This window comes from Sphingomonas crusticola, from assembly GCF_003391115.1.
Lineage (GTDB): Bacteria > Pseudomonadota > Alphaproteobacteria > Sphingomonadales > Sphingomonadaceae > Sphingomonas_I > Sphingomonas_I crusticola.
This window is the reverse complement of the sequence record NZ_QTJP01000001.1, coordinates 2192501-2307843: the sequence shown is the minus strand read 5'-3', so window position 1 is coordinate 2307843 and position 115343 is coordinate 2192501. Positions and strand designations below refer to the sequence as shown.

Annotated in this window: 100 protein-coding genes, 3 tRNA genes and 2 rRNA genes (2 of these 105 running past the window's edge); 47 read left to right on the top strand and 58 right to left on the bottom strand. The window is 64.4% G+C overall.

Going from position 1 to position 115343, the window contains the following annotated elements:
- On the bottom strand, window positions 1-1646 hold the 5' portion of the coding sequence (locus tag DX905_RS10935) for a S9 family peptidase (protein ID WP_116091369.1). 577 nt of this gene lie to the left of the window's left edge; the window shows 1646 of its 2223 coding nt (coding positions 1-1646); it begins with the start codon at window positions 1644-1646; the stop codon falls past the left edge of the window.
- Window positions 1647-1824: 178 nt separating this feature from the next.
- On the opposite strand from DX905_RS10935, the gene DX905_RS10930 reads away from it, so the two are divergent.
- Window positions 1825-2583 carry an FkbM family methyltransferase gene (locus DX905_RS10930; RefSeq protein ID WP_116091368.1) on the top strand — a complete coding sequence of 253 codons (759 nt, stop codon included), beginning with the start codon at window positions 1825-1827 and terminating at the stop codon, window positions 2581-2583.
- A gap of 135 nt (window positions 2584-2718) precedes the next feature.
- Here DX905_RS10930 and rplS read toward each other — a convergent pair whose 3' ends face one another.
- The 8 genes from rplS to ffh form a co-directional block, all read right to left on the bottom strand.
- The gene (gene rplS, locus DX905_RS10925; RefSeq protein ID WP_116091367.1) at window positions 2719-3108 is read right to left on the bottom strand and encodes a 50S ribosomal protein L19; all 390 of its coding nucleotides are present in this window, start codon (window positions 3106-3108) and stop codon (window positions 2719-2721) included.
- Between the two features lies 1 nt (window position 3109).
- The gene (gene trmD, locus DX905_RS10920; RefSeq protein ID WP_116091366.1) at window positions 3110-3841 is read right to left on the bottom strand and encodes a tRNA (guanosine(37)-N1)-methyltransferase TrmD; all 732 of its coding nucleotides are present in this window, start codon (window positions 3839-3841) and stop codon (window positions 3110-3112) included.
- Window positions 3841-5331, bottom strand: coding sequence for a serine hydrolase domain-containing protein (locus DX905_RS10915; RefSeq protein ID WP_116091365.1), 1491 nt, complete (start codon window positions 5329-5331; stop codon window positions 3841-3843). The genes trmD and DX905_RS10915 overlap by 1 nt, the downstream gene beginning before the upstream one ends.
- A 61-nt stretch (window positions 5332-5392) precedes the next feature.
- Window positions 5393-5671 (bottom strand): hypothetical protein, encoded by a 279-nt coding sequence (locus tag DX905_RS10910; RefSeq protein WP_116091364.1) that lies wholly within the window; start codon window positions 5669-5671, stop codon window positions 5393-5395.
- A complete protein-coding gene (locus DX905_RS10905) occupies window positions 5668-6405 on the bottom strand; it encodes a metallophosphoesterase family protein (protein WP_116091363.1) in 738 nt (245 codons plus the stop codon). The genes DX905_RS10910 and DX905_RS10905 overlap by 4 nt, the downstream gene beginning before the upstream one ends.
- Entirely contained in the window at window positions 6402-6866 is a 465-nt protein-coding gene (gene rimM / locus DX905_RS10900) for a ribosome maturation factor RimM (protein ID WP_116091362.1), read from the bottom strand. The genes DX905_RS10905 and rimM overlap by 4 nt, the downstream gene beginning before the upstream one ends.
- Window positions 6863-7504, bottom strand: coding sequence for a 30S ribosomal protein S16 (gene rpsP, locus DX905_RS10895; RefSeq protein WP_116091361.1), 642 nt, complete (start codon window positions 7502-7504; stop codon window positions 6863-6865). The genes rimM and rpsP overlap by 4 nt, the downstream gene beginning before the upstream one ends.
- A gap of 39 nt (window positions 7505-7543) precedes the next feature.
- Window positions 7544-9022, bottom strand: coding sequence for a signal recognition particle protein (gene ffh / locus DX905_RS10890; RefSeq protein ID WP_116091360.1), 1479 nt, complete (start codon window positions 9020-9022; stop codon window positions 7544-7546).
- Between the two features lie 220 nt (window positions 9023-9242).
- Between ffh and DX905_RS10885 the strand changes: the two genes are divergently transcribed.
- Window positions 9243-9950 (top strand): methyltransferase domain-containing protein, encoded by a 708-nt coding sequence (locus tag DX905_RS10885; protein WP_162875570.1) that lies wholly within the window; start codon window positions 9243-9245, stop codon window positions 9948-9950.
- Between the two features lies 1 nt (window position 9951).
- Here DX905_RS10885 and DX905_RS10880 read toward each other — a convergent pair whose 3' ends face one another.
- The 6 genes from DX905_RS10880 to manD are packed head-to-tail and all read right to left on the bottom strand — an operon-like array spanning window position 9952 to window position 17334.
- Entirely contained in the window at window positions 9952-10824 is an 873-nt protein-coding gene (locus DX905_RS10880; protein ID WP_116091358.1) for a polysaccharide deacetylase family protein, read from the bottom strand.
- A complete protein-coding gene (locus DX905_RS10875) occupies window positions 10824-12050 on the bottom strand; it encodes an SGNH/GDSL hydrolase family protein (RefSeq protein ID WP_240320821.1) in 1227 nt (408 codons plus the stop codon). Before DX905_RS10875 ends, DX905_RS10880 begins: the two co-directional genes overlap by 1 nt.
- Before the next feature lie 32 nt (window positions 12051-12082).
- On the bottom strand, window positions 12083-13198 hold the full coding sequence (locus DX905_RS10870) for an endo-1,4-beta-xylanase (RefSeq protein WP_116091357.1): 1116 nt from the start codon (window positions 13196-13198) through the stop codon (window positions 12083-12085).
- Entirely contained in the window at window positions 13195-14658 is a 1464-nt protein-coding gene (locus tag DX905_RS10865; protein ID WP_116091356.1) for a mannitol dehydrogenase family protein, read from the bottom strand. The genes DX905_RS10870 and DX905_RS10865 overlap by 4 nt, the downstream gene beginning before the upstream one ends.
- Window positions 14655-16067: a glucuronate isomerase gene (uxaC, locus tag DX905_RS10860; RefSeq protein WP_116091355.1), complete on the bottom strand. Its 1413-nt coding sequence runs from the start codon at window positions 16065-16067 to the stop codon at window positions 14655-14657. The genes DX905_RS10865 and uxaC overlap by 4 nt, the downstream gene beginning before the upstream one ends.
- A gap of 55 nt (window positions 16068-16122) precedes the next feature.
- Complete coding sequence (gene manD / locus DX905_RS10855; RefSeq protein WP_116091354.1) at window positions 16123-17334, bottom strand: D-mannonate dehydratase ManD; 1212 nt, start codon at window positions 17332-17334, stop codon at window positions 16123-16125.
- 197 nt (window positions 17335-17531) lie between these two features.
- Here manD and DX905_RS10850 point away from each other — a divergent pair, with 197 nt between their 5' ends.
- On the top strand, window positions 17532-19670 hold the full coding sequence (locus tag DX905_RS10850; RefSeq protein WP_116091353.1) for an alpha-glucuronidase family glycosyl hydrolase: 2139 nt from the start codon (window positions 17532-17534) through the stop codon (window positions 19668-19670).
- Between the two features lie 26 nt (window positions 19671-19696).
- Here the strand turns inward: DX905_RS10850 and DX905_RS10845 are convergent, their stop codons facing one another.
- Window positions 19697-20629 (bottom strand): diacylglycerol/lipid kinase family protein, encoded by a 933-nt coding sequence (locus DX905_RS10845; RefSeq protein ID WP_116091352.1) that lies wholly within the window; start codon window positions 20627-20629, stop codon window positions 19697-19699.
- A gap of 202 nt (window positions 20630-20831) precedes the next feature.
- Complete coding sequence (locus tag DX905_RS10840; protein WP_116091351.1) at window positions 20832-21599, bottom strand: FadR/GntR family transcriptional regulator; 768 nt, start codon at window positions 21597-21599, stop codon at window positions 20832-20834.
- Window positions 21600-21797: 198 nt separating this feature from the next.
- On the opposite strand from DX905_RS10840, the gene DX905_RS10835 reads away from it, so the two are divergent.
- From DX905_RS10835 to DX905_RS10825, 3 genes are all read left to right on the top strand, one after another.
- Window positions 21798-25094, top strand: coding sequence for a TonB-dependent receptor (locus DX905_RS10835; protein ID WP_240320820.1), 3297 nt, complete (start codon window positions 21798-21800; stop codon window positions 25092-25094).
- Between the two features lie 122 nt (window positions 25095-25216).
- Entirely contained in the window at window positions 25217-26284 is a 1068-nt protein-coding gene (locus DX905_RS10830; protein WP_205412243.1) for a LacI family DNA-binding transcriptional regulator, read from the top strand.
- A 188-nt stretch (window positions 26285-26472) separates the two neighbouring features.
- Window positions 26473-28251, top strand: coding sequence for an IlvD/Edd family dehydratase (locus DX905_RS10825; RefSeq protein WP_116091349.1), 1779 nt, complete (start codon window positions 26473-26475; stop codon window positions 28249-28251).
- A 92-nt stretch (window positions 28252-28343) separates the two neighbouring features.
- Here the strand turns inward: DX905_RS10825 and DX905_RS10820 are convergent, their stop codons facing one another.
- The 9 genes from DX905_RS10820 to miaA form a co-directional block, all read right to left on the bottom strand.
- Complete coding sequence (locus DX905_RS10820; RefSeq protein ID WP_420822143.1) at window positions 28344-29753, bottom strand: sugar porter family MFS transporter; 1410 nt, start codon at window positions 29751-29753, stop codon at window positions 28344-28346.
- Between the two features lie 38 nt (window positions 29754-29791).
- Complete coding sequence (locus DX905_RS10815; RefSeq protein WP_116092493.1) at window positions 29792-30664, bottom strand: SMP-30/gluconolactonase/LRE family protein; 873 nt, start codon at window positions 30662-30664, stop codon at window positions 29792-29794.
- A gap of 2 nt (window positions 30665-30666) precedes the next feature.
- Window positions 30667-31443 (bottom strand): D-xylose 1-dehydrogenase, encoded by a 777-nt coding sequence (gene xylB, locus DX905_RS10810; RefSeq protein ID WP_116091347.1) that lies wholly within the window; start codon window positions 31441-31443, stop codon window positions 30667-30669.
- Entirely contained in the window at window positions 31430-32872 is a 1443-nt protein-coding gene (locus tag DX905_RS10805; protein ID WP_116091346.1) for an aldehyde dehydrogenase family protein, read from the bottom strand. Before DX905_RS10805 ends, xylB begins: the two co-directional genes overlap by 14 nt.
- Window positions 32873-32886: 14 nt before the next feature.
- Window positions 32887-34029, bottom strand: coding sequence for a fumarylacetoacetate hydrolase family protein (locus DX905_RS10800; protein ID WP_116091345.1), 1143 nt, complete (start codon window positions 34027-34029; stop codon window positions 32887-32889).
- 159 nt (window positions 34030-34188) lie between these two features.
- A complete protein-coding gene (ilvC, locus tag DX905_RS10795) occupies window positions 34189-35208 on the bottom strand; it encodes a ketol-acid reductoisomerase (RefSeq protein ID WP_116091344.1) in 1020 nt (339 codons plus the stop codon).
- A gap of 27 nt (window positions 35209-35235) precedes the next feature.
- On the bottom strand, window positions 35236-35751 hold the full coding sequence (ilvN, locus tag DX905_RS10790; RefSeq protein WP_116091343.1) for an acetolactate synthase small subunit: 516 nt from the start codon (window positions 35749-35751) through the stop codon (window positions 35236-35238).
- Window positions 35752-35792: 41 nt separating this feature from the next.
- Entirely contained in the window at window positions 35793-37535 is a 1743-nt protein-coding gene (ilvB, locus tag DX905_RS10785; RefSeq protein ID WP_116092492.1) for a biosynthetic-type acetolactate synthase large subunit, read from the bottom strand.
- Window positions 37536-37672: 137 nt separating this feature from the next.
- Window positions 37673-38539 carry a tRNA (adenosine(37)-N6)-dimethylallyltransferase MiaA gene (gene miaA / locus DX905_RS10780; RefSeq protein ID WP_116092491.1) on the bottom strand — a complete coding sequence of 289 codons (867 nt, stop codon included), beginning with the start codon at window positions 38537-38539 and terminating at the stop codon, window positions 37673-37675.
- Between miaA and serB the strand changes: the two genes are divergently transcribed.
- Complete coding sequence (gene serB, locus DX905_RS10775; RefSeq protein WP_116091342.1) at window positions 38532-39416, top strand: phosphoserine phosphatase SerB; 885 nt, start codon at window positions 38532-38534, stop codon at window positions 39414-39416. The two genes, miaA and serB, sit on opposite strands and share 8 nt — an antisense overlap.
- Window positions 39417-39423: 7 nt before the next feature.
- Here serB and DX905_RS10770 read toward each other — a convergent pair whose 3' ends face one another.
- The 5 genes from DX905_RS10770 to DX905_RS10750 are packed head-to-tail and all read right to left on the bottom strand — an operon-like array spanning window position 39424 to window position 44104.
- Window positions 39424-40293: an SPOR domain-containing protein gene (locus DX905_RS10770; protein WP_116091341.1), complete on the bottom strand. Its 870-nt coding sequence runs from the start codon at window positions 40291-40293 to the stop codon at window positions 39424-39426.
- Entirely contained in the window at window positions 40290-41513 is a 1224-nt protein-coding gene (locus tag DX905_RS10765; protein WP_116091340.1) for a dihydroorotase, read from the bottom strand. Before DX905_RS10765 ends, DX905_RS10770 begins: the two co-directional genes overlap by 4 nt.
- Window positions 41507-42490, bottom strand: a complete 984-nt coding sequence (locus tag DX905_RS10760) for an aspartate carbamoyltransferase catalytic subunit (protein WP_116091339.1) — start codon at window positions 42488-42490, stop codon at window positions 41507-41509. Before DX905_RS10760 ends, DX905_RS10765 begins: the two co-directional genes overlap by 7 nt.
- 34 nt (window positions 42491-42524) lie before the next feature.
- Window positions 42525-42992: a Holliday junction resolvase RuvX gene (ruvX, locus tag DX905_RS10755; protein ID WP_116091338.1), complete on the bottom strand. Its 468-nt coding sequence runs from the start codon at window positions 42990-42992 to the stop codon at window positions 42525-42527.
- On the bottom strand, window positions 42989-44104 hold the full coding sequence (locus DX905_RS10750; protein ID WP_116091337.1) for a DUF3089 domain-containing protein: 1116 nt from the start codon (window positions 44102-44104) through the stop codon (window positions 42989-42991). The genes ruvX and DX905_RS10750 overlap by 4 nt, the downstream gene beginning before the upstream one ends.
- Window positions 44105-44204: 100 nt before the next feature.
- On the opposite strand from DX905_RS10750, the gene DX905_RS10745 reads away from it, so the two are divergent.
- The 4 genes from DX905_RS10745 to gatB are packed head-to-tail and all read left to right on the top strand — an operon-like array spanning window position 44205 to window position 47893.
- Window positions 44205-44600, top strand: coding sequence for a VOC family protein (locus DX905_RS10745; RefSeq protein ID WP_116091336.1), 396 nt, complete (start codon window positions 44205-44207; stop codon window positions 44598-44600).
- 32 nt (window positions 44601-44632) lie between these two features.
- A complete protein-coding gene (gene gatC / locus DX905_RS10740; protein WP_116092490.1) occupies window positions 44633-44920 on the top strand; it encodes an Asp-tRNA(Asn)/Glu-tRNA(Gln) amidotransferase subunit GatC in 288 nt (95 codons plus the stop codon).
- On the top strand, window positions 44920-46401 hold the full coding sequence (gatA, locus tag DX905_RS10735; RefSeq protein WP_116091335.1) for an Asp-tRNA(Asn)/Glu-tRNA(Gln) amidotransferase subunit GatA: 1482 nt from the start codon (window positions 44920-44922) through the stop codon (window positions 46399-46401). The genes gatC and gatA overlap by 1 nt, the downstream gene beginning before the upstream one ends.
- 10 nt (window positions 46402-46411) lie before the next feature.
- On the top strand, window positions 46412-47893 hold the full coding sequence (gene gatB, locus DX905_RS10730) for an Asp-tRNA(Asn)/Glu-tRNA(Gln) amidotransferase subunit GatB (RefSeq protein ID WP_116091334.1): 1482 nt from the start codon (window positions 46412-46414) through the stop codon (window positions 47891-47893).
- On the opposite strand, the gene DX905_RS10725 is transcribed toward gatB, so the two are convergent.
- Both DX905_RS10725 and DX905_RS10720 read right to left on the bottom strand, forming a co-directional pair.
- A complete protein-coding gene (locus DX905_RS10725; RefSeq protein ID WP_116091333.1) occupies window positions 47871-48629 on the bottom strand; it encodes a DoxX family membrane protein in 759 nt (252 codons plus the stop codon). The two genes, gatB and DX905_RS10725, sit on opposite strands and share 23 nt — an antisense overlap.
- Before the next feature lie 98 nt (window positions 48630-48727).
- Window positions 48728-48910, bottom strand: a complete 183-nt coding sequence (locus DX905_RS10720; RefSeq protein ID WP_116091332.1) for a hypothetical protein — start codon at window positions 48908-48910, stop codon at window positions 48728-48730.
- Window positions 48911-49019: 109 nt separating this feature from the next.
- Here DX905_RS10720 and DX905_RS10715 point away from each other — a divergent pair.
- The 11 genes from DX905_RS10715 (at window position 49020) to leuA (ending at window position 60971) form a co-directional block, all read left to right on the top strand.
- Window positions 49020-49104: transfer RNA gene (locus DX905_RS10715), tRNA-Leu, on the top strand.
- A 50-nt stretch (window positions 49105-49154) separates the two neighbouring features.
- Window positions 49155-50804 (top strand): trigger factor, encoded by a 1650-nt coding sequence (gene tig / locus DX905_RS10710; protein ID WP_116091331.1) that lies wholly within the window; start codon window positions 49155-49157, stop codon window positions 50802-50804.
- 5 nt (window positions 50805-50809) lie between these two features.
- Entirely contained in the window at window positions 50810-51754 is a 945-nt protein-coding gene (locus tag DX905_RS10705; RefSeq protein ID WP_116091330.1) for a glycosyltransferase family 2 protein, read from the top strand.
- Window positions 51755-51851: 97 nt separating this feature from the next.
- On the top strand, window positions 51852-52970 hold the full coding sequence (locus DX905_RS10700) for a glycosyltransferase family 2 protein (protein ID WP_116091329.1): 1119 nt from the start codon (window positions 51852-51854) through the stop codon (window positions 52968-52970).
- 88 nt (window positions 52971-53058) lie between these two features.
- Window positions 53059-53697, top strand: coding sequence for an ATP-dependent Clp protease proteolytic subunit (locus DX905_RS10695; RefSeq protein ID WP_116091328.1), 639 nt, complete (start codon window positions 53059-53061; stop codon window positions 53695-53697).
- 107 nt (window positions 53698-53804) lie between these two features.
- On the top strand, window positions 53805-55076 hold the full coding sequence (gene clpX / locus DX905_RS10690) for an ATP-dependent Clp protease ATP-binding subunit ClpX (RefSeq protein ID WP_116091327.1): 1272 nt from the start codon (window positions 53805-53807) through the stop codon (window positions 55074-55076).
- Between the two features lie 51 nt (window positions 55077-55127).
- Window positions 55128-56312 (top strand): acetyl-CoA C-acyltransferase, encoded by a 1185-nt coding sequence (locus tag DX905_RS10685; RefSeq protein ID WP_116091326.1) that lies wholly within the window; start codon window positions 55128-55130, stop codon window positions 56310-56312.
- A complete protein-coding gene (locus DX905_RS10680; protein ID WP_116091325.1) occupies window positions 56309-56671 on the top strand; it encodes a GFA family protein in 363 nt (120 codons plus the stop codon). Before DX905_RS10685 ends, DX905_RS10680 begins: the two co-directional genes overlap by 4 nt.
- Window positions 56672-56749: 78 nt before the next feature.
- Window positions 56750-58339 (top strand): MFS transporter, encoded by a 1590-nt coding sequence (locus DX905_RS10675; protein WP_116091324.1) that lies wholly within the window; start codon window positions 56750-56752, stop codon window positions 58337-58339.
- Window positions 58336-59112, top strand: coding sequence for a histidinol-phosphatase (gene hisN / locus DX905_RS10670; RefSeq protein ID WP_116091323.1), 777 nt, complete (start codon window positions 58336-58338; stop codon window positions 59110-59112). Before DX905_RS10675 ends, hisN begins: the two co-directional genes overlap by 4 nt.
- Window positions 59113-59312: 200 nt before the next feature.
- Window positions 59313-60971 carry a 2-isopropylmalate synthase gene (gene leuA / locus DX905_RS10665; RefSeq protein ID WP_116092489.1) on the top strand — a complete coding sequence of 553 codons (1659 nt, stop codon included), beginning with the start codon at window positions 59313-59315 and terminating at the stop codon, window positions 60969-60971.
- A gap of 115 nt (window positions 60972-61086) precedes the next feature.
- Here leuA and DX905_RS10660 read toward each other — a convergent pair whose 3' ends face one another.
- The 3 genes from DX905_RS10660 to DX905_RS10650 all read right to left on the bottom strand — a co-directional run bounded on the left by DX905_RS10660 (window position 61087) and on the right by DX905_RS10650 (window position 63369).
- The gene (locus DX905_RS10660; protein WP_116091322.1) at window positions 61087-61320 is read right to left on the bottom strand and encodes a hypothetical protein; all 234 of its coding nucleotides are present in this window, start codon (window positions 61318-61320) and stop codon (window positions 61087-61089) included.
- Between the two features lie 85 nt (window positions 61321-61405).
- Window positions 61406-61891, bottom strand: coding sequence for a superoxide dismutase family protein (locus DX905_RS10655; RefSeq protein WP_116091321.1), 486 nt, complete (start codon window positions 61889-61891; stop codon window positions 61406-61408).
- An 11-nt stretch (window positions 61892-61902) separates the two neighbouring features.
- Entirely contained in the window at window positions 61903-63369 is a 1467-nt protein-coding gene (locus DX905_RS10650) for a hypothetical protein (protein ID WP_240320819.1), read from the bottom strand.
- Between the two features lie 42 nt (window positions 63370-63411).
- Here DX905_RS10650 and DX905_RS10640 point away from each other — a divergent pair, with 42 nt between their 5' ends.
- Complete coding sequence (locus tag DX905_RS10640) at window positions 63412-63804, top strand: MerR family DNA-binding protein (RefSeq protein ID WP_116091319.1); 393 nt, start codon at window positions 63412-63414, stop codon at window positions 63802-63804.
- Window positions 63805-64059: 255 nt separating this feature from the next.
- On the opposite strand, the gene DX905_RS10635 is transcribed toward DX905_RS10640, so the two are convergent.
- Window positions 64060-64455: a DUF4174 domain-containing protein gene (locus DX905_RS10635; RefSeq protein WP_240320818.1), complete on the bottom strand. Its 396-nt coding sequence runs from the start codon at window positions 64453-64455 to the stop codon at window positions 64060-64062.
- Window positions 64452-64988, bottom strand: a complete 537-nt coding sequence (locus DX905_RS16065) for a hypothetical protein (protein ID WP_162875569.1) — start codon at window positions 64986-64988, stop codon at window positions 64452-64454. Before DX905_RS16065 ends, DX905_RS10635 begins: the two co-directional genes overlap by 4 nt.
- Window positions 64989-65013: 25 nt before the next feature.
- On the opposite strand from DX905_RS16065, the gene DX905_RS10625 reads away from it, so the two are divergent.
- Complete coding sequence (locus tag DX905_RS10625) at window positions 65014-65295, top strand: DUF427 domain-containing protein (protein ID WP_116092486.1); 282 nt, start codon at window positions 65014-65016, stop codon at window positions 65293-65295.
- Window positions 65296-65350: 55 nt separating this feature from the next.
- Here the strand turns inward: DX905_RS10625 and DX905_RS10620 are convergent, their stop codons facing one another.
- The 3 genes from DX905_RS10620 to DX905_RS10610 all read right to left on the bottom strand — a co-directional run bounded on the left by DX905_RS10620 (window position 65351) and on the right by DX905_RS10610 (window position 67496).
- A complete protein-coding gene (locus DX905_RS10620) occupies window positions 65351-65803 on the bottom strand; it encodes a hypothetical protein (RefSeq protein WP_116091317.1) in 453 nt (150 codons plus the stop codon).
- A gap of 9 nt (window positions 65804-65812) precedes the next feature.
- On the bottom strand, window positions 65813-67132 hold the full coding sequence (locus DX905_RS10615; protein WP_162875568.1) for an MFS transporter: 1320 nt from the start codon (window positions 67130-67132) through the stop codon (window positions 65813-65815).
- Between the two features lie 139 nt (window positions 67133-67271).
- Window positions 67272-67496, bottom strand: a complete 225-nt coding sequence (locus DX905_RS10610; RefSeq protein WP_116091315.1) for a hypothetical protein — start codon at window positions 67494-67496, stop codon at window positions 67272-67274.
- 206 nt (window positions 67497-67702) lie between these two features.
- Between DX905_RS10610 and DX905_RS10605 the strand changes: the two genes are divergently transcribed.
- Window positions 67703-68539: a DUF3667 domain-containing protein gene (locus DX905_RS10605; RefSeq protein ID WP_162875567.1), complete on the top strand. Its 837-nt coding sequence runs from the start codon at window positions 67703-67705 to the stop codon at window positions 68537-68539.
- 10 nt (window positions 68540-68549) lie between these two features.
- Entirely contained in the window at window positions 68550-70178 is a 1629-nt protein-coding gene (locus DX905_RS10600; protein ID WP_205412241.1) for a TPM domain-containing protein, read from the top strand.
- Window positions 70179-70239: 61 nt separating this feature from the next.
- Here the strand turns inward: DX905_RS10600 and DX905_RS10595 are convergent, their stop codons facing one another.
- Together DX905_RS10595 and mutL are read right to left on the bottom strand one after the other, a co-directional pair.
- The gene (locus DX905_RS10595; RefSeq protein ID WP_162875565.1) at window positions 70240-70737 is read right to left on the bottom strand and encodes a DUF4402 domain-containing protein; all 498 of its coding nucleotides are present in this window, start codon (window positions 70735-70737) and stop codon (window positions 70240-70242) included.
- A 111-nt stretch (window positions 70738-70848) separates the two neighbouring features.
- Window positions 70849-72594 carry a DNA mismatch repair endonuclease MutL gene (gene mutL, locus DX905_RS10590; RefSeq protein WP_116091311.1) on the bottom strand — a complete coding sequence of 582 codons (1746 nt, stop codon included), beginning with the start codon at window positions 72592-72594 and terminating at the stop codon, window positions 70849-70851.
- Between the two features lie 101 nt (window positions 72595-72695).
- Here mutL and DX905_RS10585 point away from each other — a divergent pair, with 101 nt between their 5' ends.
- The 6 genes from DX905_RS10585 (at window position 72696) to DX905_RS10560 (ending at window position 78404) form a co-directional block, all read left to right on the top strand.
- Window positions 72696-73736 (top strand): rod shape-determining protein, encoded by a 1041-nt coding sequence (locus DX905_RS10585; protein ID WP_116091310.1) that lies wholly within the window; start codon window positions 72696-72698, stop codon window positions 73734-73736.
- A 21-nt stretch (window positions 73737-73757) separates the two neighbouring features.
- Complete coding sequence (gene mreC / locus DX905_RS10580) at window positions 73758-74639, top strand: rod shape-determining protein MreC (protein WP_116091309.1); 882 nt, start codon at window positions 73758-73760, stop codon at window positions 74637-74639.
- Window positions 74636-75148 carry a rod shape-determining protein MreD gene (locus tag DX905_RS10575; RefSeq protein WP_116091308.1) on the top strand — a complete coding sequence of 171 codons (513 nt, stop codon included), beginning with the start codon at window positions 74636-74638 and terminating at the stop codon, window positions 75146-75148. The genes mreC and DX905_RS10575 overlap by 4 nt, the downstream gene beginning before the upstream one ends.
- Window positions 75145-77145, top strand: a complete 2001-nt coding sequence (gene mrdA / locus DX905_RS10570; protein WP_116092485.1) for a penicillin-binding protein 2 — start codon at window positions 75145-75147, stop codon at window positions 77143-77145. Before DX905_RS10575 ends, mrdA begins: the two co-directional genes overlap by 4 nt.
- Window positions 77142-78248 carry a rod shape-determining protein RodA gene (gene rodA, locus DX905_RS10565; protein WP_116091307.1) on the top strand — a complete coding sequence of 369 codons (1107 nt, stop codon included), beginning with the start codon at window positions 77142-77144 and terminating at the stop codon, window positions 78246-78248. The genes mrdA and rodA overlap by 4 nt, the downstream gene beginning before the upstream one ends.
- A gap of 80 nt (window positions 78249-78328) precedes the next feature.
- A tRNA-Lys gene (locus tag DX905_RS10560) sits at window positions 78329-78404 on the top strand.
- Window positions 78405-78471: 67 nt separating this feature from the next.
- Here the strand turns inward: DX905_RS10560 and DX905_RS10555 are convergent.
- Window positions 78472-79725 (bottom strand): outer membrane beta-barrel protein, encoded by a 1254-nt coding sequence (locus tag DX905_RS10555; protein WP_162875564.1) that lies wholly within the window; start codon window positions 79723-79725, stop codon window positions 78472-78474.
- A gap of 571 nt (window positions 79726-80296) precedes the next feature.
- Here DX905_RS10555 and DX905_RS10550 point away from each other — a divergent pair.
- The 4 genes from DX905_RS10550 (at window position 80297) to DX905_RS10535 (ending at window position 84238) form a co-directional block, all read left to right on the top strand.
- On the top strand, window positions 80297-81085 hold the full coding sequence (locus tag DX905_RS10550; RefSeq protein WP_116091305.1) for a sugar transferase: 789 nt from the start codon (window positions 80297-80299) through the stop codon (window positions 81083-81085).
- Window positions 81086-81155: 70 nt separating this feature from the next.
- On the top strand, window positions 81156-81959 hold the full coding sequence (locus DX905_RS10545) for a polysaccharide biosynthesis/export family protein (protein WP_162875563.1): 804 nt from the start codon (window positions 81156-81158) through the stop codon (window positions 81957-81959).
- Window positions 81960-81972: 13 nt separating this feature from the next.
- Window positions 81973-83364 (top strand): GNVR domain-containing protein, encoded by a 1392-nt coding sequence (locus tag DX905_RS10540; RefSeq protein WP_116091303.1) that lies wholly within the window; start codon window positions 81973-81975, stop codon window positions 83362-83364.
- Window position 83365: 1 nt separating this feature from the next.
- Complete coding sequence (locus DX905_RS10535; RefSeq protein ID WP_116091302.1) at window positions 83366-84238, top strand: CpsD/CapB family tyrosine-protein kinase; 873 nt, start codon at window positions 83366-83368, stop codon at window positions 84236-84238.
- A gap of 20 nt (window positions 84239-84258) precedes the next feature.
- On the opposite strand, the gene DX905_RS10530 is transcribed toward DX905_RS10535, so the two are convergent.
- Window positions 84259-85689 carry a hypothetical protein gene (locus DX905_RS10530; protein ID WP_116091301.1) on the bottom strand — a complete coding sequence of 477 codons (1431 nt, stop codon included), beginning with the start codon at window positions 85687-85689 and terminating at the stop codon, window positions 84259-84261.
- Window positions 85690-85876: 187 nt separating this feature from the next.
- Between DX905_RS10530 and DX905_RS10525 the strand changes: the two genes are divergently transcribed.
- Window positions 85877-86728: a glycoside hydrolase family 16 protein gene (locus tag DX905_RS10525; protein ID WP_116091300.1), complete on the top strand. Its 852-nt coding sequence runs from the start codon at window positions 85877-85879 to the stop codon at window positions 86726-86728.
- A 25-nt stretch (window positions 86729-86753) separates the two neighbouring features.
- Here the strand turns inward: DX905_RS10525 and galE are convergent, their stop codons facing one another.
- Window positions 86754-87779, bottom strand: coding sequence for a UDP-glucose 4-epimerase GalE (gene galE / locus DX905_RS10520; RefSeq protein WP_116091299.1), 1026 nt, complete (start codon window positions 87777-87779; stop codon window positions 86754-86756).
- A 558-nt stretch (window positions 87780-88337) separates the two neighbouring features.
- Between galE and DX905_RS10515 the strand changes: the two genes are divergently transcribed.
- Entirely contained in the window at window positions 88338-89771 is a 1434-nt protein-coding gene (locus DX905_RS10515) for a lipopolysaccharide biosynthesis protein (RefSeq protein ID WP_162875562.1), read from the top strand.
- A 7-nt stretch (window positions 89772-89778) separates the two neighbouring features.
- Here DX905_RS10515 and DX905_RS10510 read toward each other — a convergent pair whose 3' ends face one another.
- From DX905_RS10510 to DX905_RS10485, 6 genes are read right to left on the bottom strand one after another with little or no spacing between them, the layout of a single operon-like run.
- The gene (locus DX905_RS10510; protein ID WP_116091297.1) at window positions 89779-90729 is read right to left on the bottom strand and encodes a polysaccharide pyruvyl transferase family protein; all 951 of its coding nucleotides are present in this window, start codon (window positions 90727-90729) and stop codon (window positions 89779-89781) included.
- 22 nt (window positions 90730-90751) lie between these two features.
- Entirely contained in the window at window positions 90752-91786 is a 1035-nt protein-coding gene (locus DX905_RS10505) for a glycosyltransferase family 8 protein (protein WP_162875561.1), read from the bottom strand.
- Complete coding sequence (locus tag DX905_RS10500) at window positions 91767-92861, bottom strand: glycosyltransferase (RefSeq protein ID WP_240320817.1); 1095 nt, start codon at window positions 92859-92861, stop codon at window positions 91767-91769. The genes DX905_RS10505 and DX905_RS10500 overlap by 20 nt, the downstream gene beginning before the upstream one ends.
- A 4-nt stretch (window positions 92862-92865) precedes the next feature.
- The gene (locus DX905_RS10495) at window positions 92866-93897 is read right to left on the bottom strand and encodes a glycosyltransferase family 4 protein (protein WP_116091295.1); all 1032 of its coding nucleotides are present in this window, start codon (window positions 93895-93897) and stop codon (window positions 92866-92868) included.
- Window positions 93890-94963: an acyltransferase family protein gene (locus DX905_RS10490; RefSeq protein ID WP_116091294.1), complete on the bottom strand. Its 1074-nt coding sequence runs from the start codon at window positions 94961-94963 to the stop codon at window positions 93890-93892. The genes DX905_RS10495 and DX905_RS10490 overlap by 8 nt, the downstream gene beginning before the upstream one ends.
- A 5-nt stretch (window positions 94964-94968) precedes the next feature.
- A complete protein-coding gene (locus tag DX905_RS10485) occupies window positions 94969-95856 on the bottom strand; it encodes a glycosyltransferase family 2 protein (RefSeq protein WP_116091293.1) in 888 nt (295 codons plus the stop codon).
- Window positions 95857-96508: 652 nt separating this feature from the next.
- Here DX905_RS10485 and DX905_RS10480 point away from each other — a divergent pair.
- The 4 genes from DX905_RS10480 (at window position 96509) to DX905_RS10465 (ending at window position 102147) form a co-directional block, all read left to right on the top strand.
- Window positions 96509-97423, top strand: a complete 915-nt coding sequence (locus tag DX905_RS10480; protein ID WP_162875560.1) for a molecular chaperone — start codon at window positions 96509-96511, stop codon at window positions 97421-97423.
- 225 nt (window positions 97424-97648) lie between these two features.
- Window positions 97649-100318 (top strand): hypothetical protein, encoded by a 2670-nt coding sequence (locus DX905_RS10475; protein ID WP_116091291.1) that lies wholly within the window; start codon window positions 97649-97651, stop codon window positions 100316-100318.
- A gap of 47 nt (window positions 100319-100365) precedes the next feature.
- Window positions 100366-101364 carry a DUF4402 domain-containing protein gene (locus DX905_RS10470; RefSeq protein WP_162875559.1) on the top strand — a complete coding sequence of 333 codons (999 nt, stop codon included), beginning with the start codon at window positions 100366-100368 and terminating at the stop codon, window positions 101362-101364.
- Window positions 101365-102147, top strand: coding sequence for an SEL1-like repeat protein (locus DX905_RS10465; RefSeq protein ID WP_116091289.1), 783 nt, complete (start codon window positions 101365-101367; stop codon window positions 102145-102147).
- Window positions 102148-102187: 40 nt separating this feature from the next.
- Here DX905_RS10465 and DX905_RS10460 read toward each other — a convergent pair whose 3' ends face one another.
- The gene (locus DX905_RS10460; RefSeq protein WP_116091288.1) at window positions 102188-102580 is read right to left on the bottom strand and encodes a ribose-phosphate pyrophosphokinase; all 393 of its coding nucleotides are present in this window, start codon (window positions 102578-102580) and stop codon (window positions 102188-102190) included.
- A 96-nt stretch (window positions 102581-102676) separates the two neighbouring features.
- Between DX905_RS10460 and msrB the strand changes: the two genes are divergently transcribed.
- The 3 genes from msrB (at window position 102677) to DX905_RS10445 (ending at window position 105349) form a co-directional block, all read left to right on the top strand.
- The gene (gene msrB / locus DX905_RS10455) at window positions 102677-103126 is read left to right on the top strand and encodes a peptide-methionine (R)-S-oxide reductase MsrB (protein ID WP_116091287.1); all 450 of its coding nucleotides are present in this window, start codon (window positions 102677-102679) and stop codon (window positions 103124-103126) included.
- A gap of 114 nt (window positions 103127-103240) precedes the next feature.
- Window positions 103241-103825, top strand: a complete 585-nt coding sequence (locus tag DX905_RS10450) for a hypothetical protein (protein ID WP_162875558.1) — start codon at window positions 103241-103243, stop codon at window positions 103823-103825.
- A 24-nt stretch (window positions 103826-103849) separates the two neighbouring features.
- A complete protein-coding gene (locus DX905_RS10445) occupies window positions 103850-105349 on the top strand; it encodes an alpha/beta hydrolase family protein (RefSeq protein ID WP_205412240.1) in 1500 nt (499 codons plus the stop codon).
- Here the strand turns inward: DX905_RS10445 and DX905_RS10440 are convergent, their stop codons facing one another.
- Window positions 105350-106981: a glycoside hydrolase family 43 protein gene (locus tag DX905_RS10440; protein ID WP_240320816.1), complete on the bottom strand. Its 1632-nt coding sequence runs from the start codon at window positions 106979-106981 to the stop codon at window positions 105350-105352.
- 158 nt (window positions 106982-107139) lie between these two features.
- Between DX905_RS10440 and DX905_RS10435 the strand changes: the two genes are divergently transcribed.
- Complete coding sequence (locus tag DX905_RS10435) at window positions 107140-109575, top strand: glycoside hydrolase family 3 protein (RefSeq protein ID WP_116091283.1); 2436 nt, start codon at window positions 107140-107142, stop codon at window positions 109573-109575.
- Window positions 109572-111389: a glycoside hydrolase family 9 protein gene (locus DX905_RS10430; RefSeq protein WP_116091282.1), complete on the top strand. Its 1818-nt coding sequence runs from the start codon at window positions 109572-109574 to the stop codon at window positions 111387-111389. The genes DX905_RS10435 and DX905_RS10430 overlap by 4 nt, the downstream gene beginning before the upstream one ends.
- Here DX905_RS10430 and DX905_RS10425 read toward each other — a convergent pair.
- The 4 genes from DX905_RS10425 to DX905_RS10410 form a co-directional block, all read right to left on the bottom strand.
- Window positions 111386-112423 carry a cupin-like domain-containing protein gene (locus tag DX905_RS10425; RefSeq protein WP_116091281.1) on the bottom strand — a complete coding sequence of 346 codons (1038 nt, stop codon included), beginning with the start codon at window positions 112421-112423 and terminating at the stop codon, window positions 111386-111388. The two genes, DX905_RS10430 and DX905_RS10425, sit on opposite strands and share 4 nt — an antisense overlap.
- Before the next feature lie 100 nt (window positions 112424-112523).
- A tRNA-Met gene (locus tag DX905_RS10420) sits at window positions 112524-112600 on the bottom strand.
- Between the two features lie 182 nt (window positions 112601-112782).
- Window positions 112783-112897, bottom strand: a 5S ribosomal RNA gene (gene rrf, locus DX905_RS10415).
- Window positions 112898-113004: 107 nt separating this feature from the next.
- Window positions 113005-115343, bottom strand: a 23S ribosomal RNA gene (locus DX905_RS10410) (it continues 454 nt past the right edge of the window).

Genomic DNA, 115343 nt, shown 5'->3' with positions numbered 1-115343 from the left:
CCCTTGCCGACCCAATATTGCGGCAGCGCATTGCCCATCCATGCGCGCTTCACCTGCTGCGCATGCGGGCCGCCATAATGTTCGAAGAAGACGGGGTAGCGCTTGCCGGGCTCCAGTGGCGGCGTGATCATCTCATAGTGAAGCGTGGTGCCGTCGGCGGTCCGGATCGTGCCGAAGGTGACGGGACGATGGCTTGTCAGGAAGGGCGCGTAGGGGTGGGTCGCGTCGAGCTTGTTCTCCTCGATCCAAGCGATACGTTTGCCTGACGTGTCGGCGAGATAGACTTGCGGCGGCTGCGACGGCGACGAGCGGCTGACGAGCAGGCGCGTGCCGGCCCCGTCCATCTCGCCTTCGTTCCAAAAGCCGCGCTCGGTCAGGCGCTCGGGTGTGCCGGGACGGAGATAGTCGATCGCGTAGATCTGGCTTTCGAGCTGATCGTCCTTGTTGGCGCTGAAATAGAGGCGATGCTGCGCCTGATCGACGCCGATCAGCCCGGCAGCATGGGATTGGCTGTTGGTTTCGAGCGTCCACTCGCCCCTGGTAAGCTGTGTCCATTTGCTGCCGACGATTCGGTAAAGATGCTTGAAGCCGGACCGTTCCGACGCCCAGATCAGGCTGCCGTCGCGCAACGGGCGGAAATCGTCGTTGAGATTGACCCACGTCTTCGACGTCTCGCTCAGCAGGACGCGCGAAGCGCCGGTTGCCGGATCAACCGCGAGCAGATCGAGCCGCTTCTGATCACGGCTCATACGCTGGACGTAGAGCGTGCGTGCATCCGGTGCCCAGGTGACGCGGGTAAGATAGATGTCGGGGTTGGCGCCGAGGTCCACCTTCACGCGGCGGCCGCCGTCGGCCGCGATCAGCGACAGGCTGACCGCCACATTCGGCGTGCCGGCGGCGGGATAGCGCTGCTCGAACGTGCGGGTGCCGTCGGCGCCGATCGCGGCACGAGTAACGACGTGCACCTGCGCCTCGTCATAACATTCCACCGCCAGGCTGGCGTCGTTCGGCGCCCACCAATGGCCGGTGAAACGGTCCATCTCTTCCTGCGCGACGAATTCGGCCGTGCCGCAGGTGATTGTCCCGCCGCCTTCCCTGGTCAGCTGGCGCTCGGCACCGGTGGCGAGATCGATCGCGAACAGATTCTGATCGCGCACGAAGCTGACGAAGTGGCCGCCGCGCGAAACATGGGCGTCGATCTCCGTCTGGGGAGTCTCGGTCAGGCGGCGAACCTTGCCGTCGAGGCTTGCCAGATAAAGGTCGCCGTCGATCGGCGTGAGGATCGCCCTGCCGTCGGGCGCCCATTCATAATCCACAATGCCTTTGGAGCCGCCGACCCGGGCGCGCTCGCGGCGCATCTTCTCGGCTTCCGAGATTTCGCCACCCGAGCCGATCCGAGCGGAATCGACCAGCATGCGGGCCTCGCCAGTCCGCGTATCGATGCCCCACAGATCATAGCGATCGCGATCGGTAGCCCGGTTACGCAGCAGGGTAGCGAGGCTGCCATCGGGCGACAGGCGCACCTTGCGGGGCGTCGGGCCGTCCAGCGAGGGGCTCGCGAAGATGCGTTCCAACGTCAGCTGTTCGGCCGGAGCGGGGCTGGCAAGTGCGGCAAGCGCGAGGGCGGCGAGAAGCGTCTTGATCATGAGCCAGTTAGGACATCCACGGCAGAAATGGGAAGGGCTGCCTTGCGCCGACAAGGTCGGCCTTACTGCGGCGCCCATCCGGCAGCGGCCCGTTGGATCAGGCAAGATCCCGTAGTGGGGCGGCATTGACGGCCCGCGCGCTCGCCCCATAAGGGCCGGGCAGTCACAAGGGTTTCATATGCCGTTCACAAGCTGGTCGATCGCGCGCGAGGACATCCTGCTTCTTCGCGCGCTCAGCGACGTTCACTATTCGGATGGTTTCTACATCGACGTTGGGGCGAATAACCCGAACCACCATTCCGACACGAAGCTGTTTTATGACCATGGCTGGAGGGGCATCAATATCGAGCCTTCGCCGCACTGGTTCAAAGCGATTCAGCAATATCGCCAGCGCGACATCAACATCCATGCCGCGGCGACCGATTTCGACGGAAAGATCACTCTTTTCGATCATCCAGCCGGTGGGCTTGGGACCATCGTCGAACGCTTCGCCGATCGGCACGAAGCGGAATTCAACATCGAAAAGCACGCGGTCGAGGTGCCGGCGGAGACGCTCGCGTCTATCTGCAGCCGCTACATCACGGACGCTCTGACGCAGATCCACTTCCTAAAGATCGACGTCGAGGGCCACGAGGAGGAGGTTATCAGGGGAGCTGATTTCAACCGCTTCCGTCCTTGGATTCTGTGCGTCGAGGCGGTGGAACCGCTCAAGGTACATATTCCCACCCACGAAGCATGGGACCATTTGCTGAAGGATGCCGGCTATCGGTTCGCACAATTTGACGGCCTGAACCGGTGGTATGTTGCCGAGGAGCATCCGGAGCGCATGGACGCGTTCCGAAATCGCGTGGATGACTATGTTCCGGTGTTTTATCTCGATCGCATCGCCGAGCTCGAGAACCGCGTTCGCGAACTGGAGCAGTTGCAACCGGCCTGATCCCCTCGGGACGTGGCCGGTGCGCGGGCTGAAGCAGGCGGGCACAAGAAGGCCGCCCGGTTACCCGAGCGGCCCCTTGTTTCTCGCGATGCGAAACCTGTCCTGATCGCCTGCCTTGGCAGGCCGTCGAACGGGTCAGCCCTCGGCGGTCTCGGCCACCGGACGGGCATCGCGGCGCTCGGCGATACGCGCCGACTTGCCGGTGCGGCCACGCAGATAATAAAGCTTGGCGCGACGGACGACGCCCTTGCGGACGACCTCGATCGAATCGATGTTCGGCGAATAGAGCGGGAAGACGCGCTCGACGCCCTCACCGAACGAAATCTTGCGGACGGTGAAGCTGCTGCCCATGCCCTTGTTGGAGCGCGCGATGCACACGCCTTCATAAGCCTGGACGCGGGTGCGCTCGCCTTCGACGACGCGGACGCCGACCTTCAAAGTATCGCCCGGACGAAATTCCGGGATAGCACGCTTGGCCGAAAGCTCGGCAATCTGCTCGGCTTCGAGCGTCTGGATGAGGTTCATCTCATTCTTCCTCTTCGTGCCGCGCGCCAGAGGGAGGCTGGACCCGCGCGCCGATGTGGCGCTCCCAAAGGTCCGGTCTCCGTGACCGTGTATCGATCTCAGCCTGTGACTTGCGCCACGCCGCGATCCTCGCATGATCCCCCGATCGCAGCACTTCGGGGATCGTGCGCCCTTCCCACATTTGCGGTCGGGTATAATGCGGATATTCGAGGAGGCCGCTTTCGAAGCTTTCCTCATCCCCGCTGGAAGGGGCGCCCATTACGCCGGGAAGCAGCCGAACGCAAGCATCGAGCAGCACGAGCGCGCCGAGTTCGCCCCCCGACAGCACATAATCGCCGATCGAGACGGGTTCGATGGCGCGCGCCTCGAACAGGCGCTCGTCGAAACCTTCAAACCGCCCGCACAGGATGGCGACGCCGGGCCCGGCCGCGAGCGCACGAACCCGATCCTGCGTCAGCGGCGTTCCGCGCGGACTCATGGCGAGCAACGGCATGCCCTGCGGTACCGAAGCGTCGATGGCGGCGGCCAATATATCGGCCCGCATCACCATCCCCGCGCCACCCCCGGCCGGCGTGTCGTCGACCGAGCGATGCTTGTCGGTCGCGAAGTCACGGATCTGGACCGCATCGAGCGACCATTTGCCTTCCGCTAACGCGCGACCGGCGAGGCTCAGGCCGAGCGGTCCCGGGAACATCTCCGGGTACAGCGTCAGGACGGTAGCGACGAACGGCATCACTCCGCCTGGACGGCGTAGCTCAGCGCCTGCAGCTTGATCTCCGGCGTCGGCGCGCGCTGGACGCGACCGGCGATGGTGCCGTGCTCGCACGCCCAGGTGAAGCGGCCCTCCATCGCCGAGACCGGCTGGATGGGTTCGTCGGCGGCACAGGCGCCGACCTTATTGTGCAGATCCGCCAGCATCGCCTTCCATTGCGCGGCATTGCGATCGAGCGGCATGTTCATCGCCAGTGGCGCGGCGGCAATGTCTCCCTTCAGCCATACCGCCCGCGCTGAATCATAGGCGCGGGCCAGGCCGGAGGAGACGGTCCGAACGCGATCGGGGAGCGCGCCGGCCTTTTGCAGTGCGAGCAATGCACGCAGCGCCGGAAGAGACGGCGCGCCATACGTGCGGCTGGCAAAGGCGAACAGACCGACGCCCTTGTCGGGAAGCAGCATCACGACCGAGCCATAGCCGGGATATCCGCCGGTATGCGTCACGATCCGGCCGAGATCGCAATCGTCGAGCACGCGCCAGGCCATGCCATAAGTGGTTGCCTGGCGGCATGGCTGGCCGCCGGCGGCGGGGTTGCGCATCGCCGCGCTCCCGAAATTGGCGCCGGTGACGATCTCGCGCACGGTCGCGCGCCGGACGGGACCCGCATCGGCATCGTCGCGCGCCGGCCAGGCGGAGAGGAGGAAGGCGACCCAATGGGCATAGTCGTTGGCGCTGGTCTCGACCCCGCCCATCGCGCCGAACGCGCCGTCGACCATGTCCGGCTCGCGCACCCATTGATCGTCCTGCCAGCGATAGCCGATCGCGCGGCGCGCCTGGGGAGATTTGAAAATGTCGTAACCGGTCGAATTCATGGCTAACGGCGCCATCAGCGTCTGGCGGATATAATCCTGATAACGGACGTGGGAGACGTTGCTGATGATGCGGCCGAGCGTGGCGTAGCCGAAGTTCGAATATTCCATGCCGAGGCCGGGCGCGTTGGCGAAGGGCACGCCGGCGCGCAGCATGGCGGTGAAATCCGCCTCCGGCAGGACCTGCTGGCGATCGCCCCAGGGATTGTCTTCGACGAAGCCGGCGGAGTGGGTGAGCAGGTTGCGCACCGTGATGCGCGGGCTGTCAGCGGTCGGCATCGTCCAGCCGCGCATTTCGGGCACGTAAGTCTCGGCCGGCGCGTCGAGCGCGACCTTGCCGTCATCGCGCAGCTTCAGGATCGCGAGCGCGGTGAACGCCTTGGACATCGACGCGATGCGGAACAATGTGTCCGGGGTCACCGGGCGCTTGCTGTCGAGATCCTGGACGCCCGCGCCGCGCACGTGGACCAATTTGCCGTCGACGACGATCCCGTAGACCAGCCCTGGCACGTGCGCATCGCGCTGCCAGTCCGCGAAGATCTTGTCGGTAGCGGCCAGCGCGGCTCGGTCCGGCGTGGCGGCGCGGGCCGCGGCCGGCGCCAGCAGCGACAACAGCAATATCAGACCGGCGCGCAGCGTCATGGCTTCATTCCCCTCAATGGCCGAAGAAGGATAATGCAGCCACCCGCCGGTGTCGCGCGCTTCACATCGCCCGCCGAGCGATAAATTCGGTGAGCGCCGCTGTGGCGACGCCGCACGCCAGCATCGCCAACGCCACCACGCCCCAGCCGGCAAGCAGGAAGGCATCCTCCGTCGCGTACAGCGCGCCGATAATCGCCGCCGGCGGGATCAGCACCATCAGGAACGCCGACACGAGCCGCGCCTGCCCGGGCAGGTTTCGCCTGCGCCCGCGAACGACGCCATAGGCGATCAGCACGAGGTAGGTCGGGATCATGATCAGGAAGAGCGTCTCAATCGTCATGCGCCCTGCTCCATCCGCCCCGTGCGTAATGCCAGCGCCCAATCCGGACGGCCGTCGCGTGCCGCTTTGGCAGCGGCGTCATCATGGTCATAGTCGATTTGACGGAAGGTCAGGACACCCGCTTCGAGGATCGCATAGCGCGCACGGGGATCGCCATTCTCGACCGTGTACGGGAGGGGATGATCGTCGTGAAAGGCTTGCAGGCCCACGCTGCCGGGGTTGGCGATGCGGCGGCCGTCCCCCAGCGCCCGCTCGCCCGGAATATGCGAATGCCCGCACAGGATCAGCGGTTCGGACCGGTCGCCGGTGCGGTCCAGCAACTCGTCGTCGGTCGCGGCGCGGATGCCGGCCGGCCCGACCGTGAGGAGATAATGGATCAGATCGCTTCCCGGCGTGCCGTGGCAGAGGAAGATGCCGGGGGCGTAATCGCAGGTCGCGGGCTGGGCCGCGAGCCAGGCGAGCTGGCGCTCGTTAAGCTGCGCACGCGCGAAGCGATCGCTCGCGCCCATGCGATCGCGCGGGAGGGTCAGCAGCTGGCGTTCATGATTGCCGGCAATGGTCGGCCAGTCGCGCGCCATCAGGAAATCGGCGGTTTCGGCCGGCCACAATGGGCCCGACAGCGTATCGCCAAGATTGATGAAGACTTCACAGCCCTGTTGCTCCGCATCGGCGAGCACCGCCTGCAGTGCGGGCAAGTTGCCGTGGATGTCGGACAGGATCGCCAGGCGGGTCACGTGATGAACGCTTCGTCCACGATCAGCCGCTCGTCATTCCAATCGGGAACGGCGTCCTTGTTCATCGGCACCATGAAGCGTTTCTTGTCGGGGCGTTCGACCTCGATCACGTCGCCCGCGCCGAAATCGTCGATCGCCACGACCGTGCCGAGCGCATCGCCGCTGGTCGAAACGCACGGCAGGCCGAGCAGGTCGGCATGATAATATTCGCCCTCCTCGAGTGGAGGAAGGGCCGAGCGCGGGACGGTGAGCGCGGTGCCGCGCAGCCGCTCGGCGGCATTGCGGTCCGGCACTTCCGCGAAGCGGGCGATGCCGGAGCGCAGGCTCTTCATCGTCAGGCTACCCCCGTTGAACGAACGGTAGCCCGACAGGTCATCGGTGAAGAGCTTGAGACGGACTTCGCCCGTCACGCCGTGCGCGCCGGTGACGACGGCAAGCGTGACGGGCGTATCCGGCTTCACGCCTTGGCGTGCTCCGCGCCTTCGGTCGGCTCGGCTTCATCGGAACCTTCAGCGGGATCCTGCGCGGAAACGCCGACGTCGCTCGCCTGGTCGGCAGGCGTGGCCTCGTCCGCGGGTGCAGCCTCGGCGGTCTCTTCCGCAGCAGGCGCTTCGGCGGCCGGAGCTTCCTCGGCAGCAGCTTCCTCAACCGGAGCAGCTTCTGCCGTGGTTTCCTCGGCCAGATCCGGGGTTGCTTCCTCAAGCTTCTCCGCGATCACGTCGACGGTCTCGTTCTCGGTTGCGGCTTCCGCCTCGGCAGCCTCGGCAGCCTTCGACGCACGCTCCTCGGCGCGCTCCTTGGCCTTGTCGCCGGGAACGCCCTTGTTCGGGTTGTTGCGCGCGGCGCGCTCCTTGACGCCGGCGGCATCGAAGAAACGAGCGACGCGATCGGTCGGCTGCGCGCCGACCGACAGCCAATGCTTGGCGCGCTCCGCGTCCAGCACGACGCGCTTCTCGTCATCCTTGCCGAGCAGCGGGTTGTAGGTGCCGATCTTCTCGATGAACGAGCCGTCGCGCGGGCTGCGCGAATTGGCGACGACGATCTTGTAATAAGGGCGCTTCTTGGCGCCACCGCGCGACAGGCGGATGGAAACGGACATGGTGTTCTTCCTTCTTCAGGTTCGTGTGATTGGTTGGGGTCAGCGCTTCTTCAAAAAATTCTGGAAGCCGGGGGGCAGCCCCTGTGGTCCGCCGCCCGCGCCGGGAAGGCCCGGCATGCCCGACAGGCCGCCGGGAGGCAGACCGCCACCGCCCATCATGGCGTCGAGGTCGCCTGCGCCGCCCTTGCCGAACATGGCGCCGATCTTGGCGAGGCCGCCCATTTTCTTCATCTTCTTCATCATGCCGGCCATCTCCTGATGCATCTTCAGGAGCTTGTTGACGTCCTGCACGGTCGTGCCGGAACCCTTGGCGACGCGGATCTTGCGCTTGGCCTGGAGCAGTTCGGGGCGCGCGCGCTCCTTCGGCGTCATCGACGACAGGATCGCGTCCATGCGCACCAGCACCTTGTCGTCGGCGGCGCCATTGGCCATCGCCTGCTTGACCTGCTTCACGCCCGGCAACATCGCCGCGAGGCCGGAGAGGCCGCCCATGCGCTTCATCTGATCAAGCTGGGAGCGCAGGTCGTTGAGGTCGAACTTACCCTGCGCCATGCGCTGGGCCATTTTCTCGGCATCTTCGACCTTGATCGTCTCGGCGGCGCGCTCGACCAGGCTGACGACGTCGCCCATGCCGAGAATGCGGCCGGCGACGCGATCGGGATGGAAAGCCTCGAGCCCGTCGAGCTTCTCGCCGGTGCCGGCGAACTTGATCGGCTTGCCGGTGACGGCACGCATCGACAAAGCCGCGCCGCCGCGCGCGTCGCCGTCCATGCGGGTCAGCACGACGCCGGTCAGCGGCACCTGTTCGGAGAAGTTGGTGGCGACGTTGACCGCGTCCTGGCCGGTCAGCGCGTCGACGACGAGCAGGATTTCGTTGGGCCGCGCGATGTCCGCGACCGCCTTCATCTCGTCCATCAGCGCCTGATCGACATGCAGCCGGCCGGCGGTATCGAGGATGACGACGTCGAAGCCCTGCAGCTTCGCCGACTGCAGCGCGCGCTGTGCGATCTGGACCGGGGTCTGCCCCGCGACGATCGGCAGCGTGGCGACATCCGCCTGCGTGCCGAGCACGGCGAGCTGCTCCTGCGCCGCGGGTCGGTTGACGTCGAGCGACGCCATCATGACCTTCTTGCCACCGCGCTCCTTGAGGCGCTTGGCGATCTTCGCGGACGTCGTCGTCTTACCCGAGCCCTGCAGGCCGACCATCATCACAACCGCGGGTGGCGTGACGTCGACGTTCAGCTCCGACGAATCCGCACCGAGCATCGCGACCAGTTCGTCATGCACGATCTTGACGACCTGCTGGCCGGGCGTGACCGACCGCAGCACGTCCGCGCCGACGGCCTTCTCCGTGGCCGAATCGACGAACTGGCGGACGACCGGCAGCGCGACGTCCGCCTCGAGCAAGGCGATCCGCACTTCGCGCATGGCACCGCGCACATCGGCTTCGGTCAGCGCACCACGGCCGCGCAAGCGGTCGAAGGCGGCACCAAGCCGGTCGCTCAGACTGTCGAACATACGTTCAAAAACCTCTACTTGCGCCAACCCAACGCAAAGCGAGCCGGCGGACGAAACCTCGTCGGCCAGCTGGCGCTCACCCTCCCGGCGCGCGCTTATGCTTCACGTTCAATCGGAACGATCGGGGCGGCTCCTAAGCCAAAGGCGCCTGAAAGGCAAGATGGAGGCGGAGCGGAGACGCGCGTTGATCTGCGCGCAGCCGCATCGTAGCTGCTGGGGGATGCGGATCGAATGCAACATCTGTGGCGGCACCAATCTCGTCGCCGGCGGTCTGCGCGGACTGATGGTCTGCCAGGATTGCAGCGCCCATCCGGTTACCCGCATCCTGTGGCTGTTGCTGACCGAGAGCGGCCTGCTTAGGCCGGGCGTGCGCATCCTCCATATCGCGCCGGAGCGCGCGTTCGCCGATCGGCTGCGCGCGGTCGCAGGCGAGAACTATGATCCGGTCGATATCGATCCCGCCGGCTACGCGCATGTTCCCGGCACGCGGCCGTTCGATCTGTGCGCCGACGCCGCGGAACTGCCGTCGGCATTCTATGACCTGGTCATCCATTCGCATGTGATGGAGCATGTGAAGTGCAACGTAACGGCGGTACTGTGGCACCTCCATCGAGCGCTGAGGCCGGGCGGGCTGCATCTCTGCTGCATTCCGTTCACGCGCGACCGCTACAGCTCCGAGGATCTTGCCCCGTTGAGCCAGGAGGACGCCATCGCGCGGTTCGGCCAGAACGACCATGTCCGCATATTCGGCGCACGCGACGTGCAGGACACCGTGGGAAGGCTTTTCCGCCTGCCCGGCGACTATGATCTGCTGCGGCGTTTCCCCGCGGAATTGCTGGACCGTTACGCCATTCCCGACGTCGCCCGCGCCGGCTGGACACCCCACAGCGTGTTGGCATTGGCAAAAGACGATCTGCTGCTGGCTTAAGCTAGCGACAGAGCCCGCCGATCCGCTGAAGCATCTCGCCTGACGCGGCGTTGCCCAGCGTCCGCGCGGGCAAAGGCGGCAGCCTGGGGTCAACCAGGCCGAGATTGGCGGGATCCTTGGCCGCTTGGTCGAGCGTGACGAAGCGGAAGCCGTGATCCCGGTAGAGCGCGAGCAGACGCGGCATCATATGCGCGTCGAATGCGCCGAGATGCATCAGCAGGATATCGGGCGGGGTGCGGCCGAACTGCGCTTTCTGGGTCGTTTCCGAAAGGCGGATGCTGTCGGCCGCGGCTTGCAGATAACTTTTTTCGAGATCGGCGATCGCGGCCTTGTCACCCTTGGCGACGCAGCGGGCATAAGGCTCGTTGAAGGCATAGTCGCCGAAGCTCGCGGTCACCGCCGCGATCCGGTAGCCGTGGGCGGCGAGATAGGCGCGCGAGGTTGCGCGCTTGGCGGGATCGCCGGCGGCTTCGTCGAGGAAGGGGAAGCGGTACCAGCGCCAATCCTTGCCATCCATCAACGGCTTCAGCAGGCCTTCGGTTTTCTCGACATCCTTTTCGAACACCGCCTCGTCAACCTTGTCGAGGCTCTGATGCGCCCAGCCATGATTGCCGAGCGGGAAGCCGGCGTCGCGCCAGGCTGAGAGCACCGCCTCCGATTCAGGCTCGGCGGCAAGCTGATAGCCGTTGACGAAGCCATAGACCGCGGGAACGCCCGCCGCCTTGAGCGCGGCGGTCACGTCCCTTGCGATCTGCAGCCGGGTCGTGCCCGGCGGCAGCGCCGAGTGGGACGGCAGATCGTCGAAGGTGAAGGCGATCTCCCGCGCCGTCGCCGGGGCCGCGATCAGCGCGGCGGCAAGGATCAGCTCACGCATCAACGAAGCACTCCCATTGGGATGGCGTTGGCCATGGCCTTATAGCCGGCAGCCGAGGGGTGGAGATGATCGCCCGAATCATAGGCCGCGACCATGCGCTCGGGTTTGGCCGGATCGCGAATGACCGCGTCGAAATCGACAACCGCATCGAACGCGCCGCTGGTGCGGATCCACTGATTGAGTGCGACCCTGTCGGCCTCGCTGGCCGCGTCGGGATGATAATAATCGGACCCGACATAGGGAGTGACCGTGCAGCCGATCACCTTGATCCCCTGCCCGTGTGCCCGCGCGATCATCTGGCGGTAGGCGGCGATCAGATCGGCAACGAGCTGGGTATGCTGCGCCGGCGCGCGCACATCCTCCCGACTGAGCTTGCCGAGGTCGTTGATCGCCTCCAGCACGAGCAGGATCTTGGCACCGGGGCGCGCGAACACGTCGCGATCGAGCCGCGCAAGCGCGTTGGGACCAAGGCCGTCGGTCAGCAGATGATTGCCGCCTATCCCGACGTTGACCACGGAAATGTTGCGTGTTCCCGACGCGCCCTGAAGCCGGGCGGCAAGAATGTCCGGCCAGCGATCGTCACCATTGGTCGTGGCGCCATGACCGTCCGTGATCGAATCCCCGAACGCGACGATAGTGGATGCAGCCGGCGGGGCGACCACTTCGACGCCCGTAAGCTGATACCAGTGATCGATCTTCCCGGCGGCGGGAAGATCGGCGTCGGCGGTGTGATCACCATGGACGTAATAAGAGGTCGCGCGCGAGCCGGGATGGCCGGTCTGGCCGGCGGGTGCCTGGGGCAGATGAAAGGACACTGTCAGGCTCGACAAAGCGGGTGCGTCAAGCGCGACGGGATCGGACAGATAATCGGCCCCCGGCGGGATTGAGACGGCGGGACGACCATCGAAGGTCAGCACGCGATCGGTGCCGGCCACGATCCGCGGAGTCGCCTTGTCGGCCGAGCGGGCGATATGGGCGGCAGCGATCGTCAGCACCTGCGTCCCGAAGGCGTTGGAGAAACGGACGCGCAGCCGCGACCCGCCGACGGACAGGCGGACGACCTGGCGCAGGGTGGCGTCCTGGATGTCGGCCTGGGGCAGGAGATTATTCGTCTCGGGAATCTGCTGCGCCGCGCCCCAGCTGGCGACCCAATGCTGCGGCGCCGCCGCGTGGGCGCCTTGCCCCAGCATCAGCGCCACTATGCCGGCGATCATCCACCGCTTCATCCTCGCTCTCCCTTATTTCTCGTTATCGTCGCTCATGCTCGAATAGGCGCGCCTGCCAAGGCCTGGGCGATGGCGCCGCGCATCGGATGCGGCTTGAAATCGGCGTCGTAGGGGCAACAGCGCAGCGGCAGCCGGTCCGCGCGCTTGGTCTTGTTGTGCTGCAGCCAGGAATAACGATCGGTCATGCCCCACACCATCACGGCGCTCACCTGCTTGTAGGACAAGGTGCAGTCGAGGAAGGCGCGCGTGATATCGGCAACGGCGGCATCGCGCGTCCCGAAATCGCCTGGGATCGCGGTGTCGTTGACATCGAGCTCGGTGATCTGGAGCTTGTAACCCAAGGCGGTGACCGCATCGAGGAAGCCGCGCCAGATGTTCTCTTGATCGAGCCCGAAGCCGCCGCGCGCTATGTCCGGCTTAGCGCTGAGATGCGCCTGCAGGCCAAGCGTGTCGACCGGCACGCCGCGCTCGCGGAAGCCCTTGAGCAGGCGGAGCACGCCGGCGCGATGCGCCTCGCTGCCCCAGTCCATATAATCGTTATAGACCAGCTCGCAGTTCGGCACCGTTGCGCGCGCGGTGCGGAAGGCGAGGTCAAGCACCGCCTCCGGGCTTCCCATCGCCCTGGAAAAGGCGGTCTCGCGCATCAGCCCGGTCTTGTTGTCGACCGCCTCGTTAACGACGTCCCACGTATAGATGCGCGAGGCGTAGCGGCGGCACACCGTCTCGACATGCCGTGTAAGGATCTGAGCGACGCGCTCGGCCGGCCTTGGCCCGTAATCGAACGTCTCGCTCCACTTCGGCATCCATTCGGGATGGTGCCAGATCAGATTGTGGCCGCGGATTTTCAGGCCGTTCCGCGTCGCATAATCGACCAGCGTGTCGGCGTTTCTGAAATCGAAATCATCCGGCCCATGCGGGTGGATGGCGTGCATCTTGAGCTCATTCTCCGGCACGATCACGCCGCATTCGCTCTCGATCAGCCCGCGATAGCGGGCGTCGAGGAATTGCCCCATGCCGACGGCCGTACCGAAACGGATACCATGCGCCGCGCCGATCGCATCGAGCGACGCGGACGGTGCCGCCATAAGGCGCGGTGCAATCCCGAGCGCGGCCGCGCCGGCCAAAGTCTGACGCCGCGTAATCTTCATGCGAAGCGCTCCTCAAGTGTCCCGCGAGCGCCCTTGGCACGCAGCGCGCCGAGCGCGCTGGTGAGCGCGGTGCGGAAGCCCGGATGCTCGGCAAGCGCCGGCGGAAAGATGGCGTCAATCGCGAGCAGTCCGGCGACCGCATCGCTTGCCGACAGGTTGGCCGAGCCGGCGGTGCGTGCCGCCAGCGGATCGTCGACGACGTAGGTATCGCCCGCATCGTCGCGCGCTTCCTGCCAGCGCATCCAGGCGGCAACGGCGAGCGCCAGCGTGTCCACCGGCTGCCCCCGTTCGAGCCTCACCAGGATCGGTGCGAGCAGCCGCTGCGGCAGCTTCTGCGATCCGTCCATCGCGATCTGGCGGGTGCGATGGTTGAGCGCCGAATTGGCGAAACGCCCCATCAAAGCGGTGCGATAAGCGGGCAAATCCAGGCCGGGCGGTGGCGACAAGGTCTCGGCCGACTCGTTCCACAAGGCCTCGACGAAGGCGCGGCCGGCCGGGATCGCGACGAACTCGTGGACGAACTCGATTCCGGCCAGGCCGCCGAGATAGGCGATGCCCGAATGCGCGCCGTTAAGCATGCGCAGCTTGGCATCCTCCCACGGTGCGACCGAATCGGTGATCTGGACACCGAGCGCGGCGAAATCCGGGCGCTCGCCGACGAAGCGATCCTGGATCACCCACTGACTGAACGGTTCGGTCTTGACCATCGCCCGGTCGGCGACGCCGATACGTCCGTCGAGGGCGTCGATGTCGGCTTCCTCGGTCGCCGGAACGATGCGGTCGACCATCGTTTCGGGAAAGGCGCCATGCGTCTCGATCCAGTCGCGCAGCGCCCGGTCATGATGGGCCGCCAGGGCGAAGACGGCATCGCGCAGCCGCTTCCCATTGTGCGGCAAATTGTCGCACGAGACGGTCGTGAACGGCTTGAGGCGGGCCGCGCGACGTTGCGCCAGCGCCGCGACGATCAGGCCCGGTGCCGTCCTGGGAGCAGCGAGCGAGGCGAGGTCCGCCGCGAGATCGGGATCGTCGCGGATCAGGGCACCGGTGGCCGGATCGAGCTTATAGCCTTTCTCGGTCACGGTCAGGGTCACGAGATGGGTATCCGCCGCCGCCATCGCGCTGACGAGCGCTGTCGGATCTTCCGGCGCCACCAATACGCCGCGCAATGCGCCGATCAGCTGGGTGCGCGCGTCCGCCCCCTCGCGCGCGGTCACCGTATAGAGATTGCCCTGCGGCGCGAGCTGATCGCGCACTGCGCGCGAGCGCAGCGACGCTCCGAGCACGCCCCAGCGCAGGTCGCCGCTGTTGAGCGCCGCCTCGTAATAAACCGCCTGATGCGCCTTGTGGAACGCGCCCAGGCCGAGATGGACGATACCGGTCCTGACGGCGCGCCGATCATAGAGCGGCCGTGCGACCGACGCCGGCAGGGAGGATAAGGCAGCCTCGTCGAGCCGCCTCACAATTTGTACGCCGCCTTGACGAGGTCGTAAGCGAGCGCGTGCGCGACCTGGTGCGCCTCATCTTCCTCCAGCCGATGTTCGGCGACGAGGCGCGCGAGGAACGCGCAATCCATCCGCCGCGCGACATCGTGCCGCGCGGGGATCGACAGGAAAGCGCGCGTGTCGTCGTTGAAGCCGACCGTATTGTAGAAGCCGCCCGTCTCGGTCGCCCGCTCGCGGAAACGGCGCATGCCCTCGGGCGAGTCATGGAACCACCAGGGCGGGCCGAGCCGCAGCACCGGATAATGGCCGGCGAGCGGCGCCAGTTCGCGGCTGTACGTATCCTCGTCGAGCGTGAACAGGATCAGCGTCAGTCGGGGATCGTTGCCGAAGCGGTCGAGCAACGGCTTCAGGTTGCGCACGAACTCGGTCTGGACCGGAATGTCGGCGCCCTTGTCGCGGCCGAAGCGCGCGGCGACCCTCGGATTATGGCTGCGATAGGCTCCGGGATGCAGCTGCATCACCATCCCGTCCTCGGTCGACATGCGCGCCATTTCGGTGAGCATCTGGCCGCGGAACAGCTCGGCATCGGCGAGGCTGGCATTGCCGGCATGGACGCGCGCATAGAGCGCCTCGCACTCGGCCGGCGAAAGATCGGCGGTGAAGGCGGTCGGGTGGCCGTGATCGGTCGAGGTGGCACCGGCCTCGCGAAAGAAGGCGCGGCGATTTTCGTGCGCGCGCAAATAGCCCGCCCAGGTCGAGACGTCCTCGCCCGCCAGCGCGGCGAAGCGGGCGAGATTGTCGGCGAACCCGATCGTCTCGGGATCGATCACCGGATCGGGCCGATAGGCGGTGACCACCCTGCCCTTCCAGCCGCTGTCGCGGATGGCCTTGTGATGCTCGAGCCGGTCGAGCGGGCTTTCGGTGGTGGCGATGATCTCGATATTGAACCGCTCGTACAACGCGCGCGGGCGGAAGGCGGGTGTCTTCAGCGCCGCATCGATCGTGTCGTAATAAAGATCGGCGGTGGCGGGCTCGAGCCGCACGTCGAGGCCGAACACCTCCACGAACACCCAATCGAGCCAGGCGCGCGAGGGCGTGCCGCGGAACAGGTAATAATGGTCCGCGAACAATTTCCAGATGGCACGCGGATCGCTGGCAGTCGGACTGCCGTCGATCGTCGGCACGCCCAATTGCTCCAGCGGCACGCCCTGCGAATAGAGCATGCGGAAGACATAATGGTCGGGCACGATCAGCAATTCGGCCGGATTGGCGAAGGGCAGATCAGTGGCGAACCAGGACGGATCGGTGTGGCCGTGCGGGCTGACGATCGGCAGGTCCTTGATCGGCGCATAAAGCGCGCGCGCGATCGCGCGGGTGCGCTCGTCGGCCGGGAATAAGCGGTCCGGGTGAAGCGCGAGCTTCGCCATTATCAAGTCTCCGTAATGGGGGCGGCCCGGTGAATCGGGCCGCCCATTCAGTCGCCTACCAGTTGAACAATGTCCCGTCCTCAAGCCGGTTAACCGGCAGGAAGGCGCGCTTATAGGGATATTTGGCGGCCAGCACCTCGTCGAGATCGACGCCGAGTCCGGGCTTGTCGCCGGGATGCATCAGGCCATCGCTGAAGCTGTAGGCGTGTGGGAAGACTTCGTCGGTCTCGGCCGTGTGGCGCATATATTCCTGCACGCCGAAATTCGGCACCGAAATGTCGAAATGCAGCGCCGCCGCCATGCACACCGGGGACAAATCGGTGGCGCCATGGCAACCGGTGCGGACCTGGTAGAGATCGGCCAAGGCGGCAATCCGGCGCAGGTGCGTCAGCCCGCCGGCATGGACCACGGTGGCGCGGATATAATCGATCAGCTGATTCTCGATCAGGCCCTTACAGTCCCAGATCGAGTTGAAAATCTCGCCGACTGCGAGCGGGGTGGTGGTGTGCTGGCGGATCAGGCGGAAGGCGTCCTGATTCTCGGCCGGCGTGGCATCCTCCAGCCAGAAGGGACGGTAAGGCTCGAGGTCCTTGCCCAAGCGCCCCGCCTCGATCGGCGTCAGGCGATGGTGGATGTCGTGCAATAGGTGGACGTCCCAGCCCAATGCCTCGCGCGCCGCCTCGAACAAAGGCACGACCGAGCGCATATATTTCTCGCTCGACCAGACATTCTCGGTCGGCAGATCGGCATCCGCCGGCTCGTAGAAATAGCGATCCTTGGACACGCCGTAGGTCGAGGCCAGACCGGGTACACCCGATTGGATGCGGATCGCCTTATAGCCCTGCTCCTTGTACAGCAGCGCATTCTCGATCGTCTCCTCGATCGACGCGCCATTGGCATGACCGTAGACCATCGCGCCTTCGCGACTGGCGCCGCCGAGCAACTGATAGACCGGCAGGTTAGCGATCTTACCCTTGATGTCCCACAAGGCCATGTCGACCGCAGCGATCGCGGTCATCGTGACCGGCCCGCGCCGCCAGTAAGCGCCCTTGTAGAGATATTGCCAGATGTCTTCGATCCGGTGCGCGTCGCGCCCGATCAGGCACGGCACGACATGATCCTCGAGGTAGGAACGCACGGCCAGCTCGCGGCCGTTGAGGGTCGCGTCGCCGAGGCCGTAGACGCCCGCGTCGGTCTCGATCTTGAGCGTCACGAAATTGCGCCCCGGGCACGTTACGACGACGCGGGCAGATGTGATCTTGGGCAACAGCCTCTCCCAAAAAGACACGGTCGCCGAACGCGACCGCCTGCTTTATTTCCTCTCGCGCGGTTGCGTCGCACGCGCAACGCCTTGACTGCACGTCTTTATTGTTAGCGCTCCCATGATATAGCGGAGCCTACCGAGTCAATCGGGCAGGCACTGGCATGACAAAAGCCGGCCCGAAAAGGAAGAGGATCCCGCCGATGCGGCTGCCGCGGCTATTGCTCATCATCTGCGCCGCGATTGGCCTGACCTCTCCGGCCTGGGCCGACGACGGCTACGATCTGTGGCTGCGTTATCGCCCCTTGCCGACCGCGGTTCGCGCCCAGCTCGACAGCCGCGCGACGGCGATCGTCGCCGGCGACCGGCCTTCGCCGATGCTGGCGGCGGCGTTGGGCGAATTGCATCGCGGTCTGGAGGGCCTGCTCGGCCACCCGATCGGCAGCGGCGAGGGCAGCGGCGCGATCCTGATCGGCACGCCGCGCAGCCTGCCGGTGCTGGCCACGCTCAATCTGCCGCTCGGCAAGCTCGGCGGCGAAGGTTATGTCATCCGCAGTCTCGCGCTGGGCGGCAAGCCTATCACGGTGATCGCCGCCAATGACGATCGCGGGCTGCTTTATGGCAGCTTCGCGCTGCTGCGGCTGGTCCAGACGGGCACGCCGCTCGATCAGGTCGATATCGTCTCGGCGCCCAAGCTGACGCTGCGCGTGCTCAATCATTGGGACAACCTCAACGGCCATATCGAGCGCGGCTATGCCGGCGATTCGCTGTGGGATTGGTGGAAGCTCCCCGATTACGAGGATCCGCGCTACACCGATTATGCGCGCGCCAATGCCTCGATCGGCATCAACGGCACCGTGCTCAACAACGTCAATGCCGTCGCCGCCAGCCTGACGCCGGACTATATCGCGAAGGCCAAGGCGCTGGCGGACGTCTTCCGGCCATGGGGTATCAAGGTCTATCTGTCGGCGCGCTTCACCGCGCCGATCGAGATTGGCGGCCTCACGACCGCCGACCCGCTCGATCCTGCGGTCGCCGCCTGGTGGAAGGCCAAGGCGGATGAAATCTACCGCTCGATCCCGGACTTTGGCGGCTTCCTGGTCAAGGCCAATTCCGAAGGCCAGCCCGGCCCGCAGGATTATAACCGCACCCATGCCGACGGCGCGAACGTGCTGGCCGATGCGGTGCGCCCGCATGGCGGCATCGTGATGTACCGCGCCTTTGTCTATGCCGCGCAGGACAGCCACCAGGTCGACCGCACCAAGCAGGCTTATGACAATTTCAAGCCGCTCGACGGCAAGTTTGCGGACAATGTGCTTGTCCAGGTCAAGAACGGCCCGCTCGATTTCCAGCCGCGCGAGCCGGTCTCCGCGCTGATCGGGGCGATGCCCAAGACGCCGCTGATGCTCGAGGTGCAGATCACCAAGGAATATCTCGGCCAGGCGACGCACGCCGTCTATATGGGCGCCTTGTTCGAGGAAGTGTTGAAGTGGGACACCTTCACCAAAGGTCGCGGCACGACCGTCGCCAAGGTGCTGGAGAGCCAGAAGATTTCCGGCATCGCCGGCGTCGCCAATAGCGGCAATGACCGCGACTGGAGCGGATCGACCTTCAACCAGGCCGACTGGTACGCCTTTGGCCGCCTCGCCTGGGATCCACAGGCTTCATCGGAACGGATCGCGGCGGAGTGGGCGGCGATGACCTTCACCCCCGATCCGGCCTTCGTGAGGGCGGTCGTCGCCATGATGATGACCTCACGTGAGGCGGTGGTGAATTACATGACGCCGCTCGGCCTGGCCCACATCATGGGCACCGGCCATCATCACGGCCCCGCGCCCTGGGTGCACGAGCTGGCGCGTGCCGAGTGGAACCCGGTTTATTATCACCAAGCGGACGCGATCGGGATCGGCGTCGATCGCACCGCCAGCGGCACCAATGCCATCAGCCAATATGCGCCGCCGATCGCCAAACTGCTGGCGAACCCTAAAACCACCCCGGAGAACCTGTTGCTGTGGTTCCACCACGTGCCGTGGGATTACCGGATGAAATCGGGCCGGATCCTGTGGGATGAGCTCGCGCTTCATTATCAGACGGGCGTCGATCAGGTGGTGGCGATGCAGCGCCAGTGGCAGGCGCTGAAGCCCTATGTGGATGAGGAACGGTTCGCGAAAACCGAAGCCTTTTTGACGATCCAGCTGCACGAGGCGGAATGGTGGCGCGACGCCTGCCTGGCTTATTTCCAGACCTTTTCTAAGCGCCCCTTGCCAGCGGGTGTCCCCGCGCCGGCGCATCCGTTGAGCTATTATCAGGCACTCGATTTCCCGTTCGCACCGGGACACTAGCGCCCCGGGTCCGACGAACCATCGCGTTATGAATTCGCAGCGTCTTCACGCGGCACCATCACCCGCAAAGCCCCAGGCTTGCTTTCGAAGCGGAGCGGGGTTCGCAATTGGTGGAGCTCACCGTCGAGCGCGACGTGGATGTCGGCGGCGTGCGCATTGACGGTGAAATCGCGGCAGGTCTGCAGCGCGGCGAAATCCTTTTCAGCGTCGGTGCGGCCCACCAAGGCGCGCAGGGCGAACCAGATGACGGACAGCCGCGTGTTGGTGGCCACCGCAAAAACGGAGAGCTTGCCCTCGTCGAGCGCCGCGCGCTGGCCGATCTGTCCGCGTTCGAGCGAATAGACGTTATTGCCGACGAACAGCAGAGGCGTGCGGATCGTTTCCGCCGAGCCGGCAATTTCGACGCGCAGGCGGTGGTGTCTCAGCCGGCGCATCACGGCGGCCCCGGCAAACAGGTTGGCCAGCCATTTGGGCATGCCGTGCCGCCGCCGCCCTGCCTCGCGCGACCGGACCAGCAACGGATAAAGGCCGATCGAGGCATTGTTCAGGAAGACGAGATCGTTGACCGTGCCGACATCGATCCGCCGCTCCTCGCCCTCGGCCAGCGTTCGGATCGCGCCGGCTATGTCTTTGGGAATGCCGAGCTGCAGGGCCAGGTGGTTGTGCGTGCCGAGCGGCAATATGCCGAGCACCGCCGACGAGCCCGCGGCGATCAGGGCGCCGGCAGCCTGACCGAGCGTGCCATCGCCGCCGCCGACAACGATCAGCGGATGATGCTTACGCGCTTCGACCGCCGCCGTCATCTCGGCCCCATCGAGCAGCTGGACCTCCGCAGTAATGCCCACCTCGGTGCAGGCTTGGCGGATCGTATCTTCGAGATCAGGCCCGGCGCTCGCCGCCGTTCCGCCCTCGCGATTCACCAGGATCGGGATCGGCTGTGTGGGGCGGTGAGGAGCCATATCCTGCCTGTAGGCTCTGCCCGCTGCGTCGATCCACCCTTATTAAATGGGTGCGGCGATCGCCACGGAGTGCACCGTCATCGCGAGGCGCGGCACGCGCCGCGGCGATCCAGGCCCGAACGAGAGCTGGATTGCTTCGCTCCGCTCGCGATGACGATTCCCGGTATCATCACTCTGTTCAGGGGCAACGGCGGAACAAGCCTCAAACCTTGACCCCGGCGCGTCGCGCGAAATCGAAGCGCCGTTCCTCCACACGCAGCCGGGCGCGATCGAGCACGTCGGCTTCGGTCGCGATCAGCAAATTCTCAGTCACGCGGGCAAGATGGTCGCGCATCGCCTGGCGCGCCGCATCCGCATCGCGCGCTTTGAGCGCGTCGAGGACGAGGCGATGTTCGTCGACCGGCGGCTGGATTCCCGCCTCGCGTGCCCGGCTGAAGAAATAGACGCACAAGGGCGACTGGTAACGCTTGTCCCACAGGCTTTCGACCAGTCCCACCAGCACATCATTGTTGGTCGCCCGTGCCAGCGCGACATGGAAAGCACGGTCGGCCTGCTCGCGCGTCGCCTGATCGGTGCGCATGTCGCCGATGCGCGCGATGATCGCCTCCATCTCGGCAATCTGCTGATCGCTGGCCGCACCCGCCGCGAGCGCGGCAATTTCGCCCTCCAGCAGGCGGCGCGCCTCCGTCACCTCGAACGGGCCGTCCGCTTCGTCGCCCTCCAGCGCCTTGAGCGGCGTCTTCGCGGCAACGTAAACACCCGCGCCATGCCGGCGCCGCACCAGGCCGCGCAATTCCAGGACGATGATCGCCTCGCGGACCACCGGACGGCTGACACCGAATTGATCGGAAAGCTCGCGCTCGGACGGAAGCCGCCCGCCGGCCTTATAACGCCCCATCTCGATCGCCTGCTCGAGCGTGCGCGCAATGCTCTCGTAAAGGCGCGCGCTGGCCGGTTCTCCACTCTTCATGACGCGTCGTCCTCCCTCTCGCGAGCTTAGCGCCACATCGATTTCCACACAACTGGATATACCAAAGTCGATAATGGTAATACCATCCTGTAAGGGCGGTATTGACAGAAAAAGCGGAGCGCGGGATACGTCGCGATGTGATCGCTAACATGGCGACATGTCCGGATCGGCGAAGCCGACCGGTGAGGGAGAGGGGAAATGAAGATGCGAGTCTTATCGCCTGCCACGCGTGCCCGTCGCGCGGCGCTGCTCTGCGCAACGATCCTTGCCACCTACGCCGCACCTGCGATGGCCCAGGCCGCGCAGGCACCGTCCGACGCGCCAGCACCCGCCGCCTCCACCCCGACAGCCCCGCCGGCCAGCGCCGCTCTGCCCGCGGCCGGCTCGCCGGAATCGCGCGCATCGGCGACCAATCCTTCCGGCAACAATGCCGACGCGCAGGAGATCGTCGTAACCGGCTATCGTCAGAGTCTGGCGCAGTCGACCGCTGCCAAGCGGGAATCGACCTCTTTCACCGACTCCATCTTCGCCGAGGACATCGGCAAGTTTCCCGACACCAACATCGCGGAATCGGTCAACCGCATTCCCGGCATCACCATTAGCCGCGAGATCACCGGCGAAGGTCTCAACATCGCTATCCGCGGCCTCGGCACCAACTTCACGCGCGTGCTGCTCAACGATGCGCCGGTGGCGGTCGCGTCGACCGGCGGCACCGATGCCCAGAGCACCAACCGCGAGGTCGATCTCGATCTTTTCCCGACCGAATTGTTCACCCGGTTGACCGTCAACAAGACGTCGACCGCCGACACGGTCGAGGGCGGTGCCGCCGGCACCGTCAACCTGCGCAGCGCGCGCCCGTTCGATCGCCCCGGCACCCACGTCACATATTCGCTTCAGGGGACGCATAGCGATCATGCCGGCGGCTGGGGCGGCCGCGGCGCGCTGATCGCCAGCGCCACCTTCGGCAATTTCGGCATCCTGGCCGGCGGCACCGCGGTGCGCAACAAATTCCGCGTGCTCGGTTTCGAGACGATCGGCTGGACCAACCCCAATTTGAGCGTGCCGCCGGCCAATGCCACGGCCGCGCAGATTGCTGCGTCCCAATGCCGTGCCGGTACGAGCGGCTGCAACGTGACAGGCGGCGGTAATTGGACGATCCCAGGCACTGTTCCTGCCAATGCCGGCAACGGACTGACCACGGGCGCGACGATCAACCAGGACCTGCTGCTCGCGCTCAATCCGGGCGCGACCCTCCAGCAGATCGACAATGGCCTGATCCCGCGCCTCGGCCGCGATGCCGACGAGTTTGGCCGTCGTGATCGCTATAACGGCATCGTCGCGCTCGAGTGGCGTCCGAGCGAAGATCTGCATTTCTACGTCGACAGCATGTACGGCCGGAAGCGCAACCGCTTCGAGCGGATCGACATGAACTGGGTCGGCCGCAACGGCGCCGCCATCCCGATCAACACCAAATATGACCGCACCGATTGCTCGGGCGGCTGCGTCGTGACCGAAGGCACCTACGCCAATTCGCAATTCTTCCTGGAATATCGCCCGTACAAGGAAGACGTGAAATTCTACGGCATCAACCCCGGCGCCGAATGGAATATTACGAGCAATCTCAAGCTCGACGTTCAGGGCAATTATACCCACAGCAACTTCCATCGCGAGTCGCCGACGGTGCTGGTGATCACGCCCGCCAGTTCGGGTCTCACCGTAACCTACAAGAATGACGGCGGCGTCCCCACCATCGAATCCAGTAAAAATCTCAACGATCCCAACAACTTCGGCTGGCCCGGCGGCCGCGTGAACATCCAGGACGAAAAGCGCCGCACGATCACTAAGGGGGCTCGCGCTAATCTGACATGGGGTGGCGAAGCGTTCAGCCTCAAGGCCGGCGGCGCCTATGACGAAACCTCACGCCTCATCCGCGCTTTCGACAACACACAGGCGTGGCAGAATGCGGTGTGCGGCGACAATCCCAACGTATTCCTGCCCGGACCGAACAGGCAGCCGTCCTGCCAGGGCCTCAACATCACCGGAACAGGCGCGCAGGTCTCCGCAAACCCGGCGGCTGCCGGAGGGACCTATCCCTCTTATCCCGCTTATGGGACGGGTTTCTCCGGAGGCAAGACCGGCCCGGTCACGTACGGCGGCTCGCTCATTCCCAATTCGGCACTGCCGGGATATTTGAAGCCCGGGCCGAGCGGGTTCATCACGATCGACTGGCCGAAATTCGCCCAGGCATCGCAATACCAGGCATTCCACGATGCCGCGCCAGTCGCCACCGGCGCGAATACTGGCGCCAATGCCGGTTCGATCCGCGAGCGCGTAGGGGGCGCCTATATCGAGGCCAATGGCCGGCTCGAATTAGGCGACAATGCGCTGCGCTATAATGTTGGCATGCGTTACGTCAGCACGGATCAGCAGATCGGCGGGTTCAGGTCCCTGGCCGATGCGCGCAACCAGCCTCCCGGCGTTGCGAACGCCTGCCCCGGCGCAAGCACTGCCGGATTCCCGACGGATGGCTCCTGCTATCCCTCAATCAACACCTTTGTGTACACCAAGAGCAAATATCATAACTGGCTGCCGGCCGGAAACCTCGCCTTCAATATCGGCGAGAGTGCGGTGGTGCGCGGATCGCTGTCGCGTACGATGACGCGGCCAGATCCGAATGCCCAGTTGCCCGGAGTGAGCTTCGGCTCGCCGTCGGCCGACAACGTAACGGTCGGCAACCCGTCGCTGAAGCCTTTCATCTCCAACAATATCGACGTTGGCTTTGAATATTATACCGGCCGTGAGGGCTATTTCGGTATTGCCGCCTTCCGCAAGACGGTCACCGGCTTCACCAGCAATTTCCTGGTCACCGTGCCCTTCTCGTCGCTAGCCGCTTATGGCATCACATTCGACACGATCACGGCAACGCAGCAGGCGGCGATCACTTCGCGCGGTGGTCCGGCAGCAGCCACCGTCGTTCAGCAGCAGCAGGTCAATGCCACCGGAAACCTGCGGGTCAACGGACTCGAGTTCAACTGGGTGCAGCCGCTCGACTTCATCCTCGACCGCTACCTCGGCATCAAGGGCTTCGGCTTCAACGCCAACCTCACTTATGTCGATCAGAAGGGATCGGGAGCGGCACCGGCTGTGGCGATCGGCGTGCCCGCCAAATCCTATAACATTACCGTCTATTATCAGAATAACGGTATCGAGCTGCGGCTGGCGCAGGTCTATAACGGCGGTTCGCAAGCCTCGACTGCCAATCAGAACAGCATCCCGAACGCAGCCTTGTTCAACGATCCGCTGCGGCGGTTCGATTTCTCGTCGATCTTCGATCTGGAGAAGTTGACCGGGATCAACAACGCGCCGCAGTTCGTGTTCGACGTCACGAACATCTTCAAGGCCAAGCAACGGCAATATTTCCAGTTCGATAATGCGACCTTCACCGAATATCGCCCGGGCCGCAGCTATATGATCGGACTGCGCGGGACCTTCTAAGGCCTGTCAACTCTCCCCTGGGTGGCCGGCTCGTTACGCCGGCCACCATTGTTTTGCCTCCGCGTCCAAGTAGCGATAAGCACGATCCGGGGGGCGCTATGCCCGCATCGTCGGAGCACAGGTTGAGCCAGAAGATTTCACGCCGGCAGCGGAGCGCACCGACCATCAGCGACGTGGCGGCGAGTGCAGGCGTGTCCCCGATGACGGTCAGCCGGGTGATCAACGGCGAAGCCAATGTCCGCGCAGCCACCCGCGACCTGGTCAATGCCGCCATCACCCAATTGGGTTATGCGCCCAATCGCGCCGCGCGCAGCCTCGCGGGTGCCGAGGAATTGCGCATCGGCTTGCTCTACAGCAATCCCAGCGCGGCCTATCTCAGCGAATTCCTGGTCGGCGGGCTCGATCAGGCGAGCCGCGGCAATGTCCAGCTGATGGTCGAGCAATGCGAGATCGGCGCACGCGAAGTGCAGGCAGCCGAGCATCTTATCCGCATCGGCATCGACGGCGTGATCCTGCCCCCGCCGTTGTGCGATTCCATCGCCGTGATCGAGGTGCTGCAGAAAGCGGGCGTGCCGATGGTGGTCGTCGCCAGCGGTCGTCCGCCGGCCGATATTTCGGCGGTCAGCATCGATGACGAACGTGCCGCCTTCGATATGACCTGCCACCTCGCCAAGCTTGGCCACCGGCATATCGGCTTCATCTCCGGCAATCCCAACCAGACTGCCAGCGGCCGCCGCCTCGAAGGCTATCGGCGTGGGCTGGAGACGATGGGCATGACGGTCGATCCAGCGCTGATCGTCGAGGGTCTGTTCACCTATCGCTCGGGTCTCGACGCAGCGGAACGACTGCTGGAGTTGAAAGAGCCGCCGTCAGCGATCTTTGCCGCCAATGACGATATGGCCGCCGCCGCGGTCGCGGTCGCGCATCGTCACGGGCTCGACGTGCCGGGCGACATCACCGTGTGCGGCTTCGACGACACCCCGCTCGCGACGACGATCTGGCCGGAGCTTACCACCATTCACCAGCCGATCCGCGACATGTCCCAGGCGGCGATGGAATTGCTGGCGGCCGAGATCCGGGCACAGCGCGGACCGATGCGGCCCGCCCCCAAGCATGTGCTGCTCGACTATACGTTCGTGCGTCGGCAGTCGGATGCTGCCCCGCGCCGGAGGCCAAGCGCGCGAAGCTAAGAAGTCACTGGCCGCTTCTGGGCCTGGACTGCTTCGGCGCGGCCGGCCTCACAATGACGGACTTAGCGACTATCGTCATTGCGGGCGGAGCGAAGCAATCCACGCCCACCCGCCAATGGCCCCGACGGTCGCTTGACAGGGTGGCGGCGAGGCTTTGTAGCTTTTCCAGACATTCCGGAGAGCACCCCGTGAGCCGAATTCCCGTCCGCCCCTTCCGCTCGCGCGATTGGTTTGCCGATCCGGCGCGCAGCGACATGGTCGCGCTCTATCTCGAGCGCTTCATGAATTACGGCGTGACACCGGATGAGCTGCGCTCAGGCAAGCCGGTCATCGGCATCGCCCAATCCGGCAGCGACCTCTCGCCCTGCAACCGCATCCACCTGGAGCTCGCCAAGCGCACCGCCGCCGGCATTCGCGACGCGGGCGGCATCCCGATGGAGTTTCCGGTCCATCCAATCTTCGAGAATTGCCGCCGCCCAACCGCCGCGCTCGATCGGAACCTGCTCTATCTTGGTCTGGTCGAGATCCTCTACGGCTATCCGATCGACGCGGTCGTGCTCACCACCGGGTGCGACAAGACCACGCCCTCGCAGATCATGGCGGCGTCGACCGTCGACATTCCGGCAATCGTCCTGTCGGGCGGGCCAATGCTCGACGGCTGGCATGAAGGCGAGCTGGTCGGTTCGGGTACGGTGATCTGGCGCTCGCGCCGCAAGCTCGCGGCGGGCGAGATCGACGAGGAGGAATTCTTCCGCCGCGCGACCGAAAGCGCCCCCTCGCCCGGCCACTGCAACACGATGGGCACCGCCTCGACCATGAACGGCGTGGCCGAAGCGCTCGGCCTGTCGCTGCCCGGTTGCGCCGCAATTCCCGCCCCCTATCGCGAGCGCGGACAGATGGCCTATCTCACCGGCAAGCGCATCGTCGAGATGGCCTATGAGGATCTCCGCCCGTCAAAAATCCTGACGCGCGAGAGCTTCCTCAATGCGATCGCGTTCGTCACAGCGGCCGGCGGATCGAGCAACGCCGAGCCGCACATCATGGCGATGGCGCGCCACGCCGGGGTGGAATTGTCGCCCGACGACTGGACCACCCACGGCTATGACCTGCCCTTGCTGCTCAACATGCAGCCCGCCGGCAAATATCTGGGTGAACGGTTCCATCGCGCCGGCGGCGTACCTGCCTTGCTGTGGGAGCTGCTGGAGGCGGGGAAGCTTCATGAGGGCTGCGCGACCATCACCGGCCGCACCATCGGCGAGAATCTCACCGGCCGCGAAACGCACGACCGCGAAGTTATCAAGCCGTTCGCCGAACCGTTGAAGGACAAGGCCGGCTTCCTCGTCCTGTCGGGCAATTTGTTCGACCATGCGATCATGAAGACAAGCGTGATCTCCGACGAGTTCCGGCAGCGTTATCTCAGCCATCCGGGAGCGGAAGGCGCATTCGAAGCGCGCGCGATCGTGTTCGACGGCGCCGACGATTATCACCACCGCATCAACGATCCGGTGCTCGCCATCGATGAGAATTGCATCCTGGTGATGCGCGGCGCCGGCCCGATCGGCTGGCCGGGCTCGGCCGAAGTGGTCAACATGCAGCCGCCCGATGCGCTGATCCAGCGCGGCGTGATGTGGCTGCCGACCTTGGGCGACGGCCGCCAGTCGGGGACCTCGGACAGTCCCTCGATCCTCAACGCTTCACCCGAAAGCGCGGCCGGCGGCGGCCTGTCCTGGCTGCGCACCGGCGACACGATCCGCATCGATCTCAACGCCGGTAGCTGCAACGCGTTGGTAGCGGAGGAGGAGATCGCCCGCCGCAAGACCGAGCCCGCCCCGCCCATCCCGCCCAGCCACACGCCGTGGGAAGAACTGTTCCGCGAGAAGACCGGTCAGATGCACGAAGGCGCGGTGCTGGAATTCGCGCTCAAATATCGCGGCATCTCTGCCGTCACGCCGCGGCATAATCACTGACGACGGGCGCTAAAGATTCCCTGTCAGACATAAAAAAGGGCCCGCCGCTCGATTGAGCGACGGGCCCTTCTTTTGGCCGGAAGGCGGAGTGCTCAGCCCTCCATTGCCTCCAGTTCCTTGCCCTTGGTTTCCTTGATAAAGCTCCTCACCAGGAAGAAGCTGATCGTCGCCGAAACCGCGTAGAAGCTGTAGGTCACGGCGAGGCCCAGGCTCGACGCCATCACCGGGAAGCTTTGCGCGATAATGTAATTCGCGAACCACTGGGCGAAGCCGCAAACAGCCAGCGCCGAACCGCGCAACTGGTTGGGGAACATCTCGCCCAGCATGACCCACATGATCGGGCCCCAGCTGACGTTGAAGAAGATCACGTAGAGGTTGGCGGCGACCAGCGCGATCTTGCCCAGATCGGGCGAGAGCTGAAGATGGCCGGCGGCGTCGAGCGTGCCGTTATGGAAGACGTAGACCAGCGTGAACAGGGTCACCGCCATACCGGCTGAACCGATCAGCAGCAGCGGCTTGCGGCCAATCTTATCGACCAGCCCGACCGTCACGAAGCAGGCCGCGATCGACACCAATCCCGAGACGATGTTGATCTTGAGCGAATCGTCTTCGGTAAAGCCCGCCAGCTGCCACAGGGTCGCGCCATAATAGAAGATGACGTTGATGCCGACGAGCTGCTGGAACACCGCGATCAGCAGGCCCGCCCACACGATCGGACGCACGCCGCCCTTCACCGGATCGAGCAGATCGCTGAGGCGGGGGCGGTGATCCGCGCTGAAACTGGCGCGGATCTCGGAGAGCTTCGCGCTCGCTTCGGTAGCCCCGAACAGACGCGTCAGCACATGGCTGGCTTCTTCGGTGCGGCCCTTCGAAACCAGGAAGCGCGGGCTTTCCGGGATGAAGAACAAAGCCACGAGGAACACCGCCGCCGGCAGCGCCTGCATCAGGTACATCCAGCGCCAGGCCTCAAGCCCGCCCCAGAAGACATTGGTCGAAGCGCCTGCGCTCGCCGCCAGATAATAATTGACCACGAACGCGGCGGTGAGGCCCGAGATGATCATGATCTGCTGGATCGTGGTCATACGGCCGCGAATGTTCGCGGGCGCGACTTCCGAAATATAGGCAGGCGAGAGTACGCTCGCGGCGCCGACGGCAATGCCGCCGAGCATGCGCGCGACCACGAACAAGGGCTGGACGTGCGCAAAGCCCTGCACCAGCGCGCCGATCAGGAACAAGGTGGCCGCGAGCATCATCACGTTGCGGCGGCCAAGCACGTCCGCCAGGCGGCCGGCAAGGAATGCGCCGATGACGCAGCCGATCAGCAGCGAGCCGACCGTGAAGCCGAGCCCGGCCTCGCTCAATGAAAAGGCGGCCTTGAGGCCGGGCTGGGTGCCGTTGACGGCACCGCTGTCATATCCGAACAATAAGCCGCCGATCGTCGCAACCGCGACGATGGCGACGATAAAGCCTAGATTTCTCTGGCTTGCCCCTCGCTCCATCATGCTTTCCCCTATCCTGCTTGAACCATTGTTATTGCCGGTCAGCCGAGGCTGGCCAGATTGCCGGGAGCGCCCGGCACGTCCACGTGAAACGCGAAGATATTTCCCGCCAGAGGTTGACCGGCCAAGGCGGCCGCGTCGAGCCCTTTTCGTGCGGTGGTAGCGTAAGCGGTGCACAAATCGGTCCCCCCGAACGCGATCTTGGTAACGTTGGCGGCGGGCAGCCGCACTTCGGCGGCAATCCGCCCATCCGGCGCATAGCGGCGCGCGCGCCAGCCCCCCCACAGCCCGATCCAGACGAAGCCCTCGGCATCGCAGGTCGATCCGTCGGGCCAGCCGTCGCTCTCGTCGATCGTCGCGAATATCGCAGGCGCGCCAAGCGTACCGTCGTCATTGACCGGCACCTGGTGGATCACCCGACCGAGCGTGTCTGTATGGTAAAGGATGCAGCCGTCCGGGCTGATCGCCGGGCCGTTGGTGATGCAAACCGGCGCGAGCCCGCTCTCGCGTACCTCACCCCGATCGAAGCAATAGAGGCGCCCGCTGACGGCCGCCTCGCTATCGTCCATCGAGCCGAACCAGATGCGGCCATGGGCATCGACGCTTGCGTCGTTGAGGCGATTGCCTGGAAGGGCGGCCTCGGGTGTAGCGATCACCTCGAATGCGCCCGTGGCCGGATCGAAGCGCGCCACGCCCTGCTGAAGCCCGGCGATGAACTTGCCGTCGTCCGAAGGCAGCACCCAACCGACCTGGCAAGGCGCGTCATAGCTGCGATGATTGCCCGTCGCCGGATCGAAGCGGTGAACCTTGTGACCCTTGATATCGACGAACCACAAAGCCTGCTCGCGAGCGACCCAGACCGGGCCCTCGCCGAGCGTCGCCCGGGCGTTAAGGACGCTGATGACGTCCGACATCATCAGCGCCAGCCCGCGTCGACAAAATAGTCGTGCGCGGTGCACATCCGCGCATCGTCCGACGCCAGGAACAATACCATCGCGGCGATGTCGGCCGGCTGGATCCGGCCCTCGATGCACTGCGCCTTGACGATCTCGGCCTCGCCTTCGGGCGTGTACCATTTCATCTGGCGTGGGGTCTGCACATTGCCGGGCACGATCGTATTGACCCGGATATTATGCGGGCCGAGATCGCGCGCCAGCGCCCGCGTCATCCCCTCGATCGCGGCTTTCGCGGTCTGGTACAGGACCAGATCGGGCAGGCCGAGGTGCCAGCTGATCGAGCCGAAGTTCAGGATCACGCCGCCGCCGGCGCGCCGCATCGCCGGAACCACCGCCTGCGCGGCAAAGAATTGATGGCGCAGATTCACCGCCATGCGATCGTCCCAATAAGCGGGGGTCACCTCCTCCACCGTGTGGCGATCGTCATTAGCGGCATTGTTGACGAGTATGTCGATCCCGCCGAGCGTGGTCTCAATCTCCGCCAGCGTCCGCTTGAACGTCTCGATATCCTTGAGATCGCACTGCCGATAGATCGGCTTGTGTGGCGCGTCGCTCAGACGCTCGACCAGCTCGCGTGACGCCTGATCGACGATGTCGACGAAGGCGACGCGCGCGCCCTGCCGAACGAACGCCTCGACCAGGCCCTCGCCGATGCCGCTGCCGCCCCCGGTGACGAGGACGCGCTTGTCCCGCAAGCTGGGGTAGATGGTCCGCTGAGCCGCCTCAGTCGCCGACATAAACGGTCTTCATCTGCGTGTAATATTCCACTGCTGCAAAACCCTGCTCGCGCGCGCCGTAGCTGGACCCGCGGCTGCCACCGAACGGCACGTGATAATCCACGCCGGCGGTCGGCTGGTTGATCATCACCATGCCGGCGCGGATGTTCTTCTTGAAGTGTCGCGCATATTTCTGGCTGGTCGTGACGATGCCGGCCGACAGGCCGAAATTGCCGCGGTTGGCGAGCTCAAGCGCCTCTTCATAGCTCTTGGCGCGCACCGTCGAGACGACTGGGCCGAACACTTCCTCATTGTTGATGCGCATGTCCGGATTGGTATCCGCGATCAGCGTCGGGCTCATATAATAGCCCGGCGTATCAAGGCTGAGGCGATCGCCACCGGTGACCAGGCGGCCGCCTTCGCTGGTTGCGATATCGACGTAGCGGAGATTTTGCTCGAACTGGGTGTCAGACGAGGCTGGGCCGACCTGGGTCGACGGATCGAGCGCACTGCCGACCTTGAGCGCCTTGGCACGCGCGGCGAGCGCCTCGACGAAGCGGTCGTGGATGCCGTCCTGGACGATGACCTTGGACGAAGCGGTGCAGCGCTGGCCGGTCTGGAAGAAGCCGCCATCGAGCGCGATCGCGACCGCACGCTCGAGATCGGCATCGTCGAGCACAACCAGCGGGTTCTTGCCGCCCATTTCCAGCTGGACGCGCGCCTGGCGCGTCATGGCGGCGAGCCCCACCTTCGCGCCGACGCCCTGGCTGCCGGTGAAGGAGATGCCGTTGACGTCGGGATGATCGACGATGGCCGACCCCACCCCGCCCTGCCCCAGCACCATGTTGAAGATGCCGGCCGGCGCGTTGAGCGAAGCGGCAACCTCATGGATGATCGTCGCGAGCGCATGAGCGATGGCGGGCGTCGGGTTGGCGGGCTTGAGCACGACCGTGTTGCCGAAGGCCAGCGCCGGCGCGCTCTTCCAGGCAGGAATGGCGATCGGGAAATTCCACGGCGTGATCAGGCCATAGACGCCGACCGCCTCGCGCCACACTTCGACGTCGAGTCCGGGCCGCGTCGATTCCAGCGTCTGACCGTGGCGGCGCAGCGCCTCGCCGGCGAAATATTTGAAGATGCGCGCGGCGCGCATCACTTCGCCCATGCCCTCGGGGCGGGTCTTGCCTTCCTCGCGCGACAGCAATTCGCCGAGTTCAGCGGCGCGCGCCATGATCGTGTTGCCGACGCGGTCGAGCAAATCGGAGCGGAGCTCCGGCGAGCCCATCGACCAGGCGGGGAAGGCGGCGCGCGCCGCCGCCACCGCGGCATCTACCTCGGCCTTACCACCGGCCGGATAGGAGGCGATCACCTCGTCCGTGTTGGACGGGTTGATGCTGTTGAACGGCGTATCCGCCTCGACCTGCTGGCCGCCGATGAAATGGGTGAGCTTCATGTTTCTCTGCCTTGCTAGCGCGCGCCGATAAGCCCGCGCGAAACGAGATTCTGCATCAGCCCGGATATGCCGAGCGTCCACGGTGCCGCTGATTTGGAGTGTGTCACACGATTTACCAGACGCCCCAGCTTCGGCGTCGAAATAGACACGATGTCGCCGACCTTGTGCGTGAACCCACGACCAGGATCGTCGCGGTCCTGTGTGGGTGCGAACAGGGTGCCCAGGAACAGGATGTAGCCGTCCGGATAATGATGCTCGCTCATCGCCTGTTCGACTAGGTCGGTCGGATCGCGGCTGATCTCGCGCATCGAGCTATGCCCCTTGAGCACATAGCCGTCTTCGCCCTCAATCAGCAGATCGACTTCGGCGGTGCGGACATCGTCCATCGTGAAGCTTTGGTCGAACAGCCGCACAAACGGCCCGAGCGAACAGGAGGCATTATTGTCCTTGGCCTTGCCCAGCAGCAGCGCGGAGCGGCCTTCGAAATCGCGCAGATTGACGTCGTTGCCGAGGCTGGCGCCGACCGGCTCGCCATGGCTGTCCGCGAGGATGGCGATTTCCGGTTCGGGATTGTTCCAGGACGAATCCGAACGCACACCGATCTCGGCGCCCCAGCCGACGGTCGAGAGCACCGGCGATTTGGTGAATATCTCCGCATCCGGGCCGATCGCGACCTCGAGATATTGCGACCACATGCCCTCGTCGATCAGCGCCTGCTTGAGCGCCACCGCCTCCGGAGATCCCGGCTTGAGACCCCGGATGCCACCGCCGATCCGTCCTTCGAGCATGGCGCGGACTTCAGCAGCCTTGCCGGCGTCGCCGCGCGCGCGCTCTTCGATCACGCGTTCGACCGCAGATACTGCGAAGGTCACCCCCGCCGCCTTGACGCATTGCAGATCGACCGGGCTGAGCAGGCGCGGCGTGCCGGCGGCGGATAAGGAGTAATCGCGGAGGTCGCCCAGCGCCTTCCCCGCAGACGCATCGAACGCGCGATCTGCAACCAATTGCGCTGCGGTGGGCGCGACCCGGCTCATGTCATGCAGGATACCACCCTGAAGCAATACCGGCGTGGGACCTTCCGTTGTTTCGATCCGGCCAAGGAACAGCCCGTCCCGCCAGTCCTCCGCCAGCATTTCCGCCGGCGCGAAAACATTCATCTGCCGTCCCTCTCCGCGCGCTTCTTGTTAGCGCTACCAAATCGCCGCGCAATGCGGCGGAGTCAAGAGAGAGCGCTATCAGCTTCGCGGCGGATCGGCCAGACCATGTTCCACAGAGCGGAGCGCCCGTGGTCGAGGGCGCCCCGTGCCGGCAAAAGGTCAGTTCTTGTCCTTGTCGACAAGCTTGTTCTTGGCGATCCACGGCATCATGGCGCGGAGTTCGGCACCGACCTTTTCGATGGGATGCTCGGCCTGGAGCTTGCGGCTGGCCTTCATCTCCGGATTGCCCATGCGGTTATCCATGATGAAGCGCTGGACGAAGCGGCCGCCCTGGATGTCGGCGAGGACGCGCTTCATCTCCGCCTTGGTGTCGGGGGTGATGACGCGCGGTCCCGTGTGATAATCGCCATATTCGGCGGTGTTGGAGATCGAATAACGCATGTTGGCGATGCCGCCTTCATACATCAGGTCGACGATCAGCTTCACCTCGTGCAGGCATTCGAAATAGGCCATTTCCGGCGCGTAACCGGCCTCGGTCAGCGTCTCGAAACCGGCCATGATCAGGTGGGTGAGGCCGCCGCACAGGACGGCCTGCTCGCCGAACAGGTCGGTCTCGCATTCCTCCTTGAAGGTCGTCTCGATCACGCCCGAACGGCCGCCGCCGACCGCGCTGGCATAGGAAAGCGCCACGTCATGCGCGTTGCCGCTCGCATCCTGATGGATCGCGATCAGGCACGGCACGCCGCCGCCCTTCACATATTCGCCGCGTACGGTGTGGCCGGGGCCTTTGGGCGCGATCATGAAGACGTCGATGCCGGCGGGGGCCTCGATCAGGCCGAAGTGGATGTTGAGACCGTGCGCGAAGGCGATCGCGGCACCGTCGCGGATATTGTCCTTGATGTCCTTTTCCCAGATGCCGGCCTGATGCTCGTCGGGCGCGAGGATCATGATGATGTCGGCCCAGCGGGCGACTTCGGCGACGGGCATGACCTTGAAGCCGGCTTCCGCCGCCTTGGTGCCGCTGGCGGAACCCGGGCGCAGACCGATTGCCACTTCCTGGACGCCAGAATCGCGCAGATTCTGCGCGTGGGCATGGCCCTGGCTGCCATAGCCGACGATCGCGACCTTCTTGCCCTTGATCAGGCCGATGTCGGCGTCGGAATCATAGTAAACGCGCATTGGTTGCCCCTTCGGTAGCTTGATTGGTCAGAATGTATGGTGGCCGCGGGTGATCGCGGCGACGCCGGTGCGCGCGACCTCCACCAGGCCAACCTCGCGCATCAGCTCGAGGAATTTATCGATCTTGTCGGTGCCCCCGGTAACCTCGAACACGAAGCTGGAGATGGTCGCATCGACCACGCGGGCGCGATATACTTCGGCCAGGCGCAGCGCCTCGATACGGTGGTCGCCCGTGCCCTTGACCTTGACCAGCGCGAGCTCCCGCTCGACGTGCGGACCTTCGGCGGTGAGATCGTGGACGCGGTGGACCGGGGGCAGCCGGTCGAGTTGCGCGATGATCTGCTCGATCACGAGCGGCGGTCCAGACGTGACGATGGTGATGCGGCTGACCGTTTCGTCCTCCGTCACCTCGGCGACCGTCAGGCTTTCGATATTATAGCCCCGCCCGGCGAACATCCCCGCGATGCGCGCGAGAATGCCGGGCTCGTTGGCCACGGTGACGGAGAGCGTGTGACGCTCATTGGCTTCGGTGCGGATATGCATGTTCGTTCCTGCGGGAGGGAAAAGTGCCGGGCGGCAGGCGCCTAGACCAGCGCCTTGGCCTCGTCGTCCATTTCGCCGGAGACCTCGTTAGCCTGCAGGATCATATCCGTATGCGCCGCGCCCGACGGGATCATCGGGAAGCAATTGGCGAGCTTGGCCACGCGGCAATCGACCATCACCGGGCCATTGTAGGCCAGCATCTCGGCGATGCCGTCGTCGAGCGCATCCGGCTTCTCGATGCGCATGCCCTTCCAGCCATAGGCTTCCGCAAGCTTGACGAAATCGGGCAAGGCTTCCGAATAGCTGTGCGAATGGCGCCCTTGATAGGTCAGGTCCTGCCACTGGCGGACCATGCCCATATATTCGTTGTTGAGGATGAATACCTTGACCGGCAGCTCATATTGGGTCGCCGTCGACATCTCCTGGATGTTCATCATGATCGAGGCCTCGCCGGCGATGTCGATCACGAGCGCATCGGGATTGCCGATCTGCGCGCCGATCGCGGCCGGCAGGCCATAGCCCATCGTGCCGAGTCCACCCGAGGTCAGCCATTTGTTGGGGTCTTCGAAGTTGAAATGCTGGGCGGCCCACATCTGATGCTGACCGACCTCGGTCGAGATGATCGGCGCGCGATGCTTGGTTGCCTCCCACAGCCGCTGGATCGCCAGCTGCGGCATGATCTCCTTGCTGGAGCTGGGGAAATCGAGACTACGCTTCGCCCGCCATTGATCGATCTGAGCGAACCAGTCGGAAAGATCGGCTGCCTGATGGCCGCGCTGCTGCCATACCGCGATCATCGCCTCGATGGCACGGCCGACATCGCTGACGATGCCAAGCTCCGCCGACACGATCTTGTTGATCGAGGAACGATCGATGTCGACGTGGATCTTGCGCGCGTGCGGGGCGAAGGCGTCCAGCCGGCCGGTGACGCGATCGTCGAAACGCGCACCGAGCGCGACGATCAGGTCGGCCTTGTTCATCGCATGATTGGCTTCGTAAGTGCCGTGCATGCCGAGCATGCCGAGCCATTTCGGCGAGGAGGCCGGCAACGCGCCAAGGCCCATCAGGGTCGAAGTCACCGGCGCACCAGTGAGCTTCACCAGCGTGCGCAGCGCCTCGCTGGCGGCGGGCCCCGAATTGATGATCCCGCCACCGGTGTAGAAGATCGGGCGTTCCGCGGCAGCGATCATCTCCACCGCGCTTTCGATCGCATGCGCATCGGGTTCTGTCTGCGGCTGGTAGCCGAGACTCTTGCGCAATACGTTACTGGCGGTCGCCGCGACCTGCACATCCTTGGGCAGATCGATCAGCACCGGGCCGGGGCGGCCGGTGGTCGCGATCCGGAATGCCTCGCGGATGACCCCTTCCAACTCGGCGGGATCCTTCACCAGGTAATTCTGCTTGGTGCAGTGGCGGGTGATGCCGACCGTGTCGCATTCCTGGAACGCGTCCGAGCCGATCAAGGCCGTCGGCACCTGGCCGGTGATCACCACCATCGGGATCGAGTCCATCAGCGCGTCGGTGATGCCGGTGACCGCATTGGTCGCGCCCGGGCCGGAGGTCACAAGCACGACGCCGGGCTTGCCGGTGGAGCGGGCATAGCCTTCGGCAGCATGCGCTGCGCCGCCTTCCTGGCGGACGAGGATGTGACGAATCCGATCCTGGCGGAAAATCGCATCATAGATCGGCAGCACCGCGCCACCGGGATAGCCGAATACGACCTCGACGCCGAGCTCGGTCAGCGTTTCAATCAAAATGTCCGCGCCGGTACGTTCCTGGGCCATGATGCTGCTCATTTGTGAGGAGCGGCGCGGTTAATCGCAGGCGCTGTGGCTGTCAACCTGCCTGCATCTTTTTATTTCCATTAGGCGATGCTGCGCGCAACTTTATTTCTTTTGCTGGGTAATGTAAGCATCTTTCTTCAACCTTGCAGTTGGTGCCGGAGCCACGTCGCCTGGCGCTTAGCATAATTGCGCGTCGCCTGCTTGATCGAGCCGACCGCCTCTTCCAGCGCAATCGATCCGTCCAGATATCCGCCGAGCTGGCTGACACCGATCGCCCGCATGACCGGCAGCGCAGGATCCAACCTCCGCCCGAGCAGCGCCGCCACTTCATCGATCGCCCCCGACGCGATCATCTGATCGACGCGCGCGTCGCACCGCGCGTAGAGCTCAGCGATTGGCCGCTCGACCTTTTGCACATCCAGCAAGACTTGGTCGCGCATGCCGCCGGCCCGCGCTTCGCGCCAGGCCAAGATGGACTGTCCGGTGCTGCGTATTACCTCCAGTGCGCGATGAAGACGCGTTGTATCGTTCGGATGAAGGCGAGCCGCAGCTGGTGGATCCTCGGACGCAAGAGCGGAACGGGCGTCCGCCGCGGCTAGGGCGCGAACCCGCTGCCGTACGGCGGGATCGATGGGAGGGACGGGTGCGATGCCATCGAGCAATGTCCGTATATAGAGGCCGGTACCGCCAACCAGGATCGGCAACCGGCCGGCAGCGTGCGCTTCCGCGATCGCGGCCTTCGCCTCCATCGCCCAATCCGCCGCCGAACAAGGTATCGCACCATCGCGATGCCCGAATAGCCGATGCGGCGCACGCGCCTCCTCTTCGGGCGTCGGCCGCGCGCTTAGGATCAGAAGGTCGCGATAGACCTGGCTGGCGTCGGCATTGATGACCGTGCCGGATTCGCGCTCGGCCAGTTCCAATGCGCGCGCCGACTTGCCGCTCGCGGTCGGCCCTGCGATGAGCGCGAGCCTGGGCCGATCCGAAGGGTGCGACGTGGACATTGCGACTTTGATAGCATCGAACGGGGAGCTGTCCTCCGCCGATATCGACATCGCCCGGGACGCGCTTGCCGGCATCGGCGCGATCCCCGGGCAAGCCGTCTGGATCGACGAGGGTATTGCCGCGGATCTGCCGTTCGGCCGGACCGACCGAGCAGGCGCCCGCGCCGCGCTGGAAGGCTTGCTGCCGGGTGTCGACATCGTGGCGCAAAGCGCGTCCCGGCGCGCCAAGAAGCTGCTTATCGCCGACATGGATTCGACCATGATCACGATCGAGTGCATTGACGAGCTCGCCGATTATGCCGGCATCAAGCCGCAGATCGCCGAAGTGACTGAGCGGGCAATGCGCGGCGAACTGGATTTCGAGGCGGCACTCGATGCACGCGTCGCCCTTCTGAAAGGTCTGGACGAAGCGGCGATCGATCGCTGCCGCGCCGAGCGAGTCAGGCTGATCCCGGGCGCCCGGGCCCTAATCCAGACGATGAAGGCCTATGGGGCACGAACCGTTCTGGTTTCCGGCGGCTTCACGGTTTTTGCCGATCGGGTTGCCGAGTCGATCGGGTTCGATCGCGCGCTGTCCAACCATCTCGGGATCGGTGGCGGCGTGCTAAATGGCACTGTGTCCCGCCCGATCGTCGGTGCTGGGACCAAGCGCGACACGCTGATCGCCGAGCGTGAAGCCCTAGGGCTGCTGCGCGAGGAGACGCTTGCGGTGGGTGATGGTGCCAACGACATCCCCATGATTGAGGAGGCGGGGCTCGGCGTGGCCTATCATGCCAAGCCCAAGACCGCCGCCGCCGCGGCAGCGCGGATCGAGCATGGCGACCTCACCACCTTGCTCTATGCGCAGGGCTATCGCCGAGCCGACTGGGTCGAGTAATCCCGCTTTACGGGGTGACGATCAGGCACTGGCCACCCGCGGCCCGAACCTGCTTGCACAGCGCCTCCGCGTCCGACCTGCTGGCAATCCCCCAGGCCTGGAGGCGCTGCACCGATTTCCATGGCACGACGCGCTGGTCATAGGTTGCAAGGCGAGGTGCCTTGGCCGCCACGGTCGTCCACTGGGCGCGCGCCCGATCGGCCGAGCCGAACGCGCCGAGTTGAACCTTCCAGGGGCCCGAGGCCGACCGGGTGGGGCCAGATGCCGAAGCTGCCGCTGCGAGCGGTGACTTTGCTTTCGGCTGCGATTTTGCAGCGACCGATTGGGGCGGCGTGGCAGGTGCCGCCGGAGGAAGGATGCGCACCGCCGGCAGGGTCGCCAGGATCTGATCAGCCTGTGCCTTGTCGGCCGGGAGCAGATATCGATCCATCAATTCAAGATTGCGCTGCGCGGCAGGCAGGCCCGACGACGCGGCTCGCATCGTCTGCGCATAAGCGAGCGGCCAATCGCGGGTCGCGTAGTCGCCGTTGAAATGCGCGGTGCCGAGCAGATACAAAGCGCGCGCGTCGCCCCGCGCAGCGGCTTTTTCTACATAGGGCATCGCCTCGCGCCGGTCGCCATGCGCGAACAGGGCGAAACCCAATTCCTCGCTCGCGCGGACATGGCCCTGACTGGCGGCCCGCCGATACCACATAATCGCGGTTTCGGGATCCGCGGTCACACCCCGGCCCGTGCGATAGGCTTCGGCTATGGCAAATTGGGCATTCGCGTCGCCAGTCTGTGCCTTGGCTTGCAAGGCTCGCAATTCCGGCGCGGCAGGCGCAGCGGCGCTACTGGTCGCGACCGCCAGCAAGAGCGCCAGCGCCACCCGCTTCATAAAATAGATACTCCACCCTTGATCGTCCGCATCACTCGTCCCTGCACCGGCAACCCGTCAAACGGCGTGTTCCCCGCCGCTGCAATCATCTTATCCGATTCAATCCTCCACGGGGAATTGGGATCCACTACAATGAGATCCGCTTCCGCCCCGACCACAAGCGCGCCTCCTGGGAGGCCGAACAGTCGCGCTGGCGCAGTAGCCAGCAGGTCGAACAGCCGCTCGAAAGAGATCAGACCGTCGCGCACCAAGGTCATACCGAGTGTGAGCAATGTCTCCGCGCCGGCCATGCCGGGTTCGGCGTCGGCGAACGGCAGACGCTTGGCTTCCGGCCCTTGCGGATCGTGACCCGAGCAGATCACATCGATCGTCCCGTCGGCAATGGCGACAAGGCAGGCCTGGTGATCGTTTTCGTCGCGCAAAGGCGGCGACAGGCGGGCGAATGTGCGGAAGCCCGTCACCGCGCTGTCCGCCAGAAAGAGATGCGCGGGCGTAATGCCGCAGCTAACCGGCAGCCTCTTTTTCTTGGCATCGCGGATCAGGTCCAGCGCGCGGGCAGTTGTAACCTGACGGAAGTGGAGCGGTGCGCCGGTCGCTTCAACCAGCAGCAGATCGCGTGCCACCGCCAGCGCCTCCGTCTCCGCGGGCGCCGCCGCGAGCCCGAGCCGGGTCGCGGTTTCACCGTCAGTCATCACGGCGTCGGCGGCAAGACCGGAATCCTCTGCATGGACGACGGTGCGTAAGCCCAGTGCACCTGCGTAACTGAGCAAGCGATGCATCACGCCCGAATCGGCAATCCATTGCCGGCCGGTGGCAACCCCGCACGCACCGCCTTCGCGCATCAGCCCGATCTCGGCGAGCTCCGTTCCCGCGAGGCCGCGCGTTGCTGCCGCGAGCGGGTGGACCCAGATTTTGGGCTTACCCGCAGCGGCGGCGTGCTGAACCAAGGCGACCGTGTCGATCGGCTGAGCACGGTCGGGCATCAACATTGCGCGCGTGATGCCGCCTGCGGCAAAAGCGGGGGGATCGATCGCGAACACGCCAACGTCGACCAGGCCGGGCGCGATCAGCGCGCCATGCGCTTCGATCCGGAGAATGTCGGCAGGCGGGTGGAAGTCGCCGATCGCCGCGATGCGCCCGTCGCGTACCAGCACGCTGCCTTCGGCGACGCCATCGGTAGTGACGACCCGGCCGCCCATGATCGCGATCGCGTTCACCATCCGGCGATTCCGCGACGTGACCGCGTCAATATGTCGAGACAGGCCATGCGCACCGCCACGCCCATCTCGACCTGCTCGGTAATGGCGGATCGATCGAGGTCGTCGGCCACGTTGCTGGCGATTTCGACACCGCGGTTCATCGGCCCGGGATGCATCACCAAGGCATCGGGCGCCGCCTTGGCGAGGCGATCATAGGTCAGACCATAAAGTGCGTGATATTCGCGCGGGCTCGGCACGAACCCGCCGGTCATCCGCTCGCGCTGGAGACGCAGCATCATCACGACGTCGGCGCCATCGAGGCCTGCATCGAAATCGGTGAAGCGGGTCACGCCCATCCGCTCGATCGCCCCCGGCAGCAGGGTTGGCGGCCCGACCACGCGCACCTCGGCGCCCAGTGCGGTCAGTGCCAGGATGTTGGAGCGCGCGACCCGGCTGTGTAGCACGTCGCCGCAAATAGCGACGATCAACCCGTCGATCCGCCCCTTGCGGCGGCGGATGGTGAGCGCGTCGAGCAAAGCCTGGGTCGGATGTTCGTGCCGCCCGTCGCCCGCGTTCAATACCGGGCAGTCGACCTTGTCGGCGATCAGCTGGACCGCACCCGACGCGTCGTGGCGGATGACGATCATGTCGGCGCGCATCGCATTGAGCGTGATCGCGGTGTCGATCAGCGTCTCGCCCTTCTTCACGCTCGATTGCGCGACCGCCATGTTGACGACGTCCGCGCCAAGCCGCTTGCCGGCAATTTCGAACGACAACAAGGTGCGCGTCGAGTTTTCGAAGAAAGCATTGATCAGCGTTAGGCCGGCGAGGCGATCATCATGCTTGGCCGTGCCGCGATTGAGCGCAACCCATTGTTCGGCCTCATCCAGCAGGAATGCGATTTCGTGCGGCTGAAGACCGAAGATGCCGGTGAGATGGCGATGGGGAAACGGGTGCACTTCGCGGCCATCGTTCGGGCGGGGGGGCGAAGTGGACATTAAAGCCGCGTCCTAAGCGCGGGCGGCCCGAAGCTCAAGTGTGCGCGGACGCAAGCGCATCGATCGCGCCCTGCAGGATATAAGCCGCCGCCATCTTGTCGACCAGTTCGGCGCGGCGCGAACGGCTGGCGTCGGCGGCGATCAGGGTGCGCGTCACCGCCGCGGTCGACCAGCGCTCGTCCCACAGCAGGATCGGCAGCGCGAACTCCGCGAGGTTGCGGGCGAAGGCGCGGACCGACTGGGTGCGCGGGCTGTCGCTACCATCAAGGTTGAGCGGCAGGCCGATCACGAGCCCCTTCACCTGCTGCTTGGCGATAAGTTCGCGCAGCAGCGCGCGATCGACGCTGAACTTGGCGCGCCGGATGGTCTCGGCCGGGCTGGCGATGGTCCACATCGAATCGCAGATGGCGATACCGATCGTCTTGGTCCCGACGTCGAGGCCCGCAAGCCGCCCGCGCATCGGCAACGACGCGGCGAAGCTGGCGAGATCGCTGCCGATCATCGCGCGAGAAATGTCTTGAGCCGGGCGGCGGCATCGTCTCGGATATTGCGCCAGAACAGGGCGTAATCGAAGACGTGGTAATTGTTGCCGGGCAAGACATAGGTGCCATAGCCGCCTGGAGGCGGGCCGATCAGCAGCAGGCCCTGCGCGGAGCACCGCGCCGGCGCCCCGGGGCTGACCAGGTCACCCCCCGCGAGATCGGCATGCGGGACCAGCGCGCCGCGATTGACGGTGGCCGGCGCTGCGCCTCCGCCGACGCCGGTCAACGGATTGACGCATAGCATGCTGGTGCCTTTGCGCGGCGCGCCGGTGAGGCCTTTGCTCTGGTCGAAATAGGCGTCGATCAGGCGGGGCTCGGCCGGCTCGGCAAAGCTCTGCCAGCCCAGAATGCATCCCGCCTGCCCCGCCGTCGCACAAGCCGGCAAGCCAAGCGCGGGCAGGTCAGCCGTCGTCGATATCGGCCAGCCGACGGCATAGACCGCGACGATCCGCCGCGCGAGCGGGCTGCCGGCGACCTTCTCCCGCAACAGGCGCAGCAGGTGGAGCGATCCTTGGCTATGCCCAACGAGAATGATCGGGCGATCTTTGGGGATCGCTGCCAGGAAGGCATCAAAGGCGCGAGCCACGTCGCGATAGGCAAAGTCGATCGCCTTGGCCGAGCGTTGATCCGTCGCGGCGAGGAAGGCGCCGAGCGTCGCCTGGCGATAGCGGGGCGCCCATATTTGACCGACGTCATTGAATGCGCTCGCCTGGCTGCGCGCGAACAGCCCAAGCCGGTAATTGGCCTGGCCATCGTTCAGCGGCGCGTTCCAGTGATTGCGGTCGAGATAGGTCGTGGGCGCAACATAGAAGATGGCGGCTTGTCCCGCAGGGCCGCGGGTTGCCCCGGGCGGCGTCCACCGTGTCGGATCATCCGGAAAGTCAGGACGCGCGAGCCAGGCCGCCGCTTTGGCATAATCCGGCGCGGTGGCATCGGGCATGGCGGAGAACGCGGTGTTGGGGACGAACGCCAGCCGCATCAGCCGATCCTGCATCAGGCTCCAGGCGAGGCCGATCGCAAGGATGACGATGATCAGGGCAGCGATGATGTAGAGGAAGCGCCGGGCGAGCATGCGAGGCGGATAGGCCGTCGCCGCGCCCGCGCCAACCCGCTCGATAGCGAGCCTTCGTTCGCGGATATTCTTGACGGTGCGATCGGGCTAGGCGGTGATTATGGCGCCTTCACATCTCGCTCTCGTCTCGCTGCTCGTGCCCGACTATGAAGAGGGCCTGCAATTCTACGTAGAGGTTCTTGGTTTCGAGCTGCGCGAGGATACGGTTATCTCGGCCGACAAACGCTGGGTGGTGGTGGCGCCCCGCGGCGGGCAATGCGCGATCCTGCTCGCCAGGGCGGCCAGTCCGGATCAGCGTGCGGCGATCGGCAAGCAGGCGGGCGGGCGCGTTTTCCTGTTCCTCACCACGGACGATTTTGCGGGCGATCACGCGGCGCTGCTCCGCCGGGGCGTGCAGTTCGTGGAGAGTCCACGCGACGAGCCCTATGGCACCGTTGCCGTATTCGTCGATCCGTTCGGGAATCGCTGGGACCTGGTCCAGCCGCGACATGCTTGATGGCCGGCAGCACGACTGCTAGCCGCGCCTTCATGTCCGTAGACGAAACCACAGTCCGCAAGATCGCGAGTCTTGCCCGCATCGCCGTTTCCGACGGCGAGGTCGCGGCTATGACCGGCGAGCTCAACAATATTCTGACCTGGGTCGAGCAACTCGGCGAGGTCGATACTGCGGGTATCCAGCCGCTCGCCGCGGTCGTCCCCAACCAGCTGCGCCTGCGCGACGACGTCATCACCGATGGCGACATCCGCGACGAGGTGCTCGCCAACGCGCCGCAGGCCGAACATGGCTTCTTCGCCGTGCCCAAGGTGATCGAATAATGGACGACCTGACCGATCTCGGCATCGCGCAAATCCGCGACGGCTTCCGCGCGGGCGACTTCACCGCGCGCGAAGTGGCTGAGGCGTTCAATACCAATGTCGCCATGGGCAGAGGCCTGAACGCCTTCATCGTCGAAACGCCCGAACATGCGCTCGCGGCGGCGGACGCCGCCGATCAGGAGCGCAGCGAGGGCGCGGTGCGCCCGCTGTCGGGCGTCCCGCTGGGCATCAAGGATCTGTTCTGCACCGAAGGCGTGCAGACCACCGCCGCGAGCCATATCCTGGAAGGCTTCGTGCCGACCTATGAATCGACTGTCACCGAGCGGCTGTTCCTCGCCGGCGCGGGCATGCTCGGCAAGTTGAACATGGACCAGTTCGCGATGGGCTCGTCCAACGAGACCAGCCATTTCGGCAATGTGCTGAGTCCATGGCGGCGCAACGATGGCGGCAACGCGCCGCTCGCGCCCGGGGGATCGTCCGGCGGCAGCTCGGCGGCGGTCTCCGCGCGGCTCGCGCCCGGCGCGACCGGCACCGATACCGGCGGATCGATCCGCCAGCCGGCGGCCTTCACCGGCATTTCCGGCATCAAGCCGACCTATGGCCGCTGCTCGCGCTGGGGCGTGGTGGCCTTTGCCTCCAGCCTCGATCAGGCGGGCGCGATGGCGCGCGACGTCACGGATTGCGCGATCATGCTGGAAGCGATGGCGGGCTTCGATCCGAAGGACGCGACTTCGCTCGATCTGCCCGTGCCGGAATGGGAAGCGGGCCTGTCGTCCGACCTGCGCGGCAAGACGATCGGCATCCCCAAGGAATATCGCGTCGACAATATGCCGCGCGAGATCGACGCTTTGTGGGAACGCGGCATCCAGCTGGTCAAGGACGCCGGCGCCAATGTGATCGAGGTGTCGCTGCCGCACACCAAATATGCGCTGCCGACTTACTATATCATTGCCCCGGCGGAGGCCTCGTCCAACCTCGCCCGCTATGACGGCGTCCGCTACGGCCTGCGCGACCTGCCCGACGGCGCCAATCTGCAGGACATGTATGCCGCCACCCGCGCCGACGGCTTCGGCGCCGAGGTAAAGCGCCGCATCCTGATCGGCACCTACGTGCTGTCGGCGGGCTTTTACGACGCTTATTTCACCCAGGCGCAGAAGGTGCGCGCGCTGATCGTGCGCGACTTCGCGGAAGCCTTCGAAAAATGCGACTTGCTGCTGACGCCGACGGCGCCTTCGGCCGCGTTCGCGCTGGGAGAGAAGGCCGACGACCCGCTGGCCATGTACTTGAACGACGTCTTCACCGTGCCCAGTTCGCTGGCGGGCCTGCCAGCCATGTCGGTGCCGGGTGGGCTCGACCAGGCGGGCCTGCCGCTGGGGCTGCAGGTGATCGGCAAGCCCCTCGACGAACAGGGCGTACTCAATGCCTGCCTCGCCATCGAGGAACGCGCCGGCTTCACGGCGCGCCCGGGCGAGTGGTGGTAAGGACCCAAGCATGACTGAAGCTGCTTATGTGATCGAGGGCGCGACCGGCCCGTGGGAGGTCGTGATAGGCCTTGAGGTCCATGCCCAGGTCACGTCCAACGCCAAGCTCTTCTCCGGAGCGGCGACGGCGTTCGGCGCGGAGCCCAATACCCAGGTCAGCCTGGTCGATGCCGCCATGCCCGGCATGCTGCCCGTGCCCAATCGCGAGTGCATCCGCCAGGCGGTGCGCACCGGCATGGCGATCGGGGCGCAGATCAACCGCTGGAGCCAGTTCGACCGCAAGAATTATTTCTACGCCGATCTGCCGCAGGGGTATCAGATCAGCCAGCTCTACCACCCCCTGGTGGGCGAAGGCGCGATCGAGATCGAGCCGGCCGAAGGCGTGACCAAGACGATCGGGATCGAGCGGATCCATGTCGAGCAGGATGCCGGCAAGTTGATGCACGATCAGCACCCGACCCGCTCCTATGTCGACCTCAATCGATCCGGCGTCGCCTTGATGGAGATCGTGAGCAAGCCCGACATGCGTTCGCCCGCCGAGGCCGGCGCCTACCTGCGCAAGCTGCGCGCAATCCTGCGTTATGTCGGCTCGTGCGACGGCAATATGGAGCAGGGCTCGATGCGGGCCGACGTCAATGTCAGCGTGCGCAAGGCGGGACACGAGTTCGGCACACGCACCGAAACCAAGAACGTCAACTCGGTCCGCTTCGTGATGGCGACGATCGAGGGCGAGGCACGGCGCCAGGTCGAGGTGCTCGAGGCGGGCGGAAAGATCATCCAGGAAACGCGGCTCTACGATCCCGATCGTAACGAGACGCGCTCGATGCGCTCCAAGGAGGATGCGCACGATTATCGCTATTTCCCGGATCCGGATTTGCTGCCGCTGGAGCTGGACGACGCTTTTCTTGCCGAGTGCGAGGGCAGCCTGCCAGAACTGCCCGATGCCAAGCGGCGTCGTTATGAGGAGGTGCTCGGCATCTCGGCTTATTCGGCGAGCGTGATCACCGCCGATGTGGAGACCGCGCGCTGGTTCGAAGCGCTGCTGGCCGCGACCGGCAAACCCGAAACGGAGGTCGCCAAACCGGCAGCCAACTGGCTGACGTCCGAACTGTTCGGCGCGCTCAACCGGCTGGGCAAGGACATTGCCGACAGCCCGGTCTCGCCGCAGCAGGCCGCCGAGCTGATTGCGCTGGTCGCCGACGGCACGCTTTCCGGCACGCTTTCCAAGCAGGTGTTCGAGATCATGCTCGAGACCGGCGACGATCCGTCGAAGATCGTCGAGGAGCGCGGCCTGAAGCAGACCAGCGACACCGGCGCGATCGAAGCCGAAATCGCCAAGGTGATGGATGCCAACGCGGACAAGGTCGCCGAATATCGCGGCGGCAAGGATAAGTTGTTCGGCTTCTTCGTCGGTCAGACGATGAAGGCGATGGCGGGCAAGGCCAATCCCGGCGTGGTCAACGAATTGCTCAAGAAGGCGCTCGACGGCTGAGCAGGCCGCCTCCGGGCAAGGCCCGCGAACTCGCGACCAGCCATGCCGCGCACGTCAGCAGGCTCGCCATGCCCAGCATCGTCAGCTGCAACCGGTCATGCGGCGCAGCGATGACGCCCGGTATATGCAGCAGCAGCACGAACGAGGACATCATCAGCGCCTCGATCGTGGCGGCTGTCCGGACGCGGAGACCCGCCAACAAGGCAAGGCCGGTCAAGATATGGATTGCCCCCGTCAGGTAGGCGATGCCCAGCCGCTGGGGCAGCCAGGCCGGCACCATCGCCGCGGTGAAGCCGGCATAGACGAAGTGCGAAATTCCGAAGACAAGCAGGCACAGCCCGAAGCCGAGGCGATGCGCGTTTGCTCGCGGGCGGGTATCGAACCAGCCGGTAAGGGTAGCAAGGCCGAGCGCGCAGGCCGAGGCTTCGGCCAGACCCAACAGCGCCGCCACGTCATGGGCTTTCACGATGTGCGGCAGATGAAAGACGATAGCACCCAAGGCGAGCCAACTGGCCGCGACCGCAGCGGCGCCGGTGCGCCAGGCCGGGATCAACATACCGGCCCCGGAAAGAATCAGAACGGCGCCTGAGAGGTAGGCAAATAAAGCCCGCCCAGCCGCGCCATCGGGAAATGGCTGCCAGGTCATCAAACTGTCGCGATAGCCGATGTTGAGCAGGCCGAGCCCGATCAAGACCACCGCGACGAGCAAAATCACGTCCTGGCGCACCTTGTCCATACTTCCTCCCTGATCCTATCGGAAGGAAGCTAGCCCAGGCTTGGCGCGGCTTTAATCAGCGATTGCTGGACCAGTGCGCTTGAGGCTTTCTGGACTGGTCAGCGCTCGAAGCTCTGATCCTGCACCTTGTTCTCGCCACCGGTCCCTGCCGTGCCTGCAAAATCGCCGGGGCTGTCTTCGACGCTTTCCCGGCCGGGAGTATCGGCAGGCGTCACTTGTTCGGGCGAGTCCGAGGGACCGGAGGGATCGGAATCGGGATTGGCGTCGGGGTGGCTGGCCATGTTTGTCTCCGTGTTCGGCTGATCAACGAATTGCGTCGCCGCCGGCTCCCCGCAAACCTTGCCCTCGCGTTCCCGCTGCTATAAGCGCCCCGCTTCCGAAGAGCGTCCCGCGGGCGTGGCGGAACTGGTAGACGCGCTGGATTTAGGTTCCAGTATCGCAAGATGTGGGGGTTCGAGTCCCTTCGCCCGCACCAGCTCGCCCGATCCGGCCGCCACCCATTTTTCAAGGCTTTGAGTAGCGATCATGCAGACTGTCGAGACGTTGAACGAGGGCCTCCGCCGCTCCTACAAGCTGACCATCCCCGCGCAGGAGATCGCGGCGAAGGTCGACGCCGAGGTGAAGCGCGCCGCGCCGACGATCAAGATGCCCGGCTTTCGCCCCGGCAAGGTGCCGCCGAACCTGATCAAGAAGATGCATGGCGAGGCGCTGGAGCGCGAGGCGCTCAACACCGCCGTGCAGGAAGGCGTCCAGTCGCTGATCAACGAGCAGGGCCTGCGCCCGGCGATGCAGCCGCAGGTCGAACTCGACGAAGATTATGCCGCCGGCAAGGATGTCGAGGTCAAGGTTGCACTGGAAGTGCTGCCGAACGTGCCGACTCCGTCGATCGAGGGCCTGAAGCTCGAACGTCTGACGGTCGAGCCAAGCGCGGAAGAGATCGACGCGCAAGTGGCGCGCTTTGCCGCCCAGCAGAAGAGCTACACCTCCGCGCCCGAAGGTCATCCGGCGATCGAAGGCGACCAGGTCATCATCGATTTCGTCGGCAAGACCGCCGATGGCGTCGCCTTTCCGGGTGGCACCGGTGAGGACATGGCGGTCGAGCTCGGCTCGGGTCGGCTGATTCCCGGCTTCGAAGCACAGCTTGAAGGCGTGAAGGTCGGTGACGAGAAGACGCTCAACCTCACCTTCCCCGCCGAATATGGCGAGAAGAGCCTCGCCGGAAAGCCGGCGACGTTCGACATCGTCGTCAAGGACGTGAAGGTCGCGAGCGAAGCGACGATCGACGACGATTTCGCCAAGACGCTTGGGCTCGACAGCCTCGACAAGCTCAAGGAGCTGTTCAAAGGCCAGGTCGAGCAGGAACTGAACGGTCTGACCCGGACCCACATGAAGCGCAAGCTGCTCGACCAGCTTGCCCAGGGCCACGATTTCCCCGTGCCGCCGTCGATGGTGGAAGCCGAGTTCGAGCAGATCTGGCGCCAGCTGGAGCATGAGGCGAGCCACGAGGAAGATCCGGCCGCCGCGCTTGCCGAGATGGAAAAGGACAGGGACGATTATCGCGCAATCGCAGAGCGCCGCGTGCGCCTTGGGCTGCTGCTGTCGGAAATCGGCCGCCAGCATAATGTCGAGGTCAGCAACCAGGAGATGCAGATGCTGACGGCCCAGGCCGCGCAGCAATATGCCCCCAAGGACCGCCAGCGGTTCATGGAATATGTCCAGTCCGACCCCGTTGCCGCCGCCCAGATCCGTGCCCCGCTGTACGAGGACAAGGTGGTCGACTTCCTGTTCAGCCAGGCGGAGGTCACCGACCGCACGAGCACGCGCGAAGAGCTCGAGGCGGCGATCGAGGCCGAGGATGACGGCAGCCCCGCCGAGCATGTCCACGGTCCGGACTGCGGCCATGACCATCATGGTCACGATCACGCTCCCAAGGCGAAGAAGTCCTCCGCCAAGAAGGCCGCTGCGGCTCCGGTCGAAGCGGTTGCTGCGCCGACCGACGATGCTGCTGCGGCTCCGGCCAAGAAGTCTTCCGCAAAGAAGGCTGCTCCCGCGGCCGCCGAGGAAGCTCCAGCCAAGCCTGCTGCCAAAGCCAAGAAGGCTGCCCCGCCGGCTGATGCGGTAGCCGCCGAGGTTGCGCCCGCCAAGAAGGCCGCGCCGAAGAAGGCCAAGGCGTAAGCCCGATGGCGTCGGGATCGACGGCGGCGGGCTTGCGCGTCGCCGTCATCCTGCCCTGCTACAATGAGGAAGCGGCGATCGGTGCGACGATTGCGGGCTTTCGCGCCGCGCTGCCCGCCGCCGCGATTTACGTTTTCGACAATAATAGCGGCGACCGCACCGTCGAGCTTGCGACGCTGGCCGGAGCGGCCGTCCGGCGCGAGCCGATGCAGGGCAAGGGTCATGTCGTCCGCCGCATGTTCGCGGACATCGAGGCTGACATCTACGTGATGGCGGATGGCGACGCGACCTACGATGCGGCCGCCGCCCCGGACATGATCCAACGCCTGCTCGACGAGCATCTCGACATGGTGGTCGGGGCGCGCGCGAGCGAGGTCGATGCGGCCTATCGCCGCGGCCACCGATTCGGCAACGCCGTGCTGACCACTATCCTGTCACGCCTCTTCGGGCGCACGTTCAGCGACATATTGTCGGGCTACCGCGTCTTTTCGCGCCGTTTCGTAAAGAGCTTCCCGATTCTCTCGTCGGGATTCGAAATCGAAACCGAGATCAGTGTCCACGCGCTCGAGCTGCGCATGCCGGTGGGCGAGATCGTCACCCGCTATGGCGCTCGCTTGGAAGGATCGGCATCCAAACTGTCGACCTATCGCGACGGCTGGCGCATTTTGCGCACCATATTGACGTTATTCCGGATCGAGCGGCCGGTACTTTATTTCGGGTCGATCGGCGCCATACTCGGGCTAGTCGCGCTGGTTCTCGCGGAACCGTTGATCCTGACCTATGCCCGAACCGGGCTGGTGCCGCGCTTCCCCACGGCTGTCCTCGCGACTGGCCTCGTTATCGTGGCCTTCCTCTGCTTTTTTACCGGGCTGATCCTCGACACGGTCGTTCGCGGGCGGCGCGAAGTACGCCGCCTCGCTTACCTCGCCTTGCCCGCGGTGGAAGGTTAGCGTCGGCCGGCATTATCCGCCTGCTCCAGCCGGCCGTCCTGGTCGCAGCTGTACGATTTAACGCGACGTTCATCGAAAATGATTAGGCGCGGCGGTGATGGCCGACATCGACCCCTGGTTCACACGCCTGCTTCCGGCCGAGCTTGCAATCGTCGTTCCGACCTTCAACGAGGTGAGGAATGTCGAGCAACTGGCGGAGGCGGTGGCGCGCGCGCTTCCCGGCGTGCGTTGGGAAATGGTGTTCGTCGACGATAATTCGTCCGACGGCACATCCGACAAGGTACGCCGGATGGCGCTTGCGGATTCGCGCATCCGCATCCTGCATCGTCACAACCGTCGGGGCCTCGCCACCGCCTGCATCGAGGGCATCCTTGCCACCGCTGCCCCTTATGTGGCGGTGATGGATTCCGACCATCAGCATGATGAACGCATTCTTGGGGAGATGCTGGCACGGATCAAACAGGATGGCGTCGATCTGGTGGTCGGCAGCCGCTACACGGAGGGTGGCGGCCTTGGCGAATGGTCTCGCAAGCGGGTCCTCGCAAGCCAGCTGGCCACCCGGATCGCGTCAGGCCTGACGCGCGTGCCGATGAGCGATCCGATGAGCGGCTTCTTCCTGGTGCGCCGCGATGCATTCATGCGGTCGCTTCCGAACCTTTCGTCGGTTGGCTACAAGATCCTGCTCGATATCGCCGCGAGCGCGCCCACGCCCCTGCATATCGCGGAGGTGCCATATACTTTCAGGACGCGACAGCACGGCGAGAGCAAGCTCGACACGTTGGTGCTATGGGAATATCTCCAGCTGGTCCTCGACAAGGCGTTTGGCCGCTATATTCCTGCCCGCTTCATGAGTTTCGCCCTGGTCGGCGGGTTCGGCATCGTTGTTCATTTCCTGGTCCTGACCTTGCTGTACAAGCTGGTCGGGGCGAGTTTCGATCAGTCGCAGGCGGTGGCCAGCGTGGTCGCGATCTCCAACAATTTCTTCCTCAACAATGCCCTCACCTATCGCGATCAGCGCCTGCGCGGCCGATCGCTGCTTTATGGCTGGATCAGCTTCAACCTGGTCTGCGCCACGGGGGCCGCCGCCAATATCGGCATCGCCGACTGGCTGTTCGGGCGAAACACCTATTGGATCCTGTCGGCGATCCCGGGTGTACTGATCAGCGTCGTGTGGAATTATGCGATGTCGTCGCTCTTCACCTGGCGGAGAAAATAGCGAGCGGGCTTCAAAATGGTTTCCCTTGAACCGGCGCCAACGAACGCCGATGTTGGGGAGACCAGAGCGCCAAAGGACCGTACTTCCCATGACCGACCACGCCGACATCACCGCAGGGCTCGTGCCGATCGTTATCGAGCAATCGACCCGTGGCGAGCGCAGCTTCGACATCTATTCGCGCCTGTTGCGCGAGCGAATCGTGTTCGTGACCGGGCAGGTCGAGGATCACATGGCCTCGCTCATCACCGCGCAATTGCTCTTCCTCGAGTCCGAGAACCCGAAGAAGGACATTTTCATGTACATCAATTCGCCGGGCGGCGTGGTGACGGCGGGCCTCGCGATCCACGACACGATGCAATATATCCGGCCACGCGTCGGTACCGTCTGCATCGGCCAGGCGGCATCGATGGGCAGCTTTTTGCTGGCCGCGGGTGAGCCCGGCATGCGCTCCGCGCTGACCAACAGCCGCATCATGGTGCACCAGCCCTCCGGCGGCGCGCAGGGCATGGCGGCGGACATCGAGATCCAGGCACGCGAAATCCTGCGTATGCGCCATGCGCTGAACACGCTTTATGCAAAATATACCGGTCAGACGATCGAGCAGATCGAACATGCGATGGACCGCGACAAGTTCCTGGAAGCGGAAGAAGCCAAGACCTTCGGCATCATCGACGAGGTGTTCGACAAGCGCCCGGCGCCGACGGAGGAAATTGCGCAGGCCGCGTGAGGCCGTGGTGAGCCGGATGGTGCGAGGCGGCGGCATATAGGCATTGCCACCGCTCTCCTCCGGGGTAGGATGGCGGTCGACTCGGTCGACCGAGGATTAGGATAATTATGACCAAGCTTAGTGGCGGCGATTCCAAGAGCACCCTGTACTGCTCGTTCTGCGGCAAGTCGCAGCACGAAGTGCGCAAGCTCATCGCCGGCCCGACCGTGTTCATCTGCGACGAGTGCGTGGAGCTGTGCAACGACATCATCCGCGAGGAAACGAAGGCGACCTTCGTCAATCGCAAGGATGGCGGCGTGCCGACCCCGCAGGACATCAACGCGCATCTCGACGATTATGTGATCGGCCAGAAGCAGGCCAAGCGCGTGCTCTCGGTCGCGGTCCACAATCATTACAAGCGGCTCAATCATGGCGCCAAGGGTGCTGACGTCGAGCTCGCCAAGTCGAACATCCTGCTGGTCGGCCCGACCGGCTGCGGCAAGACCCTGCTCGCGCAGACGCTCGCCAAGACCTTCGACGTGCCTTTTACCATGGCGGACGCGACCACGCTGACCGAGGCCGGCTATGTCGGCGAGGATGTCGAGAACATCATCCTCAAGCTGCTCCAGGCATCGGACTATAATGTCGAGCGGGCACAGCGCGGCATCGTCTACATCGACGAAATCGACAAGATCAGCCGCAAGGCCGACAATCCCTCGATCACGCGCGACGTGTCGGGCGAGGGCGTGCAGCAGGCCCTGCTCAAGCTGATGGAGGGCACCACCGCAAGCGTTCCCCCGCAGGGCGGCCGCAAGCATCCGCAGCAGGAGTTCCTGCAGGTCGACACGACCAACATCCTGTTCATCTGCGGCGGCGCGTTCTCGGGCCTCGAGAAGATCATCGGCGACCGTTTGCAGGGCAAGTCGATCGGCTTCGGCGCGTTCGTGGCGGCGCCGGACGAGCGCCGGACCGGCGAAGTGCTGCGCCAGTGCGAGCCCGAGGATCTGCTGAAGTTTGGCCTGATTCCGGAATTCGTCGGCCGCCTTCCCGTTATTGCGACGCTGGAAGATCTCGACGAGCCGGCTCTGGTCAAGATCCTGTCCGAGCCCAAAAATGCGCTGGTGAAGCAGTATCAGAAATTGTTCGAGATGGAGGGCGTAAAGCTCTCCTTCAACGACGAGGCGCTGTCGGCCGTCGCCAAGAAGGCGATCCTGCGCAAGACCGGCGCGCGCGGCCTGCGCTCGATCCTCGAAGGCATGCTGCTCGATACGATGTTCGACCTGCCCTCGATGGACGGGGTGGACGAGATCGTGATCGACAAGGATGTGGTCGACGGCCGCAAGGATCCGGTGCGGGTCTTCGCGAAGAAGAAGGAAAAGGCGGGCGGCGACGCCGCCTGACGCCTGACGAACGCTCCTTGGCACCCTATATGGGCCGCCAAGGAGTGATTCATGTCTGATCCCACCGTCATTTGCAGCTACGCCCGTACCCCGATGGGGGGCTTCCAGGGCGCGCTCTCGAGCGTCAGCGCGACCGAACTGGGCGCGACCGCGGTCAAGGCCGCGGTTGAGCGCTCGGGCGCCGACCCGGCGAAGATCGACCGCATCTATATGGGCTGCGTACTTCCTGCCGGCCTCGGCCAGGCACCCGCGCGCCAAGCCGCTCTCGGCGCGGGCCTGCCGCAGTCGGTGGAGGCGACCACCGTCAACAAGATGTGCGGATCTGGTATGCAGGCGGCGATCATGGCTGACGAGGCCCTGCGCGCGGGCTCGATTGATATCGCGATTGCCGGCGGCATGGAAAGTATGTCGAACGCCCCCTACCTGCTCGCGAAGCATCGCGCGGGCGCGCGCATCGGCCATGGCCAGATCATGGACTCGATGATGCTCGACGGGCTCGAAGATGCCTATGAGCCGGGCAAGGCCATGGGCGTGTTCGCCGAGGCGACGGCCGGGGAATATCAGTTTACGCGCGAAGCACAGGATGCGTTTGCAATCGAAAGCCTCAGTCGCGCCAATGCCGCGATCGGCGGAGGCCACTTCTCCGACGAGGTCGTGCCGGTAACCGTGAAGGGCCGCGGGGGCGACACCCTAGTCGAGCAGGACGAACAGCCCGGCAAGGCCCGGCCGGACAAGATCCCGTCGCTGCGTCCCGCATTCAGCAAGGACGGCACGATCACGGCCGCGAACGCCTCGTCCATCTCTGATGGGGCGGCAGCCCTGGTGCTTGCGCGCGAGAGCGTTGCGCGCGCGCAGGGTTTGAAGATCGAGGCACGGATCATCGCAACTGCAGCCCATGCCCAGGAGCCGGCCAGATTCACCACCGCCCCCGTGCCCGCCATCCGTAAGGTGCTCGCGAAAGCCGGCTGGTCGATCGACGACATCGACCTGTTCGAGGTCAACGAAGCCTTTGCGGCGGTAACGATGATCGCGATGCGCGACCTCGGCATCCCTCACGACAAGGTCAACGTGCATGGCGGCGCGACCGCGCTGGGTCACCCGATCGGGGCTTCGGGCGCGCGCATTCTTGCCACCCTGATCGCAGCGCTGAAGGCGCGCGGCCTGAAACGCGGGGTCGCGGCGCTGTGCATCGGCGGCGGCGAAGCGACCGCGGTCGCCGTGGAGATGGCCGAATGATGGTAGAGGGCGGCTGCCATTGTGGCCTGGTGCGGTTCGAGGCCGACCTGCCGGATGCGTCCGTCACTGTCGAGGATTGCAATTGCTCGATCTGCAGCATGACCGGGTATCTGCACCTGCTGGTGCCACAGGACGATTTCCGGCTGATTGAGGGACGCAAGGAGACGACGACCTATCGCTTCGGCACGGGCGCGGCGCAGCATATCTTTTGCACTCAATGCGGGATCAAGAGCTTCTACCGGCCGCGATCCCATCCCAAGCATGTCAGCGTCAATTTTCGCTGCCTGGACGAAGGGCATGGGTTAAATGCCACGATCAGCTCGTTTGATGGGCAGAACCATCCCGGGGTGGTTGGGTAAGGTCTTCCCGCGATCCATTCTCCTCCCCGCTTGGCGTAGCCCACGCGCGGCGATACACCGCGTCCGGAGAGGGACATAATGAAGCCAGAAGCCGTAGATGTAGGCAAGCGATCGCCGGTGCGCCTTGTCATCCTCGCCTCGACACTGGGCACGGTGTTCGAATGGTATGACTTCTTCGTCTACGGCACGCTCGCGACGGTCATCGCGCAGAATTTCTTCCCGTCCGGCAATGCCGCCGTATCCTTGTTGATCGCGCTCGCCACATTCGGCGTTGGTTTCGGCATGCGGCCAGTCGGCGCCGTCTTGTTCGGATATCTCGGCGACAAGCTGGGGCGGAAATATACGTTCCTCGTGACCGTATCGCTGATGGGCGTGGCCACTGCGGGCGTCGGCCTGCTGCCGACCTATCAGTCGATCGGCATTGCCGCCCCGATCCTGCTGGTGCTGTTGCGGGTCGCGCAAGGGCTGGCACTGGGCGGCGAATATGGCGGGGCGGCGATCTATGTCGCAGAGCACGCACCGCGCAAGAAGCGCGGCTTCTACACCAGCTTCATCCATGCCGGCGTTGCGGGCGGCTTCCTGCTCAGCATCGGCGTGGTGCTCGCCGCCAACAATTTCGCCGCCAGGGAGGATTTCGCTTCCTGGGGCTGGCGTATCCCGTTCCTGTTCAGCCTCGTCTTGCTAGCGATCTCGCTGTGGGTTCGACTGATGCTGCACGAGAGCCCGGTATTCCTCGCGATGCAGAAGGCCGGCACGCTCGCCCGAAACCCGCTGCGCGAGAGCGTCGACAGCTGGCCGAAATGGCGCAAGCTTCTGGTGGTGCTGTTCGGCGTGACCGCGGGCCTGACGGTGATCTTCTATACGGCCCACTTTCAGTCGCTCTACTTCATCCAGAATGCGGTGCGGATCGACGACACGCCGGCGCGGCTGATCGTCGGCCTGTCCGCGCTGCTCAGCATTGGCTGGTACATCCTGTTTGGCTGGCTGTCGGACAAGATCGGGCGCAAGCCGCCGATCATCGCGGGCTATGTGCTGATGCTGATCCTGGCCTTCCCATTATTCCATATGATGTCGTCCGCCGGCAATCCGGAGCTGGCCGCGGCGGTATCGCGCGCGCCGGTGGTAGTGCGCGGCAGCGATTGCAGCTTCAATCCGCTTGCGACCCAAGGGCAGTCGACCGCCTGCGGCCGGGTGCTCGACAGTCTGTCCAAGCGCGGCATCGCCTATCGAAAGGTACAGATGGCACAGGGCGCGCCGATGGTGACGATCGGCAGCCGCGTGCTTGCATCGTCCGACGACGCCGCGATTGAACAGGGGCTCAAGGATGCGGGTTATCCGATCGGCAAGGTCACGCCGCCGTTGCGGAGCGCGATGAAGGTTGCGTTCGGGATCATCGTCATCGCCTTCATCTCGGGCATGACCTACGGCCCGGTGGCGGCTTTGCTGGTCGAGCTGTTCCCCGCGCGCGTGCGCTACACATCGCTGTCGATCCCCTATCATATCGGGTCGGGCTATTTCGGCGGCTTCCTGCCCTTCATCAACCAGTACATCGTCGCCAAGACCGGCGATCCGTTCGCGGGCTTGTGGTATACGATCGGGGTGACTGGGATGGCGTTGCTGATCGTGTCACTCGCCATCCCCGAAACCTCCGGTCGCAATCTCGAATGACGGATGCCGATCTGGCGCTGGCGCAGCGCCTTGCCGATGCGGCTGGCGCCGCCATCCGCCCCTTCTTCCGCAAGCCGTTCGCAATGGAAGCCAAGGCGGATTTCTCCCCGGTGACCGAGGCCGACCGCGCCGCCGAAGGGGCAATGCGCGCGCTATTGGCGGCGGAGCGGCCCGACGATGGCGTAATCGGCGAGGAATATGGCGCGGACCGCCCCGATGCCGGGCGGGTCTGGGTGCTCGATCCGATCGATGGCACGCGCTCGTTCGTCGCCGGACGACCGATCTTCGGCACGTTGGTGGCGCTGCTGGAGGCGGGGCGGCCGGTCCTTGGTCTGATCGACCAGCCGATCGCGGGCGAACGCTGGATCGGTGCGGCCGGCAAGCCGACGACGCTCAATGGCACGGCGGTGCGAACCCGTCAGTGCGCGGCGGTGGCGGATGCGCATCTCGCCACGACGGGGCCGGGCTATTTCACGCCGCGGAGCTGGGCCGCGTTCGAGCGGGTGCGGGTGGTGGCGCGCGACACTTTGTGGGGTGGCGATTGCTATAATTACGGGCTGCTGGCGGCCGGGCATCTCGATCTGGTGATCGAAGATGGGCTTAAGCTGTACGATTTCGCCGCTTTGGTCCCGATCGTCGAGGGTGCTGGCGGGCGCATGACGGACTGGCAGGGCCGCGCACTGGATGCCGCCAGCGAAGGCAAAATCGTGGCGGCGGGGGATGCGCGCCTGATCCGACAGGCGATCGCATCGCTCTCGGGATCAATAGCGTAAACGGCTGGACCCCCGCTCCGCCTGCCTTTATGAGGGCAGGCATGCAATCCGGCCGCAGCCTTCCGAAGCTACGACTTACGCGCCCTTAGGCGCGTCGATTGCTTGGCGTGCCCGCAAGGCCGCCGCTCACCGCCTAAGGGACCGCCGCCGCGCCAAGAGAGGCGCCCCGACGCTCTTATGTGCCGAGATTATCAATGCCCATGCTCGCTGATCCATCCGTCAAATATCGCCCTTTCCCGCAGATCGACCTGCCCGATCGGCAATGGCCAGGCCGTACCATCACGCGCGCGCCGCGCTGGCTGTCGACCGACATGCGCGACGGCAACCAGGCACTGATCGATCCGATGAACGAGGAGAAGAAGACCCGCTTCTTCGAGCTGCTGTGCAAGGTTGGGCTCAAGGAGATCGAGGTTGGCTTTCCGAGCGCAGGCGCGACCGAATTCGACTTCATCTCCGGCCTCGTCCGCAAGGATCGCATTCCCGACGACGTGCTGGTGCAGGTGTTGACCCAGTCGCGCCGCGACCTGATCGAGAAGAGCTTCGAGAGCCTGGAGGGCGCGTCCAAGGCGGTGGTCCATCTCTACAATGCCGTCTCGCCCGCGTGGCGGCGGATCGTGTTCGGCATGACCCGCGACGAAATCCGCGACATCGCCGTCACTGGCGCGAAGATCCTCCGCGACGAGGCGGGCAAGCGGCCCGACACCGACTGGCATTTCGAATATAGCCCTGAGACATTCTCGACCGCCGAGCTGGATTTCAGCCTGGAGGTTTGCGAGGCGGTGATGGAGGTCCTGCGGCCGACGCCGGATCACCCGATCATCTTCAACCTGCCGGCAACGGTCGAGGCGGCGACGCCCAATATCTATGCCGACCAGATCGAATGGTTCGGGCGCAACATCCGCAACCGCGACAGCGTGGTGATTTCGCTCCACCCGCACAATGACCGCGGCACCGGCGTGGCGGCGGCGGAGCTGGGGCTGATGGCGGGCGCGGACCGGGTCGAGGGCTGCCTGTTCGGCAATGGCGAACGGACCGGCAATGTCGATCTGGTGACGCTCGGGCTCAACCTCTACACGCAAGGCGTCGATCCGAAGCTCGACTTCTCGGATATCGACGAGGTGATCAACACGGTCACCTATTGCAACAATCTGCCGGTCCACCCGCGCCATCCCTATGCGGGCGACCTGGTGTTTACGGCCTTTTCGGGGTCGCACCAAGACGCGATCAAGAAGGGCTTTGCCGCGCAGGAGCAGCGCAACGACCAATATTGGGACGTGCCCTACCTGCCGATCGATCCCAAGGACCTCGGCCGCGATTACGAGGCCGTGATCCGCGTCAATTCGCAGTCGGGCAAAGGCGGTGTCGCGTGGGTGCTGGAGCAGGACAAGGGACTCAAGCTGCCCAAGCGGATGCAGGCCGACCTCAGCCGCGCGGTGCAGGCGCTGGCGGACGAGACCAGCCGGGAGCTCAACGCGGCCGACATCTGGGGGCGCTTCCAGCAGCATTATAAGCTGGAGGGGCCGCAGGCCTATGAACTGATCGACTATAGCGAGACGCATGCCGGCAGCGACCGCATCTTCACGGGGCGGGTACGGCATGCGGGCGTCGAGACATCGGTGAGCGGGCGCGGCAACGGGTTGTTGTCGAGCGTGCTGGCGGCGCTGCGCGACGGGTTCGGGATCGCCCTCGATATCGTCGACTATTCGGAGCATGCGATCGGCCATGGCGGCGATGTGCAGGCGGCCGCCTATGTCGAGGCGCGGACGGAGGATGGGCGGACCGTGTTCGGCGTGGGGATCGATACCGATGTCGCGACGGCGTCGGTACGGGCGCTGCTGGGGGCCGCTAACGCCGTCTAAAAGCGCACTCCTGCTTACAGGTGATTTCTCGCGTCTGCGCCGATAAGAAGCGATTTTGGGCGGTAACAGGGAAAGCCCCTGTTACCGCGAAAACAGCGTGGATTATGCCGCGTGCTTAGCGCCAGCGGCAGCGGGTCACGCGATGATGATTGACCCAACGCTTGGTGCAGACCTGGCGACGGTGATGGCGCTTTTCGTAGCGGCGATTATCGTGCCAGCCGCCGCCATTGACGGTGCGCTCGGTGGTGACCGTGCGATGCACTTCGACGTGACGCTGAGCGGCAGCGGGGGCCGCTGCGAACAGCGAGCCGGCGGCGATGGCGATCATGGTGAGACCTGACAATTTCATCCTGCGCTCCATTATTGTTGCGCGGATCAAACGGACTAACATCGATTAAGGTCCGCGGCCCGTCGCAGGCCTGCCGGTCGCTCGATTAGCGAATGACCGCGCAACCGACGCGATCGCCCGCGCCCCCGATCGGCTGGCTGATGAAATCGTCGGCCTTGGCGTGGATCACGACCGCCGATCCGTCGGCATCCTGCAGGGCGGCCATAGTGAGCGCGGTGGTGAAGAATTCCGCCTTGGCGCTGCCGTCGGCGCCGGCATAGAGGTTGGGCAGATCGCCATTGTCGGTTGCCGCCGGATTGAGCAACCCGTGGACGACCGGGGCGGCCCCATGGACGTGCCCCCCGGCCAGCTTGAAGGCCGCGTCGCCGCAATCTGCCTTTTCGTGAAAATGCGCCGCATGCCACCCGGGGGTCAGGCCGGCCGCCTCGACGTGGACGAGCACACCCTTGGGCGCTGGCGAGACGGTGACCGATCCGGTGATGCCCTTGAACGGCGCGCTGACCGGGCTCTGCGCCAGTGCGGGCACGGCCATCAAGCCGATCGATGCAAGCAGGGGGACGATGCGGGCCATGGCGATATTCCTCAATCGGTTGCGTTCGCGAGCCGGAAACGCGCGAACAGCGTGAAACTCTTCACGCCCGCTCTACCATAAGCCGGCCTGATCCGATCGGGATAAGAATAAGCGCTGGCCAGCCCGCCGAGCGCGAGCCGCACCGGCCCCTGCCCCATTGGCAGCTCGTAAGCATAGCCGGCGCTGAGCTTCGAGACGGGGATGATGTCGTGGTGAAGCGGGCCGCTCTCGAACAATTCGGCTTCCTCGACATGCTCGGCGCGCGCGAACAGGACGTGGCGCGCGCGCAGCCGTAGCGAGGTCTCGGCCAGCCAGCCCGTGAGCGCCGGGCCAGGCCGCTCGTCCTTGCGCGCCCAGGCGATGGTCCAGGCCCAGTTGCCGGCATGCCCCAGCGGACGATTATAGGTGACCGAGGCGGTAGTACGCTGTTCGTTCTGGTCGGGGTGGAGCTGCTCGGGTGAATGGAGGTGGCCGGTGGAAAGCTGGAAGGAAAGATTGGGCGACGGGTTCCAGAAGCCGCGCACAGACCAACTGTCCAGCTTCGGGTTTTCCATATTCCAGCGATGCTGATCCGGCTCACGCCCCTTGAAGGCGCTGCCTTCGAGCTTCCAGGTGCCCGCCGAAAAGCCGGCCGTGACCACGCCGAAGGTGATGTGGGTCGAATCGAACCAGTGATGGCCGATCGGCGCCTCCGGACTGTCCATGCCAGAGATGCGGTGCATGAAGGTAGGCGGGCCGAGCGCGGGCTCGCCCGGCAGGCCGCCATAGAGATAGAGGCTGCGCCCTTGACCGAGATCGTGCGCGTAGCTGGCCGCCAGCTCCATCAGGAAATCGTGAGGATGCTGGCGATCGACCAGCTCGTCGCGGCCGTTGGCGGTCTCGCCGGTGGCGAACAATAAGGGATAGCCGTTCCTGCCCATCAGCGGATCGAGCGAGATCATCGCGCGCAGGCCGAGCGTGCCGCGCCCACCGAACGGGCGGCTCGCCATCGCCATCAGCATTGACTGGCGGAAGGTCTTGGCCCCGCCGCGCGCGCCGCCCTGATTGTCATGGACCAGCGTCGCATCGCCGTGGAGCATGGCCATCCAGGCGCCGGCGGGGACATGGATACCGCCGAGCGGAGTGGTGTCCGGCTGCCATGACGTGCCCGATGCCTCGCGCGCCATGCTGTAGGGGCCGAGCAGGCCGCGCATCGCTGCGGCATGATCCAAGCCGGGCATGGCCGCCATGTCATGGACCATCGCCGCCATATCGTGCGCAGGTGGCACCGAGGGGGGCGTGGCAGCCGCCGGCGGGGTGGCCGGAGACGTCGTGGCCGGAAGCATCGTGGCGGGAGGCAATGGGGGCGTCGGCGCGGCCGGGGTCGGCGGCGGGATGTGCATGCCGGGCATGTCCGGCATCGCCTGTGCGTGGGCGGCCGTGGGGACGAGCGCGGGGGCAGCGAGCGCGAGGCCGAGGGAGCAGGCTTTTCCAATCATGCGGATCGCTCTAATCCCTGACATCATGTCAAGGTCAAGCGCATGAAGATCGGCGAGGCGGCGGCGGCGAGCGGCGTGAGCCAGCGGATGATCCGGCATTATGAGACGATCGGGCTTATCCCGCGGCCGCCGCGGCTCCACAGCAATTACCGCGATTATGCGGCGGCCGACCTCCATCGCCTGCGCTTCATCGCCAATGCGCGCGATCTAGGCTTTGCGACCGAGGAGATTGCGGAGCTGCTGGCGCTGTGGAGCGACGAAGGCCGGGCGAGCGCGGAGGTGAAGAAGCTGGCGCTCGCGCGGGCAGACGCGCTGCATGCCAAGGCGCGCAAGCTGGAGGCGATGCGGGCGGTGCTGCTCGACCTGGCGGGTCGTTGCTCGGGCGGCGAGCGGCCGGATTGCCCGATTATCGATGAGCTATCGGGCGGTGCGTAGAGGGTCGACGGAGGGCGGGGAGCGTGGCTGACACGAACGAGCGAGGGCGCAAGCTCGAAGGGCGCGGCCGAGCGGGCGGAGAAGGTTGGCTTTCGCTGAATAACAACGGGAACGGACCAAAGATATATCCGTTTCCGTGGCAACCAGGTGGCCTGAACCTCTGCCTGGCCGTTCGGGTGCTAAGCTCCGTCGATTCCGGGCTGGGTCCGGCGGAGCTTCATCGGGGGGCAGCCGAAGCCGTGGCCCGCGCCCTTGCTACCTCTCACCATGCCGACGCATCGGCATGGCGTCGATCGTCTGTTCCAGCAGCGTCGCCGAAATGGGGCTCGCCCTGCGCAATTTTTCGCCGCCATCCTTGCCGATCAGCACGACGGCAAAAGCGTCCGTCGGCAGCCGGTATTTTCCGCGGAGGGAGGCGCCCGTATCGGTCGCGCCGGCAACTTTGTCCGCAACGATCTCGACGATGCTCAGGTCGCGCGCCTCACCCTCCGCCCGCCAACCCGCGATGACGCGGCGCTGCGCGGCGAGCCGGGCGTCCTGCGCATTGGGCGCAGCGACCAGGAGAATGCGCCGCTCCCAGCGCATCGAGGCGATATTGCCCGGGCTCGCCGCCATCAACGGCACCGCCGCAAACAAATAGAGATAGTTCACCGAGAAGGAACGTGCCCCGAAACTTGCCGTTCCGACGCTGCTTGGCGGCTGGGGTTGGAGACAGCGCCGCACCGAAGCGGCTTGATCGCCGCGATCAGTGCCCGTGCGGTGTCTCCATCGCGCGATGTCCAAGGCCGCTTGGCGATACCGTTAAGGTCCATCCCGCCAGCCCGGAAGGGATCGCTGACGAACCAAAGATCGAGATCGTCACCAAACCAATAGGAGTAGCCGCGGGCGACATAGGCATTGAATAGCGGCGTCCCGTCTGGCGTTTCCTCGATGCCGCCGTGGAGCTCCAATCCCCTGGCACGCGCAAAATCGCTCATCACGGCCAACATGTCCTCCCACCTGCTACGATCCACACAGAAGGTGCCAAGGTGTGGCAACTGGCTCCTGGGCACGCGCTTTTGACAGGCCGACAGTGCCAGCACGGGCGCAAGTACCATCGCTGCGAAACAGGCTTTCATGCAGAAGGCATAGCAGGTCGGCGGATGTCCGCTAATGTCGCTTGTCGCGGGCGCATGGCGACCCACCCATCCTCATTTCAGGAGACAGATGATGGTTGAAGCACGATGGAACGGCGCGCTGATCGCGAGCAGTGACGACACCGTCGTCGTCGAAGGCAATCACTATTTTCCCGCAGCCGCGGTCGATGCCGCGGTGCTTCGGCCGAGCAGCACCACCACGCTCTGCCCGTGGAAAGGGACGGCGCATTACTACAGCCTGCACGTCGACGGTGCCGACAATCGGGATGCCGCCTGGTATTATCCCGATCCAAAAGCCGAGGCAGAGAATATCCGCGATCGCATCGCTTTCTGGAAGGGCGTCGAGGTCGGCTGAGTCAGCGCGGAAATGGCGGGCTGCTCTCGGAACCGCATAAGATGACGAAAGCGGGTTATTCCGCCGACACGGCTTTGCGGATCGCACGCGGGACGCGCGCCCATGCCAGCACCATGTTCATGCCGTACAGCCAGGTGAACGCAAATGCTGCATATCGGACGCCGCCGGGCAGGCGCGCGTTCATGACTCCAGCGGCGAAAAATATGATCGCTGCGCCCAGGCAGAACACAAAGCCATGCAGGCTGCGCAGGTCATAACGCAGGCGCCGCCCATGTGCGCCGTGCTCGATCCGGAACGAGCCTCGATCGTAGATGACCATCGCCAGCCAATTCGGGCCGAGCGGGCTGTCCCACAGCGGAGATTCAAAGCGCAGCTCGGTAGGGCGGCTGGGTATCACCGGCTTCCGCTGATCGGCGAGCAATTTCTCCACACGCTCGAGGACTTGCGCATCGGAAATCCGCGCGGGCACGGGGGTAGCGCCGCGCAGATGCCAAAGGAAATTCCACATAGGATGAGGCTAAGGCGTTTTGCGGACGTCCGCCACAAGCGGCGGCTGCGCAACAATCGACGCCGACCGGACCCCGTGCAGTTCCGCCTTGGGATCGATGAGAAGCCAGCAGACCGCGCCGATCACCGACGCGACCGATGTCACCAGGAACGACGCGGTCCATCCATAATGGCCGGCGACGATTGGGGTTATCTGCGCGACCGCTGCGCCGCCCAGCTGGCAGCCGAGATTCATGAAGCCCGACACCGATCCGGCCGATGAGCGGCCAAGATCGGCGCTCAGCGTCCAGAAGGCGCTTTGCGAGAGGTAAAGCGAGCCCGATCCGAACGCGAGGACGAGCGCCGCCAGCCTGGCATCGGCGACCTGGGTGGCCAAGGCGACGAACATCGCAGCCAATCCCATGCCGGCGGCGGCGGGCCAGCAGCGTCCGATACGCTTGCCATGGCGAAACGTGATCCGGTCCGACATCCAGCCGCCGAACGCGCAGGCGATAGCCATCGCGATGAAGGGCAGCATGGCGTAGAGGCCGCTCGATTTGAGATCCAATCCCTTGACGGTCGAGAGGTAGGTGAAGAACCAGGTGAAGAAGATGAAGGCGGTATAACCGAAACAGAAATAGCTGATCGTCAGGAGACGTATGTTTCGGTTCGAGGCGATTGCGCGCCAGCGGAGCAGCGCCTCCGGCGGATCGCTAACGGGCTTCCCACCGGCAATATTCTTCTCGATAAGATCGAGCTCGCGCGCGCCGACCCACCGGTGGTCGCCGGCGCGCTCCCGTGCGAACCAGATCCAGAGCGCGAGGACGGCGAGCCCCACCGCGGCGCTGATCCAGAAGGACGCCCGCCAGCCATGAACGAGCATGACAAAGGTGACGAGCGGCGGCGCGACGCCTGCGCCGAAGCCGACCCCGGCGAAGATGATGCCGTTGGCAAGCCCGCGCTCGTGGACTGGGATCCAGTTGGCGACGAGCCGGTTGCTGGCCGGGTAGATCACGGATTCCCCGATACCCAACAAGGCGCGCATCAGGATCAGCAGGGCGAAAGCGTAAGCGGTGCCGGACGCAACGCAGGCCGTGAGCGCGGTCAGCGCGCTCCACCAGACGATACCGCCGGCGATAACGCGATATCCCCCGAACCGGTCCGCCAGCCGCCCGGCGAAGGGCTGGGTAAGCGCATAGCCGAGCATGAAGGCGGTGAGGATCGTGCCGAGCTGGACCTGGCTGAGACCGAACTCCGCGCGGACCGGCTGGGCCGCAATCGAGATGTTGGTCCGGTCGAGATAGGAGACGGCGGACACCAGGAAGATGATCGCGATGATCAGCCATCGCACATGACCGGAGGATCGCTCATTTTCTTTGGAGCCGCGCACAAGCCGTTGTGGGCTGGGCCGGCCGATTTCTCAATGACCGAAATCGGGGTGCTTTATGGCGGTGAGAGCGCGCATGATCGAAGCTCCGCTTAGGGGCACGTCAGGGCGCGGCGAGGCTGGCGAGTTCGCGAACGGACAGGCCGTAGGTTTCGCAGATATGGTCGCGCAAAGCGCTTTTGGCGGCCGCCATCTCGGCATAAGCCAGTTCCTCTGCCTCCTCGTGGGAGAAATTCACCTGGAAGCGATCGGGGACGAGCGCTTCCCAAGTGGTATTATGGCGGCGCGCCGCTTCGCGTACGGAAGCGACCAATTGCTTGGGGTCCATGGCGCGCTAACGATCCATCGACGCGCGGGTTGCGGCGGCGGCAACAGGTATGGGGCAGGTCATGAGCGCGTTATTGGCGCGCGATCGCGCTGGAGGGCAGCGGAAAGCGGACGTCCCAAGACGGGTGCGCTGTTGTTGCAACCCCGTAACGTACCCTGCGTTGATCGGAATGCCGGCTGGGCGGCGTGAGGAGATGGATGCCGCAATTGCGCTCCACGATTGAGATGGCGGCACCGCACGATGCGGCCGATGCCGGCGTGGCTGAGGACGCGATTAGCCCAGGCTGGTTCGAAGCCCCGCTGTGCCGCAATTGCGATGCGCCGCTGACAACGCCCTATTGCGCAGGCTGCGGTCAAAAAGCGGCGCGGCGCCTGTCGCTTAAGGATTTCGGCAAGGAAGGCTGGGAGCGGATCCGCCTGTTCGAAAAGAGCAGCGTGAAGACGCTGTGGCGGCTGGTAACGTCCCCCGGGCTGGTTGCACGCGATTATGTGCGCGGCAAGCGCGCCGCCTATATGCACCCGCTCAAGCTGCTGGTCGCGCTGGTGGCGATCCTGTTGCTGATCCTCGCCGCCAACCAATATTTCGAGCGCTTCGCGTTTGCGGGCCAGAGCCGCGACGTCGACCTGATGGCGCAGCGGGTGATGGCTTATGCGAATTGGAGCTTCACGCTCGGGATCTTCGCTATTTTCCTGGGCAGCCGGGTCGGTTTCGGCCGGCGGCTCCATTACAATGCGATCGAGCATGGCGTGCTGGCAGTCTATTGCCAGAACCTGATCCTGGCGGTCGTCATCCTCAACCTGCTGCCGACGCTCATCTGGCATACGCCGAGGTTCATCCTGCTGCACAAGCAGGCGTCGGCTTATTATCTGTACGCGATCAAGCTTAGCATCGTCGCGATCGCCTATAGCCAATTCTTCCGCCTGCGGCTGGCCCGCGACTGGCCGCGGCTGATCCTCGCCTGCCTGGTCTATGCCATCGCCAGCTGGAGCCTGCTGCGCCTCTATGCGGCGGCGATTTTGTGGATCGTGAACCGAACAGCGTGAGGAGAGGATGATGACGCAAGCGCAACGCTTGAAAACCGCGGCCCTGCTGGCACCGCTATTGCTCGGCGCCTGCGGCAAACGACCGGCCGCAGATGCAGGCAGCGCGATCGGGCTGTCGGGACGCGAGAAGGTCGAGGCGATCGCGTCGACGCTGCAGGCCTGTTCCTACGATGGCCGGCCGGTGACGGGCGAGGCTGCGGCGTTTGCGGGCGCCGCACCGGAAAACTGCCAGCTCGCGGTCAAGAAGATCATGGATTATACCGGCCTGCCCGCCAATTTCGTCGTCACGGCGGGTCCGGTCGACAATGCCGCGGCGCTGATCATGCTTGATCAGAACCGCGTTCCGCGCCGCGTGATCGCGTTCAACCCCAATTTCATGCAGGCGGCGATGGCCAAGGTCGGCGGGGATCCGTGGGGACCGACCAGCATCCTGGCGCACGAGATCGCGCATCATCTGTCCGGCCATACGATCACCCCCGGCGGCAGCCGGCCCGAAATCGAGCTGGAGGCGGATAAATTCTCCGGCTTTGTGATGGAGAAGATGGGCGCGCCGAAGAGCGCGGCGACCGAGATGATCCTGGCGGTGGGCGCGGCGCATGGCTCCCCCACCCACCCCGACAAGCTGACGCGGGCCAATGCTATCCGCGAGGGGTGGCAAGAGGCATGTCAGCAACAGGGCGGCCGGGAGTGTGGCAGCGGCACGGGCGCAGTGCCCGTGCACCCCACGGCGGATGGGGCGGCGGGGGGATCGAGCTCCACGTCACCGATCAACGCCACCTTTACGCTGCCGGCGCCGGGCTCGATCCCCTTCAAATATGGCCGCTTCATCATCGACGAAACCGGCAAGCTGGATCCCGTGCGGGCACGCGCGATGGATCAGAAGCTCTATACGCTCGCCAAGGATGTCGGCGCCGAGTTCACGATCCTGGTGGTCAACGACCTGCGCGGACGCTCGGCCGAGGATTATGCGTGGGCGATGATGCGCCAGCTGCGCGTCGGCAAGCTCGACGTCGGCAATGGCGCAGTCGTGGTGGTGGCGCCACGCCAGCGCCAGGCGGCGGTGGCGTTCGGCCCGGGCTTCGCTAAGGAGGCCGAATTCTCCAACCCTAACAAGATGCTGCTGGAGTGGATCGATGCGGGCTGGCGCTATTGCGACGATGGCGACGGCTGCCAGGGGTGGACCGACAATCTGTTCAACATCTTCAGCTTCACGCTTGGCAATGTCGCCCGGACGAAGTGGGCTATCAACTATCAGTCGCTGGGCCAGTTGATCACGCATTACGATCAGGTCGGCGCGGAGCGAGCGCGCACGCATCGCGCGTGGAGCGATGCCGTCGATCAGCCGCTGGGCGAGCTGCTGCGCATCAGCGGCAAGGTCACCAGTCTCAATCCGCCGCAGGGGATGGGCCAGGTGACGCCGGCGATCGTCAACGGGCCGCTGGCCTATCGAGCCGTGAGCATGACCACCGACGATGGCTATCCGGTGATCCTGTACATCCGGCCGCAGACGGCGGGGTTAATGCCATCGGGCGCGATCAGGGAGGGGCAGCGCTATACATTGGTCGGGCGCCTGCAGCGCCGCGGCGACAAAGGCCAGCAGGCCTCGGCGCTATGGACGTTCAGCTATGACGCAATCTGAGCTTGGCTTTTCCGCGAGGCGCCGTTCGCCCTGTAATCGGCGCCCCGGAACTTCGCCGAGATCAGTTGTAGGCGGCGGTGACGGTCAGCGTGCCGGTATAGCTGCCGGTCGCGGTCGCGCTGGTCATCGGGAACGAGCCACCGACGTTGATCGTGGCAGTGCCAGGCGAACCGGCGGTGCCGCCGATTGCGGTCGGATAGGTGCCGGTCGTCGTGACCGTGAGCGGCCCCATCGCAAACGTCCCCGGAACGGTGACGCTGATGCTGGCAGCGCCTTCGCCTGCGACGGTGAACTGTGCCTGCTGGCCGGCGGTGCCGACGAGCACGCCGTTACCGGTGCCACTGATGGTGCGTCCACCTGCCGCCGATACCAGCACCGTATTGGAACTGGCGTTGCCGGGACGGACGACCTTGCCGAACTGCATGTCGAGAACCTTGGTCAGGCTGATCGGCGACAGGATCGTCGTGGTCGACGAAGCATTGGCCGTGGCAGTGGACTGCGCCAGCGCGGGGGCTGAGGTGACAACCAGCAGCGCGCCAATCGCGATTTTCGCGTACATGTTCATCGGATCCGATATTTGTAATCATCCATATCGGATGATATTATATCCAAATAGATATGGATCGCAGAAGTTCCATTGCTCGCAGATGAGTGGCGTCCGCCCGCCCGCTTACTTCCGCCCAAACAATTTCTCGATGTCGCTGTGGCCGAGCTTGATCCACGTGGGACGGCCATGGTTGCACTGGCCGGAATGGGGCGTGACCTCCATCTCGCGCAGCAGCGCGTTCATCTCGGTGACCGAAAGGATGCGGCCGGCGCGCACCGAACCATGGCAGGCCATGGTGCCGGCGATGCCGTCGAGCTTTTCCTTGAGACTGAGCGCCTCATCATAAGCGGCGAGTTCGTCGGCGAGATCGATTACGAGCTGAGCGGGATCGCTGGCGCCGAGCAAGGCCGGGGTTGCGCGCACCAGCATCGCCTTGGCACCGAAGCGTTCGAGCTCGAGGCCCAGCTCGGCCAGTTCGGCGATGCGCCCTTCGAGGCGATCGCAGGCCGGTTCGTCCATCTCGACGACCTCGGGCAGCAACAGGGCCTGACGCGCGACACCGCCACTGGCCACCGCGCGGCGCATGCGTTCGAGCACCAGCCGCTCATGGGCGGCATGCTGATCGACCAGGATCAGGCCGTCCGACGCCTCAGCGACGATGTAGGTCGCCGCCACCTGGCCGCGTGCAACACCGAGCGGGAAATCGGCTTGCGCGGGCGGCGGCGCATAAGCCTGCTCGGCGCGCGCAGAGGGTTGCGGGGCGTAGCTCGGCTGGCTGGCCCATACCGAGCCTTGGCTGGGCGGCGCGATCGGCGTCCATTGCGGACTGAGCGGCTCAGCCTGCCAGCGGCCGAGCGCGGCGGCGGACGGGCGCGCGGCACTGCGGTGGCCGGCACTGTCGAGCGCCGCCCTGAGCCCGCCGACGATCATGCCGCGCACCAGGCCGGCCTCGCGGAAGCGCACCTCCGTCTTGGCGGGGTGGACGTTCACATCGACCTCCTCCGCCGGCACTTCCAGGAACAATGCCAGCACGGGGTGACGATCGCGCGCGAGGAGGTCCTGATAGGCGGCGCGCACGCTGCCGATCAGCAGGCGATCCTTCACCGGACGGCCGTTGACGAACAGATATTGATGATCGGCGACTCCACGGCTGAAGGTCGGCAGGCCCGCGACCCCGCCGAGTACCAATCCCTCGCGGCCATGATCGACTGCGACCGAATTGCGGATCAGCTCGCGGTCGATCAGAGCCGCCACCCGCTCGGGCCGGGTCTCGCCGGGCTGGACCGCGATCGAACGCCGCCCGTCATGCTCCAGCGTGAAGCCGATTTCGGGCCGCGCCATCGCCAGCCGGCGGACGATATCGACGCAGGCGGCATATTCGGACCGTGCCGAGCGCAGGAATTTGGCACGCGCCGGGACCCGCGCGAACAGACCTTCGACCTTGACCCTTGTACCGGGCGGAAGCGCGGCCGGCCCCTCCTCCACCAGCGCGCCATTGTCGACGATGCGGCGCCAGCCTTCCGACCCGCGAACCCGGCTTTCGATCGCCAACGTCGCAACGCTGGCAATTGACGGCAGCGCTTCGCCCCGAAAACCCAACGTTGCGACCCGCTCGATCGCGTCATCGGGCAGCTTGGACGTGGCATGGCGTTCGAGCGCTAGCGCCATCTCCGGCGGGGTCATGCCGCTGCCGTCGTCGGTCACTTCGATGCCTCTTATCCCCCCGTCGCTGAGGCGCACGAGGATGTTGCGCGCGCCAGCGTCGATGGCATTTTCGACCAGTTCCTTGAGCGCCGATGCGGGACGTTCGACGACCTCGCCGGCAGCGATACGATTGACCAGATGCTCGGGGAGCCGGCGTATTGACATGGGCAAGCCTCTAGCCCAGTCAGCGGCCTTCCGCGACCGGGCTTTCACCCATCGGTAAAGATGATTCACCGCCGGTCGCGCGACGGACGGACAACAGGTTTATGGGCTTCATGCGCTGGTTCAAATTCATGTCGCACGACATGGCGATCGACCTGGGGACCGCGAATACGCTGGTTTACGTCCGCGGTCGCGGGATCGTGCTCGACGAGCCCTCCGTGGTGGCGATCGAGACGGTCAACGGCGTCAAGAAGGTCCGCGCGGTCGGCGACGATGCCAAGATGATGATGGGCAAGACGCCCGAGCATATGGAAGTCATCCGCCCCTTACGCGACGGTGTCATCGCCGACATCGACGTCGCCGAGCAGATGATCAAATATTTCATCCACAAGGTGCATGGCCAAAGGCGCTTTCCGCGCTGGCCCGAGATCATCATCTGCGTGCCGTCGGGATCGACCAAGGTCGAACGCCGCGCGATCCGCGATGCCGCCTCCAACGCCGGCGCGTCCCAGGTTTTCCTGATCGAGGAGCCGATGGCGGCCGCGATCGGCGCAGACATGCCCGTCACAGAACCGATCGGATCGATGGTGGTCGATATCGGCGGCGGCACCACCGAGGTGGCAGTGCTGTCGCTGCGTGGTCTGGCCTATACCACCAGCGTCCGCGTCGGCGGCGACAAGATGGACGAGGCGATCGGATCCTATGTCCGCCGCAACCACAATCTGCTGATCGGCGAGGCGACCGCCGAGCGGATCAAGCAGGCGCACGGCACCGCCCAGATGCCGGCCGACGGCGTCGGCGAGCGGATTCTCATCAAGGGGCGTGACCTCGTCAACGGCGTGCCCAAGGAAATCGAGATTACGCAGGCGCAGATCGCCGAAGCGCTGAGCGAGCCGGTGTCCGCGATTATCGAAGGTGTGCGCATGGCGCTCGAGAATACGGCGCCGGAGCTTGCCGCCGACATCGTCGACCAGGGCATCGTGCTCACCGGCGGCGGCGCGCTGCTTGACGGCATCGACGAAGTATTGCGTCAGGCAACCGGCCTGCCAGTCACGATCGCGGACAATCCGCTTACCTGCGTCGCGCTCGGTACCGGGCGCGCGCTGGAAGATCCGATGTTCCGCGGCGTGCTGCACACGGCCTAAGACCGGGACGGGGGCGGAGCCATGGCCCCGCCACGCCATCGCCACCGCGGCTTTTCGCGGCGCATCCAATATGGATTATTCTTCGGCTATGTCGCCGCCGCGATGGGGGCGGTGGCCGGCATTGCCCTCCTGCTGATCGCACGCTTCGATCCCGTCGCGTTCGAGGGAATACGCGGGCTGGCGCTTGACGTGACCACGCCGGTTTCGGTCGCGACCCGGCCGATCGTGCGCGGCACGGAATCTCTGGCAAGCGACGTCGGCGATTATCTCAATGCCGCACGCACCAACCGCATGCTGCGTCAGCAACTGGCGGAATCGCGCCGGGCGCTGGTTCAGGCGCGCGTGCTGGCGTTCGAGAATGCACGCCTGAAGCGAACGCTCAGGCTGGTCGGCGAACAGGTTCGACCGATCGTCGCGGCTCGCATCGTCGGATCGAGCCTATCGGGCATGCGCCGTTTCGCAACCCTTGCTGCCGGTAGTACCGACGGCGTGAGGCCGGGGCAGCCGGTCCGTGCCGCCGATGGCCTGGTCGGGCGGATCGCGGAAGTCGGCAGCCATGCCGCGCGGATCGTCCTGCTGACGGATGGCGGTAGTGCGGTGCCGCTGCGCGTGGTCCGCACCGGCGAGGCGGTGCTCGGCGAAGGCCGCGGCGACGGCGCGATCGAAATCCATTCCACCACGGCTGCCGGATCGGGCTTTCGGCGAGGTGACCTGCTCGTCACTTCCGGCGTGGGCGGAGTCTATCCGCCTGACGTGCCGGTCGCAGTGGTGATGAGGACGAGCGGGGAGATTGCGGCAGCTCGTCCGCTTGCCGATCCGGCGCGGCTCGATTTCGCGATCGTGCTGCCGGAACAGGCGACCCCGCCGCCGCTGGCGCCGCCCGCGGGGCGCCGCGGCCGATGACCATCCTCGAATCGGACCTGCTCGGCCGGCCGTCCGCCTTTCGGCTGCAAGGTTTACCGATCGCGTCGACCTTGATCGCATCCTGCATCGGACTGCTGCCATTCGTAGCGAGCGCGCCGGTGATTCCGCCGTTCGGATTGCTGATGGCGCTCGGCTGGCGCCTGCTGCGCCCCGAATTGTGGCCCGCCTGGACGGCCTTGCCGCTGGGCCTGGCCGACGATCTCATTGTCGGCGCGCCTCCGGGTACGGCGATGACATTATGGACCATCACGTTCCTGGGCATCGACCTGGTCGACAGCCGGCCGATGTGGCGCGACCATTGGCTCGATTGGTGGATCGCCGCGCTCGCCATATCGTGGTGCGCGCTTGGCACCTGGGCGACCGGCCGGTTCGTTTCCGGCGGCGGCGCTTTTTGGCCGATGATCCCACCGACATTGATAGCGATCCTCGCCTTTCCGCCGATTGCGCGGTTGTGCGCCACCTTGGACCGCTGGCGACTGCGGACGTGAGCCGCTTCAAGCGCCCGGGCCGGGTGATCACCGAGCAATCCCTGGTGTTCAGCTTCACGCGCCGCGCGCTCGTCCTGGGGGGCGCGCAGGCGGCGGTCGGTGCGCTGCTGGGCGGCCGCATGGCGTGGCTGGCAATCGCAGAGCGCGACAAATATGACCGCCTGGCTGAATCCAACCGCGTCCAGAGCCAGATCATCCCGCCGCGTCGCGGCTGGATAATCGACCGCAATGGCAAGCCGATCGCGGTCAACAAGACCAGCTTCCGCGTCGATCTCATCCCCGATCGGCTGCAGGACCCCGATCGCGCCATCGACGAGCTGCGCCACATTTTGAATCTGAGCCGCGAAGATGTGGAGCGGATCAAGGACGCACTCGACAAGGCGCCGGGCTATCAGCCCGTGCCGGTGATCGAAGGGCTGGATTATGAGCGCTTCGCCGCGGTCAGCCTGCGTCAGGCCGAACTGCCGGGCGTCGCGCCGACCAGCGGCTTCACCCGAGCTTATCCGGCGGGTGCCGCAGTCGGCCATCTGTGCGGCTATGTCGGGCCGGCTTCGGCCGAAGATTACCAGAAGACCCACGATCCGCTGCTTGTCACGCCGGGCTTCAAGCTCGGCAAGGAAGGGCTGGAGAAGGTGATGGAGCCGTGGCTGCGCGGACGGGCCGGCGCCAAGCGCACTGAGGTGACGGCGCACGGCCGGCTTGTTCAGGAATTGACGACGCGGCCAGAAGAAATGGGCCACACGCTGCGCCTGACGATCGATGCCGGGCTGCAGGAGTTCGCCGCGCGCCGGATCGGCCCGAATAGCGGTTCGGTGACGGTGGTGGATTGCGAGACCGGCGGGCTGCTCGCCATGTGTTCGATGCCGTCCTACGACCCCAACAGCTTCACCGACGGCATCAGCCAGAACGAATGGGCGATGCTATCGGGCAACGACCATCTGCCGCTGATGAACAAGACTTTGCTCGGCCTCTATCCCCCCGGTTCGACGGTCAAGCCGATGAACGCGCTGGCGCTGCTGCGGTGGGGCGTGGACGCGGAGGAGACAGTGAATTGCCCCGGCTATTTCCGCGTCGGCAGCTCGCTCTTCCATTGCTGGCGGCCGCGTGGCCATGGCGCGATCGACATGCGTCGCGCGATCCAGCAATCATGCGACGTCTATTTCTACACAATGGCGCGGCGCATCGGCATCGACAAATTGGCCCAGACGGCGAGGCAGCTCAGCCTGGGCGAAAAGTTCGATATTCCGGCAACGTTGCAGCGCTATGGCACCTATCCCGACAGCGCCTGGAAGCAGCGCCGCTATAAGACTGACTGGACAACGGCAGACACGATCAACGCCTCGATCGGACAGGGTTACGTGCTGACCAATCCGCTGCAATTGGCGGTGATGGCGGCGCGCATCGCCAGCGGCCGCGCGCTCGCGCCACGCCTGATCGTCAACAAGCGCTATGCTACCCCCCAAGGTCCGTCGTTCAACGTTCCGTCGGAGCATCTGGAGGTCGTGCATCGCGGGATGCGCGACGTGATCAACACCGGCGGCGCGGGCACGGCGGGCGCGTCGCGCCTGCCGGTCGCGGGGGTGGAGATGGCGGGCAAGACCGGTAGTGCGCAGGTGCGGCGCATCAGCATGGCCGATCGCCGCGCGGGGCGAGCCCACGCGCTCGGCACGGCGGGAGAGTGGAAGCTGCGCGACCATGGCCATTTCATCGGCTTCGCACCGGTCGAGCAGCCCAAATATGCGATCGGCGTCACGCTCGAGCATGCCGGCCATGGCGCGGCGGCGGCACAGGTTGCCCGCGACGTCATGACCTGGCTGTTCGCTCCCGATCGGGCGATGACCAACCTCGCCGCGTTCGAGCGGCAATGGGGCGGTGACATCGCCACGCGCATGGCCGCCGACGCGCAGCGCTGGCAGGCCCAACAGGAGGGTACGCCGGCGCCCGCTCCTGCCGACGATGCGGCAGCGGAAGCGCCGAGCCAGGAGCAACCCGATTGAGTGACAATTCGCTTGTCCCGAGATCGGTCGCCCGCATGCCGTGGGGGCTGCTGCTGGTCGTGACCATGCTCACCGGCTTCGGCCTGCTCGTCCTCTATTCGGCGGCGAGCGGCAGATTGATGCCGTGGGCGCTCCCCCAAGGAGTCCGCTTCCTGGCGTTTCTGGGCGGAGCGCTAATCCTGTCGCGCCTTTCCGAACAACAGCTCAAGGATATCGCCTGGCCGATCTACCTGCTGCTCCTGTTATTGCTGTTCGGAGTGGAGGCGTTAGGCGCGGTGAGCGGCGGCAGCCGCCGCTGGCTGGATCTCAAGATCATCCGGTTGCAACCCTCCGAACTGATGAAGCCGGCGATCGTGCTCGTGCTGGCGCGCTTTTACGACATGATGCCGGCGGCAGAGGTTCGGCGTTTCTCCGCCATCTGGCCGGCAGCGCTGCTGATCGGCGCGCCGTTCCTGCTCGTACTCGTCCAGCCGGACCTCGGCACCGCGCTGATGATAGCATTTGGTGGTGTGGTCGCCATGTACCTGGCGGGCGTGCCGAAGCGACTGTTCATCGGCGCGGCGGTGGCGGTGGCCGCGCTGACGCCAATCGCATTGCATGCGATGCACGATTATCAGCGTCGCCGGATCGAGATCTTCCTCAGCCCGGAAAGCGACCCGCTCGGCGCCGGCTACCATATCATCCAGTCCCAGATCGCGATCGGGTCAGGCGGAATCACCGGCAAGGGCTTCCTGCGCGGCACCCAGAGCCACCTCGACTATCTGCCCGAAGGCCATACCGATTTTGTGTTCGCCACGATGGCGGAGGAATGGGGCCTGTTGGGAGGCCTTGGCATCATTCTCGCTTATGGCTTCGTGATTGGCTGGGGGATGCGCGTGGCGATGCGAGCGCGCTCGCGCTTCGGCCGGATTGCGGGTGCTGGCCTCGCCTCGACCATCTTCTTCTACGTGGCGATCAACCTGCTGATGGTGATGGGGCTGGCGCCCGTGGTCGGCATACCGTTGCCGTTGGTGTCGTTCGGCGGCTCGGCGATGATGACGGTGCTTATCTGCCTTGGCTTGCTGATGGCGATCGACCGCCAGGGCCGCGCGCGCAACCGCTGAGGCCACCAACTGTTTACAAGCGGGATGCGCCTTGCTAACGGCGCGCCTCCAAGCGGCACGGCCGCTCCTGCCGTAGGCATGGACGCATAGCTCAGTTGGTAGAGCAGCTGACTCTTAATCAGCGGGTCCTAGGTTCGAGCCCTAGTGCGTCCACCACCTTCTCAACGACTTACATCTAGTCCGGCCACCAATCGGAGCCGGGTAATTATGCCGAAGACCTGAGTCATCTGGACATCTTCTTATCCTGTCCAAGCGTGATTTTAAGGCCAAGGATGGCGGCGGTCGCGGTATAGCGGTACGAGTTTTCGGTCGAGTGGCGCCACTCGCGGCGGCCATCCAAGCGAAGCGCGATGCGGCTCGACAGGGCGTAGGACAGGCCGCCTTTCAGCCGCCACAACCGATCAGTTCTCGGCTCGACCGGTTGAGGCGCGAGGACGTCATAGACGAAATGCTCTCTCGCATAAGAACCGGACAGTTCCGCCTGCAGACAGTTGGTAACCGCAGATCCGGCAAGCAGCGTGACAAAATCCTGCCGTATCGAGTCCGAATAAATATAGCCGTCAGACTGAAGCTGGCGACCAGTTCGGGCGACAAACTCGATCGTACGCCGCGGGCGCCAGGTGACAGAAACATCGCCGACAAGCCCGGAGAAATTCTTGTTGAAGATCGATTTGTCGTCGCGGCTGAGATGGCCGATCCGCCCGTCCAATAGCAGCAGCGCCGAGTACTGATAGTGGATCGCCACACCGATACGGCTTTCGGCATAATCCTGGCGATAAATCTGTTCGTTGCCCGCAATGTGGACAGGCTGGCGGCCGATGCCCCGGCTGGTCGATCGCTGAAAGAGCAGGGTGATGTAATTGCCGGTCGAGGGATAATAGCCCAGCCCCGCAATCGCTCCGCTGGTATTATAACCAGCAGCCAAGGCGGATGAGTTCTCGTTGCGCATCAGCGATCCGCCAATAACCGCGCGAAAATCGCCGGCTAAGGCGAGCCGCATCTGGCCATCGGCCTGGGTGAAGGTCTGCATATTCTTCCCGCTGGAGAAGATTTCGGAGAAATCGCTGAGCCGCCGCTGACGGCTCGCGCTCAAATCGAACGTCAGCCGCCCCTTTGGCCGGGTTACGCTTCCCGTGACGATGTAGCCGTTATTGTTGAGATAATCGTTCCGTCCGAACCAGCTTCGGTTCAGTTCCCCTCCGATGTCTCCGGTCATCCCTTTACCGTTCAGGCGGAGCATTCCGCCGAGGCTGGCGGCGTAGATCCGGTCCGACTGGCGGTCTGGGTCCGGCTTGCGGAAGAGGTTGTCGTCCTGCCATGTCTCGGCGTGGCCGCTGATCGTGAAGTCAGCGGCGTGCACCGGAAAGATCAACCCCGAGGCGAGAGCCAGCGCCGCCGCCTGCCAACCAATCCGGAATCGGTCCTTCCTTTCTCTGCCAGCCATTTTTTCAGGCGCGGAAGTCACATGCACGCCCATCGTCCAGAGGGATCGCAGCCGCCCATTGCTGCACCGCATCAGGCTATGTGCGGCGCATTATAATAATATGCAATAAAGTCACGCCAGGATGACAGGCGCTCTGCCATAGGCAAACGATTACATGATGGCCTGTGAGATAAACAAGACGAGCAGACCATTGACATACAGGTCACTGCAGCGCACAATTTGGAACAGATCGACAGACATTAGGCTGCAGCACGAAAGTTGGACCAAATTGGACAGGCGTTTAACCAAAGTGGATCGGCGTTAGTCCAATCTGGACAAAGTATTAAGCCAATATGGGGATTATTGCGGCGCGGTTAACGGTGAACTTCAGATGAACGCCATTGCTTCAGGCTTGGTAGGACCCCCTCCTCCAACCTAGAACATATGCCAGGCAATCCTATGATAACAGAAACGATCCAAATATGAGGATGTTAAAATAGCAAACTATGCCGGTATTTTTCCAGTATAGCAGAGTGTTTTGAAACAATTTGTGAATCGTTGGCAAGAATGACAATCTCACAACCTCGTGGATTTGGGTGGCGTCATGGTAGACAATGCTTCATTCATGAATGAGAATTCTACTGCACGATCGAGCTGTTTCGATGAGACTTATTTGCTCGACGGCAGTCCGGTCGAAAACACGGCGGATCCGTGGGTTGCCGGCACCGGTATCGAAAGGCCGCTCAGCCATTTGCCCGGTCACGACCAGCTATCGTCACGGTTCGGCGTGGCCCACGGCAAGCTCGATCGCGCTTTCTTCCGATTGGCGGACGTCGTGATTGCCGGGGTGGCGATCATCATTTTCCTTCCGCTCCTCCTTCTGATCGCGATTCTCATGCAGGTAACCAGTCCGGGGCCTCTGCTGTTCGTTCAGCAACGCGTAGGCCGTGCGGGGGCGATGTTTCCGTGCCTCAAGATACGCACGATGCACGTGAATGCGTCCGAGATGCTGACACGTCTGCTCGAGCAGGATCCGGACGCGCGCGCGGAGTGGGCCAAGGACTTCAAGTTGCGCGTCGATCCCCGGATCACCCCCACCGGCGGCATTCTTCGCAAGAGCAGCCTTGACGAGCTTCCGCAGCTTTTCAACGTGCTGGTCGGGCATATGAGCATCGTCGGCCCCCGTCCGATCGTCCCGGCGGAAATCGAGCGATATGGCCTGCATTTCGCAGATTATTGCTCGGTGCGGCCCGGCCTGACCGGTTTGTGGCAGGTGAGTGGCCGCAACGACATTTCCTATGCGGAACGGGTGCAGCTCGACAGGCGATACGCCGCGAGCAAGTCGCTGTCGCTCGATCTCACCATCATGTTGCGTACAGTGCCAGCCATGCTGCGAGCACGTGGCTGCTATTGACCATAGCATTTCGGTGTCGACCGGAACGGCTGGTGCTCTGGTGGGCCATGATCGTTGCGAAGCTGGTGGCTTGCGGCGCGACTTAACGCGATTCCTTCATCTGGTGATCCTGCTCGCCGCCGTGCTCGCCACGGGCATGGCCGGAGCAATCGCTCCTGCGTCCGACGATTACCGGATTGGCCGCGGCGATGTGCTGAAGATCACGGTCTATCGTGCCGCGGACATGGAGAGCACGGTCCGTGTATCCGACCAGGGTGAGATAGTGTTTCCCGCGATCGGCGCGATCGACGTGGCGGAGAAGACTGCGGCGGAAGTGGCCGGCATCGTCGCGGCCGGGTTGAAGTCTCGCGGCATCTTCCTCGATCCGTCCGTCAATGTCATGGTCGTGGAGTTTCACAGCAAGACCGTCTCCGTACTCGGCGCGGTGCTGAAGCCCGGCGAGATCATACTCGACCGACCCAATTTGACGATAGCCGAAGTCCTTGCCCGGGCGGGGACGACCTTCACGGCAGCATCAGGCTTCGTATCCGTCGTGGATCCAGGCGGAGCGCGCGAGCAGTTCGATCTGGTCGATCTGGCTTCCGGCGGCCATAATCGCATCGCGCGTCCGGGCGAAGTTCTCTTCGTGCAGGCGCCACCCACCTTCTACATCCGGGGCGAAGTGATCCGGTCCGGGGAATATCCGGTCACGGCCGGCCTGACCGTCGGCCAGGCAATCGCGATCGGCGGCGGGCTGACCGACCGGGGCAGCGCTGCGCGAGTCAGGATCGAGCGGCATGGCGCGGATGGCGCGCTGATCGTCCAGCGATCGGTAAAAGGCGGCGTTTCGGTTCAGCCTGGCGACCTGTTGATCGTCGGGTCACGATTGTTTTGACAGGGGGCGCGCGATGACCTTCCTGCAATTTCTTTATCTGCTCCGCGCAAGGATGGGAGCGATCGTCATCGCGGCCGCGATCGGCGCAATGCTGGCCATCGGCTGGATTTTTGCCAGCGCCCGCACCTTCGATGCCACTGCGCAATTGCTGGTGAATGTACGCGCTCCGGAGACGGTGGGCAGTCAGTCGTTCGCGGACCAGCTCGCGCCGGACTATCTGTCCACCCAGGTCGACATCATCCGCAGTCGCCGTGTTGCTCTCGCGGTGGTCAAGGCGCTTGGCCTCGACACCGATGCGAAACAGCGCGCGGCGTTTCGCGCGAGCAAAAGCTCCTCCTTCCAGGACTTCCTGATCAATCGCATCCGCGCCGGCCTTTCGGTCGCGCCGGTATCCACCTCGCGTGTCGTGTCGCTGACCTATTCGGCCGCGGATCCGCAATTCGCTGCCGCTGCGGCCAATGCCTATGCCAGCGCCTATCAAGATACGAACCTGAAGTTGCAGACGGAGCCGGCGCGGCAGTCGGTCGCATCCTACGAGGCACAGGCGCGGGCGGTGCAAGATCAGATCGCCGAGGCCCAGCGGGCCTTGTCCGAAAAGGAGCGCTTCCTGGCGATCACGTCCGATAGCGACCAGAGCGATGCGGAGATCAACCGCCTCAACAGCCTGTCTGGCCAGCTCGCCACCGCGCAGGCAGAGGCGGCGACATTAGGCGCTCGCGCGTCTAACGGCGCGCTGCCCGACGCGATCGCCAGCCCGGTCACGCAAGGCATCCAGGGCGAGCTTGCCAAATTAGAGGCGCAGCGTGCCCAGCTCGCGAGCTATGCCGGCCCCAACAACCTCGATCTGATTCAGATCAACCGCCAGATTGCAGCCCTGAGGGACCAGCTTTCGCAGCAGCACAGGCTGGTTGCGCAAAGCGCCTCGGCCGCGGCCGCGCAAGGCGGCATGAGCGTAGGGCGGCTTTCCGCTGAGGTCGCCGCCCAGCGCGGACGGGCGATCGGGGCGCGCGCCAATCGGGATGCGGTGGCGCTACTCAAGGATCAGGTCGCCAATCTCAAGCAGACCTATGAGCAGATTGTCACGCGGCGCGCGCAGCTTGGGATTTTGAGTGAGGGCAGCCAGACGAATGTGTCGGTGCTGTCTTTCGCGACAACGCCGGTAAAACCGGCATGGCCGCGCCCCTTCGTCATGCTGGCCTTGGGCCTGGTCGCCGGCACGTTCGCGGGCATCGGCTATTCGATTATTGCGGAAATGGCCGACCAGCGGCTGCGCAAAGTGGAGGATATTGAGGCGTGGCTGGGCGTGCGCAGCCTGGGCGCGATCCGGCGCGGCGCCCACGAACCGCGCCGGCGCCTGATGAGCGGGGTCGGGCGGCTCCTTCCGCTGCCAGGAAGGTCTTATTGATATGGCGCGAGCCCTTCATGAATTCGGCAGCGGCAAGGGGGATATGCCTCCCGACCTTGGCGATCTCCTCGTGCGACTGGGACTTATCTCGCCTGAGCAGGCCGAGGAGGTCGCCAAGGCGCAAGGGGAAGGCGGGCGTCCCTATGGCGAAGTGGCCGTCGAGCTTGGCCTGATTTCGGCGCAAGATCTCCGCCAGCTCATGGCGGCGCGTCGCGCCCAGGCCGGAACGCTGGATCATAGCCTGTTTCATCAGGATATCGTGGTCGCCCACCGCCCCCGCTCCAGCCACGCCGAAGACTTTCGCTCGCTGCGCAATGCTTTGTCGCTGCGCTGGTTCAAGCATTCCGAAGGCGCACGCTCGCTCGCCATAATCAGCGCGAACCGCAAGGAGGGCCGTTCCACGTGCGCCGCCAACCTCGCAGTATGCTTCGCGCAGATCGGGCTGCGGACGCTGCTCGTGGACGCCGATATGCGATCGCCGCGCCAGCACGAGCTGTTCGGCGTGAATGACCGGGTTGGGCTGGCCAGCTATTTGAAGGGGCTGTCGGGGGACTCCGCCTATCCCAACATCGGCGATCCGGCGACCTTGTCGGTGCTACCGGTGGGCGACGCGCCGGCGGATACGCACGAATTGCTGCTCGGGCCGCCGCTCGTCGAATTGATCGGCGCCGCCGAGAAGAATTGCGACGTGATCCTGTTCGATACGCCGGCGGCTTGCGAGAGCAACGATTACCAGACGATCGCCTCCGCCTGCGGCGGCGCATTGGTGGTGACGCGCGCAGGGGAAAGCCGCGTTCGCCCGACCGCGCGGCTGATCAACGATTGCGAGGATCTCGGCATCAAGGTCGTCGGCGCCACGATGATGGCCGACTGACGGGGATGGGCAGTGCGCTGTCAGGCGCCACTCCGCGCAAGCGGACGGCGGATATCTCGCCTGGAAAGCGGCTTACGGCGATCATTGGAAATTCTGCTCGGATCGGTAGGCCTTATTCCGGCGGCCATTCCGAAGAGCGCCGCGCTCATGATCCCGAAGTCAACGCTCGGGCTGGAGACCGCTCCGGGTATGAATACCACCAGCCACGAGAGCTTGGCGCCGTAGAGGATTTGCCGGCTGGTGCGATCGTCGCCCTTCCCGGCCGACGCAGCGAGGAAGCGCAGCAGAAAAGCGCCCATCAGCAGGCTGCCGAGTATGCCGGTGCCGCTCGCGAGCGCAACCGGCCAGCTCGAGCTACGCGTCGAACCCACCCCGACGCCGAGCCACCACGTGTCCGCCAGCGCGCGCAACGAGACGCTGTTCCAGTTGCTGCGCTCGATGAACGAAGCACTCTGCGATTTATGGAAGACCATCAGGTCGATCATATCGATGGCGGGTGCGAATATCCGCGTGTTGATCGCGGCAATGCATCCCACCACGATCAGCAAGGTCGAGAAGAGCGCGAATTCACGGAACAGTGCCCGCCGATCGCGCTGTTCCTTGTTGCGCATGAAGCGGATGACCCAATCCAACGATGCGACCACGAAGAACATGGCAAGGCCCAGATATGCGGCGGAAGAGGTCGACAAGGCAGCCATCGCCAGCGCCAGAAAAGGTACGATCCGCGCGACCTTGCCCCAACGGCGATCGGCAGGAATGACCCGCCCAATAAAATAAGCGGCAGTGCCAAGGCCCATGCACAATCCGCCATAAGCCGACGCTTCCGGCATCAACCCGACGATGCGCGACGAGCCCAGGATTTCTCCTACGATCAGGAGGCGATACGTTGCGGTCCGGAAGGGTGCGAGCAGATTGGTGCCGTGCGTCCCGACATCGAGCAGCCCGGTGACGAAGGCGCACAAGGTACCGAGGATGATCGCGTTGGCAATCGCCCGCCGGCCATCGCCCGTGTCGCCGATCAGGCTGAGCGCCAGCGCCACGCAATAAGACGATGTGAGATAGATGATCTGGGTGTAGATCGTGGTCGAGGGCTGGAGCAGCTCGGGCTGCGTCGAATTGAGACCCATGATCGTCACATGTCCGGCGAACAGCCGCGGCATGAAAAGGCTGATTACGACCGCCACCAGCATGAAGGCGGTGAGCAGGCCGAGGCGACGCGGATCCACCATCGAGGCCCATGCTCTCGTCAACCCGGCGGGCGTTGCCAATGTCGTCGCGAGCAACGCCATAGCGCACAGTGTGCGCGGCAAAATTGTGATGCCGCCCGTCGCAGCTGGCGGCAGGACCGAAAAAGCACCGAAGCTCATGGCGCAGAACAACAGCGCCAGCATCCACTCGCGGCGCCGGCTCACGGTCCATCCGAAGATGCTCCAGAAAATTGCATAGGCCATGAGGAACACCTCGCCGGCTACCCGTTCGAATGGGCAGAATTTTCTTATGCTGCATCTGCGAAGCCGGCCAAATCAATAAGCGGCCATTCCGGAGCGAAAGCGCGACGAAACGGCCGATTTTCCGGGCGGCGGCCATGCCGGATCCCGCCACGATCTCTTATCGTCAACATCGTCAGAGAATGCTCTCATGACCCATAGCGCAAGTGGTGATATCGTTTTCCGACGTGGCATCATTGGAGCCGCGCTGCTGGCAATGCTGGTGGCAGTGCTTGCTGTCGGATGGCAGCGCGTATCGGGCGCCAGCCCCGCGACGCCACCGCTCAATATCGCCGATTACCGGCTGACGTTCGCCGAGGAATTCGACTCGCTCGATCTCTCGGCCTGGGGGCCGGGGACCCGTTGGATCGCGCATACGCCGTGGAAGGGAGACTTCGGTGATGCGCGTTTTCTCGACCCCGGACCGAACGGCCCGGCCCAAGCCAGCGGGGGCGTGCTGTCGATTACGATGCGACGCGGTGCTGATGGTAAATGGGGATCCGGTCTGCTTGCTTCGGTGGACCCGGCAGGCAAGGGCTTCACGCAATCGGGCGGCTATTTCGAGATGCGCGCGCAGTTTCCGGAAGGCGCGGGCGTCTGGCCGGCATTCTGGCTGGCCTCGCTCGGCGCCCCAGGGGACCTCAAGCCCGAGGTCGATGCAGTCGAATATTACGGGCAGGACAATAAGAATTATTACGTCAATCTGCATCTCTGGCAGAATGGTAAGGACCTCTATCAACGCAGCGCGCGCGTAGCGATCACGCCCGGTATGGCGACCAGCGGCTTTCATCTTTACGGCGTATCCGTCGCGGGGGATTTCGTGACCTTCTATTTAGACCGCCAGCAGGTGGCCCAGATCGCGTCACGGCCGGAATTCATGCAACCGATGATGATGCTTGCCAACCTTGCGGCGGGCGGAGGGTGGCCGATCGGCGGAATCCCCGATCCGTCGACGATGCAGATCGATTATATTCGCGCCTATCAGCCAAATAGCGCCGGCTGATCGCAGGGCGCTTGGAGCCGGGACGTTACGCTATTGTCGAAACCGGGGTCCTGGTCGACAGCAGCTTCTCTTCCCAGGCCACCGCATGACGGATGATCAGGGCCAGATCGCGCCACTTCGGCTGCCAGGCCAAGCGGGAACGGATCAGGGCGCTGTCGGCGACCAACATCGGGGGGTCGCCAGCGCGCCGCGGCGCGATGTGGCGGTTGACGCTGCGTCCCATCGTGGCTTCGACCGCGTCGAGCACTTCGCTGACCGAGAATCCCTGCCCATAACCGCAGTTCGCCACGAGCGAAGCGCCGCCCGCAAAGAGGTAGTCGAGCGCCAGCACATGGGCAGCTGCAAGATCGCTGACGTGGATATAGTCGCGGACCGCGGTTCCATCGGGAGTCGGATAATCGTTGCCGAAGACCGCGATCCCGTCCCGCTTGCCGGCAAGCACTTCCGACGCGACCTTGATGAGATGGGTGGCGCCGGCGGTGGACTGGCCAGTCCGGCCATTTGGATCAGCGCCCGCAACGTTGAAGTAGCGCAATGCCACATAGCGGAAGTCGTGTGCGTTCGCGACGTCCCGCAGCATCCATTCCGTCATCAGCTTGGATGCGCCATAGGGATTGATCGGCGCGGTCGGCGTCGTCTCGACGATCGCGACCGTGTCGGCGGGCTCGCCATAGACGGCCGCGGTCGACGAAAAAACGAAGCGCGTTATGCCATTTTCGACGGCGGCCTCAATCAGCACACGGCTGGCAACGGTATTGTTGCGATAATATTTGAGCGGGTCCGTCACGGATTCCGGCACGACGATCGAGCCGGCAAAATGCATGATGGCTTCGACCCCGCGCTCCGCGATTATTCTATCCAGCAGCGCACGATCGGCGATGTCGCCTTCGTAAAAGGCAATGTGAGCAGGTACCGCGAAGCGGAACCCGGTCGACAAATTGTCGATGACGGTAACCTGGTAGCCCGCCTCGTCCAGCGCGAGGATCGCATGACTGCCGATATAGCCTGCACCCCCGGTTACGAGGATCGAACGAGGCTTGCCTTCACTCATGACGCGGATCCCTTCTGCAAGTCGAATTCAGTGTCCGACTTGCTGCGCCGCAACAAGCCGAATGTGCATCCAAACTCGCAGATATTATCGGATCAAATAGAGGATTGCCGCCCACAATCCCAAGCTTATTACGGCGCCGAGGCCCCAGCCAAGCAATGAGATTCGCCGAGTCTCGGGGGCGCGGTGCGTGTTCGCCCACACGTGCGGGTGGGATCGGGCCGCATCCTCGCCAAAGCCGATTTCCCGCGGACGCGCGATAGTATCGCGCGTCCGAAGTGCCTCGTTTGCGTCCCCCTCGTCGGGATTAGGTGGCAAAATGGGGGAAATTGACATCGTCTCCGATACTCTTTTCGTCGCGCCTTTAGGCCCTCTGGCCTTCTTTTATAGCATGATCCCTGCCGTAATTCGTGGATAAACCCGGATCTGCGCGGGACTGCGGCTTCAAACGCCTTTATACCGCAGTGCACCATGGCCATTATGGACCGGTCCGGGCTTGACCGCGAATGCCATAGTGGCGAACGTTCGGGTGCTTCCGGAGATCCGCAGGAGAGCGCCATCATGTCGCTGAAGGCGCACGTCGCGCGATCGACGCTTTGGTCCGGCGTCCAGATCATGGGCAACCAGACGACGTCGTTCCTGGTCTTTCTGGTGCTCACGCATTTCCTGTCACCGAGCGATATCGGCGTCGTCGCGCTGGCCGTGTCCTTTATCGAGATCATGACGCCGCTGATGCGCGCTGGCTTGCCCGAAGCGCTTATCCAGCGCGAAACATTGGACGAGATCGAAGCCGATACCTGCTTCTGGAGCGGACTTGGCCTGTCGCTGGTGATGGGGGCAGGCCTCTTTCTACTAGCGCCGGTAATCGCAACCAGCTTCGCCAGTCCGACGCTTGGCACCGTGCTCCAGGCATTGTCGGCATTGCTGCCGATTACTGCGCTGAGTGCCACCCATGAGGGACGTTTGACCCGCGCCTTCGGGTTCAAGGCGCTGGCAATGCGGACCTTGATAGCAAATCTGCTGAGCGGCCTGATCGGGATCGTGATGGCATTGGACGGCTATGGAGTGTGGAGCCTCGTAGCGCAGCGGCTCATCGGCTCGATGATCGCGGTGGGGCTGATCTGGCTGAGCTGCCGCTGGGTGCCGCGCCTGCGCTTTTCGACCGCGGCGTTCAAGCAGATGTCCGGTTTCGGCGCGCATATGACGTTGGTCACGTTCCTGATGTCACTCAATGGCCGCATCTTCGATTTTCTGCTCGGCTTCTTCATGGGGCCGGCGGCGGTCGGCTTTATGCGCGTGGCCTCGCGCGTGCTCGACATGGTAACCCAGTTCGCGGTGAATCCACTCACGTCGGTGGCTCTACCCACCATGGCGCGCCTCCAACATGATCGGCTTGCCCTGTCGCGGGCGTTCCTGCGGCTGGTCCGGACGTCGGCGTTGATGACCTTCCCCGCTTATTTCGGGCTCGCGCTGGTCGCACCGGATCTGGTCACGCTGGCGTTCGGCCGGCAATGGGCGCCCAGCGGCGAGTTGCTCTCCATCCTGTGTCTCAGCGCGATCCCGATCACGCTCCAATATTTCACCTGGCCGGCAATGGCCGCGGTCGGCCGCTCTGACCTGGCAGCACGCGGCATCCTGGTAATCGTCGCGTCCGCGACCGTGATCACCGCGATCGCCGCGCCGTTCGGACTCACCGCGGTGGTCGTGGCCCATGTCGTGCGGACATACCTGACCTTGCCGCTGAGCCTTTATTTGCTGCGCCGGAGCACAGGGATAGAAAGCCGGCCCGTCCTTGCCGCGGTCGCTTATCCGCTGGCGGCCGCGATCGTCATGGCGCTCGCGCTGCTACTCTTACGGCCATTATTGCATGGCCTGCCCCCGACCAGCCGGATAGGGTTGATGATGGTCGCGGGCGTGGTGGTTTATGGCGGGCTGGTGCTGACGACCGCCCGCGCTTTGGTGCGCGATCTCAGGACCGCCTTCAGCAGGGCCTGAGGTTGGCTCAGGCGAACTGGCTGCGCCAGGCGTCGATTGCTTCCATTGGAAGCCTGATTTGCACCGCGGCGCTGCCTGCGATCCAGGCGGCAATGCGATCATGATCGTCGCGCGCCACCGTCGGGCAGGCGGTGTCGCGACCGATCTCAGCGGCACGATTGTCGACGATGACGATCAGCGCGCGTCGTCCCTTTTGCATCGCCCTGATGCCGCCGTGGAGACGGCTGCCGATGAAATCCACGTCCTCGCTTTCCAGCAGGTCCGTGTAGGCGCGCACGTTGGGATGGATCAGCTCGACCTTAAAATCCCCGAGCGAATGGAGATAATCCCAATCCTCGGCCTGCTGGCTCCAGAAATAGACTTTATCGTAGCTCGCGCAAATTTTCGTCATCAGCTTGCGATCATTTTCCGGATCGGGGCGGTAGTAGGTCAGTGCCGCCACCGCACTCGGAGCCTTGGTCGTGGGGATGGCGGCGCAGTGGGCGGCGTCCAGCCGCCACATTGTGGGGCAGGCCGTGTTGGACATCTTGCGGCCGAGTTGCTGGCCCTTGCCGAGTGAATAACTGTCGCGAAAGGAGTGAGTATATTTCCGCGACAGCACCCGGTTGTAGACATGGCGGGCGTAGCGGCTGGCGGCAGGATGATAATCCTGCCAGCCCACACCCATCAGCACGATCTTGTCCTGCATGGCGGGCAGGTCGATCGGTGAGAGTTTCCAGTTGGCGCCGCGAAACATCTGCGAGCCCACCGAATTGGCGCCGCCCAGGATGCCGAACTCGGCCTGCTTCAGGATCTTGCGGCCGATCCGACCGAGATAATCGTGCGTTGCGACGGTAGTGAAATAGGCATCGGGCAGCGCCTCGAGCAACTCGTGCCGAACCGCGTCCATGATGATCTCGTCACCCAGATTGTCTGACGAAACGCTGGTGTCCAGCAGAGCGATAAGCCTCATCGGCATGGTCCCATCTTTGTTGGCTCACTCAGAAAGCGAAGCGCGTATCCCGGAAATAACGGAGCAGCTTTTGCCGGCGCAGCATCGGCCGCCAAGGCGTCAGCAGCATCATCTTGCGGCGCCGCGCCTTCGCTTCGCTGTCGACCCGCGCCACCTCAGCCGCGCTCTTCGGCCGCTCGAATGCGGCCAGCACCGGATAGCGCGCGCGCAGCGCGTCATAGTAAGGCAAGAAGCGCCCCTTCCAGGGATGAGCCCGGCTGAACCAGGGTTTGGCGGCGCCCGTGAAATGCACGATCCGCGGCTGAAGCCGGTCGGCGAGGCCGAGATCGGCGTAACTCGAGATGTAATTGTAGAGCGGCGACAGCACTTCGCGCCGACCGTTGAACACGAAGTTCAGCGCGCTTTGATCGTGGAAGCGGCACAGGTCCGAATGTTCGGTGAAGAACCGCAGCGCCTCGGCCGATTTGGCCCGCCACGTGTCGCGCCGAAACGCAAGGATCCCGGCATTGAAATAATCGAGCGGCGACTGCAGGCCGAGCCCTGACAGATAAGCGCTCATGCCCCGCCAATAGCCGCCGCCGTCGCCCTGATACATCCACACGCCCTCGTTGACCGAGGCGATCTTGCCGGGCGCGACCTCATGTTCGACCAGCGGCGCGATATCGCCCAGCAGCTGGATGTCTCCGTCGAGATAGAGGACATGCTCATATTGCTCGGGCAGCAATGTGCCGAGCGAGAGCCGCGCCAGCGTCGAGTGCGGCACATGCGTGGGATTGAAGCTGACCTCGCCGGACAGCTGCAGCAGGTCGGCGGGAATTTCGACGAAGCGTATTGGCAAGTGGCCGAACGCATCCTCCAGCGCACGCTGGCGATCCGGGTCGATGTCGACCAGGTAAACGATGATGTCGGCACGCGCCAGAACCGCGGGCTGCGTCAGCAACTGATCGATCACCGACATCGTCGGCATCATGAAGCCCGCATCGGTCGTGAATATGATCAGGTGGCGCTTAGCGGCTGCGCTCCGCGCGCTGGCTGACAAAGGCCTATCCGAAACGTCGGTCAATGCCCTGCTCCACGAAAGCCAGGAACTGCTCGTCGAACCGCTCCGGCGCGAATTTACGCGCATGGGCGCGGGCCACTTCCGGCTCGAACGCCGGCAACCAGTCCTCGAACCGGCGGATCGCCTCGTTGAGCGACGCCGGCGTCTGCTCTCCGAAAAACAGCCCGGTCGATCCTTCGACCACGGTTTCGAGCGCCCCGCCCCGTCCATAAGCAATGACCGGACGGCCAGACGCCATTGCCTCTACCGGAACGATCCCAAAATCCTCCTCGGCGGTGAAGATCAGCGCGCGGGCACGGGAATAGGCTTCGCGCAACCCTGCATAGTTGAGCCGCGTCTCGAACCGGATATTGCCTTTGGCGCGCTTGCGCATGTCGGCTGCACAAGGACCGTCGCCGACGATCAAGAGCGGCAGGCCGTTGGCGTTGAATGCATCGACCACCAGGTCGGGGCGCTTGTACGGCACGAGCTGACTCAACCAGAGATAATGATCGCCGGGCTCGGCTATTGCAAAATCGTCGACCGGTACGGGCGGGTGGATCACCTCCGCGTCGCGGCCATAATATTTCCGTACGCGCGACCGTATGAAGGCGGAGTTGCTGGCGAAGCGGTCGACCCGCGAAGCGCTCGTCGTATCCCACATCCGCAAGCGGTGGCTAAGCAGAGGCATTGCTAAGCGCGTCAGCGCTCCGGCCTGGGCGCGATACACCGGATATTGATCCCAGATGTAGCGCATCGGCGAATGGCAATAGCAGAGGCTGAGCGCGTCGGGGCGCGTGATGACGCCCTTGGCCGGCCCTGCTTCTGATGCGATCACCAGATCATAATCGCGCAGATCGAACTGCTCGAGCGCGAGCGGCATGAGCGGCAGGTAACTTTGGTAGCGGCGCGTCGCCCCGGGCAGCTTCTGGATGAAGCTGGTCGTCACCTTGCGCGAGCGGATAAGTGCCGACATCGCCTCGGGCTGATAGACATGGGTAAAGATGTCCGCCTGCGGGTAGAGCGTGCAAAGCCGCTCCAGCACACGCTCGCCGCCGCGCATCGCGACCAGCCAATAGTGGATGATCGCTACCTTCATCGCCTCACACATGCTCCGACAGGATATTGTCCATCCGTGCGGCCGCGCGGTCCCAAGTGAAGGTGCGTGCCCGTTCGATGCCTTTTCGCGCCAACGCGGCGCGCAGCCCGGGATCGCCCGCCAGCGTCAGTAAGGCCTCCGCCAGTTCGCGCGGATCATGAGCATCGACGTAGAGCGCGGCATCCCCGCACACTTCGGGCAAGCTCGTGAGTGCCGTGACGATTGTGGGGGTCCCGCAGGCCATTGCCTCCAGCGCCGGCAGTCCAAAGCCTTCGTAGAGGCTGGGGTAGACCAACCCCCACGCGCCCGAGAGCAGGCCTGGAAGCACGGCGTCCGGCAGATAGCCGCAGTACACGACGCCATCGTCGTCGATACCATTGACGGCGCTCCCTTCACCGAAGACGCCGGCTGCGCCGCGGCCGCCGATTATGGCCAGCGCGGTCCCGGGCGGCAGCATGGGCTTCGCCAATTTCCAGGCCTGGAGGACAAGATCCAAATTCTTGCGGGGTTCGCGCGTAAACAGGGTCGCAAAATAGGGCCTCCCCGCAAGCGCGGGCGGCAGGTCTCGTTGTTCCGCCGGCACGGGCCGAAAATGGTCGGACACGCCGTTGGGGACCACCTCGATCCTGTCGGTACCGATCCCGAGCAGTGCGCTTAACCGTTCGCGGGAGAATTCAGACACCGTAACGACGCGATCGATCCGGCGCGCCAGGATGGGCAGCAACCGGCCATAGAGACGTGCGAAATTGGGCGCGAACCATTCGGGATGTTCGAGCACGGCGGCATCGTGGATCGTGACGATCTGGCGTCGACCCGCGACGGGGCCGGTATTGCAAGGCCCCCACAGCATCTGCCCCCGCGCACGCAGAGGCAGGACAATCTGTTCCCACGCATGGCCCCGGCCGCCACTCAAATCCTCTCGGGGCTCGATGATCCGGTGGGGGATCTTCAGCCTGGCGGCGATCTCCGCCGCCACGCGCTGAGTCCCGGTCAGCCGCTGGCGACGGAAGCGTCCATTGACCGCGATTTCAGGCATTGGCGACTTTCGTCGCCCGCGGCCGCGCACCCAGGCCAAGACGCTGATTCCATCCCGCCCGCGCCAGGAGCTCGAACGTGACCACCGGTCCGGCTACGCCTACTGCCAACAGGATTGGCCACAGCACGGCACCGTTCTCGACGCCCAACAATTTGGCCAGCACGATCCGCGTTCCGGCTACGAATAGTACGTGGAGGACATAGATCGCCATCGCCCGCTCGCCGAGGAAGCGGAACAGGGCTGCGACGCGGCCTGAAAGCGCAGTAGCGACCGTCAGCACTGCGCAAATTCCGACCAGCGTCGCCGGGACCATCGCTAGATCGGCATAGCCGAGCCCGCGGGAGAAGCCGAACCAGATATAAGGCAGGATCGCCGCACAGGCCGCGATCACCCAGACACGATGGCGCACAAACCATCCCGGCAGGGCCGTAATCTGGCCGGCAAACGCGATCCCCGCGGCGTAGAAGATCAGGAGTTCGGTGAAGAAATGCGGAACGGTCGCGCGCGGCCACAGCACATGAAAGGCCACGAAGGCAAAGATGCCCGTAACCAGCATCGGAACGGCGGTATCGCGCCTCACCAGGGCAGCGGCCACCATGTGAAACAGGAACAGGACGTATAGAAACCAGAATTGGCTGGGGGGCGCCCATAGAATCTCGGCATAGCCGAGCTCCTCCCTCGGCCGGTTGGTATAAGTGGAGGCCAGGTACAGAATGGTAACCTGAACGACCGACCACAACAGATACGGCCAAACGATAGTGCCGACCTGCCGCCACGCAAAACGACGCCGGTCGCGTTCGATCTGCCGCGGCACGAACAGGCCGCTCAACAGGAAGAAGAGCGGCATGTGGAAGCAATAGACCGCGAAGAATGAGAAGGCGGCAAGGCCGCTCTTCGACAGCAGGCCTGCCGACATTAATCCGTCGACAGCATGGCCGTGGACAACGAGCACGATGCCGATGCCTTTGGCGACGTCGACCCATCCCAGCCTCGACGTCTGCCTGACAGGTTCGTCACGACCCGCCGGTGACACCATGCCGGCCGGAGCAAGATGCGTCGTGGCCACGACGCTCAGCCGAGCTCGCGGGCGCGTTGCGGATCGATCCGGCCCCGAACCAAGTCTCCCATTGCCAGCAGATTGCCGCGGACGCGTCCGCCCCGGTCCACCCAGGGTTCGGGGCGCAACATACGGCTGAAATTTGCGGCGAGGTTGCGCGCCGTCTGGATTGAAGCGAAGCGCGCCGAAAGCGAACCCTTGCGCCACATATAATAAGGGTTGGCGACCTGCGAATATCCCAGGCGCAGTCCGGGACTGCGCCCCCGTTTCACGCCCATATGGACGCCGCGGCAGCGCTGGCTCTTGACGATGCGGCCATAAGGCGCGAGCCGGCGGCTGAAATCCACGTCTTCCAGCCACGCGTACAGCGGCAGACGCTCGTCGAACAACAGCGCATGGGCGCGCACCGGGGCCATCCGGAACGCCATGTTGCAGCCATAGCCGTTATGGACTGCGCGCAGTGCTTCGGCTTCGGGCATACGATCCTTGGCGAGCGCCGCGCGGGCCTCGGCCAGTTCCAGGCCAGGGCCGAGGATGCCGTCCGCGATCACTTCGCCCGTCATCATCACGACGTCGTCATGACGCGCGAACAGATCGACGCACTCGGCGACATAATACCGGTCCATCACGAAATCGTCGTCGAGCATCAGCACGATATCGACGTCCGACAGCATATGAAGCAGCGCGTTGCGCTGGGCGCATAACCCGATCGGGCTGCTCACCATTTCGACCAGGAAGGGGAGCCGTTCGAGCGCGTTGCGATCCGCATCCTCGGGTCGGGCCGGGCAGACTGCAATTCTATCCGGAAGGCGCTGCTGGCTGCCGAGCTCACCCAATATATCCGTCAACGTCTCGCGCCGACCGGCCGTTGCTATCGCCACCGCAATGCTAGGCTGCTTCACTCTTCACCTCCCGCATACTCAGGGATAGTCGGCGCCACGCCATTTCGCATGTGCAGCATAGTAACGGCGCGCTGCCACCGCACAATCCGGAGAATAGACCATATGCGATGCTGCAGCGCAGCATTTAGCATATCATTTGGTCTAAGTTCGACGCGGCTTCCATGGCCCGACGAACCGCAAGCCGCGCTTCCCGGATTCTGCCAGAGAGGCTGCCGACCCCCGCCGAGGCATCTCGGGGTCGAGCGCTAATGCATCCACCACGTCCGGCGTTTTCAAGGCCAACGAAGCTGCCATCGCGTCCCTGATAAGGACTGCAGCCTCTTGAAAAGCGCTGGACAACAAATCGAACTTGGCTATTTAGCTTTTTGGCGCGATCAGGCTTGCCGAGAGGTAGGCCTGCGACTTGGGGGCAATGTCGCGCGCCTAGTCAGTAATGACTGAGGTCGGGGGTGCTACTAATGATCTACGCGAAGATCGCACTTGGTTCTCCCCCGGTTGATAGGGGTGGCGCATCCTCGATGATTAGTTTGACGGTTACGGGCAGCTACATGAGCATGCTGACCGTCACCGCTGCATTCCATTGAACATTTCCCCGGCGGTCACGGGCCCGGTCTTCGGGTCACGTCCGCTCCGGCTTCTAGGATATATGGCGATGATAAAGCATAGCGTCGCTGTGAATAAGTACGGCGGCCTGCGATTCTGGGTGGCGGTGGCGTTGGCATTCGCCGGTGTGTCCGTGGTGACATCGCCCGCGACGGCACAGACCGCAAACGTTACGCCAAAGCGCCTTGTCTTCTCCCGCCCCGGTCAGGCGGCGACCGTATTCGTCTTCAACCAGGGTTCAACACCTGGGGTGTTCGATATCACGCTGGTCGATCGAGTCATGACCCCGTCGGGCGAGATCAAGCCGTTGGGCGACGGTACGCCTGCGCCGGAAATAGCGGCTATCGCCCCGAAGCTTCAATCGGCCGCCAAGATGATGATCGTGACCCCGCGCCGTGTGACGCTGCAGCCGGGCAAGGGCCAGACGATCCGTATCCGCGCGATCGCGCCGGCGGACCTGCCGGCGGGCGAATATCGCACCCACCTGACGGTGGCCGCATTGCCGCCGCCCGATCAGGGGTTCACGCCGGCCGAAGCCGCCAACGGGGCGCGTGGCGAGCTCGCCTTTCGCGTCAACACGATCATGGGCGTGAGCATTCCGCTGATCGTCCGACAGGGACCTGCCGACGTGAAGGCGTCGTTCGCCAATCCGCGCATTAGCAGCGAGATGTTGCCGGCCGAAGCCGGGATTCCCGCCCATCAGGCGGCGGTGCTGGATATCGATTTGGTGCGCGGCGGATCGAGCTCGCTCTTCGGCGATGTCGACATCCGCAGTGCCGATGCCAAGCGCGGCCCGCTCGCACAGATGCGCGGCGTCGGCGTCTATACCGAAATCGATCGCCGCCACCTCAAGATGGTGCTTGCACGCGTACCGAGCCCCGGCGAACAGCTGACGATCGTCTTCAAGGATGATGACCAATCCCCAGGGACCGAGCTCGCAAAGGCGACTTTTCCGGCTTCCTGAGGCAAGCGGTAGCGGCCGCCTCCGCACGGACGTTTAGGTTAGCTTTTTTTTGTGGCGTTAGGGTTCATTTTTTTCTGCCTGACCGCGACGCTCGCGCAAGGGCCGGGTGCAGGCGCCGTGGCAGCGTCCAGCGCCCCTGCGCCTGCTGCCCCGCCGGGGGCCGCCTCTTCCCCGCCCGCTAAGGCCACGACAGCTGCAGCCGTTCCGGCAGCAGCAGCCCCGGTCGTGGCGCCGCCGGTCGCCGCCCCGGCTGCACCCGCTGCATCGCCCGACAGCCCGCCGTCGGTAACCGAAGATCAGTTACTGCTGCTTGAGCTGCGGTTCAGCGGCCATACCCTGTCCGATGCTATGTCAACGTACGCCACCGATCAGGGCGTTTATCTGCCGCTGGGCGAACTTTCCCGTATTCTCGAGATGGACATCCGTATCGACGGGACGCGCGCGACCGGAACGATCGGTGCGGCGCGGGCACCGCTCCTGCTCGACATCGCCGCGTTGCAATTAAGCGTCGGCGGTCGGACCATCCCGGTGACGCGCAACCAGGCCCTTGTCGCGGGGGGCGACATCTACCTGCGGCAGGACCTGCTGCAGGCCGTTTTGCCGATCCGGCTGGAGCTGGACACATCCTCGCTTGCAGCGACGCTGACCCCCCGTGAGCGGCTGCCATTTCAGGATTCCGAGGAACGTCGAGCCCGGCGTGCACAATTGAGCGAAAACAAAGGTGAAGGCGGCACGACCGCCGACGTGCTCAACATCTCGACCCCCTATCGCGCATTCACTGCGCCCTCGATCGACATCAATGCGGACGGCGGGTTCGGCAATTCGGACACGCCGCGCACGACCCATTATGATCTACGCGCGGCCGGCGACCTGCTGTGGTCGAACTACCAGCTTTATGTCGGCTCCAACCAGAACGGCAAGCCAACCAGCGTGCGCGCCACATTGGAGCGCGATGATCCCGACGGGCACCTGCTCGGGCCGCTTCATGCGACCCGCGTGGCGGTTGGCGACATCTACACGCCCGCGCTTTCGATCGGGCCGCGCAGCACGTTCGGCCGGGGCTTCATCATATCCTCCGATCCCGTCGAGCAGGCGAGCGTGTTCGACCGGATCGTGCTGCGCGGCGAACTGCCGCTCGGCTACGAAGTAGAGTTATACGTCAACGATGCCCTGCGCGGATCGCAGGCGACGCCGGTGGAAGGCCGCTACGAATTTCCCGATATCTCGCTGATCCGTGGCCTCAACGTGATCCGTCTCATTTTCTACGGGCCACGCGGCGAGCGGCGCGAGGAAGTGCGGCAGATCAATGTCGGCTCGGGCGTGCTGTCAAAGGGGCAGACCGTAATCAACATGGGCGTGGCGCAAGAAGGGCGGTCGCTCTTCACGCTGGAGGACCGGGCGGGACTGTCCGACATCAACTCGGGCAACGGCCTGCGCGCCGTGATCAGCGTCGCCCATGGTTTTACGCCGTCGCTTACGCTCACCGCCGGCGCCGCCCGCTATACGACCGATCAGGGTGACACGAGCGCGCTTGGTGCGGTCGGCCTGCGTACCTCCTTCTTCGGCATGGCGACGCAGCTCGATGCCGCCGTGAACAACCAGGGGGCAACGGGTGCGGCACTCTCGCTGGCGGGCCAGGTCAAGGGCGTGGCGGTTGTGGCGCGCCACGCCGAATATCGCGGTGGCTTCTCCGACGAGGTGCTGCCAAGCGGAAACGACGAGCTAGTCCGCTCCACCAACGTCCGGGCGGACATCACGATTCCGATCGGCGCCAATCTGCGGCTGCCAATCTCCACCGAGCTCGAGCGCGATCAATATACGGACGGATCGACGCTGTATCAGGCGAGTGCGCGCTCCACGGTAAATCTGGGCGGGGCATATTTCTCAGGCGGGGTGGAATATTCCCGGCGGAATCAGGTGAACTTCGCCGATGAGCATCTGGTGGCGACGCTGGATGCTTCCACCACCGTTCGCACCTGGCAACTCCGCGCAGCGCTCAACCTCGACGTGGTGCCAACATTGCGCGCGCGCACGCTGACCCTCACCGCCGATCGCGATGTCTCGGAAGATCTGAGCTATCGCATCGGGATCATCCGGTCATTTGGATCGGGCGCCGCCACCTCGATCCAGGCGGCGGGCACCCGCCACTTCCCGTTCGGCGACGTTGCGCTCAATGGCGAGTTCCGGCCCGAGGCCATGGATTACCGCCTGTCCCTGCAATTCGCTGTTGGATTGGTCTATAACCCCGCCCGGAGCCGCTATGTGCTGACGCGGCCGGGTGCGGCATCGAGCGGAACCGTCGCTTTTCACGCCTTTGTCGACACGAACGGAAACGGCGTGCTCGATCCGGGGGAAGAGCCCGTGCCCGGCATTGCCGTGGAAGGCGGCAGCCGCACCACCCCAACCGGTGCCGACGGGCGCGCGTTGATCTCCAACGTAGCGGGAGTGGGCCGGGCGCGGCTGCAAGTCGATCTGGATGCCCTGGCCGATCCGTATCTGGCTGCTCCGCCACAAACCGTGCAACTGGTACCGGGACCAGGTCGCGTGGCCGCTGTTGAATATCCGCTGCGGCGGAGCGGCGAAATGCAGGCGCACGTCATGCTGCTGACAGCGGCGGGGGATAAACGCGGCTTGTCGGCGGCCAAGATCGAAGTCGCCCGTCCCGACGGGTCGGTTGTAATGGAAGCCCGCACCGAATTTGACGGGTCGGTCTTCATCGAGCGGCTACCGGTAGGCACCTATCAATTGCAGATGGACGCGGCCCAGATGAATAGCCTTGGCTTGGTCGCCGATGCCCCCGTGCCCTTTACTGTTTCCCCCAAGGGGGGCTATGTGGGCGAAGTCACCATTATGGTGAGATTGAGGCCCAAACCAGTGTCCGATTCGTCGCCATGAGGCCTTGCAGAAGCATGCAGGGCATGAATCCGTTATGGACTATGTTCATGCGTCTGCTGGTTGCCGCTGCGGCGCTGACGACGCTTAGCGCGCCTTGTCTTGCACAGTTGAGCGTCACGCGAACTCCATCAATTGCGACGTCGGACCTGGGCAAGGTCGCCGAAGGTACGGCGGCAACGGCATTCACGGTCGAGCCCTGGTCCAGCTCCGTCAGCCGCTCGCCCGATACGTCCAGTGGCCATTTGCGTTTCGATAGCACCGCCCTGTCGCCGCCATCGGTTACGGTGAGCTGTACGAGCAGCACCTGTGTCGGCAGCTCCAATCAAGTCCAGATCCGCATCATGACGTCGTCGTCCAACGCCCGCATAACAGTCAATCAATGGACCGCCGGCGCGTTGAACTATGTCAGCGGTTATCAGACGGTCGCGCCTTCCGGCACGAACAATATGGTGTGGACGGTTCAGTTCAACAGCACCTCGAGCAGCGTCACGTTCAACATCGGCCAGACGATGACGATTGCCCAGACCGGCTCCAGCAACAACCTTGACGTGGTCTATCGGGTCACTGCCGGCGTACACACAGCGCCGACTAGTGGCGGCGTCACCGGCACGATACGGACGATCATGTATCGCGCAATATCGATCGCCAAGAACACCGACCTGATCTTCGGGCAGGTCAAGCGGCCGCCCTCGGGCACAGGCCATGTCATCATCGATCCTACCCTATCGACCAACCCGCGAAGCGTGGATGGCGGCGTCGTGCTAATCAACGACCCCAGCGCCACGCGAGCGAAATTCACCACCACCGGCGAAGGTGCTTCCGCCATCACCGTCTCCCTTCCCTCCAGCGTGATCCTATACGGATCGCGCGGCGGTCAAATGACGCTGGTCCCCACGGGGTCGGGCACCGGAGGCACGACCTTGAGCGGTACGGCGGGCGCGGCTGGTAGCAAGATCAGCTATGTCGGGGGGTCGCTGGCGATCGACAGTAACGACCCCACCGGCAGCTATACCGGAACCCTCACTGTCACATCGACTTATAACTGAATGATCGGCCTCGGCATCTTTCTCTTCGCCCTGCAGGCGGCCAGTGCCAGCGCCGGTGCGAGCGTGGAAATCGGCTCGCGCGAGGAGGCGATCGCGGCTGCCGGCCAGCAAAATCAAAGCATGAGCGTGACCAGCGTGCTCGACATATTGGATTCGGCCGGGATCGCGCCCGGCTCGACGCCGCAGCAGGCCGTCCAGGAATTGCAACGCGTGGCGACAAGCGGCAACCCCTGTGCCTTGCTGCAGGCGGCGCGCGTCCAACGGGAATTGCTGAACGACATCGCCGGGGCAACGCAGGATTTGAACCGGGCAATTACGCTCGGCTGTCCGGACGCGCGCTATGAACTGGCGTCAGGCCTGGTACGCGATCACGCCGATATCGGGCTGGCCGTAAGCACCCTCCAACAAGCCGTAAACCTTGGGGACGCACGTGCCTCGACCCTGCTTGGGCAGCTATATCGCTCGGGCGACATTGCCGGCGGCGTCAACCTCGAGCGTGCGCAACAGAGTTTCCTGATTGCCGCCGTCGCTGGTGACAGCGGCGGGCAGGCCCAACTGGCTTCTACATTGCGCGAGCGCGACACCGTCGCGCCCTCGCGCCAAACGTTCAGTCAGGCGCTTTATTGGTCGCTCGTTTCAGCACGGACCGGCGGGGAAGCAGCCGCAGCGGTTGCACGCGAAATGCTGGAGAAAGCGCCGGAACGTCTGAGCCAAGGCCAGATTGCGCGCCTGCGCCTAGCCGCCAGCCGGTTTCGTCCGAACGTAAACGGCACCAAGCCCTGAGCGTTTAAAGGTAGCGTAAGCTACCACTGCAGCGCGCCGCCTAACGAGCTTTCCAATAATCGAACGCTGCCCGCTGTAGCCGCTGCACCAGCGCGACGGCCCCAGGACCGGTCCACTCGCCGCTATAGCCGTGGCGCGCCGCCTGCTCGCCGACCCACCAGCCCTGGCCGGGCAGGCCATCGGACTCACGCACCACCAGCACGGCCAGTTCCGGCTCGCCGTTGGCAAACGCCGCACGGTCGATCACATCCAGCGTCTTGCACAGCGCCCGCATTTTCGGTCGGGTGAAGCGGTGGCCGAGATCGGCGAGCAGGCCCGAATAGCTGATCGCCTCGCCGGCGCGTGCTGCCGCGACCAGCACGGCGCGCACTGTCGCTACGTCGGAAATTGGCGCCGGGCCGAACACGGACAAGGGTGAAGGCGAGCGTTCCATCACCGATTGTCGCGCCTGCTCCTGCCGGCGGCAAGCCCCCTCCCGGTCAGGCAGCGCGGTTCCTATATGGATCCGGCATTATGAGGAGCCGAGCATATGGCCGACTATTTCAAGGACGAGAGCGTCATCGCGCAGCTGACGCCAGAGCAATATCGCGTCACGCAGGAGAGCGCGACCGAGCGACCCGGCACCGGAGCGCTGCTGAACAACAAGGCACCGGGCATCTACGTCGACATCGTCTCGGGTGAGCCCTTGTTCGCGTCATCGGACAAATATGAATCGGGCTGCGGCTGGCCGAGCTTTACCAAGCCGATCGAGCCCGCTCATGTCGCGGAGCACCGCGATACATCCTATGGCATGACGCGCATCGAAGTACGCTCCAAGCATGGCGACAGCCATCTCGGCCATGTCTTCGACGACGGCCCGCCGGACCGCGGCGGCCTGCGTTATTGCATCAATTCCGCCTCGCTGCGCTTCGTCCCCCGCGCGGAGATGGAGGCCGAGGGATATGGCGCCTATCTCGACCAGGTCGAGGACATCGCCTGACGGCTATCGCCGTCGGTGGCGGCGCGGCTTCCTCTCCGATTGACAGCGCTGACGCGTGCGTCGAAGTTCGCATCGGCAGCCGCGATCAACAGCGGCGTCGGAGAGGGAGCAACCATGAAAAGGATCATTCTGGGCTTCGCGCTGGCTTTGACGATTGCCGCACCCGCGATCGCCCAAATTGTAGACCCATTGCAGTCCGAAGAGCTGATCAAGAAGGTGATCAACGAGCCTGGCACGGCATGGACCTTTTACGGTTCCGGCGTGACCAGCAAGGTCATCAAGGATCCGGATATTCCCGGGGGGGAGGCGGTACGCGTCACGATCAGCCAGAAAGGCGCGAACCCCTGGGATGCGGGGGCGCTCTATCAAGTGCTCAAGCCGATCAAGACGGGCGACGTCATCTACTTCGCCGTCTACCTGCGCGCGCCCGAGCTGAAGAGCGGGGAAACGACGGCGATGCCGACCATGGGCGTCACGCAACAGGATTCGCCTTATGCTCCGATCGCGGTCAGCGATGCGCGCATCGGCAATCAATGGGGCGTCTATTATGCCGCGGCAAAGGCAATCACGGGATATCCGCGAGGCAAAGCGCGCGTATCTGTCCAGCTGGCGTCGAAGAAGCAGGTGATCGATCTTGGGCCCGTCTTCGTGCTCAACCTAGGTCCCAATTATGACATCGGCACGCTGCCGCATAACTGACGGCCAGGTTGGGAGAGCGGGACAATGCGGTCATTCCTTCGGGTCGGCTCAGGAATGGTCGCTTTCCTTGCCTGCACGATAGCGGCCGCCGGGCCGACCGTAACCGCGGACGAGGAGCGGCAAGAGATGATGCGCCAATTGGGCATCACCGCGCTGGTGGCGGGTGCAAGCGGGGACGAAACCGCGCCCAATGCCGCCAATTATGATGAGGCCAAGGCCAATCCTTATTCCGCCCTGCCCGATCCACTGACGCTCAAAAACGGGCACAAGGTTGGCGATGCAAAGACATGGTGGGATAAACGCCGGCCGGAAATTCTCGAAGATTATACGCGCGAGGTTTACGGCCGCGTGCCCGCCGGCCTGCCGGCGGTGCAATGGCGGGTGACTGCGACGGACCGCGAGATGATCGGCTTTTCCACCCCGGTCATAGCGCGGCGCGTAATCGGCCATGTAGAGAATCCCACTGACCCCTCGAAAAGCGTCGATATCCGCTTGATGGAGGTGCTGCCGGCCAATGCCTCAGCGCCGGTTCCGGTGCTGATCATGTTCAAATATGGCCCGGACGCCTTTCCCGAGCCTTCCCAGCCGGCAGCTGCGGAATATGATCGCATCAATGCCGCGATAAAAGCATTGCTTATTCGCCAGGACCCCGGCCTCGCGGCGGTGTTCGACGCGCACCAGGCGTTCACCTTCGCGGCGCCGCCCGGCTTCCATCTTCCGCAGCGTGACGCCAAGGGCGATCTACCGCCGGCCGATCAATTGATCGCGGCGGGCTGGGGTTATGTCACGCTCGATCCTACCACGATCCAGGCCGACAACGGCGCAGGTCTGCGCAGCGGCATTATAGGCTTGGCGAACCGCGGCGGGCCGCGGAAGCCGGACGATTGGGGCGCGCTACGGGCCTGGGCATGGGGTGCCAGCCGGGTACTGGACTGGCTGGCCACTGATCCCGCCGTCGATGCGCATCGCGTCGGCATCGAGGGCGTCTCACGCTATGGCAAGGCCGCGCTCGTCACGATGGCGTTCGACCAGCGCTTCGCGGTCGGGCTGATCGGATCTTCGGGCAAAGGCGGCGCTACCTTGCTGCGGCGCAATTTCGGCGAGGGCGTGGCCAACCTGGCGACCGGGAGCTATTATTGGGAAGCCGGCAATTTTCTGAAATACAACACCAAGGGTGTTTCGAAGCCGGGGCTGGACGCTGATGACCTGCCGGTGGATTCGAATTCGCTGATCGCGCTGGCCGCGCCACGACCATTGTTCATCAGTTACGGCGTGCCCGAGGCAGGCGATGCCAAGTGGCTCGACCAGAAGGGCAGCTTCCTCGCCGCGGCGGACGCAGGGCGAGTCTATCGCTTGCTGGGGGCGACCGGCGTCGGCACCAGCGGGCCCGTGTCGATGCCGCCGCCAGAAAACCTGATCGATGGCCAGCTGGCGTGGCGCCAACACACTGGCGGCCACACCGACGCTCCCAATTTCCGCTATTTCATCCCGTGGGCCAACCGGCAGCTCGGCCGTCCGAAATAATCATCGCCTGAATTCGGCCGGGGCAGCGGCAACATCGGTCTGGGCGAACGGGCCGATCAACGTTCCCACGAAGCCGCCGGCCTTGGCGGTGGATAGATTGGTTGCATCCACATCTTGGGCGACCGCCTGCCATGTGCCGGCGCCTTGCGCATAGGCAAAATCATAGCGGCCGCCGCGTACGTGGATGCGCAGGCGGATCGGGCCGGCGCGCACAATTTTGCTGGCAATCGCCACGCCTGCGGCAGGGTCGGCGGGTCCGGCACGACGGGATACCTGAACCACCGTCTTGCCGCCGGTCCGCGCCAGCGCCACGACAAGGAAAAAATGATCATTCTGCACGGCGGCAAGCCCGGCTTGTTCGCCTTCGGCTGGCGCAAAGCGGATGACGGTCGATACGATCGCCTCGGCATTCTGCTGGCGCCGTCCCACGAAGCTGGGCAGCTTGCCGTCACCCAACCGCTCGGGCCGTGCTTCAAGCAACAACTCCCCATGCTCAAGCCTCCATCCAGCGGGCGCGCGCATCATCATCCATTCCGGGGCGAGCATTGGATTGGTGAAATCGTCTCGCGCGACGAAATTGCCCGTAGTGGGCGGGGCGGCCAGGGGCATCAACGCCGGCGCCTTGGCAACCCGCGGGATCGCCGCGCCATGCGGCAGGATCACGGGCCAGCCATCGCGCCAGCTAACGGGCAACAAGAACGTCTCGCGGCCCGTATTATAGAGATCAGCATCATAGGGACGGGTTGCGAGGAACACCGCCCACCAGCTATCGTCATCCAGCTTCACCAGATCGGCATGCCCAGACGAGGTGATCGGATCGGGACGTGCAGGGTCCAGGTCACGCTGTGTCAGGATCGGGTTCACGCTGGCCGGTGCTGGGACATAGGGACCCTCGACGCGATCGGCGCGGAAAATCACCTCGCTATGCTGGTCGCCGGTCCCGCCTTCGGCGGCCATCAGATAATAGAGGCCATCCTTCTTGAAGAGGTGCGGCCCTTCGATCCAGATCGGGTTTCTCGCCGGATCGACGCCGCCATCGATAATGACCTTGCCGTCGCCGATCGTCTGCAGCGTCGTCAGGTCGAAACGGCGCAGCCAGATCGCACGATGACCCTCATAGCGCGGTGTGCCCTGGGGAATATCGTTGTTCACCAGCCAGGCGCTGCCGTCGGAATCGAAGAACAGGGACGGGTCGATCCCGCCGACGTCCTTCAGCCAGACGGGATCGGACCAGGGGCCCCTGGCGTCTTTAGCGGTCATGACGAAATTACCGCCGCAATCGACGCAGGTGTTGACGATATAGAAGCGGTCCTTGTGGTAAGAGATAGCGGGCGCGAACACGCCTTTCGACATGGCGAGCCCGGTGAAGTCGAGCTGCCTGGCCCGGTCGATCGCATTGCCGATCTGACGCCAGTGAACCAGATCGCGGCTGTGCCAGACCGGTATGCCGGGAAACCAGGAAAAGGTGGAATTCACCAGATAGAAATCCCGCCCCACCTTGGTGATGCTGGGGTCGGGATAAAAGCCCGCGAGGATGGGGTTGGCGTAATGGCCCGGCGCGGGAGCGGGCGTCTTTTCAATGCCTTGATATTCGACCCAGTCGAAGTGCGCGGTATTGGCCGCAGCGGACATCGATGTCAAATTTCCCAACAAACCCAATAATGTAAACGTTTTCAAAAGCTTCAGTGGACTCGATGCCATCGGGGTCAGGCGCTTTCATCTGGCGTTTAGGACAAGATAGGCTATGACAAGGTTAGCCGCAGCATAGCGGCGTGCACAGGGAGCGGAACATGCGGCGGACGGTCAAGCGGATACTGGTGTCCGGCATCGCGGTGGCTATGGCGAGCGCGTCGCTGTCCCAGACCCCCGAGCGGGGTATCGCACACCCCGATCTGTGGCCTGTCGCCAAGAGCCAGGGCCTGGTTGACCCCACGACAGAAGCTTTCGTCACGCGGCTGATGGCCAAGATGTCGCTCGAGGAGAAGGTGGGCCAAATGGTCCAGGCCGACATTTCCGCGATCCGGCCGGCCGATCTGCGCCAATATCCGCTCGGCAGCATCCTCGCCGGCGGCAGCTCGCCCCCGCTCGACAGCCCTGACCGTTCGCCCGCCGCCGCCTGGCTGGCGACCGCGCGCGCGTTCAATGCGGTAGCGAACGAGGCCCGCCCCGGACACACCTCTATCCCGATCATTTTCGGCATCGACGCGGTGCACGGCAACGCCAACATCGTCGGCGCGACCGTCTTCCCCCACAATATCGGTTTGGGCGCGATGCGCGATCCCGCGCTGATGGTCAGGATCGGCCGCGCGACGGCCGCGGAAACCGCGGCTGCAGGCATTGATTGGGCATTCGGGCCGACACTTACTGTGCCGCAGGACGAACGATGGGGCCGCGCTTACGAAGGTTATTCGGAGGATCCAGGGGTAGTCGCTTCTTATGCCGGCGCGATGGTCGTCGGGCTCCAGGGCCAACCTGGCAAGGGCACGATCCAGCAGGGCTATGTTGCCGCCAGCGCGAAGCATTTCCTTGGCGACGGCGGTACGATCGGCGGCGTCGATCAGGGCGATGCCGATATCCCCGAAAAGGACCTGATCGCGATCCACAATGCCGGCTATCCGCCGGCGATCGATGCCGGCGTGATGAGCGTGATGGCGTCGTTCAGCATGTGGCAGGGCATCAAGATGCACGGCAACAGGAGCCTGTTGACCGACGTACTCAAGGGCCGCATGGGCTTTGACGGCTTCGTCGTCGGCGACTGGAACGCGCACGGCCAAGTGCCCGGCTGCACCACCGAGGATTGCCCCGCCACGTTCAATGCCGGGCTCGATATGGCGATGGCACCCGACGGCTGGAAGGCGCTGTTCACCAACACGATTGCAGAAGTGAAGTCGGGCAAGATTGCGATGGCACGCGTCGACGATGCCGTGCGCCGTATCCTGCGCGTCAAGGTGAAGCTCGGCCTGTTCGATCCGGCGCGGCCCTATGCCGGCAAGCTCGAAATCGTCGGCGCAGCGGATCACCGCGCGATCGGGCGCCAGGCGGTGGCGGAAAGCCTCGTGCTGCTCAAGAATGAGGGCGTGCTGCCCTTGAAGGCGAGCGCCGACATCCTGGTCGCCGGCGCCGATGCCGACGACATCGGCCAGCAATCGGGCGGCTGGACATTGTCGTGGCAGGGCGATGGCAACACCAATGCCGATTTCCCCGGGGGCACGTCCATCTATGCCGGCATTGCCGCCGCGATGAAGGCGGGCGGTGGCTCGGCCACGCTCAGCGCCGACGGCAGTTACAAGGACCGGCCAGACGTGGCGGTGGTGGTGTTCGGAGAGCATCCCTACGCCGAAATGCGCGGCGACATTCGCACGCTGGAGTTCGAGGCCGGCGACAAGGTCTCGCTGGCGCTGCTCAAGAAGTTCAAGGCCGCCGGCATTCCGGTGGTGTCAATTTTCCTCTCCGGCCGCCCGCTATGGGTCAATCCCGAACTGAACGCCTCCGATGCCTTCGTGGCGGCGTGGCTGCCCGGCAGCGAAGGCGCGGGTGTCGCCGATGTTCTGGTTGGAGACGCCAGCGGCAAGCCGCGCACCGATTTTCGCGGCACGTTACCCTATAGCTGGCCGAAGACGGCGGGGCAGTTCACGCTCAACAAGACCGAGCCGAATTACGATCCGCTATTCGCGCTTGGCTATGGCCTCACCTACGCCGGGGGCGGCAAGGTCGGGTCACTGAGCGAAGTCTCCGGCGTCGATCCGAGCCTTGGCAATACCAGCATCTTCTTCGCCAAGGGTCGTGCGCCAGCGCCTTTCTCTTTTGCGACCGACAGCCGGGTCACGCGCAAGCCGGTCGACAGCGCGACGCTCCAGGAAGGCGCCACCCAGCTTATCTGGCAGCCGGGACAGGAAGGGACGGTGCGCATCGGCGGCAGCACGATGAACCTTACGCGCGAGGTCAATGCCGACGTCCAGCTGCAGATGACCTATCGCGTCGATCGTGCGCCAGCCGCACCGGTCAGTCTCTCGGTCGGCACGGGCACGGTCGATGCGAGCCAGCTTTTCCGCGCCGGTTCCGGGTGGCGCACCGTCAAGATCCCGCTTGCCTGCTTCAAGAGACATGGCGGGGACATGGCCAATGTCACCACGGCCTTCGCGCTCGGTACCACCGGCCCGTTCACCGTGTCGGTGTCCGATCTCCGCCTGGCCGCCGATCCCGCGGGGTCGATCTGCCCCAAATGATCCTTCGGCTGCGCATCGCCGGCACTGGATTGGCGGCTTTGCTGGTTGCCGCGGCCGTCGCCGCCCAGCCGGACATTCGTATCAACCAGCTCGGCTTCCAGCCGGAATCGTCAAAGCACGCGATCGCGGTGGACACATCGACGGCCACGCTGCCGTGGAGCGTCACCGACAGCGCTGGGGCCGTCGTTGCGCGCGGACAGACGACGCGCTTCGGTGAGGATGCCGCCTCGGGCGATCATGTTCATGCGATCGATCTGAGCGAGGTGACCAGGTCGGGCGAATATCGTCTGGCTGTGAACGGCGCGATCGGCCGCTCCTTCGTCGTGGCGCCGGATATCTACACCCCGCTCGCCCGCGCCGCGCTCAATTATTTCTACCAGACCCGCGCCGGGATTCCGATTGAGGCGCGCTTCGCCGGCGGCGCTCTATGGGCGCGCCCGGCCGGCCATCCGCACGAGGTCGCTCCCTGCTTTGCCGGCACCGACGAAAGCGGCACGCTCTGGCCGGGCTGCGGCGGTTACACGCGCGACGTCACCGGCGGCTGGTATGATGCGGGCGATCAGGGCAAATATGTCGTGAACGGCGGCATCGCCTTGTGGACTCTCCAGAACCTCTACGAGTTGCAGCGGTCCACCCCGCAGACACGCCGCTTCAGCGACGGCGCCGAACTGGTGCCCCGGCAGGGAAGACTCGATCCGTTGCTGGTCGAAGCCCGGTGGGAAATGGACTTCCTGCTGGCGATGCAAGTGCCGGACAATATGCATATGCAGCTTCCGGTCGGCCGCCAGCCACCGCGCACGAAGCTGACGCTGAGCGACGTCGATGCGTCCGGCATGGCACATCATAAGGTGGCCGACCGGCAGTGGACGCCCCTGCCGACACCGCCGCACAAGGATTCCCAGCCGCGGCTCCTCTATCCGCCGACTACGGCGGCGACGCTAAACCTTGCCGCCACCGCCGCGCAATGTGCGCGGCTCTGGCGACCGATCGACCCGGCCTATGCCGATCTTTGCCTCAAGGCTGCGACGCGGGCCTTCGCGGCGGCGCAGCGCAACCCTGACATCTTCACCGGCGATTTCACCGGCAGCGGCGGCTATGGCGACGGCAACCTCGCCGACGAATTTTATTGGGCCGCGGCTGAGCTCTTTGCGACAACGCATGATCCCAAATATGGCGACGTCGTCCGGCAGGCGGGCCTCTTTACCGCGGCGGTGCGTGAGCCGAATTGGGGCAGCGTTGCCGCCCTGGGGACGATCACGCTCGCGATCAGCGACGGTGCGCTGACGCTCGCGGAGCAGGGGCGGCAGCGTGCGCTGATCACGACCGCAGCGGACGGCTTTCTCGCCGAGGAAGCGCAATCTGGCTACCGCATTCCCTATGCGACTACGGCTTATCCGTGGGGCTCGAACGCTTCGATCCTCAACCGGGCGATGCTGCTGGCGCTGGCGGAGAGGTTCGCGAGCCAGACGCGCTACCGCGGCGGCGCGGTCGACGCGATGGATTATGTTCTCGGCCGCAATCCGCTCGACGTCTCCTATGTGTCCGGCTTCGGCGCGCGGGCGATGCACAATCCCCACCATCGCTTCTGGGCGCACGCGCTGGATTCCAGGCTGCCGCCGCCGCCGCCAGGCGTGCTGTCAGGCGGGCCCAACAACACCGCCATGGCCGACGACATCGCGCGGACGATGAAGGGCAAGTGCGCCGCGCAACGTTGCTGGCGGGACGAGGTTTACGCTTATGCGCTCAATGAGGTCGCGATAAACTGGAACGCGCCGCTATTGTGGGTCGCCGCCTATCTGGACGAGACGCGCTAGCGGCCGCGGCCGAGGGTGAGCAGAAGATAATTGCGGATCTTTTCGCTGCGTTCGCGACTGGCAGCTCCCAATATGCCGCGCGCATGATCCGGCAGATGCGCGCCCGCCGCGACCGCGTCATCGCCGAATACCAGATGGTCGAACCAGGCGCGCCACGCCTGCTTCTCGGCCGGCGGCAAGTCGCGCACGCTCATCAAGGCATGGATTAGGGCGATGAACGGCGTCGCCGAGCTGTCATACGCCCACCAGTAATTGACCAGCACGTTGAGCCGGTCGAACGCGCGAACATGATGCCACCAGATGGCGGGAATGAACAATGCGTCGCCGGGGGCGAGCTCGGCCACCTGGGCCTGCGCCAGCGCCTCGGCGAAACGCGGATAGCGTTCCAGGTCCGGCGCGTCGGGATCCACCATCGAATTGGGCGGGCCCGCGAGCGTATTGTCGAGCGGGCCGAGATACAGGTTCGCCACCTGCTCGGGCGGAAACAGGGTAAAGCGCCGTCTGCCGGCGACGCAGACCGCCAGGTTGGGCGAAGCATCGAAATGAGTCGCCACCTGGGTGGCGTTACCGATCCACAAGCGTGGCACCGCGTTGGCTGGCGGCAGATCGAGCGGATTGGCCTCGCGCCAGCCCGGCAGATGGTCCGGCGCGGCGGCGGCACTGGCGTAGATAGCTGGCGCCGGCGTGACCTGCTGTTCGGCCAAGCGCAGCAATTCGCCGAGGAGGCTGCCGAGCGGCACATGCTGCCGCTGAAAATTGAAGCCACGCATGTCTTCGCGATAGAAAAAGCGGCCGTTTGTTTCAGGCGGGGCGATCATCACTTCGAGGGGCTGCCCGCCGCCGAAGCCGGCGAGATATTCCGCCGTGGCGCGATCGCCAGCCAGCGCGCGCCCGACCGCATCCCAATGCGCCGCCTGCCCGCGCAACACGACCGGAACAGGACCGCTTGCAATTTCCGCGCGGAAGGTCGGCGCGTCAACCGCCTCGCGCTCGATCACGCGACGGGGGGTTGCGGCAGGATGATCGGTAATCATGAGTCTGGACTACCGCGCCGCGCGCGCCCGCGCCATGCGCGCCAAAGCCACAAACGAAAAAGGCCCGGCCTCTTGCAAGGGCCGGGCCTGTTCGATCCTTTGGTTGCGGGGACAGGATTTGAACCTGTGACCTTCAGGTTATGAGCCTGACGAGCTACCGGGCTGCTCCACCCCGCGCCACCAATGTAAGCCTATATAGGCTCGAAACTCGCGCACGCCAGAGACGCAAACACCTCCGGCTGGATTACCAGGCGGAGGCGCTTACACCCTCGCGGGCATGACATGTGAATGGGTTCAATTCCGTGCTCGGGCACCCGCCAAAATATTACTTTGGTGGGACCCGTTTCGCTGGCTTCAAAGCCTGGCGGCGACCTACTCTTCCATCGCTTAAGCGATAGTACCATCGGCGCTGTCTGGTTTCACGGCCGAGTTCGGGATGGGATCGGGTGGGTCACAGACGCTATGGCCACCAAGCTATGGGGCCAGCGAATACGGTTTGGTTCGAAAATCGATGCGTGCACCACATATGCTGAGTGAACCACATCAAGATCAGGAACAATCCTGTCATTGATGGTGGAACTCTCAAGCGCGAATAGAGCAATTAGTATCGGTTAGCTCCATGGATTACTCCACTTCCACATCCGATCTATCAAGGTCGTGGTCTTCGACCGCTCTAAGATATCTTATCTCGAGGGGAGCTTCCCGCTTAGATGCTTTCAGCGGTTATCTCGTCCATACATAGCTACCCTGCTGCGCTCTTGGCAGAACGACAGGTCCACCAGAGGTATGTTCATCCCGGTCCTCTCGTACTAGGGACAAGTCCTCTCAAATATCGACGCCCACGGCAGATAGGGACCAAACTGTCTCGCGACGTTCTGAACCCAGCTCACGTACCACTTTAATTGGCGAACAGCCAAACCCTTGGGACCTGCTCCAGCCCCAGGATGTGATGAGCCGACATCGAGGTGCCAAACAACCCCGTCGATATGAGCTCTTGGGGGTTATCAGCCTGTTATCCCCGGCGTACCTTTTATCCGTTGAGCGATGGCCCTTCCACGAGGGACCACCGGATCACTATGACCGACTTTCGTCTCTGCTCGACTTGTCAGTCTCGCAGTCAGGCGGGCTTATGCCATTGCACTCTAACAGCCGGTTTCCAACCGGCCTGAGCCCACCATCGCGCGCCTCCGTTACTCTTTGGGAGGCGACCGCCCCAGTCAAACTACCCGCCACAGAGGGTCCCTGATCCAGTTTCATGGATCGAGGTTAGACATCAGAAAACAACAGGGTGGTATTTCACCTATGGCTCCACCAGATCTGGCGACCTGGCTTCAAAGCCTCCCACCTATGCTACACAGTTCTTTCCTAATGCCACTCTGAAGCTGCAGTAAAGGTGCACGGGGTCTTTCCGTCTAACCGCGGGTACTCCGCATCTTCACGGAGAATTCAATTTCGCTGAGCATGTACTGGAGACAGTGGGGAAGTCGTTACGCCATTCGTGCAGGTCGGAACTTACCCGACAAGGAATTTCGCTACCTTAGGACCGTTATAGTTACGGCCGCCGTTTACTGGGGCTTCATTTCGGAGCTTGCACCCCTCCACTTAACCTTCCAGCACCGGGCAGGCGTCAGACCCTATACGTCGTCTTGAAGCCGACTTAGCAGAGCCCTGTGTTTTTGCTAAACAGTCGCTACCCCCTGGCCTGTGCCCCCCACAAAAAGTTGCCTTAATGTGGGGCCTCCTTCTTCCGAAGGTACGGAGGCAATTTGCCGAGTTCCTTCAGTACACTTCTCTCAAGCGCCTTGGTATACTCTACCTGACCACCTGTGTCGGTTTCGGGTACGGTCTATACGGTGGGGCTATTTCCTGGAACCATTTCGAAGCCTTCCCAATCCGATAAGGGAAGACAACACACATGATCCGTCACACACCACCAGGCCCACGAATATTAACGTGGTTCCCATCGACTACCCCCTTCGGGCTCGTCTTAGGGGCCGGCTCACCCTGCGCGGATTAGCCTTGCGCAGGAACCCTTGGTCTTTCGGCGACAGGGCATCTCACCCTGTTAATCGCTACTCATGTCTGCATTCGCACTTCCGATACCTCCACGACCCATTACCAGATCGCTTCACAGGCTTACGGAACGCTCCGCTACCGCATGGAATAAATTCCACACCCTAAGCTTCGGTGCACGTCTTGAGCCCCGTTACATCTTCGCCGCAGGAACCCTTAATTAGACCAGTGAGCTGTTACGCTTTCTTTAAAGGATGGCTGCTTCTAAGCCAACCTCCTGGTTGTTTTGGGATTCCCACATGCTTTCCCACTTAGACGTGACTTGGGGACCTTAGCTGTAGGTCAGGGCTGTTTCCCTCTTGACGACGGACCTTAGCACCCGCCGTCTGTCTCCCGAGCATTACTCGTTGGTATTCGGAGTTTGGTTAGGTTTGGTAGATCTCGCGACCCCCTAGCCCATCCAGTGCTCTACCCCCAACGGTATTCACTCGAGGCACTACCTCAATAGTTTTCGCGGAGAACCAGCTATTTCCCGGCTTGATTGGCCTTTCACCCCTAAACACAACTCATCCGGTAACTTTTCAACGTTAATCGGTTCGGTCCTCCAGTGGGTGTTACCCCACCTTCAACCTGGTCATGCCTAGATCGCCGGGTTTCGGGTCTAATACATCAAACTAAATCGCCCTATTCAGACTCGCTTTCGCTGCGCCTACACCTATCGGCTTAAGCTTGCTTGATACATTAAGTCACAGACCCATTATGCAAGAGGTACGCTGTCAGGCCTCAAGGACCCTCCAACTGCTTGTAGGCATTCGGTTTCAGGTACTATTTCACTCCCCTAATCGGGGTGCTTTTCACCTTTCCCTCACGGTACTTGTTCGCTATCGGTCATGCACGAGTATTTAGG

Bases quoted from the DNA above. Each gene is read 5' to 3' on its own strand.
- DX905_RS10640 (WP_116091319.1), top strand. From the start codon at position 63,412: ATGAAGATCGGCGAGGCGGCGGCGGCGAGCGGCGTGAGCCAGCGGATG.
- galE (WP_116091299.1), bottom strand. From the start codon at position 87,779: ATGAGTGAAGGCAAGCCTCGTTCGATCCTCGTAACCGGGGGTGCAGGC.
- DX905_RS10425 (WP_116091281.1), bottom strand. From the start codon at position 112,423: ATGATTACCGATCATCCTGCCGCAACCCCCCGTCGCGTGATCGAGCGC.
- DX905_RS10525 (WP_116091300.1), top strand. From the start codon at position 85,877: ATGACCCATAGCGCAAGTGGTGATATCGTTTTCCGACGTGGCATCATT.
- DX905_RS10745 (WP_116091336.1), top strand. From the start codon at position 44,205: ATGGCGCCTTCACATCTCGCTCTCGTCTCGCTGCTCGTGCCCGACTAT.
- DX905_RS10585 (WP_116091310.1), top strand. From the start codon at position 72,696: ATGGGCTTCATGCGCTGGTTCAAATTCATGTCGCACGACATGGCGATC.
- DX905_RS10720 (WP_116091332.1), bottom strand. From the start codon at position 48,910: ATGGCCAGCCACCCCGACGCCAATCCCGATTCCGATCCCTCCGGTCCC.
- mutL (WP_116091311.1), bottom strand. From the start codon at position 72,594: ATGTCAATACGCCGGCTCCCCGAGCATCTGGTCAATCGTATCGCTGCC.
- hisN (WP_116091323.1), top strand. From the start codon at position 58,336: ATGACGGATGCCGATCTGGCGCTGGCGCAGCGCCTTGCCGATGCGGCT.
- ilvB (WP_116092492.1), bottom strand. From the start codon at position 37,535: ATGGCCCAGGAACGTACCGGCGCGGACATTTTGATTGAAACGCTGACC.
- DX905_RS10700 (WP_116091329.1), top strand. From the start codon at position 51,852: ATGGCCGACATCGACCCCTGGTTCACACGCCTGCTTCCGGCCGAGCTT.
- ffh (WP_116091360.1), bottom strand. From the start codon at position 9,022: ATGTTCGACAGTCTGAGCGACCGGCTTGGTGCCGCCTTCGACCGCTTG.
- clpX (WP_116091327.1), top strand. From the start codon at position 53,805: ATGACCAAGCTTAGTGGCGGCGATTCCAAGAGCACCCTGTACTGCTCG.
- DX905_RS10465 (WP_116091289.1), top strand. From the start codon at position 101,365: ATGATCGGCCTCGGCATCTTTCTCTTCGCCCTGCAGGCGGCCAGTGCC.
- DX905_RS10705 (WP_116091330.1), top strand. From the start codon at position 50,810: ATGGCGTCGGGATCGACGGCGGCGGGCTTGCGCGTCGCCGTCATCCTG.
- DX905_RS10835 (WP_240320820.1), top strand. From the start codon at position 21,798: ATGAAGATGCGAGTCTTATCGCCTGCCACGCGTGCCCGTCGCGCGGCG.
- rplS (WP_116091367.1), bottom strand. From the start codon at position 3,108: ATGAACCTCATCCAGACGCTCGAAGCCGAGCAGATTGCCGAGCTTTCG.
- DX905_RS10800 (WP_116091345.1), bottom strand. From the start codon at position 34,029: ATGAATGTTTTCGCGCCGGCGGAAATGCTGGCGGAGGACTGGCGGGAC.
- DX905_RS10765 (WP_116091340.1), bottom strand. From the start codon at position 41,513: ATGGTGAACGCGATCGCGATCATGGGCGGCCGGGTCGTCACTACCGAT.
- DX905_RS10845 (WP_116091352.1), bottom strand. From the start codon at position 20,629: ATGGCTCCTCACCGCCCCACACAGCCGATCCCGATCCTGGTGAATCGC.
- DX905_RS10750 (WP_116091337.1), bottom strand. From the start codon at position 44,104: ATGCTCGCCCGGCGCTTCCTCTACATCATCGCTGCCCTGATCATCGTC.
- DX905_RS10760 (WP_116091339.1), bottom strand. From the start codon at position 42,490: ATGTCCACTTCGCCCCCCCGCCCGAACGATGGCCGCGAAGTGCACCCG.
- DX905_RS10685 (WP_116091326.1), top strand. From the start codon at position 55,128: ATGTCTGATCCCACCGTCATTTGCAGCTACGCCCGTACCCCGATGGGG.
- DX905_RS10535 (WP_116091302.1), top strand. From the start codon at position 83,366: ATGGCGCGAGCCCTTCATGAATTCGGCAGCGGCAAGGGGGATATGCCT.
- gatC (WP_116092490.1), top strand. From the start codon at position 44,633: ATGTCCGTAGACGAAACCACAGTCCGCAAGATCGCGAGTCTTGCCCGC.
- DX905_RS10870 (WP_116091357.1), bottom strand. From the start codon at position 13,198: ATGAAGATTACGCGGCGTCAGACTTTGGCCGGCGCGGCCGCGCTCGGG.
- DX905_RS10910 (WP_116091364.1), bottom strand. From the start codon at position 5,671: ATGACGATTGAGACGCTCTTCCTGATCATGATCCCGACCTACCTCGTG.
- DX905_RS10495 (WP_116091295.1), bottom strand. From the start codon at position 93,897: ATGCCTGAAATCGCGGTCAATGGACGCTTCCGTCGCCAGCGGCTGACC.
- DX905_RS10885 (WP_162875570.1), top strand. From the start codon at position 9,243: ATGCGGATCGAATGCAACATCTGTGGCGGCACCAATCTCGTCGCCGGC.
- DX905_RS10470 (WP_162875559.1), top strand. From the start codon at position 100,366: ATGCGTCTGCTGGTTGCCGCTGCGGCGCTGACGACGCTTAGCGCGCCT.
- rpsP (WP_116091361.1), bottom strand. From the start codon at position 7,504: ATGTCCGTTTCCATCCGCCTGTCGCGCGGTGGCGCCAAGAAGCGCCCT.
- leuA (WP_116092489.1), top strand. From the start codon at position 59,313: ATGCTCGCTGATCCATCCGTCAAATATCGCCCTTTCCCGCAGATCGAC.
- DX905_RS10815 (WP_116092493.1), bottom strand. From the start codon at position 30,664: ATGTCGGACGTCATCAGCGTCCTTAACGCCCGGGCGACGCTCGGCGAG.
- miaA (WP_116092491.1), bottom strand. From the start codon at position 38,539: ATGTCCACGTCGCACCCTTCGGATCGGCCCAGGCTCGCGCTCATCGCA.
- DX905_RS10555 (WP_162875564.1), bottom strand. From the start codon at position 79,725: ATGGGCGTGCATGTGACTTCCGCGCCTGAAAAAATGGCTGGCAGAGAA.
- uxaC (WP_116091355.1), bottom strand. From the start codon at position 16,067: ATGGCGAAGCTCGCGCTTCACCCGGACCGCTTATTCCCGGCCGACGAG.
- DX905_RS10680 (WP_116091325.1), top strand. From the start codon at position 56,309: ATGATGGTAGAGGGCGGCTGCCATTGTGGCCTGGTGCGGTTCGAGGCC.
- msrB (WP_116091287.1), top strand. From the start codon at position 102,677: ATGGCCGACTATTTCAAGGACGAGAGCGTCATCGCGCAGCTGACGCCA.
- DX905_RS10820 (WP_420822143.1), bottom strand. From the start codon at position 29,753: ATGATGGAGCGAGGGGCAAGCCAGAGAAATCTAGGCTTTATCGTCGCC.
- DX905_RS10660 (WP_116091322.1), bottom strand. From the start codon at position 61,320: ATGAAATTGTCAGGTCTCACCATGATCGCCATCGCCGCCGGCTCGCTG.
- DX905_RS10930 (WP_116091368.1), top strand. From the start codon at position 1,825: ATGCCGTTCACAAGCTGGTCGATCGCGCGCGAGGACATCCTGCTTCTT.
- DX905_RS10805 (WP_116091346.1), bottom strand. From the start codon at position 32,872: ATGAAGCTCACCCATTTCATCGGCGGCCAGCAGGTCGAGGCGGATACG.
- DX905_RS10625 (WP_116092486.1), top strand. From the start codon at position 65,014: ATGGTTGAAGCACGATGGAACGGCGCGCTGATCGCGAGCAGTGACGAC.
- DX905_RS10575 (WP_116091308.1), top strand. From the start codon at position 74,636: ATGACCATCCTCGAATCGGACCTGCTCGGCCGGCCGTCCGCCTTTCGG.
- DX905_RS10440 (WP_240320816.1), bottom strand. From the start codon at position 106,981: ATGTCCGCTGCGGCCAATACCGCGCACTTCGACTGGGTCGAATATCAA.
- DX905_RS10480 (WP_162875560.1), top strand. From the start codon at position 96,509: ATGATAAAGCATAGCGTCGCTGTGAATAAGTACGGCGGCCTGCGATTC.
- DX905_RS10915 (WP_116091365.1), bottom strand. From the start codon at position 5,331: ATGACGCTGCGCGCCGGTCTGATATTGCTGTTGTCGCTGCTGGCGCCG.
- tig (WP_116091331.1), top strand. From the start codon at position 49,155: ATGCAGACTGTCGAGACGTTGAACGAGGGCCTCCGCCGCTCCTACAAG.
- DX905_RS10500 (WP_240320817.1), bottom strand. From the start codon at position 92,861: ATGAAGGTAGCGATCATCCACTATTGGCTGGTCGCGATGCGCGGCGGC.
- DX905_RS10610 (WP_116091315.1), bottom strand. From the start codon at position 67,496: ATGGACCCCAAGCAATTGGTCGCTTCCGTACGCGAAGCGGCGCGCCGC.
- ilvN (WP_116091343.1), bottom strand. From the start codon at position 35,751: ATGCATATCCGCACCGAAGCCAATGAGCGTCACACGCTCTCCGTCACC.
- DX905_RS10530 (WP_116091301.1), bottom strand. From the start codon at position 85,689: ATGGCCTATGCAATTTTCTGGAGCATCTTCGGATGGACCGTGAGCCGG.
- DX905_RS10725 (WP_116091333.1), bottom strand. From the start codon at position 48,629: ATGGACAAGGTGCGCCAGGACGTGATTTTGCTCGTCGCGGTGGTCTTG.
- DX905_RS10655 (WP_116091321.1), bottom strand. From the start codon at position 61,891: ATGGCCCGCATCGTCCCCCTGCTTGCATCGATCGGCTTGATGGCCGTG.
- DX905_RS10540 (WP_116091303.1), top strand. From the start codon at position 81,973: ATGACCTTCCTGCAATTTCTTTATCTGCTCCGCGCAAGGATGGGAGCG.
- gatB (WP_116091334.1), top strand. From the start codon at position 46,412: ATGACTGAAGCTGCTTATGTGATCGAGGGCGCGACCGGCCCGTGGGAG.
- DX905_RS10450 (WP_162875558.1), top strand. From the start codon at position 103,241: ATGAAAAGGATCATTCTGGGCTTCGCGCTGGCTTTGACGATTGCCGCA.
- DX905_RS10510 (WP_116091297.1), bottom strand. From the start codon at position 90,729: ATGCCGATGAGGCTTATCGCTCTGCTGGACACCAGCGTTTCGTCAGAC.
- DX905_RS10695 (WP_116091328.1), top strand. From the start codon at position 53,059: ATGACCGACCACGCCGACATCACCGCAGGGCTCGTGCCGATCGTTATC.
- DX905_RS10515 (WP_162875562.1), top strand. From the start codon at position 88,338: ATGTCGCTGAAGGCGCACGTCGCGCGATCGACGCTTTGGTCCGGCGTC.
- ilvC (WP_116091344.1), bottom strand. From the start codon at position 35,208: ATGCGCGTTTACTATGATTCCGACGCCGACATCGGCCTGATCAAGGGC.
- DX905_RS10550 (WP_116091305.1), top strand. From the start codon at position 80,297: ATGAATGAGAATTCTACTGCACGATCGAGCTGTTTCGATGAGACTTAT.
- DX905_RS10445 (WP_205412240.1), top strand. From the start codon at position 103,850: ATGCGGTCATTCCTTCGGGTCGGCTCAGGAATGGTCGCTTTCCTTGCC.
- gatA (WP_116091335.1), top strand. From the start codon at position 44,920: ATGGACGACCTGACCGATCTCGGCATCGCGCAAATCCGCGACGGCTTC.
- mreC (WP_116091309.1), top strand. From the start codon at position 73,758: ATGGCCCCGCCACGCCATCGCCACCGCGGCTTTTCGCGGCGCATCCAA.
- ruvX (WP_116091338.1), bottom strand. From the start codon at position 42,992: ATGATCGGCAGCGATCTCGCCAGCTTCGCCGCGTCGTTGCCGATGCGC.
- DX905_RS10875 (WP_240320821.1), bottom strand. From the start codon at position 12,050: ATGAAGCGGTGGATGATCGCCGGCATAGTGGCGCTGATGCTGGGGCAA.
- trmD (WP_116091366.1), bottom strand. From the start codon at position 3,841: ATGCCGTTCGTCGCTACCGTCCTGACGCTGTACCCGGAGATGTTCCCG.
- DX905_RS10880 (WP_116091358.1), bottom strand. From the start codon at position 10,824: ATGCGTGAGCTGATCCTTGCCGCCGCGCTGATCGCGGCCCCGGCGACG.
- DX905_RS10650 (WP_240320819.1), bottom strand. From the start codon at position 63,369: ATGATTGGAAAAGCCTGCTCCCTCGGCCTCGCGCTCGCTGCCCCCGCG.
- DX905_RS10675 (WP_116091324.1), top strand. From the start codon at position 56,750: ATGAAGCCAGAAGCCGTAGATGTAGGCAAGCGATCGCCGGTGCGCCTT.
- DX905_RS10460 (WP_116091288.1), bottom strand. From the start codon at position 102,580: ATGGAACGCTCGCCTTCACCCTTGTCCGTGTTCGGCCCGGCGCCAATT.
- DX905_RS10595 (WP_162875565.1), bottom strand. From the start codon at position 70,737: ATGTACGCGAAAATCGCGATTGGCGCGCTGCTGGTTGTCACCTCAGCC.
- DX905_RS10770 (WP_116091341.1), bottom strand. From the start codon at position 40,293: ATGAAGCGGGTGGCGCTGGCGCTCTTGCTGGCGGTCGCGACCAGTAGC.
- DX905_RS10430 (WP_116091282.1), top strand. From the start codon at position 109,572: ATGATCCTTCGGCTGCGCATCGCCGGCACTGGATTGGCGGCTTTGCTG.
- DX905_RS10435 (WP_116091283.1), top strand. From the start codon at position 107,140: ATGCGGCGGACGGTCAAGCGGATACTGGTGTCCGGCATCGCGGTGGCT.
- xylB (WP_116091347.1), bottom strand. From the start codon at position 31,443: ATGTCGGCGACTGAGGCGGCTCAGCGGACCATCTACCCCAGCTTGCGG.
- DX905_RS10620 (WP_116091317.1), bottom strand. From the start codon at position 65,803: ATGTGGAATTTCCTTTGGCATCTGCGCGGCGCTACCCCCGTGCCCGCG.
- DX905_RS10850 (WP_116091353.1), top strand. From the start codon at position 17,532: ATGCGGCTGCCGCGGCTATTGCTCATCATCTGCGCCGCGATTGGCCTG.
- DX905_RS10840 (WP_116091351.1), bottom strand. From the start codon at position 21,599: ATGAAGAGTGGAGAACCGGCCAGCGCGCGCCTTTACGAGAGCATTGCG.
- DX905_RS10600 (WP_205412241.1), top strand. From the start codon at position 68,550: ATGACGCAAGCGCAACGCTTGAAAACCGCGGCCCTGCTGGCACCGCTA.